This is a genomic window from Mesorhizobium sp. BHscii (assembly GCF_053848065.1).
The window spans coordinates 56,232-167,458 of record NZ_JBSPKW010000007.1; the positions used below are offsets into that span (position 1 = coordinate 56,232).

The 111,227-nt window shown below is 62.6% G+C and carries 109 protein-coding genes, 1 tRNA gene and 3 pseudogenes (1 of these 113 only partly in view); 51 read left to right on the forward strand and 62 right to left on the reverse strand.

Annotation, left to right across the window (positions count from 1 at the left end):
• Positions 1–622: the 5' portion of a TetR/AcrR family transcriptional regulator gene (locus ACWTU7_RS12375; protein ID WP_095517506.1), read on the reverse strand. It extends 98 nt beyond the left edge of the window; 622 of the gene's 720 nt are visible here — the first part of the coding sequence; the start codon lies at positions 620–622; its stop codon lies off the left edge, out of view.
• Positions 623–784: 162 nt separating this feature from the next.
• Between ACWTU7_RS12375 and ACWTU7_RS12380 the strand changes: the two genes are divergently transcribed.
• Positions 785–1,966: an HlyD family secretion protein gene (locus ACWTU7_RS12380; protein ID WP_455838751.1), complete on the forward strand. Its 1,182-nt coding sequence runs from the start codon at positions 785–787 to the stop codon at positions 1,964–1,966.
• A gap of 22 nt (positions 1,967–1,988) precedes the next feature.
• Complete coding sequence (locus ACWTU7_RS12385) at positions 1,989–3,581, forward strand: DHA2 family efflux MFS transporter permease subunit (protein ID WP_455838752.1); 1,593 nt, start codon at positions 1,989–1,991, stop codon at positions 3,579–3,581.
• Between the two features lie 144 nt (positions 3,582–3,725).
• On the opposite strand, the gene msrB is transcribed toward ACWTU7_RS12385, so the two are convergent.
• The 4 genes from msrB to ACWTU7_RS12405 all read right to left on the reverse strand — a co-directional run bounded on the left by msrB (position 3,726) and on the right by ACWTU7_RS12405 (position 6,454).
• Positions 3,726–4,229, reverse strand: a complete 504-nt coding sequence (gene msrB / locus ACWTU7_RS12390; RefSeq protein WP_095517721.1) for a peptide-methionine (R)-S-oxide reductase MsrB — start codon at positions 4,227–4,229, stop codon at positions 3,726–3,728.
• Between the two features lie 216 nt (positions 4,230–4,445).
• Positions 4,446–5,003: a fasciclin domain-containing protein gene (locus ACWTU7_RS12395; protein WP_455838753.1), complete on the reverse strand. Its 558-nt coding sequence runs from the start codon at positions 5,001–5,003 to the stop codon at positions 4,446–4,448.
• Between the two features lie 216 nt (positions 5,004–5,219).
• Positions 5,220–5,918 carry an anti-sigma factor gene (locus tag ACWTU7_RS12400; RefSeq protein ID WP_095517509.1) on the reverse strand — a complete coding sequence of 233 codons (699 nt, stop codon included), beginning with the start codon at positions 5,916–5,918 and terminating at the stop codon, positions 5,220–5,222.
• A complete protein-coding gene (locus tag ACWTU7_RS12405; RefSeq protein ID WP_455838754.1) occupies positions 5,915–6,454 on the reverse strand; it encodes a sigma-70 family RNA polymerase sigma factor in 540 nt (179 codons plus the stop codon). The genes ACWTU7_RS12400 and ACWTU7_RS12405 overlap by 4 nt, the downstream gene beginning before the upstream one ends.
• A gap of 130 nt (positions 6,455–6,584) precedes the next feature.
• Here ACWTU7_RS12405 and ACWTU7_RS12410 point away from each other — a divergent pair, with 130 nt between their 5' ends.
• Both ACWTU7_RS12410 and argB read left to right on the forward strand, forming a co-directional pair.
• On the forward strand, positions 6,585–8,081 hold the full coding sequence (locus ACWTU7_RS12410; RefSeq protein WP_455838755.1) for an amidase: 1,497 nt from the start codon (positions 6,585–6,587) through the stop codon (positions 8,079–8,081).
• Positions 8,082–8,180: 99 nt separating this feature from the next.
• A complete protein-coding gene (gene argB, locus ACWTU7_RS12415; protein WP_029347289.1) occupies positions 8,181–9,074 on the forward strand; it encodes an acetylglutamate kinase in 894 nt (297 codons plus the stop codon).
• 58 nt (positions 9,075–9,132) lie between these two features.
• Here argB and ACWTU7_RS12420 read toward each other — a convergent pair whose 3' ends face one another.
• Positions 9,133–9,609, reverse strand: a complete 477-nt coding sequence (locus ACWTU7_RS12420; RefSeq protein WP_029347288.1) for an Lrp/AsnC family transcriptional regulator — start codon at positions 9,607–9,609, stop codon at positions 9,133–9,135.
• Between the two features lie 132 nt (positions 9,610–9,741).
• Between ACWTU7_RS12420 and phhA the strand changes: the two genes are divergently transcribed.
• Positions 9,742–10,578, forward strand: coding sequence for a phenylalanine 4-monooxygenase (gene phhA, locus ACWTU7_RS12425; protein WP_455838756.1), 837 nt, complete (start codon positions 9,742–9,744; stop codon positions 10,576–10,578).
• A gap of 98 nt (positions 10,579–10,676) precedes the next feature.
• Here the strand turns inward: phhA and ACWTU7_RS12430 are convergent, their stop codons facing one another.
• The 3 genes from ACWTU7_RS12430 to ACWTU7_RS12440 all read right to left on the reverse strand — a co-directional run bounded on the left by ACWTU7_RS12430 (position 10,677) and on the right by ACWTU7_RS12440 (position 13,178).
• Positions 10,677–12,101, reverse strand: coding sequence for a GMC oxidoreductase (locus tag ACWTU7_RS12430; RefSeq protein ID WP_455838757.1), 1,425 nt, complete (start codon positions 12,099–12,101; stop codon positions 10,677–10,679).
• Positions 12,098–12,253 (reverse strand): hypothetical protein, encoded by a 156-nt coding sequence (locus ACWTU7_RS12435; protein WP_455838758.1) that lies wholly within the window; start codon positions 12,251–12,253, stop codon positions 12,098–12,100. The genes ACWTU7_RS12430 and ACWTU7_RS12435 overlap by 4 nt, the downstream gene beginning before the upstream one ends.
• A gap of 163 nt (positions 12,254–12,416) precedes the next feature.
• Positions 12,417–13,178, reverse strand: coding sequence for a GGDEF domain-containing protein (locus ACWTU7_RS12440; protein WP_455838759.1), 762 nt, complete (start codon positions 13,176–13,178; stop codon positions 12,417–12,419).
• 161 nt (positions 13,179–13,339) lie between these two features.
• Between ACWTU7_RS12440 and ACWTU7_RS12445 the strand changes: the two genes are divergently transcribed.
• Positions 13,340–14,047 carry a pyrimidine 5'-nucleotidase gene (locus ACWTU7_RS12445; RefSeq protein WP_455838760.1) on the forward strand — a complete coding sequence of 236 codons (708 nt, stop codon included), beginning with the start codon at positions 13,340–13,342 and terminating at the stop codon, positions 14,045–14,047.
• Between the two features lie 46 nt (positions 14,048–14,093).
• Here the strand turns inward: ACWTU7_RS12445 and ACWTU7_RS12450 are convergent, their stop codons facing one another.
• Positions 14,094–14,933: an LOG family protein gene (locus ACWTU7_RS12450; RefSeq protein ID WP_082982714.1), complete on the reverse strand. Its 840-nt coding sequence runs from the start codon at positions 14,931–14,933 to the stop codon at positions 14,094–14,096.
• Between the two features lie 143 nt (positions 14,934–15,076).
• Here ACWTU7_RS12450 and dapD point away from each other — a divergent pair, with 143 nt between their 5' ends.
• The 6 genes from dapD (at position 15,077) to ACWTU7_RS12480 (ending at position 20,401) form a co-directional block, all read left to right on the forward strand.
• A complete protein-coding gene (dapD, locus tag ACWTU7_RS12455; RefSeq protein WP_455838761.1) occupies positions 15,077–15,931 on the forward strand; it encodes a 2,3,4,5-tetrahydropyridine-2,6-dicarboxylate N-succinyltransferase in 855 nt (284 codons plus the stop codon).
• A complete protein-coding gene (locus ACWTU7_RS12460) occupies positions 15,912–16,331 on the forward strand; it encodes a DUF805 domain-containing protein (protein WP_166487830.1) in 420 nt (139 codons plus the stop codon). The genes dapD and ACWTU7_RS12460 overlap by 20 nt, the downstream gene beginning before the upstream one ends.
• A 21-nt stretch (positions 16,332–16,352) precedes the next feature.
• Positions 16,353–17,075: a hypothetical protein gene (locus tag ACWTU7_RS12465; protein WP_455838762.1), complete on the forward strand. Its 723-nt coding sequence runs from the start codon at positions 16,353–16,355 to the stop codon at positions 17,073–17,075.
• Positions 17,076–17,322: 247 nt separating this feature from the next.
• Positions 17,323–18,330 carry a GGDEF domain-containing protein gene (locus tag ACWTU7_RS12470; RefSeq protein ID WP_166487829.1) on the forward strand — a complete coding sequence of 336 codons (1,008 nt, stop codon included), beginning with the start codon at positions 17,323–17,325 and terminating at the stop codon, positions 18,328–18,330.
• Between the two features lie 275 nt (positions 18,331–18,605).
• Positions 18,606–19,805, forward strand: coding sequence for a succinyl-diaminopimelate desuccinylase (dapE, locus tag ACWTU7_RS12475; protein WP_455838763.1), 1,200 nt, complete (start codon positions 18,606–18,608; stop codon positions 19,803–19,805).
• A gap of 2 nt (positions 19,806–19,807) precedes the next feature.
• The gene (locus ACWTU7_RS12480; RefSeq protein ID WP_029347269.1) at positions 19,808–20,401 is read left to right on the forward strand and encodes a hypothetical protein; all 594 of its coding nucleotides are present in this window, start codon (positions 19,808–19,810) and stop codon (positions 20,399–20,401) included.
• Positions 20,402–20,501: 100 nt separating this feature from the next.
• Here the strand turns inward: ACWTU7_RS12480 and truA are convergent, their stop codons facing one another.
• Genes truA through def form a run of 4 tightly spaced genes read right to left on the reverse strand, consistent with a single transcriptional unit; the run spans position 20,502 to position 23,288 of the window.
• A complete protein-coding gene (gene truA / locus ACWTU7_RS12485) occupies positions 20,502–21,278 on the reverse strand; it encodes a tRNA pseudouridine(38-40) synthase TruA (RefSeq protein ID WP_455838764.1) in 777 nt (258 codons plus the stop codon).
• Between the two features lie 18 nt (positions 21,279–21,296).
• The gene (locus tag ACWTU7_RS12490) at positions 21,297–21,806 is read right to left on the reverse strand and encodes a GNAT family N-acetyltransferase (protein ID WP_029347266.1); all 510 of its coding nucleotides are present in this window, start codon (positions 21,804–21,806) and stop codon (positions 21,297–21,299) included.
• Entirely contained in the window at positions 21,803–22,732 is a 930-nt protein-coding gene (gene fmt, locus ACWTU7_RS12495) for a methionyl-tRNA formyltransferase (protein ID WP_455838864.1), read from the reverse strand. The genes ACWTU7_RS12490 and fmt overlap by 4 nt, the downstream gene beginning before the upstream one ends.
• A 13-nt stretch (positions 22,733–22,745) precedes the next feature.
• Complete coding sequence (gene def / locus ACWTU7_RS12500; protein ID WP_065011622.1) at positions 22,746–23,288, reverse strand: peptide deformylase; 543 nt, start codon at positions 23,286–23,288, stop codon at positions 22,746–22,748.
• A 105-nt stretch (positions 23,289–23,393) separates the two neighbouring features.
• Between def and ACWTU7_RS12505 the strand changes: the two genes are divergently transcribed.
• A complete protein-coding gene (locus tag ACWTU7_RS12505) occupies positions 23,394–24,668 on the forward strand; it encodes a DNA recombination protein RmuC (RefSeq protein ID WP_095517722.1) in 1,275 nt (424 codons plus the stop codon).
• Between the two features lie 4 nt (positions 24,669–24,672).
• On the opposite strand, the gene ACWTU7_RS12510 is transcribed toward ACWTU7_RS12505, so the two are convergent.
• Entirely contained in the window at positions 24,673–25,077 is a 405-nt protein-coding gene (locus tag ACWTU7_RS12510; protein ID WP_455838765.1) for a GFA family protein, read from the reverse strand.
• Positions 25,078–25,687: 610 nt separating this feature from the next.
• Between ACWTU7_RS12510 and ACWTU7_RS12515 the strand changes: the two genes are divergently transcribed.
• Together ACWTU7_RS12515 and ACWTU7_RS12520 are read left to right on the forward strand one after the other, a co-directional pair.
• A complete protein-coding gene (locus tag ACWTU7_RS12515; protein ID WP_455838766.1) occupies positions 25,688–27,274 on the forward strand; it encodes an adenylate/guanylate cyclase domain-containing protein in 1,587 nt (528 codons plus the stop codon).
• 71 nt (positions 27,275–27,345) lie between these two features.
• Positions 27,346–27,465 (forward strand): annotated as a pseudogene (locus ACWTU7_RS12520) (IS5/IS1182 family transposase); the annotation flags it as partial.
• Positions 27,466–27,479: 14 nt separating this feature from the next.
• Here ACWTU7_RS12520 and ACWTU7_RS12525 read toward each other — a convergent pair.
• Positions 27,480–28,289 carry a transglutaminase-like domain-containing protein gene (locus ACWTU7_RS12525; protein WP_455838767.1) on the reverse strand — a complete coding sequence of 270 codons (810 nt, stop codon included), beginning with the start codon at positions 28,287–28,289 and terminating at the stop codon, positions 27,480–27,482.
• A 209-nt stretch (positions 28,290–28,498) separates the two neighbouring features.
• On the opposite strand from ACWTU7_RS12525, the gene ACWTU7_RS12530 reads away from it, so the two are divergent.
• Both ACWTU7_RS12530 and sugE read left to right on the forward strand, forming a co-directional pair.
• Positions 28,499–28,624 carry a hypothetical protein gene (locus tag ACWTU7_RS12530; protein WP_082982715.1) on the forward strand — a complete coding sequence of 42 codons (126 nt, stop codon included), beginning with the start codon at positions 28,499–28,501 and terminating at the stop codon, positions 28,622–28,624.
• Positions 28,625–28,813: 189 nt separating this feature from the next.
• Positions 28,814–29,128 (forward strand): quaternary ammonium compound efflux SMR transporter SugE, encoded by a 315-nt coding sequence (sugE, locus tag ACWTU7_RS12535; RefSeq protein ID WP_127211668.1) that lies wholly within the window; start codon positions 28,814–28,816, stop codon positions 29,126–29,128.
• Between the two features lie 191 nt (positions 29,129–29,319).
• Here the strand turns inward: sugE and ACWTU7_RS12540 are convergent, their stop codons facing one another.
• Positions 29,320–29,748, reverse strand: a complete 429-nt coding sequence (locus ACWTU7_RS12540; RefSeq protein WP_023801556.1) for a DUF6481 family protein — start codon at positions 29,746–29,748, stop codon at positions 29,320–29,322.
• A gap of 231 nt (positions 29,749–29,979) precedes the next feature.
• Between ACWTU7_RS12540 and ACWTU7_RS12545 the strand changes: the two genes are divergently transcribed.
• The 4 genes and pseudogenes from ACWTU7_RS12545 to ACWTU7_RS12560 form a co-directional block, all read left to right on the forward strand.
• On the forward strand, positions 29,980–31,041 hold the full coding sequence (locus tag ACWTU7_RS12545) for an LLM class flavin-dependent oxidoreductase (RefSeq protein WP_455838865.1): 1,062 nt from the start codon (positions 29,980–29,982) through the stop codon (positions 31,039–31,041).
• A gap of 222 nt (positions 31,042–31,263) precedes the next feature.
• Positions 31,264–32,433 (forward strand): AI-2E family transporter, encoded by a 1,170-nt coding sequence (locus ACWTU7_RS12550; RefSeq protein ID WP_029347250.1) that lies wholly within the window; start codon positions 31,264–31,266, stop codon positions 32,431–32,433.
• A gap of 156 nt (positions 32,434–32,589) precedes the next feature.
• Positions 32,590–33,591, forward strand: coding sequence for an LLM class flavin-dependent oxidoreductase (locus ACWTU7_RS12555; protein ID WP_455838768.1), 1,002 nt, complete (start codon positions 32,590–32,592; stop codon positions 33,589–33,591).
• Positions 33,592–33,815: 224 nt separating this feature from the next.
• Positions 33,816–34,066 (forward strand): annotated as a pseudogene (locus ACWTU7_RS12560) (substrate-binding domain-containing protein); the annotation flags it as partial.
• A 91-nt stretch (positions 34,067–34,157) separates the two neighbouring features.
• On the opposite strand, the gene ACWTU7_RS12565 reads toward ACWTU7_RS12560, so the two are convergent.
• The 6 genes from ACWTU7_RS12565 to ACWTU7_RS12590 are packed head-to-tail and all read right to left on the reverse strand — an operon-like array spanning position 34,158 to position 41,468.
• Positions 34,158–34,619, reverse strand: coding sequence for a MarR family winged helix-turn-helix transcriptional regulator (locus ACWTU7_RS12565; RefSeq protein ID WP_029347245.1), 462 nt, complete (start codon positions 34,617–34,619; stop codon positions 34,158–34,160).
• Positions 34,616–35,200, reverse strand: a complete 585-nt coding sequence (locus ACWTU7_RS12570; RefSeq protein ID WP_287337261.1) for an amino acid synthesis family protein — start codon at positions 35,198–35,200, stop codon at positions 34,616–34,618. The genes ACWTU7_RS12565 and ACWTU7_RS12570 overlap by 4 nt, the downstream gene beginning before the upstream one ends.
• Entirely contained in the window at positions 35,193–36,074 is an 882-nt protein-coding gene (locus ACWTU7_RS12575) for a UPF0280 family protein (RefSeq protein WP_095517526.1), read from the reverse strand. Before ACWTU7_RS12575 ends, ACWTU7_RS12570 begins: the two co-directional genes overlap by 8 nt.
• The gene (locus tag ACWTU7_RS12580) at positions 36,074–37,615 is read right to left on the reverse strand and encodes a 6-hydroxynicotinate reductase (RefSeq protein WP_455838769.1); all 1,542 of its coding nucleotides are present in this window, start codon (positions 37,613–37,615) and stop codon (positions 36,074–36,076) included. Before ACWTU7_RS12580 ends, ACWTU7_RS12575 begins: the two co-directional genes overlap by 1 nt.
• Positions 37,612–40,545, reverse strand: a complete 2,934-nt coding sequence (locus ACWTU7_RS12585) for a molybdopterin-dependent oxidoreductase (RefSeq protein WP_455838866.1) — start codon at positions 40,543–40,545, stop codon at positions 37,612–37,614. Before ACWTU7_RS12585 ends, ACWTU7_RS12580 begins: the two co-directional genes overlap by 4 nt.
• Positions 40,546–40,604: 59 nt before the next feature.
• Positions 40,605–41,468, reverse strand: coding sequence for an FAD binding domain-containing protein (locus ACWTU7_RS12590; protein WP_455838770.1), 864 nt, complete (start codon positions 41,466–41,468; stop codon positions 40,605–40,607).
• A gap of 305 nt (positions 41,469–41,773) precedes the next feature.
• Here ACWTU7_RS12590 and pncA point away from each other — a divergent pair, with 305 nt between their 5' ends.
• Both pncA and ACWTU7_RS12600 read left to right on the forward strand, forming a co-directional pair.
• Positions 41,774–42,373 (forward strand): bifunctional nicotinamidase/pyrazinamidase, encoded by a 600-nt coding sequence (gene pncA, locus ACWTU7_RS12595; RefSeq protein ID WP_029347234.1) that lies wholly within the window; start codon positions 41,774–41,776, stop codon positions 42,371–42,373.
• A 41-nt stretch (positions 42,374–42,414) separates the two neighbouring features.
• Complete coding sequence (locus ACWTU7_RS12600; RefSeq protein ID WP_455838771.1) at positions 42,415–43,845, forward strand: sodium:proton antiporter; 1,431 nt, start codon at positions 42,415–42,417, stop codon at positions 43,843–43,845.
• Here ACWTU7_RS12600 and ACWTU7_RS12605 read toward each other — a convergent pair whose 3' ends face one another.
• The 8 genes from ACWTU7_RS12605 to gcvA (ACWTU7_RS12640) form a co-directional block, all read right to left on the reverse strand.
• Positions 43,846–44,565: an ABC transporter ATP-binding protein gene (locus ACWTU7_RS12605; protein WP_287113751.1), complete on the reverse strand. Its 720-nt coding sequence runs from the start codon at positions 44,563–44,565 to the stop codon at positions 43,846–43,848. It abuts the gene before it with no gap.
• Positions 44,562–45,287 (reverse strand): ABC transporter ATP-binding protein, encoded by a 726-nt coding sequence (locus tag ACWTU7_RS12610; RefSeq protein WP_127209273.1) that lies wholly within the window; start codon positions 45,285–45,287, stop codon positions 44,562–44,564. The genes ACWTU7_RS12605 and ACWTU7_RS12610 overlap by 4 nt, the downstream gene beginning before the upstream one ends.
• On the reverse strand, positions 45,284–46,246 hold the full coding sequence (locus tag ACWTU7_RS12615) for a branched-chain amino acid ABC transporter permease (protein ID WP_455838772.1): 963 nt from the start codon (positions 46,244–46,246) through the stop codon (positions 45,284–45,286). The genes ACWTU7_RS12610 and ACWTU7_RS12615 overlap by 4 nt, the downstream gene beginning before the upstream one ends.
• The gene (locus tag ACWTU7_RS12620) at positions 46,243–47,124 is read right to left on the reverse strand and encodes a branched-chain amino acid ABC transporter permease (RefSeq protein WP_029347224.1); all 882 of its coding nucleotides are present in this window, start codon (positions 47,122–47,124) and stop codon (positions 46,243–46,245) included. The genes ACWTU7_RS12615 and ACWTU7_RS12620 overlap by 4 nt, the downstream gene beginning before the upstream one ends.
• Before the next feature lie 100 nt (positions 47,125–47,224).
• A complete protein-coding gene (locus ACWTU7_RS12625; protein ID WP_029347223.1) occupies positions 47,225–48,529 on the reverse strand; it encodes an ABC transporter substrate-binding protein in 1,305 nt (434 codons plus the stop codon).
• A gap of 165 nt (positions 48,530–48,694) precedes the next feature.
• Complete coding sequence (locus ACWTU7_RS12630; RefSeq protein ID WP_455838773.1) at positions 48,695–50,134, reverse strand: hypothetical protein; 1,440 nt, start codon at positions 50,132–50,134, stop codon at positions 48,695–48,697.
• Between the two features lie 24 nt (positions 50,135–50,158).
• A complete protein-coding gene (pncB, locus tag ACWTU7_RS12635; RefSeq protein WP_287337273.1) occupies positions 50,159–51,463 on the reverse strand; it encodes a nicotinate phosphoribosyltransferase in 1,305 nt (434 codons plus the stop codon).
• A gap of 239 nt (positions 51,464–51,702) precedes the next feature.
• The gene (gene gcvA / locus ACWTU7_RS12640) at positions 51,703–52,677 is read right to left on the reverse strand and encodes a transcriptional regulator GcvA (RefSeq protein ID WP_455838774.1); all 975 of its coding nucleotides are present in this window, start codon (positions 52,675–52,677) and stop codon (positions 51,703–51,705) included.
• A gap of 232 nt (positions 52,678–52,909) precedes the next feature.
• Here gcvA (ACWTU7_RS12640) and speB point away from each other — a divergent pair, with 232 nt between their 5' ends.
• The 4 genes from speB (at position 52,910) to ACWTU7_RS12660 (ending at position 56,332) form a co-directional block, all read left to right on the forward strand.
• Positions 52,910–53,971 (forward strand): agmatinase, encoded by a 1,062-nt coding sequence (speB, locus tag ACWTU7_RS12645; protein ID WP_065011701.1) that lies wholly within the window; start codon positions 52,910–52,912, stop codon positions 53,969–53,971.
• Between the two features lie 149 nt (positions 53,972–54,120).
• Positions 54,121–54,924 carry a transporter substrate-binding domain-containing protein gene (locus ACWTU7_RS12650; protein WP_455838775.1) on the forward strand — a complete coding sequence of 268 codons (804 nt, stop codon included), beginning with the start codon at positions 54,121–54,123 and terminating at the stop codon, positions 54,922–54,924.
• Positions 54,925–55,022: 98 nt separating this feature from the next.
• Positions 55,023–55,691: an amino acid ABC transporter permease gene (locus ACWTU7_RS12655; RefSeq protein ID WP_029347214.1), complete on the forward strand. Its 669-nt coding sequence runs from the start codon at positions 55,023–55,025 to the stop codon at positions 55,689–55,691.
• Positions 55,688–56,332 (forward strand): amino acid ABC transporter permease, encoded by a 645-nt coding sequence (locus ACWTU7_RS12660; protein ID WP_455838776.1) that lies wholly within the window; start codon positions 55,688–55,690, stop codon positions 56,330–56,332. Before ACWTU7_RS12655 ends, ACWTU7_RS12660 begins: the two co-directional genes overlap by 4 nt.
• 30 nt (positions 56,333–56,362) lie before the next feature.
• Here ACWTU7_RS12660 and ACWTU7_RS12665 read toward each other — a convergent pair whose 3' ends face one another.
• Positions 56,363–57,766: an MATE family efflux transporter gene (locus tag ACWTU7_RS12665; protein ID WP_095517539.1), complete on the reverse strand. Its 1,404-nt coding sequence runs from the start codon at positions 57,764–57,766 to the stop codon at positions 56,363–56,365.
• 274 nt (positions 57,767–58,040) lie between these two features.
• Between ACWTU7_RS12665 and ACWTU7_RS12670 the strand changes: the two genes are divergently transcribed.
• Positions 58,041–58,619, forward strand: coding sequence for a histidine phosphatase family protein (locus ACWTU7_RS12670; protein WP_127207927.1), 579 nt, complete (start codon positions 58,041–58,043; stop codon positions 58,617–58,619).
• Between the two features lie 26 nt (positions 58,620–58,645).
• On the opposite strand, the gene ACWTU7_RS12675 is transcribed toward ACWTU7_RS12670, so the two are convergent.
• The 9 genes from ACWTU7_RS12675 to gcvA (ACWTU7_RS12715) all read right to left on the reverse strand — a co-directional run bounded on the left by ACWTU7_RS12675 (position 58,646) and on the right by gcvA (ACWTU7_RS12715) (position 68,599).
• Positions 58,646–60,232, reverse strand: a complete 1,587-nt coding sequence (locus ACWTU7_RS12675) for an FGGY-family carbohydrate kinase (protein WP_455838777.1) — start codon at positions 60,230–60,232, stop codon at positions 58,646–58,648.
• Positions 60,229–60,912 carry an HAD family hydrolase gene (locus ACWTU7_RS12680; protein WP_029347206.1) on the reverse strand — a complete coding sequence of 228 codons (684 nt, stop codon included), beginning with the start codon at positions 60,910–60,912 and terminating at the stop codon, positions 60,229–60,231. The genes ACWTU7_RS12675 and ACWTU7_RS12680 overlap by 4 nt, the downstream gene beginning before the upstream one ends.
• A gap of 16 nt (positions 60,913–60,928) precedes the next feature.
• Positions 60,929–62,407 carry a mannitol dehydrogenase family protein gene (locus ACWTU7_RS12685; RefSeq protein WP_455838778.1) on the reverse strand — a complete coding sequence of 493 codons (1,479 nt, stop codon included), beginning with the start codon at positions 62,405–62,407 and terminating at the stop codon, positions 60,929–60,931.
• Between the two features lie 71 nt (positions 62,408–62,478).
• A complete protein-coding gene (locus ACWTU7_RS12690) occupies positions 62,479–63,249 on the reverse strand; it encodes an L-iditol 2-dehydrogenase (protein ID WP_455838779.1) in 771 nt (256 codons plus the stop codon).
• Positions 63,246–64,250, reverse strand: coding sequence for an ABC transporter ATP-binding protein (locus ACWTU7_RS12695; protein WP_455838780.1), 1,005 nt, complete (start codon positions 64,248–64,250; stop codon positions 63,246–63,248). Before ACWTU7_RS12695 ends, ACWTU7_RS12690 begins: the two co-directional genes overlap by 4 nt.
• A gap of 50 nt (positions 64,251–64,300) precedes the next feature.
• Complete coding sequence (locus ACWTU7_RS12700; RefSeq protein ID WP_287330850.1) at positions 64,301–65,125, reverse strand: carbohydrate ABC transporter permease; 825 nt, start codon at positions 65,123–65,125, stop codon at positions 64,301–64,303.
• Positions 65,126–65,136: 11 nt separating this feature from the next.
• A complete protein-coding gene (locus ACWTU7_RS12705) occupies positions 65,137–66,009 on the reverse strand; it encodes a carbohydrate ABC transporter permease (protein ID WP_127207932.1) in 873 nt (290 codons plus the stop codon).
• 151 nt (positions 66,010–66,160) lie between these two features.
• A complete protein-coding gene (locus ACWTU7_RS12710; RefSeq protein ID WP_127317750.1) occupies positions 66,161–67,471 on the reverse strand; it encodes an ABC transporter substrate-binding protein in 1,311 nt (436 codons plus the stop codon).
• A gap of 219 nt (positions 67,472–67,690) precedes the next feature.
• Positions 67,691–68,599 carry a transcriptional regulator GcvA gene (gcvA, locus tag ACWTU7_RS12715; protein ID WP_029347193.1) on the reverse strand — a complete coding sequence of 303 codons (909 nt, stop codon included), beginning with the start codon at positions 68,597–68,599 and terminating at the stop codon, positions 67,691–67,693.
• A 110-nt stretch (positions 68,600–68,709) separates the two neighbouring features.
• Here gcvA (ACWTU7_RS12715) and ACWTU7_RS12720 point away from each other — a divergent pair, with 110 nt between their 5' ends.
• Positions 68,710–68,895 (forward strand): hypothetical protein, encoded by a 186-nt coding sequence (locus ACWTU7_RS12720; RefSeq protein ID WP_455838781.1) that lies wholly within the window; start codon positions 68,710–68,712, stop codon positions 68,893–68,895.
• Positions 68,896–68,916: 21 nt separating this feature from the next.
• Here ACWTU7_RS12720 and ACWTU7_RS12725 read toward each other — a convergent pair whose 3' ends face one another.
• Positions 68,917–69,873 (reverse strand): sugar-binding transcriptional regulator, encoded by a 957-nt coding sequence (locus ACWTU7_RS12725; protein WP_455838782.1) that lies wholly within the window; start codon positions 69,871–69,873, stop codon positions 68,917–68,919.
• Between the two features lie 244 nt (positions 69,874–70,117).
• Here ACWTU7_RS12725 and ACWTU7_RS12730 point away from each other — a divergent pair, with 244 nt between their 5' ends.
• Positions 70,118–70,750, forward strand: coding sequence for an HAD family hydrolase (locus ACWTU7_RS12730; protein ID WP_455838783.1), 633 nt, complete (start codon positions 70,118–70,120; stop codon positions 70,748–70,750).
• A 3-nt stretch (positions 70,751–70,753) separates the two neighbouring features.
• Here the strand turns inward: ACWTU7_RS12730 and ACWTU7_RS12735 are convergent, their stop codons facing one another.
• The 6 genes from ACWTU7_RS12735 to ureC form a co-directional block, all read right to left on the reverse strand.
• Entirely contained in the window at positions 70,754–71,521 is a 768-nt protein-coding gene (locus ACWTU7_RS12735) for a class II aldolase and adducin N-terminal domain-containing protein (RefSeq protein ID WP_029347185.1), read from the reverse strand.
• Positions 71,522–71,606: 85 nt separating this feature from the next.
• Entirely contained in the window at positions 71,607–72,248 is a 642-nt protein-coding gene (gene ureG / locus ACWTU7_RS12740; protein ID WP_135933880.1) for an urease accessory protein UreG, read from the reverse strand.
• Positions 72,245–72,685, reverse strand: coding sequence for a DUF3995 domain-containing protein (locus tag ACWTU7_RS12745; protein WP_455838784.1), 441 nt, complete (start codon positions 72,683–72,685; stop codon positions 72,245–72,247). Before ACWTU7_RS12745 ends, ureG begins: the two co-directional genes overlap by 4 nt.
• Positions 72,682–73,353 (reverse strand): urease accessory protein UreF, encoded by a 672-nt coding sequence (locus ACWTU7_RS12750; protein WP_455838785.1) that lies wholly within the window; start codon positions 73,351–73,353, stop codon positions 72,682–72,684. The genes ACWTU7_RS12745 and ACWTU7_RS12750 overlap by 4 nt, the downstream gene beginning before the upstream one ends.
• Positions 73,346–73,924, reverse strand: a complete 579-nt coding sequence (gene ureE, locus ACWTU7_RS12755) for an urease accessory protein UreE (RefSeq protein ID WP_455838786.1) — start codon at positions 73,922–73,924, stop codon at positions 73,346–73,348. The genes ACWTU7_RS12750 and ureE overlap by 8 nt, the downstream gene beginning before the upstream one ends.
• A gap of 251 nt (positions 73,925–74,175) precedes the next feature.
• A complete protein-coding gene (gene ureC, locus ACWTU7_RS12760; protein WP_455838787.1) occupies positions 74,176–75,888 on the reverse strand; it encodes an urease subunit alpha in 1,713 nt (570 codons plus the stop codon).
• Between the two features lie 176 nt (positions 75,889–76,064).
• On the opposite strand from ureC, the gene ACWTU7_RS12765 reads away from it, so the two are divergent.
• Positions 76,065–76,448: a hypothetical protein gene (locus ACWTU7_RS12765; RefSeq protein ID WP_455838788.1), complete on the forward strand. Its 384-nt coding sequence runs from the start codon at positions 76,065–76,067 to the stop codon at positions 76,446–76,448.
• A 126-nt stretch (positions 76,449–76,574) separates the two neighbouring features.
• The gene (locus ACWTU7_RS12770; RefSeq protein ID WP_455838789.1) at positions 76,575–77,069 is read left to right on the forward strand and encodes a hypothetical protein; all 495 of its coding nucleotides are present in this window, start codon (positions 76,575–76,577) and stop codon (positions 77,067–77,069) included.
• 26 nt (positions 77,070–77,095) lie between these two features.
• Here the strand turns inward: ACWTU7_RS12770 and ACWTU7_RS12775 are convergent, their stop codons facing one another.
• Genes ACWTU7_RS12775 through ACWTU7_RS12795 form a run of 5 tightly spaced genes read right to left on the reverse strand, consistent with a single transcriptional unit; the run spans position 77,096 to position 79,491 of the window.
• Positions 77,096–77,401, reverse strand: coding sequence for an urease subunit beta (locus ACWTU7_RS12775; RefSeq protein ID WP_455838790.1), 306 nt, complete (start codon positions 77,399–77,401; stop codon positions 77,096–77,098).
• A gap of 8 nt (positions 77,402–77,409) precedes the next feature.
• Positions 77,410–78,003, reverse strand: a complete 594-nt coding sequence (locus tag ACWTU7_RS12780) for a HupE/UreJ family protein (RefSeq protein WP_455838791.1) — start codon at positions 78,001–78,003, stop codon at positions 77,410–77,412.
• Between the two features lie 31 nt (positions 78,004–78,034).
• Positions 78,035–78,292: a DUF1272 domain-containing protein gene (locus tag ACWTU7_RS12785; RefSeq protein WP_455838792.1), complete on the reverse strand. Its 258-nt coding sequence runs from the start codon at positions 78,290–78,292 to the stop codon at positions 78,035–78,037.
• Positions 78,293–78,302: 10 nt separating this feature from the next.
• On the reverse strand, positions 78,303–78,605 hold the full coding sequence (locus ACWTU7_RS12790) for an urease subunit gamma (protein ID WP_023801505.1): 303 nt from the start codon (positions 78,603–78,605) through the stop codon (positions 78,303–78,305).
• 43 nt (positions 78,606–78,648) lie between these two features.
• The gene (locus ACWTU7_RS12795; RefSeq protein ID WP_455838867.1) at positions 78,649–79,491 is read right to left on the reverse strand and encodes an urease accessory protein UreD; all 843 of its coding nucleotides are present in this window, start codon (positions 79,489–79,491) and stop codon (positions 78,649–78,651) included.
• A 472-nt stretch (positions 79,492–79,963) separates the two neighbouring features.
• On the opposite strand from ACWTU7_RS12795, the gene ACWTU7_RS12800 reads away from it, so the two are divergent.
• From ACWTU7_RS12800 to ACWTU7_RS12815, 4 genes are all read left to right on the forward strand, one after another.
• The gene (locus ACWTU7_RS12800; protein WP_065011664.1) at positions 79,964–80,218 is read left to right on the forward strand and encodes an acyl carrier protein; all 255 of its coding nucleotides are present in this window, start codon (positions 79,964–79,966) and stop codon (positions 80,216–80,218) included.
• A 4-nt stretch (positions 80,219–80,222) separates the two neighbouring features.
• Positions 80,223–81,431 (forward strand): beta-ketoacyl-[acyl-carrier-protein] synthase family protein, encoded by a 1,209-nt coding sequence (locus ACWTU7_RS12805; protein WP_287093136.1) that lies wholly within the window; start codon positions 80,223–80,225, stop codon positions 81,429–81,431.
• 88 nt (positions 81,432–81,519) lie between these two features.
• Positions 81,520–82,224, forward strand: a complete 705-nt coding sequence (locus ACWTU7_RS12810; RefSeq protein ID WP_455838793.1) for a glutathione S-transferase family protein — start codon at positions 81,520–81,522, stop codon at positions 82,222–82,224.
• Positions 82,225–82,330: 106 nt separating this feature from the next.
• Positions 82,331–82,690 carry a hypothetical protein gene (locus ACWTU7_RS12815; protein ID WP_455838794.1) on the forward strand — a complete coding sequence of 120 codons (360 nt, stop codon included), beginning with the start codon at positions 82,331–82,333 and terminating at the stop codon, positions 82,688–82,690.
• Between the two features lie 49 nt (positions 82,691–82,739).
• Here the strand turns inward: ACWTU7_RS12815 and ACWTU7_RS12820 are convergent, their stop codons facing one another.
• Positions 82,740–83,360, reverse strand: coding sequence for a nucleoside triphosphate hydrolase (locus ACWTU7_RS12820; protein ID WP_455838795.1), 621 nt, complete (start codon positions 83,358–83,360; stop codon positions 82,740–82,742).
• 559 nt (positions 83,361–83,919) lie between these two features.
• Positions 83,920–85,029 (reverse strand): hypothetical protein, encoded by a 1,110-nt coding sequence (locus ACWTU7_RS12825; protein WP_455838796.1) that lies wholly within the window; start codon positions 85,027–85,029, stop codon positions 83,920–83,922.
• Positions 85,030–85,450: 421 nt separating this feature from the next.
• Here ACWTU7_RS12825 and ACWTU7_RS12830 point away from each other — a divergent pair, with 421 nt between their 5' ends.
• The 5 genes from ACWTU7_RS12830 (at position 85,451) to ACWTU7_RS12850 (ending at position 92,612) form a co-directional block, all read left to right on the forward strand.
• Positions 85,451–86,338 (forward strand): D-alanyl-D-alanine carboxypeptidase family protein, encoded by an 888-nt coding sequence (locus tag ACWTU7_RS12830; protein WP_455838797.1) that lies wholly within the window; start codon positions 85,451–85,453, stop codon positions 86,336–86,338.
• 385 nt (positions 86,339–86,723) lie between these two features.
• Positions 86,724–86,800, forward strand: a tRNA-Arg gene (locus ACWTU7_RS12835).
• A gap of 1,600 nt (positions 86,801–88,400) precedes the next feature.
• The gene (locus ACWTU7_RS12840) at positions 88,401–88,904 is read left to right on the forward strand and encodes a hypothetical protein (protein WP_455838868.1); all 504 of its coding nucleotides are present in this window, start codon (positions 88,401–88,403) and stop codon (positions 88,902–88,904) included.
• The gene (locus tag ACWTU7_RS12845) at positions 88,901–91,981 is read left to right on the forward strand and encodes an N-6 DNA methylase (protein ID WP_455838798.1); all 3,081 of its coding nucleotides are present in this window, start codon (positions 88,901–88,903) and stop codon (positions 91,979–91,981) included. Before ACWTU7_RS12840 ends, ACWTU7_RS12845 begins: the two co-directional genes overlap by 4 nt.
• Complete coding sequence (locus ACWTU7_RS12850; RefSeq protein ID WP_455838799.1) at positions 91,962–92,612, forward strand: hypothetical protein; 651 nt, start codon at positions 91,962–91,964, stop codon at positions 92,610–92,612. The genes ACWTU7_RS12845 and ACWTU7_RS12850 overlap by 20 nt, the downstream gene beginning before the upstream one ends.
• Positions 92,613–92,871: 259 nt before the next feature.
• Here ACWTU7_RS12850 and ACWTU7_RS12855 read toward each other — a convergent pair whose 3' ends face one another.
• Positions 92,872–93,219 carry a hypothetical protein gene (locus tag ACWTU7_RS12855; protein WP_455838800.1) on the reverse strand — a complete coding sequence of 116 codons (348 nt, stop codon included), beginning with the start codon at positions 93,217–93,219 and terminating at the stop codon, positions 92,872–92,874.
• Between the two features lie 197 nt (positions 93,220–93,416).
• Here ACWTU7_RS12855 and ACWTU7_RS12860 point away from each other — a divergent pair, with 197 nt between their 5' ends.
• Positions 93,417–94,433: an eCIS core domain-containing protein gene (locus ACWTU7_RS12860; protein ID WP_455838801.1), complete on the forward strand. Its 1,017-nt coding sequence runs from the start codon at positions 93,417–93,419 to the stop codon at positions 94,431–94,433.
• A 681-nt stretch (positions 94,434–95,114) separates the two neighbouring features.
• Here the strand turns inward: ACWTU7_RS12860 and ACWTU7_RS12865 are convergent.
• Genes ACWTU7_RS12865 through ACWTU7_RS12880 form a run of 4 tightly spaced genes read right to left on the reverse strand, consistent with a single transcriptional unit; the run spans position 95,115 to position 102,579 of the window.
• Positions 95,115–98,024 (reverse strand): DEAD/DEAH box helicase family protein, encoded by a 2,910-nt coding sequence (locus ACWTU7_RS12865; protein WP_455838802.1) that lies wholly within the window; start codon positions 98,022–98,024, stop codon positions 95,115–95,117.
• Complete coding sequence (locus ACWTU7_RS12870) at positions 98,021–99,541, reverse strand: site-specific DNA-methyltransferase (RefSeq protein WP_455846522.1); 1,521 nt, start codon at positions 99,539–99,541, stop codon at positions 98,021–98,023. The genes ACWTU7_RS12865 and ACWTU7_RS12870 overlap by 4 nt, the downstream gene beginning before the upstream one ends.
• A gap of 48 nt (positions 99,542–99,589) precedes the next feature.
• Positions 99,590–99,718: a hypothetical protein gene (locus tag ACWTU7_RS12875; protein WP_455838804.1), complete on the reverse strand. Its 129-nt coding sequence runs from the start codon at positions 99,716–99,718 to the stop codon at positions 99,590–99,592.
• Complete coding sequence (locus tag ACWTU7_RS12880; protein WP_455838805.1) at positions 99,718–102,579, reverse strand: SNF2-related protein; 2,862 nt, start codon at positions 102,577–102,579, stop codon at positions 99,718–99,720. Before ACWTU7_RS12880 ends, ACWTU7_RS12875 begins: the two co-directional genes overlap by 1 nt.
• 730 nt (positions 102,580–103,309) lie before the next feature.
• Between ACWTU7_RS12880 and ACWTU7_RS12885 the strand changes: the two genes are divergently transcribed.
• A complete protein-coding gene (locus ACWTU7_RS12885) occupies positions 103,310–103,543 on the forward strand; it encodes a hypothetical protein (protein ID WP_455838806.1) in 234 nt (77 codons plus the stop codon).
• Positions 103,544–103,585: 42 nt separating this feature from the next.
• Here ACWTU7_RS12885 and ACWTU7_RS12890 read toward each other — a convergent pair whose 3' ends face one another.
• Together ACWTU7_RS12890 and ACWTU7_RS12895 are read right to left on the reverse strand one after the other, a co-directional pair.
• Positions 103,586–103,891, reverse strand: a complete 306-nt coding sequence (locus ACWTU7_RS12890) for a hypothetical protein (RefSeq protein WP_455838807.1) — start codon at positions 103,889–103,891, stop codon at positions 103,586–103,588.
• A gap of 220 nt (positions 103,892–104,111) precedes the next feature.
• Complete coding sequence (locus ACWTU7_RS12895; protein WP_455838808.1) at positions 104,112–104,621, reverse strand: MarR family winged helix-turn-helix transcriptional regulator; 510 nt, start codon at positions 104,619–104,621, stop codon at positions 104,112–104,114.
• Between the two features lie 223 nt (positions 104,622–104,844).
• Between ACWTU7_RS12895 and ACWTU7_RS12900 the strand changes: the two genes are divergently transcribed.
• From ACWTU7_RS12900 to ACWTU7_RS12935, 8 genes and pseudogenes are all read left to right on the forward strand, one after another.
• Positions 104,845–105,237 (forward strand): methyltransferase family protein, encoded by a 393-nt coding sequence (locus ACWTU7_RS12900; RefSeq protein WP_455838809.1) that lies wholly within the window; start codon positions 104,845–104,847, stop codon positions 105,235–105,237.
• Positions 105,238–105,341: 104 nt separating this feature from the next.
• A complete protein-coding gene (locus ACWTU7_RS12905) occupies positions 105,342–106,139 on the forward strand; it encodes a pyrroline-5-carboxylate reductase (protein ID WP_455838810.1) in 798 nt (265 codons plus the stop codon).
• 2 nt (positions 106,140–106,141) lie between these two features.
• Positions 106,142–107,143 carry a D-2-hydroxyacid dehydrogenase gene (locus ACWTU7_RS12910; RefSeq protein ID WP_455838869.1) on the forward strand — a complete coding sequence of 334 codons (1,002 nt, stop codon included), beginning with the start codon at positions 106,142–106,144 and terminating at the stop codon, positions 107,141–107,143.
• Positions 107,144–107,364: 221 nt separating this feature from the next.
• Positions 107,365–107,652 carry a GIY-YIG nuclease family protein gene (locus ACWTU7_RS12915; RefSeq protein ID WP_287350169.1) on the forward strand — a complete coding sequence of 96 codons (288 nt, stop codon included), beginning with the start codon at positions 107,365–107,367 and terminating at the stop codon, positions 107,650–107,652.
• A gap of 226 nt (positions 107,653–107,878) precedes the next feature.
• Positions 107,879–109,057: an NAD(P)/FAD-dependent oxidoreductase gene (locus tag ACWTU7_RS12920; protein WP_455838811.1), complete on the forward strand. Its 1,179-nt coding sequence runs from the start codon at positions 107,879–107,881 to the stop codon at positions 109,055–109,057.
• A gap of 15 nt (positions 109,058–109,072) precedes the next feature.
• Positions 109,073–109,437 (forward strand): annotated as a pseudogene (locus ACWTU7_RS12925) (RidA family protein).
• A gap of 27 nt (positions 109,438–109,464) precedes the next feature.
• Positions 109,465–110,379 (forward strand): nitrilase-related carbon-nitrogen hydrolase, encoded by a 915-nt coding sequence (locus ACWTU7_RS12930; protein WP_455838812.1) that lies wholly within the window; start codon positions 109,465–109,467, stop codon positions 110,377–110,379.
• 322 nt (positions 110,380–110,701) lie between these two features.
• Positions 110,702–110,989 carry a GIY-YIG nuclease family protein gene (locus ACWTU7_RS12935; protein ID WP_065009969.1) on the forward strand — a complete coding sequence of 96 codons (288 nt, stop codon included), beginning with the start codon at positions 110,702–110,704 and terminating at the stop codon, positions 110,987–110,989.
• Positions 110,990–111,227 lie beyond the last annotated feature (238 nt).

The window sequence follows — 111,227 nt, forward strand, 5'->3', positions numbered from 1 at the left end:
CGATGTGGTCGATTTCATCCGGGCTCGGCGCTTTGGTGCGGTAGGCGAATATGCACTGGCGGAAGAGACCTGCCAGGCACAGTTCGGTGAACTGATAGGCGGCAAGGTCGACATCGTCGATCTTGAGCAGGCCGCGTTCGACGGCGGCATTGAGAAAAACAACGACCTTGTCGTGGCCGCGTTTCGGGCCGCGTTCGTAAAAACGCGCGCCAAGTTCGGGAATCCTGTCGGACGCGCCGATTACCGTGCGCTGCGCCTGGATGACCTTCGCCGAGGTGATCTTGAGGGACAGCACCTTGCCGAACTTCACCAGCGTCTCGCGAAGGTCGTCGGCGCGGTCGAGCATATCGTACATGTTCTTGAAGATCGTGCCGCGCTCTTCCTCGATCAGCGCCTCGAACAGTTCTTCCTTGTTAGCGAAATAGACATAGATCGTGCCCTTGGAAACGCCGGCCTCGCGGGTGATGTCGTTCATCGACGCCGCTTCGAAGCCCTTGTCGATGAAGACGCGGCGCGCGCCCTCGATGATCTGGCTGCGCTTGACCGGGTCCTGTCCCGCCGCGGGGCGGCCGCGACGCAGGCCATCCAGCAGATCGCACTGGTCCTTGTCGGGTTCGGTCATAGTGTCACACCTCGAAAAATATTCGAACCGATCGGTTCGATCACCCTTGATATGGGCCGCTCTCCGCGCTAAGTCAATGTTCGCATCGAACCGAACGGTTCAGTCTTACTGATTGTTTCGAGAGAGATGCCTAGTTTCCAAGAGATGCCAAGAGAGATCCCCATGTCCTCGAACGCGACCCCCACCGCCGAAGTCCGTCCCTTCCCTAACGCCAAGATCGCGCCAGCAACGGAAGCGCCGAACGCACCGACTGAGCCGGCAATAAGTCCTCCGGCCGAGGCGCCGACGAAAAAGAAACGTTCGGCACGCTCCCTACTGTTGCCGATCATCGCGCTTGGCTTGCTGGGCGCAGCTGCCTGGTATGGCTACGATTACTGGACCGACGGGCGCTTCATGATCTCAACCGACGACGCCTATGTCCAGGCCGACATGGCATTCATTTCGCCGAAAATTTCCGGCTATGTCGATCAGATCAAGGTGACCGAGAACCAGCAGGTCAAGGCCGGCGACCCGCTGCTGGTCGTCGACAATGGCGACTACAAAATAGCGGTCGCCCAAGCCGAGGCGCAGATCGCCACCTTGAGCAAGACGCTCGACCGTATCGAGGCCCAGACCGAGGCGGCGCGTGCATCGCTCGAGCAGGCGCAGGCGCAGAAGACCGCCGACCAGGCCGCCGCCGCCAATGCGGCGCGTGTTCAAACGCGCGCCGCCCAATTGCTCAAGACACATGTCGGCACCCAGGTCCAGCTGGATGATGCCCAGACCGCGGTCGAGCAGGCCAATGCCGCCCTTGTAGGTGCCGACGCCCAGATCGCCGCGGCGCAGGCCAATATCGGTGTGCTTCAGGCGCAGCGCGCGGAGACGGCGAGCACGCTGGCGTCGCTGCAGCTTGCCCGGGACAAGGCCGTGCGGGACCTGTCCTTCACCGTGCTGCGCGCGCCCTATGACGGTGTGGTCGGCAACCGCTCGGTCGAGCAGGGCGACCTGATCAGCCCCGGACAGAAGCTCGCCGTCATCGTGCCGATGGACAAGCTCTACATCGTCGCCAATTTCAAGGAGACCCAGCTTGCCCGGCTGGTGCCCGGCGAAAAGGTCCAGATATCGGTCGACGCGATCGACGGCCAGGATTTCGAAGGCACCGTCTCGTCCTTGGCGCCGGCATCCGGCGCGGTGTTCTCGCTGCTGCCACCGGAAAACGCCACCGGCAATTTCACCAAGGTCGTGCAGCGCGTCCCGGTTCGTATCGACGTGCCGGCGGATGTGCTGAAGACAGGCAAGCTGCGCGCCGGCCTCAGCGTCGTCGTGGCCGTCGACAGCCGCACCGCGCCGGCCGCGTCGAACTGAGTGGCCGCTTGGGAGCACTGGCATGGCAACCGCGACCTTGACAGCAGGATCGCCGCCGGCGAGGCCGGCTACGCCTGACACGATTTCCACACGCCGCATCATCGCCTTCCTGGCGATGGTGTTCGGCATGTTTATGGCGATCCTCGACATCCAGATCGTTTCGGCCTCGCTGGCCGAGATCCAGGCGGGCTTGAGCGCCAGCTCCGACGAAATCCCGTGGGTGCAGACTGCCTATCTGATCGCCGAAGTTATCATGATCCCGCTGTCCGGTTTTCTCAGCCGGATGCTGTCGACACGCGTGCTGTTCACCGTCTCCGCGGCTGGCTTCACCGCCGCGAGCGCGCTGGCGGCGACCGCCACCAATATCGACCAGATGATCGTCTACCGCGCCATCCAGGGCTTCATCGGCGGCGGCATGATTCCAAGCGTCTTCGCTGCCGCCTTCACCATCTTCCCGCCGTCGCGCCGCGCCATGGTGTCGCCGATGATCGGTCTGGTGGCGACGCTGGCGCCGACCATCGGCCCGACTGTCGGCGGCTATATAAGCCATGCCACGTCCTGGCACTGGCTGTTTCTGATCAACGTGGTGCCCGGCATCCTGGTGACCGCCGCGGCGTGGTCGCTGATCGACTTCGACAAGCCAAATCTCAGCCTGTTCCGCAAGTTCGACTGGTGGGGCCTTGCCGGCATGGCGGCTTTCCTCGGTTCGCTGGAATATGTGCTCGAGGAAGGGCCTAACAACGACTGGCTTCAGGACCAGGCCGTGTTCATCTGCGCCATCCTGATGACAGCCGGCGCCGTGCTGTTCTTCTGGCGCGCCTTCACAGCCGAGGAGCCGATCGTCGACCTGAAGGCCTTCACCAACGTCAACTTCGCTTTCGGGTCGCTGTTCTCCTTCGTCATCGGCATCGGTCTCTACGGTCTGACCTATCTCTATCCGGTATATCTCGGGCGTATCCGCGGCTACGATTCCCTGATGATCGGCGAGGCGCTGTTCGTCAGCGGCCTGGCGATGTTCGTCACCGCGCCCATTTCCGGCATCCTGTCGCGCAAGATGGATCCGCGGCTGATGATGATGATCGGCTTCTTCGGCTTCGCCGCAGGCACCTGGCGCATGACCTATCTGACCGCCGACTGGGATTTCTGGGAGCTTTTGGTGCCGCAGATCCTGCGTGGTGCCTCGATGATGCTGTGCATGGTGCCGATCAACAACATCGCACTGGGAACACTGCCGCCTGACCGGCTTAAGAATGCTTCCGGCCTGTTCAATCTCACCCGCAATCTCGGTGGCGCCGTCGGCCTTGCCGTCATCAACACCGTGCTGATCGACCGCAACGCATTCCACTACGCAAGGCTGGCCGAGCATGTGCAATGGGGCAGTGCCGAGGCGCAAACCAAGCTGCAGAACATGACGCTCGACTTCCAGCAGAATGCCGGCCTGGACGCGTCCAAGGCGGCGATCTCCAAACTGTCTGCTATGGTCCAGCAGCAGGCTTCGCTGCTGTCCTTCATGGACGTGTTCTATCTCTTGACGGCGCTGTTCGCCACGCTGGCGATCTTCACCATGGTCATCCGCAAGCCGGCAGAGCAGGCTGGCGGAGGTGGCGGACATTGATCGTGCAACTTTGCGCGTCCAAAGGACACGCGGCGCTGTAATGCATGTCGCGCAAAAGTGCGCAGCGGTTTTGCGATAACGACATGCATAAGACAACAACCTAAAGCGCGTCGCGTGAGGCCGGTCAAACGCGAGCGCTTTAGGTCAGGCGGTGGCCGGCTTGAAGGTCAAGGCGACGCCGTTGATGCAATGACGCAGGCCGGTCGGCGGCGGGCCATCGTCGAAGACATGGCCGAGATGACCACCGCAACGGCGGCAATGGACCTCGGTTCGGGTCATGCCGAGAGACCTGTCCACGGTCTTGCCGACGGCGTTGGGAATCTCCTGCCAGAAGCTCGGCCAGCCGGTGCCGGAATCGAACTTCGTCTCAGAGGAATAGAGCGGCAGGTCGCAGCCGGCACAGGCGAAGATGCCTTTGCGGTGCTCGTTGAGTAGCGGGCTGGTGCCGGGATATTCGGTGCCTTCCTTGCGCAGCACATTGAAGGCCGCATCGGACAGGATGGCGCGCCACTCGGCCTCGGTCTTGGTGACCTCGAAGGTTTCGGCGGCGTGCGCATCCTGCGGCCGGCCCATGCGCAGCGTTGCTGCCGTGCCTGCCAACAATGCCACAGCGGCGGCACCGCTCCAAAGAAAGTCGCGCCGGATCATCATCATTCCTCCTCTGTCCATTTGCCAAATTCGACCGTCACATGGAAATCAAAAGCTAGTGACGGCCAGCTCCTGACAACCGGCATTCCGCACCTGCCCCACGCCTACAGCGGACGGCGCGGATTGTACGCTTGTCGATTGCGCGGGTCACGCAAGCGGAACCCGCGCAGTCGGCATGGAACGTCAGCCATATCTTCGCTGGCGACGACCGCTTTGTTACATCTTCGGCAGGAGAACCTTGTCGATGACGTGGATAACGCCGTTCGACTGCTCGACATCGGCAACCGTCACATTGGCGACATTGCCGTTCTCGTCCGTCGCGGTGACCTTGCCGTCGTCGGCCTTGAGCGTCAGTTCGCAGCCGCCAACCGTCTTGACCTTATGCGCGCCACCATCGTCCATGGCCATCTTGGCGACGTCGTCGGCCATCGCCTTGGCACCGATGACATGGCAGGTCAGGATCTTGACCAGCTTGTCCTTGTTTTCGGGCTTGAGCAGCGTGTCGACGGTGCCGGTCGGAAGGGCGGCAAAGGCCTCGTTGGTCGGCGCGAACACAGTGAAGGGACCGGCACTCTGCAGCGTGTCGACGAGACCACCGGCCTTGACGGCCGCAACCAGCGTCGTGTGATCCTTCGAGTTGACGGCGTTCTCGACGATGTTCTTGGTGGCATACATGGCGGCGCCGCCGACCATCGGATTCTGGGCATAGGCGGCAGTGGCGAGCGCGGAAACGGCGACCGTGCCGGCAAGCGAAAGGGTGGCGAATTTACGCATGATCTCAATCTCCTCGGGTTTGTCGTTCCCCTCTTTGGGGGCGCAAGCAGATACGGAAGATGAGTGTTTGAGTTTCGACGTTCAGGAAAAAATTTAGTTTTTCGCAATTCGAGCGGGGGTTTTTCAAAGGGTTAGCCGTTAAAGGATGTATTCTTACGGGCCAACGCCATCACAGGCGATAAATTTGAAATCTTCTGGAAAGCAGATAGGTGGCGATCAGATGCTCTTCAAATCGCCCGCAGCGACCACAGGGCCGGTCGGCTGACCTGTCGGCGAACCGCCGGCCGGTTCGAGGCTGACCGCAAGCACGGCGCCCTGTGCAAGCTTTTCCTGCACGGCCGGCGCAATGGTCATATGGGCGATCTGACCGGCCGGGATGATGCCCATCGAGACCGGCGCATTCTTGCCCTCGATCATCCACAGTTCGAAATCCTTGCCGGCGGCACGCTCACCGGAGACATGCGAGAGGCCGATCTTGCGATGGGCAGCGTCATAGACGGCAAGATATCTGACGTCGCTGCCATCAGCGGTCAGTGATGCGACAAGCCGCGGCGGTTCGACCGGCGGGTTGAGGTAAGGCACGGCGATGGTGATCGCCAGCGCTGCGACAGAAGCGGCAGCAAGACCGCGCCAGAAGGCAAGGCTCGACCAGAGGCCGGAGCGAGGTTCTGCCACGAACAGCCGGCGATCCAATGCCTCCTTGACCCTGATCGGCGGCTCTGTCTCCGGATAGGCGGCGGCCATCGGCGAAAGACGCGCCTCCCAGGCATCGACAAGGCGCGCGAAAGTGGCGTCCGCGTCGATACGGCGTGACGCGATCTCGCGTTCGTCCGCGTCCAGCACACCAAGAACGTATTCGGCGGCGAACAGGTCGTCGCCCCCAGGTTCCGGTCCGTCATCCTGTGCCAGCGTCATCTTTCCAGACACTCTCTGAGCTGCAACAGGCTGCGCCGCAGCCAGGTCCGCATCGTGTTCAGCGGCACGCCATGGCGTACGGCCAGTTCGGCATAGCTTTCGCCCTGGAGATAGGCGCCCCGGACGGCCGCCGCCCGGTCCTTTTCCAATTCATCGAGACAACGATAGATGCGCTCCGATTCACCGCCCGCAACAACCGCAGCCTCCGGTCCCGGTGCCGGATCGGCCACCTCGAGCGCAGCATCGATATAGGTGGCAGGCTCTCGCCGCGCCCTTATCCGATCGATCGCATGATTGCGCGCAATGGCCACCAGCCAGGAAATCGGGCTTAGCTCCGAGACGGCGAAACGGTCCGCCTTCGTCCATATCTTGACGAAGACCTCCTGCAGCGCCTCTTCTGCCTCTCCCCGGTCCTTCAATACACGAAGGCAGACGCCGAAAAGTTTCGCGCTGGTCTGCCGGTAGAGCAGATCGAACGCAGCCCGGTCCTTCATCGAAGTCCGGACCATCAGGTTGCTGATGTCCTGCGGCGTCATCGGCTGCCAAATTAGGCAATTGCAATGTATTTGCAACGGCCGAAGCGTTCTTGCGCACCGGGAGCGTCGTCGACTTCGATTGCCAAGAAAATCCGCAAGCGCTAGCCTTCTAATAGCGGGGAGAGCGGCAATGTCGGTTGAACGGGTCTTGTGGGAGCACGACGCAACCGGGCTTGCCAGCTTGGTGCGCAAGGGCGAGATCGCGCCGCAGGAGCTCGTCGATGCGGCGATTGCGCGAGCCGAGGCCACCCGCCCGGACATCAACGCCATCGCCGAGCCGCTTTACGAGGCGGCGCGGACGCGGGCGAAAACCATCGACCGCAAGCTGCCGCTGGCCGGTGTGCCCTTTGCACTGAAGGATCTCGGCATCGCCATGAAAGGCGTACCTACGCATGGCGGCAGCCGCATTCCGGCTTTCGTTGCCGATTTCGATTCGGTGATGACCGAACGCCATCTGGCCGCCGGCCTTGTCCCGATCGCCACCAGCACCTCGCCCGAACATGGGCTGAGGCTGATGACCGAATCCGACGCTTTCGGCATCACCCGCAATCCGTGGAATACGGCGCATACCAGCGGCGGCTCGTCTGGAGGTGCGGCGGCGCTGGTCGCGGCCGGTGTCGTGCCGGTGGCACATGCTTCGGATGGCGGCGGTTCGATCCGCGTTCCCGCCGCCTGCACCGGGCTGGTTGGACTGAAAACCTCGCGCGGCCGCGTGCCGCTGTCGCCGCTCGTCACCGAAAGCTGGTACGGTCTGGTCGTCGACCACGCCGTTGCCCGCTCGGTCCGGGATTCGGCCTTGCTGCTCGACCTAACCCATGGACCCGATCCGCTGTCACCGTATGCGGCGCCGCCGCCGAGAGGAACTTTTGCCGCCGCAGCAGTGCGTGACCCCGGCAAGCTGAAACTGGCCGTCTACCGGAAATCGCCGCTCGGCCTGCCGATATCGGCCGAGACGCTGACGGCGCTGGACACCGCTGTGGCATTGGCGCGCGAAGGTGGCCACACGATCGAGGAGATCGATCTCCCCTATATCGGTCGCGACTTCATCGCCGATTTCGCCAGGACGGTGGCTGCGGCAGTCGCCGGCGCGATGCGCATTGAGGTCTTGCGTGTCGGCCGCTCCGTTTCGGGCGACGTCGAGCGCGCCACCCGTCTGATGAGCCGCTTCGGCGAGATCGTCTCGGCCGGCGAGATCTATGCCGGCCTGCAGCGGCTGCATGCCACGTCGCGCCGCCTGATCACCGAGACCGCGCCGTACGATGCCGTGCTGATGCCGGTTATCGCCCATCCGCCGCTCGCCTGCGGGGCCATGGACCCGAAGGGCGCCGACGCGTTCATAGAGGACGTCCTCGACAGGCTGCGCCTCGCCCGTCTGCTGAAATTCAAGCCGCTGTTCGGCCAGTTGATGGACAAAAGCCTGTGGTTCACGCACTGGCCGGCGATCCAGAACGTCAGCGGCCAGCCGTCGATCGCGCTGCCTGTTCACGTCACCGATGCCGGCCTGCCGCTCGGCATCCAGGCCGCCGGCCGACCCGGCGATGAGGAGACCTTGTTGTCCTTCGCCGCGCAAATGGAGAAGATTTCGGGATGGCAGGCGCGGCGGGCGCCGCTGCGGATGCCGGCATAAAGCGGGCCGATTCCACCTGATGTGACAGCAAAGCCGTTTGCCCCCTGCTCCAATTCCCGCTAAGACGCCGCCGTTCATGCCAAGCTGGGAACCATGCCGATGACGGACGTCGCCGCCACCGCCGAAATGCAGGCCGCGCTGCTTTCGAGGGCACTGCCCTACATGCAGCGCTACGAAAACAAGACGGTCGTGGTGAAATATGGCGGCCACGCCATGGGCGATATTGCGCTCGGCAAGGCCTTCGCCCGCGATATCGCGCTGCTGAAACAATCGGGCGTCAATCCGATCGTCGTCCATGGCGGCGGGCCGCAGATCGGTGCCCTGCTAAGCAAGATGGGCATCGAATCGAAGTTTGAGGGCGGCCTGCGCGTCACCGACCAGAAGACGGTCGAGATCGTCGAGATGGTGCTGGCCGGCTCGATCAACAAGGAAATCGTGGCGCTGATCAATGCCGAGGGCGAATGGGCCATCGGCCTGTGCGGCAAGGACGGCAACATGGTTTTCGCCGAAAAGGCACGCAAGACCTTGATCGACCCGGACTCCAATATCGAGCGCGTGCTCGATCTCGGCTTTGTCGGCGAGCCGGTCGAGGTCGACCGCACGTTGCTCGACCTTCTGGCGCGCTCCGAAATGATCCCGGTGCTGGCGCCTGTGGCGCCCGGCCGCGACGGCCATACCTACAACATCAATGCCGACACCTTTGCCGGCGCCATCGCCGGCGCCTGCCAGGCGACACGCCTTCTGTTCCTCACCGACGTGCCCGGCGTGCTCGACAAGAACAAGAAGCTGATCGATGAGCTGACCGTGGCCGAGGCCAAGGCCTTGATCAGGGACGGCACGGTGTCGGGCGGCATGATCCCAAAGGTCGAGACCTGCATCGAGGCGATCGAGCGCGGCGTTGAAGGCGTCGTCATCCTCAACGGCAAGACGCCGCATTCTGTACTGCTCGAACTGTTTACCGAACACGGCGCCGGCACGCTGATCGTGCCGTGAGCGCAGGCTGACAGCTTGTCGGCCAGAAATCCAGGGCGGCGCAGGCGCCTGGGCGAACTCACCGCCTGAGGTGCCCAAGCGGCACGTGGCCCGGCCCCTTGATGTTCTGCAGCACGAGCTGCGTGTGGACATCGCGCACGCCGTCGAGCCGCATCAGCCGGTGCATGACGAACGCGTTGAGCTCGTCGACCGACGGCACCATCACATGCAGCAGGAAATCGTAATCGCCGGTCATCGTCCAGCACGACGACACCTCGTCCATGCGCTGCACGGCGGCGATGAAGGTTTCGGGCGAACCATCGCTGTGGGTTACGAGGCGCACCTGAATGAACACTTCGACCATCAGGCCGATGGCGCGGCGGCTGAGCACAGCGGCAAAGCCCTTGATGATGCCGGCGCTCTGAAGAGCCTCGAAGCGGCGCGCGCATGGCGTCGTCGAAAGGCCGATCTCCTGGGCCAGTTCGGACACAGGCTTGCGTCCGTCACGTTGCAAGATATCGAGCATCTTGATCTCAAAATCGTCAAACTGAGGCACTTTCACTCTCCTACAGCTTTGCTGTGGTGGCTTTTACCTCAAATCGCGTATTCGAGCCATCATCAAAGCGGATTTGCCTCACCGAACCCGGCTAAACTTTTATGATTAGTCGTGATTTCAGGGAGAACAGCCATGACGATGAGCGTTGCCGATTATGCGCGCGAATGCGCGGCGCAAGGCCTTCGCGGCGACTATTCGGTCTGCCGTGCCGACTTCACCGTGGAGCAGAGCTACAACTACACCGCCGACGAGCAGGCGGTGTGGCGTACACTGTGCGACCGCCAGACGAAGCTTACGCAAAAGCTGGCACACCAGTCCTATCTCGACGGCGTCGCCACGCTGGGCCTGCTCGACAGGATTCCGGATTTCGGTGTCGTCAGCGAAAAGCTGCGCAAGCTTACAGGTTGGGAAATCGTCGCCGTGCCGGGCCTCATTCCCGCACCAGCCTTCTTTGTCCACCTCGCCAACAGGCGCTTCCCGGTGACAAACTGGCTGCGGACGAAACAAGAGCTCGACTACATCGTCGAGCCGGACATGTTCCACGACTTCTTCGGCCATGTGCCGGCGCTGACGCAGCCGGTCTTTGCCGATTTCATGCAGATGTATGGCGAGAAGGCCGAGCATCTGATCGCGCTCGGCGGCGACGAGATGATCAGCCGCCTCTACTGGTACACTGTCGAATACGGGCTGATCCAGGAAGCCGGCCAATCGCTGAAAGCTTTCGGCGCCGGGCTGATGTCGTCCTTTGCGGAACTTCAATTCGCGATTGAAAGCAAGGACGCGCACCATGTCCCCTTCGATCTGGAAACGGTGATGCGCACCAGCTACGAGATCGACAAGTTCCAGCGCGCCTATTTCGTGCTGTCGTCCTTCGACGTTTTGCGCAATGCCTTCCAGAACGTCGCCGATATGGCAGCGATCATCGGACGCCACAAGGGCAAGCCGGCGCTCGACCCGGCGAAACTTTAGACGCTGGCAGGCTCGGACGCTCGCAGCCGATCGGCACGGGCGTTATTGGTGGCGCACTGTCATGACGATCCCTCGGCCGGCCCGGCTGGGCCGGCCTTCTACACGCCGATGAGCTTGCCGAGGTGGTCGCCCAGCCGGCAGGCCAATGCGACGATTGTCGTCGTCGGGTTGCATTCGCCGGACGTGCAGAACACGGAGGAACCGCCGATATAGAGATTGTCCATGCCGTGCACCTTCGAGTTGGCGTCCACCACGCTCTTGGTCACATCCGTGCCCATACGCGTGCCGCCCATATGGTGGTGACCGGCCAGTTCCTCATTAGTCGGATAGTCCCCGCCACTGGCGAGCCAGTCGGCGATGCGCACCCGGCCGAGATCCTTTCGGACGAGCGTCTTGCCGAACAGCCTCAAGCCCTCGATGAGCGTGCGGCGCTCCAGCTCCGACTTTTTCCAGTGCAGTTCGATGCGCGGCACGCCGGCATGGTCGACATCGGTCTTCGACAACCGGATCTGGTTCGAGGCCAGCGGCGCCTGTTCCCAGGCGACATAGAGCTGGGCGGCGCAGCGCAAGTTCTGGCTGAGCTGATAGGATACCCATTCCGCCATCTCGGGCACCGTGCAGGCGAGGTCGGCGATGACGCTTTTGATGCCGGGGTACGGCGTCTCGATCAGCCTGATGCCGAAATTCATGATCTCGAGGCGCTCCATGGCCGCCAGCGTCGGCGAGAAGAAAGCCTCGTTGGTGGCGTCGACCTCGAACTCGCTATAGTCGGCGAGGATGGCATTGCCGCCCTCGAAGGTCGGATGCTCCATCCAATAGCGGCCGAGCGCTGTCGCCTTCGGCACCACGCCGCCGTTCGAGCGCTGGTTCGACCACAGAAGCAGCCGCGAGTTTTCCAAGCCGCCGGTGCATACGATGAAATAGTCGGCGGTGAAAGAGCCGGCATTCTGGCCGTTCGACCACAGTTTGGCGCCGGTTACCCTCTTGCCGTCGCCGGTAAGCTCGGTGGCATAGGTGCTGAGCACCACAGCCACGTTCCTGCTCCTGTCGAGTTCGTCGGCGAATTTTTCACCGAAGCGTACGGCCGGGCTCTTGATCAGCTGCACCCAGCGAATATCGTCCGAGATCGGCACATCCGGCCGGAAGTCGGGAAGTTCCAGCATGTCCTGGACTTCGGGCAGATAGGGCTCGATTTCGGCACGGCTGATCGGCCAGCCGGTATCCGGCGCCCAGTCCTGGCTGTCGAGCACCCGGCACCAGCCGGCCCAGTGATTGGAACTGCCGCCCATGAAGCGCAACCGGGTGATGTCGAGATCGAAATAGGGGTCGCCGACCGTGACGCCGCGGTAGAAATCCTGCGAATCGTCGCTGAACTCGCGGGAGCCTGCCTCCAGCACCACAACCGGAATGCCGGCCGCGCCAAGCTTCCTGGCAATCGTGGTGCCGGCTGGCCCGGAGCCGAGTATGCAGACCTTGGCGGCGAAGTTCGCAGCGCGAAATGCCTCATAGCTGTCGAGGATCAAGTGAGGTCGCTCCTTTTGAGGATCCAACCATTGACCTCGACGATCGCGTCCGGATCGGTATCGGGCAGCTTGCGGAACAGCGACAGGGCCGGCAATGCGATCAGCGCCTGCACGATCGTGCGGCGCGATATTTTCTTGGTGAAGAACCTCATGGCACGTCTCTCGATGGCTTCGATCCACGCATGGCGTTCCCTGAACATACTCGCCAGGAGAAGCCAATTCCGTGCCAAACCTAGCGCCACACTTTGCTTAAGCCGTGTAAGCGGTCTGGCTGAGTCCAAACAGCGTTAGGATTTCCTTAATGAGCGAGACCGCTCAGGCCGCTTCGGAAATGTCCCTGTCCAGGATAGTCAGATTACGGCCGCGATGCTTGGCCTGGTAAAGGCGATGGTCGGCGGCACGCATCAGATCCGATACGCCGGCATCCTCGCCGCAGGTGACACCGCCGATGCTGACGGTGAGGGGTATGACCCGCTCATCGACGGGACGGAAGCGGATCAGTTCGACTTCACGGCGAATGCGTTCGGCGACGCGTTTGGCTTCCTGTTCGGTGGCGCCGACCAGAAACGCACCGAATTCCTCGCCGCCGATGCGGCCGATCACGTCGCCGCTGCGCACGCCGCGCTCGATCGCGCTTGCAATAAGGAGCAACGCCTCGTCGCCGGTCAGGTGGCCGTAGCTGTCGTTGATGATCTTGAAGTGGTCGGCGTCGATGATCAGCAAAGCACCGCGATCGGATTTACGCCGGGAGGCGTCGAGCGCGGCAAAGAAGCTCTCGCGGTTGAGCATGCCGGTCATGTCGTCGCGGCTCGCTTTTTCCGACAGGCGCCGATGCGCTGCGGCGAGCTGGGCATGAGCGCGGGCGAGGTCGCGATGGGCGCTTTTCAACCTCTCGCCCTGCCAGAACGTGTAGGCGCCGGCGATCCAGGCGAGCGCCAGCGGGCAGACCGTGGATGTCAGCCAGATCGTGCGGTTGATCGGAAAGCCCATTGCCGGGACGACGATGAGCGTCAACAAAAGCGAGACCGCGAGGGAGGCGAAAGCGACGGCGGCGGACTTCAGAAATATGCGGCTCATCGCTGGCTCCCCCTGAACCGTCTCTGTGCCAGCAAGCCCTGAATGCCACCTTTCGGCGATGCCTAAATTTTGAATCATCGCGCCATTTCCGCCACTCGCAACGCGCATAAGTTGTGGATAAAGCCTCTGCCAAAAGTATGGTTTCGTGCCATAAGGATTGCATGACCATGCTCCCGGATCCCGCCCGCTTTGCCCATGTCACCGACTGGGTGTTCGACCTCGACAACACGCTCTATCCGCACCATTCGAACCTGTTCTCGCAGATCGACGTAAAGATGACTGCCTATGTCGGAGAACTGCTGACGCTGCCACGCGACGATGCCCGCAAGCTGCAGAAGGAACTCTACCGGGAATACGGCACGACGCTGAACGGTCTGATGGCGCGCCACGGCATCGATCCCGACGACTTTCTCGAGAAGGTTCATGACATCGACTATTCCTGGCTGGTTCCCGATCCCGTTCTCGGCACCGCCATCCGCCAGCTTCCCGGCCGCAAGTTCATCTTCACCAATGGCGACCGCAGGCATGCCGAACGCACCGCGCGCCAACTCGGCATCCTCGACCATTTCGACGACATCTTCGATATCGTCGCTGCCGGGCTGAACCCCAAGCCGGCGCGCCAGACCTACGAGAAATTTGCGGAACTTCACGCCGTCACCGGCCACAATGCGGTGATGTTCGAGGATCTGGCCCGCAACCTGTCCGTGCCGAAATCGCTGGGCATGACCACGGTGCTGGTCGTGCCACGCAACTTCGAGCCGACCTTCTCGGAGATATGGGAACGTGACCCGGCCAGTGAAGATGATGTGGATTTCGTCACCGACGATCTTGCCGAATTCCTCACCGCGATCGTCGACGTCACTGCTTGAGGCAGTTGCTTCGTGCAAAGCCGGATCGATACCGCAGCCCCGCGGCCTAGAGCTTGTAGAAACGGCTGATAATCCCCCAGGCCTCGTCGGCGGTGTCGACGAAATCGATGATGTCCTGGTCGCCGGGGGTGATTGTGCCTTGCTCGGCGAGGAAATCGAGGTCGATCGCCCTTTTCCAGAACGCCTTGCCGAACAGGATCACCGGCACGCGCTCCATGCGGCCGGTCTGGATCAGGGTCAGCGTCTCGAAGAATTCGTCCATCGTGCCGAAGCCGCCCGGAAACACCGCGACAGCCTTGGCGCGCATGACGAAATGCATCTTGCGGACAGCGAAATAGTGGAAGTTGAAACAGAGCTCCGGCGTCACATAAGCATTCGGCGCCTGCTCGTGCGGCAACACGATGTTGAGGCCGATCGACGGTGCGCCAACATCGTCGGCGCCGCGGTTGCCGGCTTCCATGACGCCGGGTCCGCCGCCTGTCACCACGACGAATTCGCGATAATAAGAGGTGGCCGACTGCTGCGAGCAGAGGCGGGCGAATTTTCGCGCTTCCTCGTAATATTTACTGTTTTTCTCGAGGTTCTTCTTCTGCGTCTCGTTTTTGGCCGCCCAGGCTTCGCCGTCCGGCTCGGGGATGCGCGCCCCGCCGAACAGGATGACGGTCGAGCGGATGCCGCGTTCGGCCAGGATCATCTCCGGCTTCAACAGTTCGAGCTGCAGCCTGACCGCGCGCAATTCGCGCCGCGTCATGAAGTCGGGATCGTTCCAGGCCAGCCGGTAGGTCTCGGCACGCGTCTGCGGCGTGTCCGGCACGCTTTTCGACCGCTCCAGATCCTCGTCCGAATGCGGCAGCGGCGTCCACCCCGCCTTTTCCATAGGAGTCATATTACCTGCCCGTCCAATTATTCACTTGCGCCGTCCCGTGACGCAGCCGCGATTGACCCCCACCAAGCCTTCACATAGGGTCCGGCGACTTTCAAAACAGGTTAAGGTGCGGCCCCTTAACAGCTTGGTAATGGAGCGAATTCATGTCGAAGCCCGATCTGGGGAGCCTCGAAAAGACTATCGAAACCGCCTTCGAGGAACGCGAGACGATTTCGACGGCAACCCGCGGCGCGACGCGCGACGCCATCCAGTCAGCGCTGGACCTGCTCGACCGGGGTATCGCCCGCGTTGCCGAGCGCCAGGCCGACGGCAAATGGCATGTCAACCAGTGGCTGAAGAAAGCGGTGCTGCTGTCGTTCCGGCTCAACCCGATGGAGATCATCAAGGGTGGTCCGGGCCAGGCCGTGTGGTGGGACAAGGTGCCGTCGAAATTCGACGGCTGGAGTGCCATCGATTTCGAGAAGGCAGGTTTCCGCGCCGTGCCGTCGTCGATCGTGCGGCGCTCCGCCTATGTCGCGCCAGGTGCCGTGCTGATGCCGTCCTTCGTCAATGTCGGCGCCTATGTCGACAGCGGCACAATGGTCGACACATGGGCCTCGGTCGGCTCCTGCGCCCAGATCGGCAAGAATGTGCATCTGTCGGGCGGCGTTGGCATCGGCGGCGTGCTGGAGCCGATGCAGGCCGGCCCCACCATCATCGAGGACAATTGCTTCATCGGCGCACGCTCCGAGGTGGTCGAAGGCTGCATTGTGCGCGAGGGCTCGGTGCTCGGCATGGGCGTCTTCATCGGCCAGTCGACCAAGATCGTCGACCGCGCCACCGGTGAGGTCTTCTACGGCGAAGTGCCGGCCAATTCCGTCGTCGTCGCCGGCTCGATGCCCGGCAAGCCGTTGCCCAATGGCGAGCCCGGTCCGAGCCTTTACTGCGCCGTCATCGTCAAGCGGGTCGATGCCAGGACCCGTTCCAAAACCTCGATCAATGAACTGCTTCGCGATTGATCCTTCGCAAAAAAACGGACGCACCCGCTTGCTCGACAGACCTCGATTTCTATGGCTTTTCTTCAGCCTTTCCGGGCGAGTGAACCCAAGTGCCTATGTTTTGGCGGGTCTTTTGCCGCTCCTGGTTCAGCTTTTTCTGCTCTACCAGTTCTCGCGAACGCCGCTAGGCACCGCCGCAAGTCAGTACTGGGCGCTCGCCTGGTGGATCGCTGTGGTTGTCTCGACATGGTCGACCTTTGCGCTAACGGCGAAGCGGTTCCACGATTTCGGCAAGCCTACCTACTACGCATTGATCTCTCTCATCGTCGGCGCCATTCTCCTTATCATTTTGGCCTTTTTCAAAAGTGATCCCGGACCCAACCGCTACGGCAAACGCACCAATGCGCCGGCCGAATCCTGAGCGCCGATCGGGTATCTAGCCATGCGCTACCGTACGCTTGATTCGAAACTGATCATCGAAACCGCCGAGCGACTGGAAAAACGCGTCGCCGAGCGGTTTCCCCACGCAGGCTTGCGTGGCGTCGCCATAGAACTTGTGTCGCTGTCGCGTGATCTGGCCAAGGCGGCGAAGGCGCTGGAGGCACCGATCTGGTGGCTGCGCGGCGTCGTCATCGCCGCCATTGCCGCCGGTGCGCTGATGTTCCTGTTCGTCGGCACCATCCTGCCGCTCGGCCGTATCTCGGGAACCGACGATGCCGTCCAGTCGGTGCAAGGCATCGAATCGTTGATCAACATGATCATCCTCGCGGTGCTCGGCTTCCTGGCCTTGATCCGGACCGAGGAGCGCATCAAGCGCAAGCAGGTGTTTCGCAAGCTTCACGGCTTGCGATCGCTGATCCATGTCATCGACATGCATCAGCTGACCAAGGATCCGGCAGCGCTTTCAACCGATTTCAAGCCGACATCGCATTCACCGGCACGCATAACCGACCGTGCCGATCTCGCCCGCTATCTCGACTATTGCTCCGAAATGCTGTCGATCACCGGCAAGGTCGCCGCGCTGTTCGCCCAGTCGGTGAACGACAATGTGGTCGTCGATGGCGTCAACGACATCGAGTCCCTGAGCTCCAACCTGTCGCGGAAGATCTGGCAAAAGATCACGCTGATCGACGGTCCCTTGCGGTCGGCTCGTCCAGGTACCTAAGCTAATCTTAATCACCTTGGTCCAGCATGCGCCGTGGAGACTGTGTCGACCGGCACGGAGCACTCGACTGGCATACGACGAACCCCTGACCAACCCGAAAACGCGCGGAAAGCGAAGCGCCGGCGCGCGGCTGTTCGCCTGGTTCTCTTCACCGATCAGAGCGGAACCGGAAGCCGTCCGCGCGCGGCTTCTCGATACCACTTTCGACCGCAAATTCGCTGTCCTGTTCGGCAGCATCAGCGTCCTGGTGCTGGCAGTCAGCGCCGCGGTCGTCACCGGCGACCGGTGGCCTTACGCCTGGATCGCGGCCGACCTCATCCTGTTTGCCGTCCGCTTCCTGCTGATGCGGGAATGTGAGCGGGCCCGCAAGCGCGGGGGAACGGGGCCGCTGGCAGGCCTCATGGCCGCCGGGGGGCCATGGTCGGTGATTTTCGGCCTCGGCTGTTATGGCTGCGTCGTCAGCGGGCATATGGCGCTCGCCGTGCTGGCTGCCCTGAATGTCGCAGGCGTCGTCGGCGTGGTATCGTCCCGCAACGCAGCCACCCCGCGCTACGCCATATTCGTCATGCTGGCCGTAAGCCTGCCTTTCCTGGTTGGCGCGCTGTTTTCTCCGGCGTCAGGAATGTCTATCGTCGGATTTCAAGTGCCGTTCTATGTGGCCGGCGTCATCATCGTGCTGCTTCAAAATCATGCGATCAACGCCCGCATGATCCGCGCCGAACTGGACAATCGCGATCTGGCGATCAAGGACGCGCTGACCGGCCTGCCAAACCGCATTTTCCTTCAGGAGAAACTGCGCGGCATGTGCAGCGAGCTTGCGGCGCCGGCAGCAAATGGCGGCAGGCCGTTTGCCGTTCTCAGCATGGACCTCGACGGCTTCAAACACGTCAATGACCGCTTCGGCCACGCGGTCGGCGACATGCTGCTGCGCAAGGTGGCCGAACGATTGAAACGCGCTTTCCGACCGGGGGATGTGGTCTTTCGCATCGGCGGTGACGAATTTGTAATCCTGCTGCCCGGCACGTCCGAGATCGAAGCCACCTACCTGGCAAAGCGGGCCATTGAGAAGATTTCGGTACCTTTCGACCTTGGCCTGGGCACCGCAATACCCATCGGGTTGAGCATTGGAAGCGCCTTCGCGCCTGCCGACGGCGGCGAGCCTGAAATTCTTCTCACCTGTTCCGATCACGCGCTCTATGAAGCCAAGCGCACCGGCAAGGGCCGTTACTGGGCACATGTTCGGGCCGCGAACTGACGATCACAGCGATCATTGGGGCCTTTTGTCGCCTCCGTCCAGCATCCCGACTAAAGCGCCGCGTATGACGCGATTCATGCGACGCGCTTTAAGTCTTTGTTCTTATGCAGGTCGTTGTCCCAAAACCGCTGCGCACCCAGGGTCAAGCCCGAGGGCAACTTTTGGGCGACACTCGGCCTGCGGCTATACGGCATGAAAACCATAATCTTGGCGGGATGGCTGGCCCTTATGTCTGGCCGTGACAGGCCTTGCGCTTTCGACTATCGCTTTTGCCCATGACATTGCCGACCGATCCCGCTGCAAATCTCGCCGCGCTCATCCGCTGCCCCTCGGTGACGCCCATTGAGGGCGGGGCACTGAGCACGCTGGAAAAAATGCTGAAACCACTCGGCTTTTCCGTCGAGCGCCCGGTGTTTTCGGACGACGGCACGCCCGATATCGAAAATCTCTATGCGCGGCGCTCCGGCAACGGTCCGCACCTGATGTTCGCCGGGCATACCGACGTGGTGCCGGTCGGCGACGAGGCCTCATGGACGCATCCGCCTTTCGCCGCGGAGATCGCCAAAGGCGAGATGTTCGGCCGCGGTGCAGTCGACATGAAGGGCGGCATAGCCTGTTTCATCGCCGCGGTGGCGCGCCATCTCGGTTCGAAAGGCGGCCTGAAAGGCTCGGTCTCGCTGCTGATCACCGGCGACGAAGAAGGGCCGGCCATCAACGGCACGACAAAGCTGCTCGAATGGGCGGCCGCCAAGGGCGAGAAATGGGATGCGTCTATCGTCGGCGAGCCGACCAATCCCGACGCGTTGGGCGACATGATCAAGATCGGCCGGCGCGGCTCCTTGTCCGGCAGCATCACCGTCAACGGCCGCCAGGGCCACGCCGCCTACCCGCAGCTTGCCGACAATCCGGTGCGCGGGCTGATGACGCTGGTCGAAGCCTTGCTGCACCCCGTCTTCGACAACGGCACCAAGAACTTCCAGCCGACCAATCTGGAGGTGACCTCGATCGATGTCGGCAATCCGGCCACCAATGTCATTCCGGCAAAGGCGACGGCCACCTTCAACATCCGCTTCAACGACACATGGACCGCCGAGACCATCCAGGCGGAAATCCACAATCGCCTCGACAAGGCGGCGAAGCGCAAGAAATACCGGGCCGGCAAGACGACGCCGGTCGATTACGAGCTTGTCTGGCGCGACCGGCCGAGCCACGTCTTCCTCACCCGCGACGACCGTCTGATCGAAGCGCTCAGTGGTTCGGTCAAGGCGGTGATCGGCCGGAAGCCGGCGCTTTCCACCTCCGGGGGCACCTCCGACGCGCGCTTCATCAAGGACTATTGTCCAGTGGTCGAATTCGGGCTGGTCGGCAAGACCATGCACATGGTCGATGAACGCGTCGCGCTTGCCGAGCTCGAGACGCTGACGCAGATCTATCAACGCTTCATCGAAGACTGGTTCGAGCAAGGCGCATCGTAATCATGCTTTCGTCCGATGAAACCTATGCATCGCTGACCGGCGCCTGGCGACTGATGCTCGGCAAGGCCGACGGACTGCGCCAGCTCGACCTTTCGGCCGACGGTTTCTGGAATTCCTTCTTCGCCATCGTCGTCGCGGCACCGGCGCTGATCGTCGGTTGGGTCGGCCTTGCCAACGAGATCGGCGATCCGAGTGCATTCGCGGGCCGGTTCAGCATGCTGATCCGTCTGGCGACGGTCGACATCGGCGCGTGGGTGTTGCCGCTCGTCGGCCTTGCCCTTGTCGCGCCGCGCGCCGGCATTGGCGGGCGTTTTGTTCACTATGTCGTCGCCAGCAACTGGACATCGGCGATCATCGCCTGGATGATGCTGCCAGCAGCGTTGATCGGGCTTTTCCTGCCGTCCACCAACGAATTCGCCGTATTGGCGTCGCTGCTTTTGTTTGCGCTGTCGATGATCCTGACCTGGCGAATGACAAACGTCGTCATCGGCAGGGGCGCAGCTGTCGGTACCGCTGTCTTCGCCGGCATGTTCGTGGCGTCGCTGGTCGTTGTGTTCGGCCTGCGGGCGCTGCTCGGCATCGGCGCGCCGGCTTAATGCATGTCGCCCGAAAGTGCGCAGCGGTTTTGGGACAACGACATGTATAAAAACAGGAACTTAAAGCGCGTCGGATGAATCCTTTCAGACGCGACGCGCTTTAGTCGACCTTCGGATAATCCACACCGACGAGAAGATAATCCACACCGACGAGAAAAAGTCCGTCGGGCGGCGCCACCTGGCCGCAGGCTGCACGGTCGCGCGCATCGAGCGCCGCCTTCAGGTCGGCAGTTGTCCAACCGCCTTCGCCGACGCGCTTCAGCGAACCGACCATGGAGCGCACCTGATTGTGCAGGAACGAGCGCGCCGAGGCTCGCACTTCGATCACGTCACCCAGTCGACCGACATCCAGCCGATCGAGCGTCCGGATCGGGCTGTCGGCCTGGCATTGGGTCGAGCGGAACGTGGTGAAATCATGCCGCCCCAGCAGCACCTTTGCCGCCTCGTGCATGGCCTCGGCGTCGAGACGCTTCGGCACCCACCAGATCTTGCCCTTGTCGAGCGCCGCCGGCGCGCGTCGGTTGACGATGCGGTAGAGATAGTGGCGGCCGATCGCCGAGAAACGCGCGTCGAAGCTATCAGGCACGACAGCCGCCTTGAGGATGGCGATGCGCGCCTTGGCCGTTTGCAGGTGGGCATTGACGGCATCGCGCACCTTGTCATCAGGCCATGCCTTGACGAGATCGACATGCGCCACCTGAGCAGTCGCATGAACGCCGGCATCGGTGCGGCCGGCGCTGCGCAGCGAGACCCGTTCGCCGCAGAATTTCTCGATCGCCTGCTCGATCGCCTGCTGCACCGAAGGCTGGTCTGCCTGACGCTGCCAGCCGGCATAGAGGCTGCCGTCATATTCGATGTCGAGGCGAAAACGCGGCATTCCTAAGCGGGATTGAGGTTAGGCGGCGAGCGCGGAGCTAAAGGCTGAAGCGTAGACCAGTCTGCCGGTCTCAGGCGCCTCGCCCCAGGCCAGCGCCTGCAACGCTTCGCCCTGGTACTCGCTTTCGAACTTTTCGGCGCGCGCATGGCTGTAGCCGAAGCGGCCATAATAGGCAGGATCGCCAAGCACTACCGCCAGCGCCTCGCCGGCTTCCTTCAGGCGGATATGCGCCTCGCGGATCAGCGCGCCGCCGATGCCGGTGCCATGGAATGACGGCTCGACCGCCAGGGGCGCCAGCGCCACGGCCGAAAAGCTCTTGCCGCCGTTCTGCACGAAAAGCCGCGAAAACAGGATATGGCCGACCACCTGTCCATCTTCTTCCGCCACCAGTTCGACGACGGCGTCGCCGCCGCTGACCAGCGCATCGACCAATCCGGCCTCCGCCTGCTGGCCGAATGCGTGTTCCTCGACAAGGCGAATCGCCTCGCGGTCTCGCGGCGTCGCCGCGCGTATCGACATCATGCTCATGAGAACTTCATTCCTTTTTCGAGCTTGGCCCCGTGCAGAAACTCCTGCGCGGCAATGGGCCTTCCGCCCGCACGTTGAACTTCGACCAACCTGATCGCGCCTGACCCGCAGGCGACCGTCAGCCGGTCGTCGAGAATTCCTCCCGGCTCGCCGGCGCCTTGCGAAAGCGTCGAGCGAAGCAGTTTCAGCCGTTCCAGACGGCCGCCGATTTCGGTCTCGCACCATGCGCCGGGAAAGGGCGACAGGCCGCGAATATAATTGTGGACTTCGCCCGCAGGCCGCGTCCAGTCCATGCGCGTCTCCGCTTTATCGATTTTTTTGGCGTAGGTCACCCCCGCCGTCGCCTGAGTCGTAAATGTCAGGGCATCGCGTTCCAGCCGTGCCAGCGCTTCCGCCATCAGCGCGGCGCCAATGAGCATCAACCGATCGTGCAGGTCGCCGGCCGTCATATCGGGTCCGATGGCGCATTTTTCGACCATGGCTACCGGGCCGGTGTCCAGGCCTTCTTCCATCCGCATGACCATCATGCCTGTCTCGGAATCGCCGGCCATGACGGCGCGCTGGATGGGGGCGGCGCCGCGCCAGCGCGGCAACAGCGACGCGTGACCATTGAGGCAGCCGAGCCGCGGCGCCTCGAGAATGGGTTTGGGCAACAGCAATCCATAGGCGACGACCACGGCGACATCGGCCCGCAAGGCGCGGAACACCTGCTGCTCGACCTCGCTTTTCAGCGACACCGGCGTCCGCACCTCGACGCCCAGTTGCTCCGCCTCGCGCTGAACCGGCGACCGCGTCAGTTCCAGCCCGCGGCGACCGGCGGCGCGCGGTGGCTGGGTATAGACGGCTTCTATCTCATGCCCGGCTTCCGCGATCGCCCGCAGCGTCGGAACGGAAAATTCGGGGGTACCCATGAAGATGACGCGCAGGGGCATTTTGAGCCTATCCCACCAACTTGCCCGGCGCCTTGTTGCCTGCCTTGTCCCTGGCGAGCTTCTTGAACTTCTTCACCACCATGTCGCGCTTCAGCTTCGAGATGTGGTCGATGAACAGAACGCCGTTGAGATGGTCGATCTCATGCTGCAGGCAGGTCGCCATCAGCCCTTCGGCCTCGATCTCCTGCAGCTTGCCGTCACGATCGAGATATTTCACCCGCACGGCGGCGGGGCGCTCGACCTCGGCATAGTAATCCGGGATCGACAGGCAACCCTCCTCGTACACCGAGCGCTGATCGGCGCTCTCGAGGATTTCGGGATTGATGAAGACATGCGGCGCCGGCGTCTCGTCTTCCTTGGCGAGGTCAACCACCAGCATGCGCAGCGGTTCGCCGACCTGGATCGCCGCCAGACCGATGCCCGGCGCATCATACATGGTCTCCAGCATGTCGTCGGCCAGTTTGCGCAAAGCGCCGTCGACACGCTCGACCGGCTTTGAAACCTGGCGCAGGACGGGATCGGGAAGGATGATAAGCGGCTTGATCGACATGGCGTCTCACCTAAGACCTCGAATGAAAAGCGTCAACCGGGGCATTTGCAGCGCTGTTCACGTTTTGATCTGTCCCGTCAGGCCGAATCATCTATGCTGTCCAATATGAACGAGTTGACCACCATCCTGTCCGAACCGATCGCCCGGCTCGGCGCCACCACGATCACGCTCGGCCACGCATTGGCATTCGGCGCGATCCTGTTCCTCGGGCTGTTCGTGGCGCTCGTCGTCGCGCTGTGGCGCTCGGCCAAGGCGCGTGCGGTGGCTGCCGCCGAAGCCGCCGACCACGCCCGCGACGCCGAGGCGCGGATGGCCGGTATCTTGCAAAGCCAGGCCGAGATGCAGGGCCGCATGGGCGCCATCGCCGAAGTGTTCGGGGCGCGGCAGGCCGAACTCACACAGTCGATCGGCCAACGCCTCGACGCGATGACCGGCCGCCTCGGCCAGACCATGACCGAGCAGACGAAATCGACGCATGAGAGCCTCGCCAAGCTGCAGGAGCGGCTGGCGGTCATCGATACGGCGCAGGGCAACATCCAGTCGCTCGCCGGCCAGGTCGTTCAGCTTCAGGCGATCCTCTCCAACAAGCAGACGCGCGGCGCCTTCGGCCAGTCGCGCATGGAGGCGATCGTCGCCGACGGCCTGCCGCACGGCGCCTATGAATTCCAGGCGACCCTGTCGAACGGAAGCCGGCCCGACTGCCTGGTGAAGATGCCGAATGGGGCGCCCGCACTTGCCATCGACGCCAAGTTTCCGCTGGAGGCCTGGAATGCCATCCGTGCCGCCGAAGGCGCCGATTTGCAGAAGGTCGCCGCACAAGCTTTCCGGCGCGATATTGAGGTGCATGTCCGCGATATTTCCGAAAAATACCTGATCCAGGGCGAGACACAGGACACCGCCTTCATGTTCGTTCCGTCGGAATCGGTGTTCGCCGAGATCCACGAGAATTTCGAGGGGATTGTCCACAAAGCACACCGCGCCCGAATAGTCATCGTCTCGCCGTCGCTGCTGATGCTGTCGATCCAGGTCATCCAGGCGATCCTGAAGGACGCCCGCATGCGCGAGCAGGCGCATCTGATCCAGGGCGAAGTCATCCGGCTGATGGAGGATGTCTCGCGCCTCGACGAGCGGGTGCGCAAGCTGCAGAGCCATTTCGGCCAGTCGGCGAAGGATATCGACGACATCCTCGTCTCGACGTCGAAGGTGACCAAGCGCGGCCAGAAGATCGAGGCGCTGGAGTTCGGCGCGCAGCCGACGGAGGAAGACGCCGGATCGGCCGGGACGACACATGGGACCGGCGCGAGGGCCGAAGCAGGCGCACGCGTCGCCGACTCCAAGACCGGCCAGCTGAGGCTAAGGGTGGTCGAAGGGGACGACTGAGAGGCTACTGCTCCTCCACGATCGTCGTGCCTGCGAATTCCGGCAGCCAGTGCAGCGCCGAGCGGTGCCAGATCTGTTTTCTCGGGATCAGTTGTTCGCGCTGTCGCGCCGTGCCGACCCTGATGCCGTAGACTTTCGGCCCGTCGCCGACCAACGTGGCATAGAGATGCGAACCGCACTCGCCGCAAAAAGCTTGGGCGCGCCTGGCGCCGCTCGGTGCGGTCTTGATGTAGATCTTGGGCGTGCCCTTGGTGATCCGGTAGTGGTCCTCCGGCGCCGGCACGGTCACGCGGAAGGCCGTGCCCGTCAGTTGCTGGCAATCGGTGCAGTGGCAGATACTGGTCTTTTCCGGATCGACTTCCGCCTCGTAAGTGATGGCGCCGCAATGGCACCCGCCGTCGATCTTCATTTTCATTCCTCCCAAAATCCGTTCGGCAATGCTCGAGCGAGGTGCGCCCGTTTGGACAAATAGTATGTGGCCAGCGCCGCGTAGATCACTTTCGGGACCCGCCATGCGCCGCCATGGTGTACCGCATCGTTTCCATCCGCTGTGAGCCTATCGATCCATGCGCCGAAGCTCCACACGCAGCACAACGCACGAGCCGTCCAGTCGTTCAAAGCGATAGGCCAAAGCCCTAGAGAGTCGGACAGTGGCTTTGAGCGTTCCTTCTCCAAGCGTGAGAACAGTCCAGTTGGCCGGGCGCCGCAGGATACGCTTCGCGGGACACTTTCTTTTCCGAAGCGCTCTCCGGCCGCAGAAGTCTCAGCCTTGCCGCAGGTGAACTTCTGACCCTGAGCCGTTATCCCGGAGCGCGTTCCGGGCCCCAACCGATTTGCGATATCCCCTTCACTGATTCACTGCCCGTCTATTCGCTGTGAGGGTGGGGCTTAGCAACAACCGCTCGAGGTCGGTCGGTCGTTGCAGGGCTGACGTGTTTTCATCGAGCCAAGACTGACGCTAGTACCTTGCCGGGAATGAGCTATAATTCAGATGCTAGTGACTGCCGGGCGCTTGCACAATGGCTGGACTGGGTGAACAGATTGCGCGTCAGCAGCGCACCATGGGACCGCTCCTGGTAGCGGCAGTGGTCATTGGCCTTATAGGTCTGCCCGTCGCAGCCTGGCTCGACCTCCGAGACCTATCGGAACGGATGCTGCGCACGCAAGCCAGCGAAATCAGCCGGATCATCGACGAAATGCGCGGATTCTACGGCAGCGAAGTCGTGGGACGCGTGCTGCAAGCAGACGATGCCGTGACCGCGACGCACAACTACCGGGACGTGCCAGGCGCGATCCCTATTCCAGCAACCCTCTCGATCGAACTCGGCAAGCGCATCAGCGCTCACGACGGGTCCGTCAAATATCGGTTCGTCTCGGATCTACCTTTCAAAGGTCGCGACCCCCATCAGCTCGATGCATTCGAGCGGAATGCAATCTTTGCTTTGCGCGCCAACCCGAGGGAGCCGATCATCGAAGTCTCGGGTTCGCTGTTTGACCGGCACGTCCGCGCCGCGGCCCCGGTTGTAATGGGACAAGTCTGTGTTACCTGCCATAACTCACACCCGGACAGCCCCAAGACGGACTGGACGGTTGGGGATGTCCGAGGGATCCAGGAGATATTAGTCAATCAACCCATCGCTGCGAACGTCTTCGCTTTCAAATATCTGCTCCTATATTTCGGCTTCGCGGCGGCGGCGGGCCTGACGTTCATTCTCCTGCAGCGTCGTCAGTCCGCCTTGGTTCAGGGCATCAATAAAGAGCTTTCCGAGGCAAACGACTTCCTGGCCGCGATTTCATTGAAGATCGCCAAATACCTCTCGCCGCAAATTTACAAAAGCATCTTCAGCGGCCAGAAGGACGTCACCATCGCGACCGAGCGCAAGAAGCTCACGATCTTTTTTTCCGACGTCAAGGATTTCACCGCGATCGTGGAACGGCTCCAGCCCGAGGACCTGACGGTTCTCCTCAACGAGTATTTCACCGAGATGTCGACGATCGCGCTCAAACACGGCGCCACCGTGGACAAGTTCATCGGCGACGCGCTTCTTGTGTTCTTCGGAGACCCCGAGACGCAAGGCATCGAGGAAGACGCGAGAGCCTGCTTGCGCATGGCTGTCGACATGCAGCGTCGGCTGGAGCAGTTGAACAGGGTGTGGCGTGACCGCGGAGTTGAACGGCCCTTCCAAGCTCGCATGGGCATCAACACGGGCTATTGCAATGTTGGAAACTTCGGTTCCGATGATCGGATGGACTACACGATCATCGGAGCCGAAGCGAACTTGGCGGCCCGTCTGCAGTCGATTGCCGAGCCCGGCGGCATCTGCCTCAGCTATGAGACTTACGCGCTCGTCCGCGACCTTGTCCGGGCGCGTCCGTTAGCACCGATTGCCATGAAGGGGATCAGCCGGGAGGTTGTCCCCTACGAAGTCGAGGGCCTCCTGGGTGAACTGGCCCAGCGCCCTCAGGTCATCAGCGAGCACGCGACTGGCCTCGACTTGTTCCTCGATGTTGAGGCAATCGACGAGAACGGGGTCGAGCGGGCGAAGAAACGACTTTCGGAGGCGCTCCTGGCCTTAACCATCCGAAGCAAGCCCGCCGCTTCTTAGGTTTTTGAACGTCTGACCGCATTTGAGACTTCAACGAAGTGATCTCCATGCCGTGTGGATTTACAGAGCACATTGAGTGCTGCTTCTCCAAACTCAAGCAGTTCCGCCGGGTCGCAACCCGCTTCGAAAAACCCGCCCGCAATTACCGCGCCGTTGTCACTCTCGCGGCTATTGTCTTGTGGTTGCGGTAACTGTCCACACGAGCCTAGTCGACGATCTCGTTCGTCCAGACCTTGAAACCGGCCAGCGTGCCGGGCCCGAAAATATGGGTCAGCGGCACATCGGCTGCATCGCGGCCGGAGGCGATCAGGATGCGGCCGATGCGCGGCGCGTTGTTGCGCGGATCGAAGGCATGCCAGCGGCCGCCGAGATAGACCTCCATCCAGGCGGCGAAGTCCATGCCCGACCACGGTTTCGGCAGGCCGATGTCGCTGATGTAGCCGGTGCAGTAGCGCGTCGGGATGTTCAAGGCGCGGCAGAAGGCGACGGCGAGATGGGCGAAGTCGCGGCAGACCCCGCTCTGCTCGCGATAGGCTTCGGCCGCCGTGCGCGTCGGCCGCGCATTGCCGTAATTGAAGATGATGTGGTTGTGGACGAAGTCGCAGACCGCCTGCACGCGTGGAATGCCGAGCGGCGTGTGGCCGAACAGCCGCCACGCTTCGTTCGCCAGCACGTCGCTCTCGCAATAGCGGCTGGGCAGCAGGAACAGCAGCGTGTCGGACGGCAGGTCGCGCACCTCGTTCTGCCAGGCGATCAGATCGCCCATCTCGAAAGTGCCGGTATCGCGGATCACCGCGTCCGTGCCGAAGCTGAAGCGACCCGGCGGGGCGACAAGACGGTTGCACCAGTTGCCGAAACTGTCCCGGTAGCTCTCGATCGGCACCGGTGGGTTCGAGATGAGGAAGTCCGGCCGTTCGAGATCCGACGCGCGGGAATAGTGGACGTTGAGCATCGCGATCAGCGGCGTTTCCTGCGGAAAATCGAAGCTCATCTCGCAGCCGATATGGATTCGCATTGTCGTCCTGACCGGCCTGCGGGATCATCACCCGGCGAAGGCACGGGCTGTTGCTGCAGTGCAAAAAGATCATCGCACGGACCAGCGCGGTTTACGAGCGAATTAGGAACGGTTGACGTCAGCCGGCTGGCGCCGGCGCCAGATTATGCCTCTTGCGGTCGGGCGTTTCTCTTGGTTCATTTCGCTTGCCACAATGGAGGAAACGAATCATGGCTAAAGGTGCGATGAAGGCGGGCAAAGAAGCCCGCAAGCCGAAAAAGGACGCGAAGAAACCCGCCGCTGCCCCGACCCTGAAAGCGCCGCCCGTCAAAGCGACCAAACTCAAGGACAGGTAAGCCTGGGCGTTTCGACGCGAGGTCATGACCGGCGGCATTTCAGTGCCAATCGACATTCACCGGTTGGTCCTGAAATGCCGCCGGCGCTGCTGTTGATTGGGCACCCTAAATTTCTATGTCAATGCAGCGAAGACGACTTCGCGCTTTGCGAAAAGACCGGGACGACCCGCAATCCAATGGAGCGTTCCGATGTCATGGATTCTTCTCTTCTTCGCTGGTCTGTTCGAGATCGGCTGGGCGATCGGCCTCAAATACACCGATGGCTTTTCGAGGCCGCTGCCGACTGTCCTGACGGTTGTCTCGATGGTCGTCAGTCTCGTTTTGCTCGGACTGGCGCTGAAGACGCTGCCGGTCGGCACGGCCTATGCGGTGTGGACCGGCATCGGCACCGTCGGCACGGCGCTGCTTGGCATCTGGCTGCTCGGCGAGCCTGCGACCGCGATCAGGCTGGCCTGCATCGCACTCATCGTCTGCGGCATCATGGGATTGAAACTCGCGGCCTAAAGCGCGTCGCGTCTGAAGAGATTCATGCGGCGCGCTTTAAGTTCTTGTTTTTATGCATGTCGTCGTCCCAAAACCGCTGCGCACTTTTGGGCGACATGCATTAGTTTTGCTGCAAGGCCGCAGCACAAACGCCTTCAGGGCCGCTGCAAGGCGGCCCTGAATTTGATTGGTGCTATCGCGCTGTAGGAGCGCTAGCGAGCAGAAAAGCCCGGAGGCGTCCTGCCGGTGCGCTGCTTGCGCGCCGCATAGCGCGCGTCGCGCTTGGCCTTGCGCTCGGCCTCGTCGGCAAGCAAACGAGCGATGCGCTCGTTCTCTTCGGCTTCCCGGATCTTCGCTTCCGCCTGCGCCGCTTCTTCCGCAGCAATACGCGCTGCTTCGGCAGCAGCTTCGCGCTCGGCCTTTTCGGCCGCTTCGCGCGCCAGCTTTTCCTGCTTCAGCCTGGCCTTTTCGGCCTCGCGTATCGCACGAGCTTCGAGGATTGCCTTGCGTTCGGCCTGTCGTGCCAGCACCGCTGGATCGTCTGCTGCCGGCTTTGCCTTGAAGCGCTCGAGAAGCGCCTTCTTTGCCTCGTTTGCGGCATTGCGCCGCTCGAAAACGTCTTTTTCCCTATAGATAGCCAAGTCCACTTCCCTGGAGTCAATTTGCGAGGTTTACATACGCGGGAAAACCCAGAGTTCAAGCGCCAAAACGGTATGCCAGCCATGAAATTCTGAGCTGTTGCAGTCGGGAGACGCCTTTTCGGCTGAATTCGGCTGAAACGGACATGCACTGTCCACCATCCGCCCCTCTGGTGGCGCGGCGGACTGGTCGCTACCTGTAGCGCGAAAAACAAAACTCCAGGATGACACATGATGGAACTCGGTCTCTATACTTTCGCCGACGTCAGCCCGGAACCGGGCCCTGGTGCCATCGGTCCGCATGAGCGGCTGCGCAACCTGATCGAGGAGATCGAGCTGGCCGACCAGGTCGGCCTCGACGTGTTTGGGCTGGGCGAGCATCACCGTCCGGATTATGCGGCTTCAGCGCCGGTCGTAGCCCTGGCCGCGGCGGCCGAACGCACCCGGCGCATAAAGCTGACCAGCGCGGTCACCGTGCTATCCTCCGACGATCCGGTTCGCGTCTTCCAGCAGTTTGCGACGCTCGACCTTCTATCCAGCGGTCGGGCCGAGATCATGGCTGGGCGCGGCTCGTTCATCGAATCCTTTCCGCTGTTCGGCTACAATCTCGAAGACTATGACGAGCTCTTTGCCGAAAAGCTCGACCTGCTGCTTGCCATACGCGATAGCGTCAAGGTGACCTGGTCGGGCAGGCTGCGCGCTTCGATCAACGATCGCGGCGTCTACCCCCGCCCGTTCCAAGAGAGATTGCCGATCTGGATCGCGATCGGCGGCACGCCGCAATCCGCCGCGCGGGCCGGCGCGCTCGGCCTGCCGCTGGCGCTGGCCATTATCGGCGGCGCGCCGGCGCGGTTCGCGCCGCTGTTCGACATTTACAGGGAAGCGGCCAAACGGGCGGGCAACGATCCGGCTGATCTCGCTACCAGCCTCAACGTCCACGGCTTCATCGCCGAGACCACCGACCAGGCGGCTGACGATTTTTATGGGCCGCAGGCCGAGGTGATGAACCGCATTGGCCGCGAGCGTGGCTGGGGTCCGACGTCGAGGGCACATTTCGACCAGTCGCGCGGCCCGAACGGCGCGCTGTTCGTCGGCAATCCAGAACAGGTGGCCGAAAAGATCGTTGCCCAGCACAGGATGTTCGGCAACGATCGCTTCCTGCTGCAAATGGCGATCGGCACCATGGCGCATGCCAAGGTCATGAAGGCGATCGAACTCTACGGCACCAAGGTCGCGCCGATCGTGCGCAAGGAAACGGCGAAGGCCATCCCTGCCGTGGCAGCGCCGGCCGCCTGATTCGTCGGCAAGATCGTAGGGCTAAGGTCATCATCAACGCCGGCTAACGCATCGGCCCGAAAATCGGAATCGATTTTCGGAAAGCACGATGCGTAGATTCAAAGTGTCAGAGCGCACTTTGTGCGTCCAAGTGGACGCACGTCGCTCTAACGGAACTTTGAAGCCGCAAAGGCGTTTCCGCCCACGGTCTACGCCAATCGCGGTGTGCCGCCGAGGGCCAGAATGAAAGCCGAACCCGCCGCTTCGGGCGCAGGCGCTGCCGATAGCCCGGATTCGCGCGCCGAGGCGCGTGCGGATACCCATCTGATTCGTTCGCTGCTCGTTGGCATCTTCATCCTTATGGCGATCTTCGCGCTCTACTTCGCCCGTGCCTTCTTCATGCCGGTCATTCTGGCTTTCCTGCTGGCACTGACGCTGACGCCGATCGTCCGCTTCCTGCGCAAGCACGGCTTGCCCGATGCCATGTCGGCGACATTGCTGGTGCTGCTGTCGTTCTGCGTCATCGCTGTCGCAGGGTATTTGCTCAGCGGCCCGGTCATCGACCTCATCAACAACACCTCGTCGATCGGCCAGCAGCTTGCGGAACGTCTGGCGCAACTGCGCCGTCCGTTCGAAAGGATCGTGGAGATTTCGCGTCAGATAGAGGGACTAACGCAGACCTCCCAGGAGCCCGGCGTTCAGAGGGTGGCCATGGCGCCATCGGGCATTCTCTCGCAAGCCGCCGGCAATGTGCTGTCGGCCGGCACCAGCGTCACCATTGTCTTTGTCCTGTCGCTGTTCCTGCTCGCCTCCGGCACGATGTTCTATGAGAAGATTGTCCAGTCCTTCCCCAGTCTCAGCGAAAAGAAGCGGGCGCTGCGCGTCGTCTACGACGTTGAACGTGAAATCTCGCACTATCTGCTCACCGTCACGGTCATCAACGCGGGCCTCGGCACGGTCATCGGGCTCGGCCTGTGGGCCCTCGGCGTGCCCAACGCTCAGGTCTGGGGCGCGGCAGCGGCTCTGCTTAATTTCCTGCCCTATATCGGTGCGCTGATTACGATCACGCTGGTTACCGTCATCTCGCTGATCAGCTTCGAGACGATCTCCTATGCGCTGCTGGCGCCAGCATTCGTCATTTTGTGCGACGTCATCGAAGGCCAGTTTGTGACGCCGACTGTGGTTGGCCGCCGCCTCGAGATCAACGCCGTGGCGATCCTCATCGCCATTGCCTTCTGGTCCTGGTTGTGGGGCTTCGTCGGCGCGCTGATGGCGGTGCCGCTGCTGGTCGTCATCAAGGTGTTCTGCGATCATTTCGACGGCCTCAGCCATGTCGGCAATTTCCTGGCGGCGCAGCATACGGCGGTTGAGGACGAACAGATTTCAGAGACCGAGAAGGCGGCGGGCGTATGATCCGGGAACCGAGATAAGTTCCGGAGGGAATCCCTCGGACCCAAATGCCAGAGCGTCCTTTGCGGCTGCTTGGACGCGCGGCGTCTGTTCAATTTTTTGAATTTGCGGCCTTGGTGGTCGCTTCCTACATCCCTCCCGTCCATAGGATCCCCGCCCATGACCGCTCTTTCCGTTCTCGACCTGTCGCCGATCGTCGAAGGCAGCAACGCTTCGCAATCGCTCGCCAATTCACTCGATCTCGCCCGCCATGCCGAGCGGCTGGGATACAGGCGCTATTGGCTGGCCGAGCATCACAACATGCCTGGCATCGCCAGCGCCGCCACCTCCGTCGTCATTGCCCACGTCGCAGGCGGTACCAGGACGATACGCGTCGGCGCCGGCGGCATCATGCTGCCTAACCATTCGCCGCTGGTCATCGCCGAGCAGTTCGGCACGCTTAACGCATTGCATCCCGGCCGCATCGATCTCGGCCTCGGCCGGGCGCCGGGCACCGACATGGGCACTGCGCGCGCGCTGCGCCGCAATCTCAAGGCCGGCGCCGACAGTTTCCCGCAGGATGTCGTCGAGCTGATGGGCTATTTCCAGGCGGCCGAAGACGGTCAGCGTATCCGCGCCGTACCCGGCGAGGGCGAGCAGGTGCCGATCTGGATCCTGGGCTCAAGCCTCTATGGCGCACAGCTCGCAGCCATGCTCGGCCTGCCCTACGCCTTCGCCTCGCATTTCGCACCGGCCGAACTCGACCACGCACTGGAGATCTACCGCTCGCGCTTCCAGCCATCGAAAGAGCTCGACAAGCCCTATGTCATGCTCGGCCTCAACGTGTTCGCGGCGCCCTCCGACGCTGAGGCGCGGCTGCTGTTCACCTCGCTACAGCAGGCCTTCGTCAATCTGCGCACCGGCCGGCCCGGCCGATTGCCGCCGCCGGTCGAGGGATATGAGCGCGACCTCGATCCGATGGCCAAAACCATGCTTGGCCAGGCGCTGTCCTGCGCCGTCGTCGGCGCCCCGGAAACCGTCAGGCAAGGCATAGAAGCGTTTATCCGTCGCACCGGTGCCGATGAGCTGATGGTCACCGCGCAGATTTTCGACCACGCAGCGCGGGTGCGATCCTTCGAGATCCTGAGCGACGCCCACAAATCGCTGTCGGAAGCGGCCTGACAGCGGCACGGCTGGAAAGCCGTTGTGTAGCGATGCCTCACGCCCCCTCTGGCCTGCCGGACACCTCTTCGGTTGGGAATTTGCCGTCATCACGGCTTTCGCCAGTCGCCAATGTCGCGGGAGTGAGTGGGCGCGGTGCTGACGCTGCCGATCGCCCGGTCCAAACACCCCCAAAGTGGGGAGATGGCCGGAGCGCCAACGAGGAGACCTCGTCGACGGTCACAAGCTACGGCGCTTACCTTGCCGCCAAGGACGCCGGTCGCGAGCAAGACGATCAAGTTTTTCGGCGTCGACAGCCGCCGATCGAAGGCGTGCAGCTCTTGCCAACGGTGACGTTCGCCTACGTGACGCCGGGTGCCGAAGGGCTGCGGCAGGCGATCAAGTTCCTGAACGGCGAGAAAAGACCATCACGCTTCCGATGCAGAAGATCACCAAGGAAAATGCCGCCCAGCTCCTGAAGGAGAATGGGGTCTGAGACGAAGTCGTCGATGACGAGTACCTCTCGCCGTTCTACGGGGAGAGGATGCCGGCAGGCAGGTGAGGGGCAGCGCTGACCAAGGCCGTGTTCACGCCAGCTTGGCCAAAAGCTTCATGAAAATGGCGGCCTCCTTGGCGGAAAGCGGCGCCAGCGTTTCCTGTGTGATATCGCGGGCGATCGGGATCAGCCGCTCGACGGCATTGCGGCCCTCAGCAGTCAGACTGACCAGCAGGCGCCTTTTGTCGACCTCATGCTTGGAAAGCTCGACCAGGCCCCGCGCCTTGAGCCGGTCGATGACGCCTTTCACCGTCGCCGCATCCATGGCGATCAGGCTGCCAAGCTGGTTCTGCGAGGTCTCGCCGACATCGTGCAATTTGGCCAGGGCGGCGAACTGCGGCGGTGTCAGGTCGGCGATGTGCGCGGCGAAGATCGAGACATGGCGCTGGTGCGCCTTGCGCAGGATGAAGCCGACCTGCTCCTGCAAGCGGTAATCGTTTTCGTCTGGCTCCTCGGCCTCGACCAGCTTGAGCTTGACGTCCTCAGCGCTCACCGCAGTCCGTCCCAAGCCTTGATGTCTTTTGCCGCAAGGCCGCCCATGCGGTCGTGCACGCGCGGGCCGCAGGTCATGGCGAGGCAGAACAGTATCTCGTCGGGACGAGGCCCGTCGCTGATGCCGACCTCCATGGCATCGAAATGGCTGCGCACATAGGCGGCGTTGATATGGCCGAGCGGCACGTCGAGCCGCGAGCCGAAGGCGCCGACCTTCTTTGCCGATGGCACGATCGCCTTGGCGTCACCGAGCCGTTCGCGCATCGCATAGCCGCCAGGCACATGCCACAGCGCACCATGCTCCAGCTCCCCCGCGATACCGACGATGGCGCCCTTGCCGTAGCCGTCGATCTGCTTCACGTCGCCGCCCAACGCGGCGATCAGCTTGTCGGAAAGCAGCAGCCCGAGCGGCTTCAGATCGTCCATGGCGCTCTGCAGATCCTCCACGTAGCGGCCGGCGAACGGGTTCTTCACCACCGCCATGGCGGCGGCACGGCGGCGCGGCACCTTCGCCACCGGCCCGCCCTCATGAAATATCTCCTCCGTCAGCACCGCAACCTTGCGGATCGCAAACTCAGACATGGGCAATTTCCTTCCTTGATTTCTCACTGGGCGCAGTGAGCGCCATGGGACCGGCGATCCGTGCCTGACCGGCAAGGAACAGCGCTGAGGCGGCAATCAGGCCGTGTCCCCGAAACTCTTCGGCGACGGCGAGTCCGCTGTCCAGCGCCGCGGCTATTTCGCCTGACGAAAGCACACCGACGCCCTGGGTGACCCGGCGATCGCCAAGGTCGCTGTCGGGCGCCAGAGCGCGCGCCGGCACGCGCTCGACGGCAGGATGACCGGGCAGGTCGACGGCATTGGCGATCAGGGTCGCGGCGGCATCGGCTTCAGCACCCGTCCGCGCCAGCACGGTGACGGCGTCGGCGATGCCGAGCGAAAAGGAACGGCCGCGCCAGCCGCTGGTCGCGACGCCGCGGATCCCGTCTTCGGCGTGGATCGTGATGCGGTCTGCCAAACCATGGCCTGTCCCGGCAATGGCAAGGGTGATGGACCGGCCGTTGCCGAGATGGATCGCGCTGTCGCCGCCATTGTTGACGTAGGCGCGATCGAGCCGGCGCCCGGCCAGCAGCGCGCCAAGCATTTCGTCGGCTACCGAACCGGCGACGGCGGCCATGGGTGTGATGAATTGTTCCGCCAACGGATTGACCGCCGCTTCCATGCGCCGCGCCGTCGGGCCAGCGAAAGCACGTGGCCGCAAGGAGGCTGGCCGGCGCAGTTCTGGCAGCTCTTCGACGAGCTCCGACAGGATTGTTTGAAACCGCGCCACCGCCTGGCCATAGGCGGCGCGGCATTCGCTCGCATCGCCAAATGCCTCAATGATCAGGTCGATCGGGCCATGATTGAGATGCAGCCGCCTGCCGTCCTCAAGCCAATGCGCCTGCGGGCCGTTCATCACTTGACCCCGTTGCCCGCTGCGCGCCGCAACTGCGCCAGCGGCGGCCACGGATTGCTGGCCGGCGCAGCCGTGCCGCGGCGCGGATTGAGATATTCGCCGCCTTTGGCGAGAATGTCATCGACGCTGCGGATCTCGGCTTCATAGCCGCCGAGCCTGACATAGTCGTCGCGGCGCAGGGTGAACTCGATCGGCGCGACCAACGCCGGTGTCGGCACATAGCCGAAGGCGTTTTCCGGCACGCGGGTGACGTCGACCATCAGCGTGATGCCGCCGCCCGGCCAGACATAGACCGGCGCGCCGCCAACGGTCACATAAGTCGTTAGGCCCTGCACCGAGCGGGTCAGATTGACCGGGTTCTCAGTGACGCCGGCGCGCAGCGAGCCGCCGGCTCCGCCGACGAACAGCACGGTGCACAGCGCCGGCTCGCAATTGTCCTCGATCAGGCCGACAGACTTCTGCAGCCGCTCCGGGAAGGGTTTCTGCACCGGCTTCAATTCGTCGTCGAGCTCGTAATAGGCGAACTGCTCGCCGGTGGTCGAGACCATCAGCAGCGACAGGCCCGGCCGCGCGCCCTTTTTCGCATTCCATTCGCCTAGGATCGACAGCGGGTCGGAAATGCTGGTGCCGCCCCAGCCGAGGCCGGGCTCGGACACCTTGAAATAGCGGCCCGGGGTCGAACGGCGGCCGATGATTTTTATCCCCGTCTCCTGCCAGCCGAGCACCTTGCCTGCCTGATGCTCGGAGACGACGCCGGTGATGTGGTCGTCGACCACCACCACCTCGTCGACCAGGCCGCGCCATTGGGTGGCGAACATGCCGATCGTGGCCGAGCCGCAGCCGACGCGCATGCGGTGTTCGAGCTTGCCGTCGATGACCGGCGGCTTGCCGGCTTCGACGATCACCGTGGCACCGCCATCGATAGCAAGTTCGACCGGCTTGCGGTTGCACAGATTAAGCAGCGCATCGCAGGTGGCGCGGCCTTCCGCTTTCGAGCCGCCGGTCAGATGATGCACGCCGCCGAGCGACAGCATCTGCGAACCGTATTCGCCTGTCGTGACATGGCCGATCGCTTCGCCTCCGGCGCGCACCGTCGCCGTTTCGGGGCCGATATGACGGTCGGTATCGATCTTAACCTTGACGCCGCAGTAGGAGAAGATGCCCTCGGTGACTATGGTGACGAGATCGACGCCTTCGACCTGCTGGCTGACGATGAAAGGGGCCGGCTTGTAGTCGGGGTAGGTGGTGCCGGCGCCGATCGCGGTGACGAAGCGGCGGCCCGTGTTGACCAGTTCGCCGTCCCATTCTTCGCCCTCGGCGATAAACGGTACGACCGCGCCACCGGTCTCGGTCGCGTGGTCGAGGATGGTCAGCGGATCCATCCGCACGATCCTGCCGCCGACATTGCCGTAGCGATCACAGGCGCCGGTACGGCCGTCTGATATGTAGCACATCACCGGGCAGGCATCGCAGCGGATCTTCTCCGCCACCTGCTTCTCGCCGGGATCATGCGTTTCGAAGCGTTCGGCCAGCTCGCTCATCGGCGTGCCTCCTTGTCCCGTATCGCCGCGCGGATGCGGCTCGGCGTCGCCGGAATTTTGGTGACCAGGACACCAGTGGCATGACGGATGGCATTGAGGATCGCGGGCGCCGTCGGGATCAGCACGTGTTCGCCCAGACCCTTGGCGCCAAAGGGTCCTTCCGGATCCGGAACTTCGATCAGGATGGTCTCGATCGGCGGTACGTCGCCAATGGTCGGGATGAGATAGTCGTGCAGATTCTCGGTGCGGCCGGGGATGTATTCCTCCATCAGCGCCATGCCGATGCCTTGCGCGATGCCGCCCTCGATCTGGCCTTCGGCGAGCAGCGGATTGATCGCCTTGCCGACATCATGCGCGGCGGTGATCTTGATCAGCTTCACCGTACCGAGCTTGAGGTCGACTTCCAGTTCGGCGATCTGCGCGCCGTAGCCGTAGACCGCGTAAGGCTTGCCCTGGCCCTTGGCGTCGAGCGGCAATGTCGGCGGGTCGTAGCTTTCCTCGGCGCGGAAAACGAAGCCATCGGCATCGGCGTTCAGCGTTGACAAATCGATATGCCGGGTCGCTTCGCCCTCGCGGATGACCAGGCTTGCGCCGTCCAGAGCGATCACCGCCTTCTCCGACACGTTGGCAAAGCGCAGCATGGTCTCGCGCAAGGCGCGGCCGGCCTTTTCGGCGGCCTTGCCGGTCACGAAGGTCTGGCGCGAAGCGGATGTCTTGCCGGCGTCCGGCGTGATCTCCGTGTCGGCGCTTTTCAGCCGGAATTTTTCCAGCGGCAGGCCGAGCGCGTCGGCGCAGATCTGGGCAATGACCGTGTTCGAGCCTTGACCGATGTCAACCGCACCCTGATGCAGGACGACATCGCCGGAGGCGGAGATGCCGACCCTGATGGTCGACGGATTGGGCAGCGAGGTGTTGCCGCAGCCATACCAGCAAGAGGCGACACCGACGCCGCGTTTTTTTGTGCTGCTGCCGGCGTTGAACAACTCGGCATCGACAAGGGCGCGCATCCAATGCGGCCGCAGCGCTTCAAGGCATTCGGCGATGCCGACGCCCGATTCCAGCCTCTGGCCCGTAACCGTTTCGGAGCCGTTCCGAAGACAGTTTTTCAAGCGAAAATCGAGCCGATCCAGCCCAAGCTTTTCGGCCAGCTCGTCATAGAGCGTCTCCTGCATGATCGTCGCCTGCGGCACGCCGAAGCCGCGGAAGGCGCCGGAGATCGGCCCATTGGTGTGAATAGCGCGGCCTTCGGCGCGATAGTTCGGCGTTGCATAGGGACCGGAGGCATGTACCGGCACGCGGTTGGCGACGGTCGGACCCCAGCTCGCATAGGCGCCGGTGTTGAAATCGCCTGCAAAGACCATGCCGATGATGCGGCCATCGGCATCGGCGCCGATCGTCGCCTTCATCTCAGCGGGATGGCGCTTCGTGGTCGAGATCATCGATTCATTGCGGGTGTAGGCGAGTGCGGCCGGCCGGCCGGTCTTCATGGCGACTAGGCCGATGAGAGGCTGCAACGAGACATCGAGTTTCGAGCCGAAGCCGCCGCCGGTGGCGGTTGGCATGATGCGCACCTTGTCGACGGCAAGTGCAAGTACCTTTGCCACATCGTCGCGGTCCATGTACGGCGCCTGCGTGCAGGCGACGACGACCAGCGTGTCGCCGTCCATATAGGCATGGCCGGCTTCCGGCTCGATATAGGCGTGCTCGACGTAGGACGTGTCGATGGCGCCGGAAACCGTGAAAGCCGCGCCGGCAAGCGCAGCTTCGGGGTCACCGCGCTCGACAAAGCCGGTGGTGAGCAGGTTTGCCGGCCTATCTTCGTGGATCAGTTGTGCGCCGCCGGCTTGCGCCTCGCAGGGCTGCAGAACGTGCGGCAACTCAGTCCAACGAACAGGGAAATCCGAAAGGTCGAGATCGAGCATGGCCTCGCGCTCACCGGCAACCAGCGCCACCGCCTCGCCGCGAAAGCGCGAAAAACCTTCGGCCAGCGCCGGCTGATCGGCAAAAGGCGCAATGACACCGAAGCTGTTCTTTCCTGGAATGTCGGCAGCGGTGTAGACGCCGACGATGCCGGGATGAGCTTTTATCCAGGCGTCGAGATCGCCGAAAGCGAAGCGGGCATGATAATGCGGCGAGCGGACCACCAGCACCGCCAGCGCATCGGCCGGAAAGGAATCGCCGCCGAATTTTTCGCCTCCAGTGACTTTCGGCAGGCCGTCGAGCCTGATCGGCGACGAACCGACGGCGTGGCCTGAGATTGGCATTCTGCGGTCAAGGTCGAGATCCAGCCGCTTAAGTTGGTGCTGCCCCTCAACCTCACCCCGTGAAAGACGGGGAGAGGGGGACGCCGGCGCTGGAGCTTGTCCCTTCTCCCCGTCACTATACGGGGAGAAGGTGCCGGCAGGCGGATTGGGGCCAGCGCCGTCGGTCGAGAGTTCGCTCGCGAACCGTCCAGCATTCATCACCGCAGCGATGATCTTGCGGTAGCCGGTGCAGCGGCAGAGGACGCCGCCCAGTGCATCCTGTGTTTCAGCCTCGGTTGGGTTGGGCTTGCTGTCGAGAAGTGCGGTCGCCGCGACCAGCAGGCCGGGTGTGCAGATGCCACACTGCGCTGCGCCATGATCGAGGAACGAGGCCTGCAGCGCCGATATACTGCCGTTGGCGAGACCCTCGACGGTCGTCACCACGGTGCCAGCGGCAGAAGCCACTGACATGAGGCAGGCGCAGACCGGTTCGCCATCGACAAGCACTGTGCAAGCGCCGCAGTCGCCGGCGTCGCAGCCGACCTTGGTGCCGGTCAGGTGCAATTCGTCGCGCAGCACCGAAGAGAGACGGCGAACCGGCGGCACGCAGACAGAAACGGCGGCGCCGTTGACCTCGAAAGCGATGTCGGCGCGTTCCATGCTCATGCCAGGCTGAGGTTCGCTCATGCCAGGCTGAGCTTCGCTCATGCCAGGCTGCGCTTCGGTCATGTCAGGTTGAGCTTGGTTCATGCCGCCGCCACCCTTGCCGTAGGCATATGGCCCGCGGCATCTAGTACGGCGCGGACGACGATCTCACGCGCAGCGTCCAGCCGGTATTCGGCGCTGCCGCGGACATCGCCGATCGGCGACAGCTCGTCCATCGGTGCGGACTGGATCGCGGTGGCGAGAGCGTGGTCGACCGGGAGCCCCCGCAAGGCTGCTTCGACGCCCAAGAGACGCTTGGCGACAACGGAGCAGGAGCCGACGGCGACGGCAGCATTGCCGACGATGCCGCCCTCAACGGTTAGGCGGGCGGCCGCCATGGCTATGGAAATGACGAGATAGCGACGCGCGCCGAGTTTTACGAAAGCCGACGCCCCGGTGGCCGCGTTTTTCGGCACGCGGATGGCGGTGACCATTTCGCCTGGCTGCAGTTCCGTGCGGCGGTTTCCCAGGATGAACTTTTGCAGCGGCAGATGGCGGACCATCGCCGTCGAGCGCAGTTCGACCTCGGCGTCGAGAATGAGCAGAGCCGGCACGCCATCTGCGGCCGGGGAGGCATTGCAGAGATTGCCGGCGATGGAGGCGACGTTCTGGATCTGCACGGACCCGACTTCACGCGCCGCCTGCTTCAGCGCATCGAAAGCCGCCGGCAGCGGATGACGGACAAGATCAGTCCACGTCGTGCGCGCACCGATGACCCAATGGTCCTCGGTTTCGGCGATACCACGCAGCGCCGCCAGACCGTTGATGTCGAGGACATTCTCGCGGAAAGGCTTGGCCCCTTGTGCCGGGTAGAAATCGGTGCCGCCGGCAAGGATGCGCCACGAAACCTCGCCAAGCAAAGCGAGAGCCTCGTCGACGGTGGTGGGTTTCGCGTAACGGATCACGCTTTGCCTTCCCAGAAATAGGGATCCTTCCGGCACTCGGGCCGGTCAAATTCATTCGTATGCAAATGATATCAAGCCGGCAAGATTTGTCAAAGCCAGAGTTTGGGGCCGCTCTCCGCCTCGGCGCGGCGGCACGCATTTTGTTATACCGTTGGAGGTTGACGCAGCCGGCCATCTGGTCGAGTTTCTCCATCCGGTCGCGTCAGCGGCATTTTTCGGTGGGGATTGGCTTCGAACACCGGATGCCACGTTTCGGCAGACTTCCGGTTCGGGTCATGCCTCCGGACAAACAAGAGGGAGGCTCCATGGCCGACGAAGCGCTTGTCATCATCGACCTGCAGAACGATTTCTGCCCCGGCGGCGCGCTGGCGGTGGCCGGCGGCGACGAGATCGTGCCGCTGGTCAACGACCTGATCCGGCGGACCGAACATGTCGTGCTGACGCAGGACTGGCATCCCGCCGGCCATTCGAGCTTTGCCTCCAGTCATCCCGGCAAGAAGCCGTTCGAGACGATCGAGATGCCTTACGGCCAGCAGACGCTGTGGCCGGACCACTGCATCCAGGGCAGCCTAGGCTCGGACTTTCACTCCGGCCTCGCCTGGACCAAGGCCGAACTGGTCATCCGCAAGGGCTTCCGGCCGGCGATCGACAGCTATTCGGCCTTCTTCGAGAACGACCATACGACGCCGACTGGTCTTGCCGGCCATCTTAGGGAGCGCGGCATCGACACGCTGACCCTGGTTGGTCTCGCGACCGATTTCTGTGTCGCCTTTTCGGCACTCGATGCGGTCAAGCAGGGCTTCCACACAACAGTGCGGCTCGACGCCTGCCGCGGCATCAATCTCAACGGGTCCGTCGAGACGATGCTGAATCGGATGCGCGATGCCGGCGTGACGCTGGCTTGAACATCACCAATCGCATCCGACACAATTCCAGAGGGGGCTTTATGCGGTTTGCGGCGGCTTTGACGGCGGGCGCAGTGGTGGCAGTCGCAACCCTGTTTCCGGGAATAGCGCTCGCAGCCGAGGCCCACAAGTTGCCGGGCCAAACAATGTCGCTGTGGTGGGCGCTGCCCTTTGCCGGCCTGCTTCTGTCGATCGCCACCGGACCATTGCTCTTCCACCATGTCTGGGAGCATCACTACGGCAAGATCACCTTCTTCTGGGCGGCGCTCGCGGTCGTGCCGCTGGCGGTGGCGTTCGGCATGCCTTCGGCCACAGAGGCGGTATTGCACGCACTGCTTACCGAATACATGTCGTTCATCATTCTTCTGTTTGCGCTGTTCACCATTTCAGGCGGCATCCTCGTCGCCGGCAACATCCATGGCACGCCGCTGGTGAATGCCGGATTGCTGCTGATCGGGGCGCTGCTCGCCTCAGTCATCGGCACGACCGGCGCCTCGATGATCCTGATCCGGCCGATCCTGCGCGCCAATGACAACCGGGCGTTCAATGCCCATGTCGTCATCTTCTTCATTTTCCTGGTGTCCAACATCGGCGGGTCGCTGACGCCGCTCGGGGACCCGCCGCTGTTCGTCGGCTTTCTGCGCGGCGTCGATTTCTTCTGGACCACCACCAACCTCTATCAGGAGACACTGTTCGTCGGCGGCCTGGTGCTGGCCGTCTTCCTGGCCATGGACATCATCCTGCATCGCCGCGAGGCCGGCGCGCCGAAGATCAAGGATCCGACGCCGGACACGAAGGTGCGCATCCGCGGCTTGCCCAACGTCCCGCTGCTGGCCGGGGTGATCGGCGCGATCCTGCTTTCCGCGACCTGGAAGCCGGGCGTAGCTTTCTCCGTCCACGGCGTGAGCCTTGAATTGCAGAACCTCGTGCGCGACGCCGTCATCCTGGCGCTTGCCTTCCTTTCGCTTGGCGTCTCGCCCAAGAGCCACAGGCAGGCGAACAACTTCCACTGGGAGCCGATCGCCGAAGTGGCTAAACTATTTGCCGGCATCTTCATCTGCATCGTGCCGGTCATCGCCATTCTCAGGGCCGGCCCCGACGGCGCGCTGGCACCGCTGGTCTCGCTTGTCAGCTCGCCGACGGGCGAGCCAAACGACCTCGCTTATTTCTGGATGACCGGAGCGCTGTCATCCTTCCTCGACAATGCGCCGACCTATCTGGTGTTCTTTGAGCTCGCCGGCGGCGATCCACAGCATCTGATGACCACCTTCGCCTCCACGCTGGCGGCGATCTCGGCCGGCGCGGTGTTCATGGGCGCCAACACCTATATCGGCAATGCGCCGAACTTCATGGTCTACGCGATTGCCAGACATCGCGGCGTCAAGATGCCGGGCTTCTTCGGCTACATGGCATGGTCGGGCGCGGTGCTGATCCCGATATTCCTGATCGCGGGTTTTCTGTTCTTTGGCTGATCAACCCACGCCGACATAGCGGCGGACCGCCGACGGATCGGCGCGGAGCTCCTCGACATCGACGGTCTCGCGGTTGCGACCGTTCTCAATGAACGAGACCCGGTCAGCGACGGATAGCACGGCATCGACCCGCTGCTCGACCAGGATCGTCGAGACGCCAAGATTGCGCAGCTTCGACACCGTCTCACGGATCCTGGCGATCATCGACGGCATCAGCCCTTCGGTCGGCTCGTCGAGTAGAAGCACCTGCGGTTCGAGACACAGGGCCCGCGCCATAGCCAGCATCTGCTGCTCGCCGCCCGACAGCGTGCCGGAGCGTTGTCTGAGCCGCTGACGCAGCAGCGGAAAAAGGTCGAGCACGTTTTCGCGCGTCGTCTTGCCCTTGCCGCGGGCCATCAGGCCGATCTCGATGTTTTCAGCCACCGTCATCTCGGCGAACAGCCGCCGGCCCTGCGGCACATAGGCGACGCCGGCCTTCGGCACGTCATGCGCCAGCAGGCCAGTCAACTCCTTGCCGTCGAGCCTGATCGAGCCGGCGCGTGAGGGAACGAGGCCCATGATCGCCTTCAGCGTCGTCGTCTTGCCGGCGCCGTTGCGGCCAAACAGGCAAAGGACCTCGCCCTTGTTCAACACGAGGTCGAGGCCGTAGAGCACCTGGACCTCGCCGTAGAAGCAGTCGAGCCCGGAGATGGTCAGTGCTTCAGACCGTGTTTCAGTCATGGGGCGGTCCCCAGGTAGGCGTCCTGCACTTCGGCATTGGCACGGACCTGCTCGGGCGTGCCTTCGGCCAGGATCTTGCCGGCGTTGAAGACGGTGATGCGGTCGGCAAGCTGCATGACCACCGGCATGTTGTGTTCGATCAGAAGCACAGTCGCGCTTGTGGCGATCTCGCGCACCAGCCCGATGAAATTGTCGATCTCGCTGTCGGCCAGCCCCTGCGTCGGCTCATCGAGAATCAGCAGGCGCGGTTTTAGCGCGAGCCCCATCGCCACTTCGAGCAGGCGCTGATGGCCATAGGACAATTGCCCGGCCGGCATGTGGGCGCGGTCGGCAAGGCCGGTGCGCTCCAACGCCGCCATGACGCCGGCATGCACGGCACCTTTCGAGCGGCCACCGGTCAGCGTGCGCTGCACTGGCAGTGCGACGTTGTCGTAAGCGGTGAGGTTGGCAAAGACGCTGGTGATCTGGAAGGTGTAGGCAATGCCAAGGCGGACCCTGGCGTAGGCCGGCAGGCTGGTGATGTCGGCGCCGTCGAAGACGATCATGCCCGAGGACGGCTGGATGCGGCCGCTGACCAGGCTGACGAAGGTGGTCTTGCCGGCGCCATTGGGGCCGATGACGGCGCGAATCTCGCCCGGCATGAGGGCGAATTCGACACCGTCGACGGCGCGCAGGCCGCCGAAATTGCGGGACAGGCCCTTGGTCGTCAGCAGCGGCATCATGGGAGCCATCCAAGCCAGCGCTGGCGGACGGTGCCGAGAATGCCCCTGGGGAAGAACAGCACCAGCAGGATGAGGGCGATGCCGACGATCAGCAGATAGGCCGAGGTGTAGCCGCTGGTGATGTCGACGACATAGTACATGAACAGCGTGCCGATCAGCGGACCGAGCGTGGTCGCAGCACCGCCGAGCAGCACCCAGAGCAGCGGTAGGATGGAATATTGCACCGAGGCGAAGGTCGAGCCGACATAACCGAACAGCAGCGCGTAGGCGGCGCCCGAAGCCGCGCAGATCGTGCCGGAGACTACGACCGCGGCGAGCTTGTTGGAAAACGTGTCGTAGCCGAGCATCTTGGTCCGCTCCTCGTTTTCGCGAATGGCGACCAGCACACGGCCATACCTGGAGCGGACGATAACGAGCGCCACCAGCAGCACGATCGAGAACAGGGCGAGCGCGCTCATGTAGCGCACGGTCGGGTCGGTGAGGCCGAGCGACGTGTCGCCCAAAACAAGCACACGCGCCGACTGCGGCACGACCAGGCCCTGATCGCCGCCGGTCCAGGCCGCGAAATAGAGGATTATGAGATAGAATACCTGCGCGAACATCATGGTGACGATCATGAAGGCAACGCCGGAAGTACGCAGCGCCAGCACCCCGATCACCAGCGCGAGAAGCGCGCCGCATGCAAGGCCGGCGGCGTAGGCGGCCGGCACGCTCCAGCCGAGATGGATGACGGCGAGGCCTGCGCCATAGAGTCCAGCCGAAAAGAACATGGCATGGCCGAGGCTGAGCAGCCCGACATAGCCGAACAGCATGTTGTAGCCGATGGCGAAAACCGCCAGCACCATGATGCGGGCGAGCAGCCCGTGGTGATATTCCGGCAGGACGAAGCTTAGGACGAAAAACAGCGCGATGACGCCCACATGCAACGCATAGGCTTTTACCGGTGAAGCCTCCTTCATCGCGATGCCGTCCCGAACAGGCCTTGCGGCCGGAACACCAGCACCATTGCAACCAGTAGCGTGGCGATGATCTTGGCCAGAGTCGGCGAGAAAAACACCGAGATGATGCCGTCCGACAAGCCGATGAGCACGGCAGCGACGACGGTGCCGCGCAGCGAGCCGAGCCCGCCGATGATGACGACGATGAAGGACAGCAGCAGCGGGTCCTGTCCCATCAGATAGTGCGCCTGGCTGATCGGCACGATCAGCACGGCGGCCACCGCCGCCAGCATGGCGCCGAGCGCGAAGACGCCGGCATAGACGCGGTCGACCGGAATGCCGAAGGCCTGCGCCGTCTCGCGGTCATATTGCGTGGCGCGCATGACGAGGCCGATTTTCGTACGCGTCAGCACGAACCACGTCGCGACCAGCAGAAGCGCCGATGCGGCGATGATCGACAGCTTGTAGCCGGAGTAGCCGAACCACGGCAAAAGGATGCGATAGCTGAAGGGCGGCTCTACCGGCCGTGCCTCCGGACCGTAGAAGGTCAGCGCCAGTTGCTGGATGATGTAGAGCATGCCGATGGTGGCGACGATGGTGGCCTCCGGATTGTAATTCAGCCGGCGCAGCACCAGCCGTTCGGAGACGAGCGCGATCAGACCGACGATCAGCGGCCCCAGCACGAGGGCGGCCAGGAAGCCGACCGCCGGATGGCCTGATATCGCCGTGGAGATAGCCCAGGCAAGCACCGCGCCGAGCATGAAGAACTCGCCATGGGCGACATTGACGACGCGCATGACGCCGAACACCAGCGACAGGCCAAGCGCCGTCAGCGCCAGCACGGCGGAGGTGACGAGGCCTTCGAGGGCGGCGAGGAGGAGGTGGGGTCCGAAGGCCATTATGCGCTGGCAGGTGCGAGAAGCACCCCCCTCTGTGGGGAGATGTCCGGCAGGACAGAGGGGGGTGGCTCGAAGCGCACTACGGCTAAAACAGCTAAGCTCACAGCGCCTGGGTCGTGTAATCCCCTTCCGGCTCATAGAGGCCGTCCTCGATCTTGGTCTTGTGGACGACGTTCAGCCGGCCGCCTTCGACCTTGGAGATGTTCTGGATGCCAAAACACTGATGGATCTTGCCGTTGAAGGTCTTCGGTCCTTGCGGATGCTCGGGGCCCTCGGCGAACTCCGTCAAGGCCTCGGTCGCCTCGACCAGCTTGGCGCGGTCTTCCGGACCCTTGTAGCCGGCATCCTCCATCGCCTTCTTGACGACATAGAGCGTTTCCCAGCAGCCGAACATGTGCGCGGCGGTGGAGACATCCTTCGGATCGCCGACGGCAGCGCCATTGTCGTCGATGCCCACGGCGGCGCGATAGGCCTTCTGCGCGGCGGAATCATTGGGCTGCGCGTAGCGCGGCGAGCCTTCCCAGAAATGGCTGCCGTCGAGGAATTCGAGGCCGGGGCTGTTGATGTCGGTGGCTTCGAGCGAATCGATGAAGCCGAACAACTGCGGCCGGTTGGAGCCATAGAACTCGCCGAGTTCCTTGACGAAGGTGAGCACCGCCGGACCGACCATGACGTGGTAGATCACCTCGGTCTCGGCTGGGATCTGCGGGAAGTATTTGGTGAAGGACGATTCCGTCGGCGGGATGGCGATCTGGGCAATGACTTCGGCGCCTTGCGCCTTCAGCGCCGGCGGAAGATAGTCGCGATGGTCGTAGCCGAAGGCGAAATCTGGGAATATCTGCGTCACCTTCTTGCCGGCATTCGCCGCGATCCAGGGCGCCATCGCCTGGATCTGGCTCTTCACGTCGGTGATGCCGGGCTGGAAGACGTAGCGGTTGAGCTTGGTCGAGGCGACGTGGTGGCCTTCGCTGACGACGAAATAGGGCATCTTGGCCTCGCCGGCAGCCGGCGCCGAGCCGATGACGACATGCGAAAACAGCGTGCCGTAGACGATGTCGGTCTTGTGCTGGGTGGCGAATTTGCCGACCACTTCGGCGCCGCGGCCGGGATCGGTGCCGTCATCCTCGATGATCACCTCGACCGGCCGGCCGTTGATGCCGCCGGCTTCATTGATCGCCTTGACCGCGGCGGCGGTGGTCCTCTCGTACCAGCGACCATAGGCGGCGCCGATGCCGGTGCGGTGGGACTGGAAGCCGATCTTTATCGGCGCCGAGCTCTGCGCCTGGCTATAACGCACGAACCCAGGCGCGACGGCAAGGCCGGCGCCTGCGGCCAACCCCTTTAGCGCCGTGCGGCGGGTGAGACCGGTTTTGGAGAGATCTAAAAACCCATTCTTGTCAGTCACGGCAGTTCCCCTTGTTTTTGAGTTTTGACCAATGGCTGTAGCGAAGCGGGCCACTCTGGTAAGAGCGCCGAAATTGCATGTGTACAAACTAAATCATCAAAGCCCTGGTGTGGCAAGCGGGCTTTCCCCAACGTTCAATCGACGCCATCGAGCCGGGCTTTTGTCTCATCCGACTGAAGGCGTGGCAAGTAACCACAGGCCGAAGACCGTATAGGCGATCATCAGCACGGTGAGCGGAAACTGGCTGAGCGCGGCGCGAGCGGGAACCGGGTGCAATCGCCAGGCGAGGCCATGGGCAACGAGCACGGCGAGCATGTGGCCGGCGATGATGACGCCGGCCTGGAGATTCCACAGCCACCATGCCGAGCCGGCGCCAGCCGCCACGCCGGCTTCGATCTGCATGCCGGCGGTGCCGAGCAGGTTCCAGCCCAGCGCAAACGGGTCGGAAAGAGCGGCGATGGCGTATTGGCCATCGACCAGCAGCGCCGTCAGGTAATGCGCGACATGGTAGGCGAGCGCGATCGGCACGATCGACCAGACCAGCAGCCCTGCGGCCTGACTGAGGGAATGCGGGCTGCCGGCAAGACGCTGGCCAAGGACAATGGCAAGGATGAACGCGGCTGCAAGCAAGACGAACGTCAGCACGAGCCCGAAGGTGCCGATGCCGATCACCGCCGTGCGGCCCGGAAACTCCAGCGGATTGAGGCCGAACAGGCCGAGCCAAAAGAAGGTTTTCGACAGGCCATCGAAGGAGACCGACGACAGCGCAAGCAGCAGGAAAGCAATGCCGCTGAGCGACAGCGGCGCGGCATCGCTGAGCGTGGCGCCCGGCCAGCACAGACTGAGCCGACCGCCTTCACTGCGCTCGACTTCATTGCGCTCAAGGAGGGCGAATCGTGCAATCATGGCGAAGAAGACGGCCAGGAACTCGCCTCGCCGGCTCCAGTCGCGGTAGCCGAACACCAGCATGGCGGCAAAACTCAGCAGCCAATAGAAACCGGCGGCCCAGGCGAGCCGCGCCGGATCGTCGGGCGCCGGGTCGATCAGCTCGAACCAGGCGAAGCCGAAGAACAGCACGACGGCCGGCCAGCAGCCAAGCCACGGAGGCGGGCGCCACGTCTGCCGCTTGCCGAACAGGCGGGAAATGACACGCCAAGGCCCGTACCATGGGTTCAGCCATGACCAGAGATTGCCGAGCAGCCCCTGCAGCAAAACCAGCCCAACCCAGAGCAGCGTCCAGATGGCCAGCGGCAGCGGGTTGGAAAGCGGATCGCGGCTGCCGAACAAGCCGGCCGCAATCAGAATTGCAAAGCCGGCAAAGGATATCAGGCTGACGATTGCCCGTGCGCCGTTGCCGAATGCGAAAAGCGGCAGACGCCGCCGCCAGAAGCGGGCGGGAAAGTCTGACGGCAGCAGCGCGAGGACGAAAAAGCTGGCGGCAACGGCAAGCGCGCCGCCGGCGACGTAGTAGCCCGTCGGCAGAAGCAGGACGTGGCCGCGATCGGAGGCATGGGCAAAGGCGGGGGTGGGCGCGAGGAGGATCAATGAAGCCGCAAAGGGTATTGCTATTGCCAACCGGCAGCGCACTACGGCGAAGGAACTCATGCTATCCAAGAGTTCCCTCGCCCCTCACACCTTGACCAGCTGCTCCACGCGGTCTTTCTCGCCAAATATACGCAAATAGCGTTCGATCTCTTTCTCGTCGCCGGTGGCCTTGGCTGGATTATCGGAGAGCTTGACCGCCGGGCGGCCATTGGCCTCGGTGACCTTGCAGACCAGCGAGATGGCGTCGAGCCGGTTGGTGTTGGTCGGCGCGCAACCTTCGAAATCATTGGTCAGGTTGGTGCCCCAGCCGAAGGACATGCGCACCTTGCCGCGGAAGTGGCGGTAGGTTTCCTCGATGGTCTCGACCTCGAGCCCGTCGGAGAAGATGAGCAGCTTTTGCCTGGGGTCCTTGCCCTTTTCACGCCACCAGGAAAGGATCTTCTCGCCGCCCTCGATCGGCGGCGCGCTGTCGGGCCGAAAGCCGGTCCAGTCGGCGACCCAGTCCGGCGCATCGCGCAGAAACGAAGCGGTGCCGAAAGCATCGGGCAGCACGATCAGCAGATTGCCGCCATAGTAGCGCTGCCAGTCCTGCAGCACCTTGTAGGGCGACTGCTTCAACTCCTTTTCGGAATTGGCGAGGGCGGCGAGCACCATCGGCAATTCATGCGCATTGGTGCCGAGCGCCTCGAGGTCGTTATCCATGGCCAAAAGCACGTTGGAGGTGCCGGTGAAAGCCTCGCCGATGCCTTCCTTCAGCGCTTCGACGCACCAGCGCTGCCACAGGAAGGAATGGCGGCGGCGCGTGCCGAAGTCCGAAATGCGGATATCCGGCAGCGCTTTCAGCCGCTCCGTCTTGGCCCACATTTTGGCCTTGGCGCGGGCATATAGCACGTCGAGCGCGAACGGACCGAGCGCCCGCATGGCGGCGCGCGAGCGCAATTCGTTGATGATGGCGAGCGCCGGGATCTCCCACAGCGTCGTGTACATCCACGGACCGCTGAAAGTGAGCTCGTACTGGCCATCGCGCTTGGAAAGCACGTATTCCGGCAGCTGGAAATTTTCAAGCCAGGCGAGGAATTCCGGTTCGAAGATCTGCTTGCGGCCATAGAAGGTATTGCCGCCGAGCCAGATCATCTCTTTCTTGGAGAAGCGCAAGGTGCGGGCATGGTCGAGCTGATCGCGCAGTTCCGCCTCGTCGATCTCATCGGCAAGGCGAACCGAAGTGGTGCGGTTGATCAGCGAGAAGGTGGTGTCGATCTCGGGATACATGCCCCAGATCATCTGCAGCATCAGCAACTTGTAGAAATCGGTGTCGAGCAGGCTGCGGACGATCGGGTCGAGCTTCCAGGTGTGGTTGTAGACGCGCCGCGCTATATCGGTCTTGGTCATGTCTCGATGCCGCCTTCACTGCTCGCTCCTAGACCGGTTCAGTTTCTGGATAGAAACGCTGAACCGCTCTAAATTTGTTTTCACGCAATTCCGAACGGAAAACCGCTGCGCACTTTTCCTGGAATTGCTTTAGCGAAATGCCTCTTAGCATTGAATTTTTGAAAGCGCCTCCCGCTTTGCGGGCTGGCCCGACAAAAAGAAAAGCCGGCGGCAAGCATACGGCTTCGGCAATCGCGGCCTCAGGAAGCGGTCTTGGGGCCGACCACTCGCAGCGCCGGGCGCTTCCGGCGGATGCCGATGCGGCCCGCCACCGGCGCATCGGCGCGGCCGTCGGCCTGTTCTTTCTCGGCAAACAGCCAGTCGATGAACAGCTGCACGATCGGTGCCGACCTCATCTCGTTGCGACAGACGACGTAGAAATCGTCGACCGCCGGCACCGACAGGCTGAACGGCGCGACAAGCAGTCCCCGGGCGAGCAGCCCGCTTGCCGTCACAGTATCGCCAAGCGCCACGCCGTGACCATGAACGGCCGCCTCACTCGCCATGCGCGCGTCGCCGAGATGGTGCCGGCGGCCGCGCTCCAGATCGAGCGCATCGGCGGCGGCCAGCCAGGTGTGCCACTCGCGGCCGTCGTCGCCATGCAGGAAGACGTGGTCGGCGAGATCGCGCACGGTGCGGATCGGACGGTTGTTGATCAGCGTCGGGCTGACCACCGGGAACAGTTCGAGACCCGACCATTTGCGCATCCAGCAATCGGTCCAGCTGCCGTCGCCATAGTGCACGCAGACGTCGATATGTGGCGCGCGGACGTCCTTGGCGTCATTGGACGGGATCAGCGTCAGCCTGATGTCCGGATATTGCGAGGTGAAGCTGCCGAGCCGCGGGATCATCCACAGCAACAGCAGCGCCGGCACGCAGGATACCGAGAGGGCGCCGGTGCTCGCCGGCCTTGTCATGCGCTGCGTGGCGGCGGCGATGCCGTCGAAGGCGGTCGACACCGCCGGCAGCAATTCGGCCCCGTGCGGCGTCAGCTTCACCCGCTGACCGGCGCGCTCGAACAGCTTGACGCCAAGCGACTGTTCGAGCGCCTTGATCTGATGACTGATGGCGCCGTGGGTGACGTTGAGCTCAGCCGCCGCCTTGGTCAGCGAGGCATGGCGCGCCGTTGCCTCGAAGGCGCGCAGCGGATTCAGGGGAGGCAGACGCTTGGCCATCGGAGCCTCAAAGGAGCACGATCCCGAAAAGTGGAACCCGGTCTCCGGATACGACCGTGCTCCACCATGTGAGATTTTCTCACAGCAAAGACCCTAACAATATCAATTGATTTTTCAAAGCAGCTGCAAGACACTTTGGGTCGAACAGCATCAAGACGTGAAATCCGCAGGCAGCCGGCAGGACGGCGACCGTCATTTGATGGCCGCTCCGCACCAGCCATGGAGGACCGACATGGGTTATGATCGCGGCAAGCTCGAAGCGTTGCGCCGCAAATATGGCGAAAGCCATGGCGGCGAGATGTTCGACCCCAAATTCCGGCGCGTCGCCGACAAGATCTTCTCCAAGAGCGGCACGCGGCTGGCGCCCTATTCCGGCATCCCGACCTTCCTCGCCGCGCCTTACCGGGAAATTGCCGCCGACAATCCTGATTTCGGCGATCTGCAGGTGGCGATGATCGGCGTGCCGATGGACCTTGGCGTGACCAACCGGCCGGGCGCCCGCTTCGGGCCAAGGGCGCTACGCGCCATCGAGCGCATCGGCCCCTACAACCACGTGCTGGAATGCGCGCCGACACACGAGCTGAAGGTGGCCGACATCGGCGACGTGCCATTCCAGAGCCGCTACCGGCTGGAAACCAGCCATGACGACATCGAGCGTCGGACGAACCAGATCGTCGATGCCGGCGTCATCCCGCTATCGGTCGGCGGCGATCATTCGATCAGCCATCCGATCCTGAAGGCTGTCGGCAAAAAAGCGCCGGTCGGCATGATCCATATCGACGCCCACTGCGACACCAGCGGCTTGTTCGACATGACCAAGTTCCACCATGGCGGGCCGTTCCGCAACGCGGTGCTGGACGGGGTGCTGGATCCGTCGCGGACCATCCAGATCGGCATCCGCGGCTCGGCCGAGTATCTGTGGGAGTTCACCTACGAATCCGGCATGACCGTCGTGCATGCCGAAGAGGTGACCGGCCTCGGCATGCCCGCCATCATCGCGAAGGCGCGCCAGATCGTCGGCGATGGCCCGACCTATGTGTCCTTCGACATCGACAGCATCGACCCGGCATTCGCGCCCGGCACCGGCACGCCGGAAGTCGGCGGGCTGACGACGCGGGAGGTGCTTGAACTGCTGCGCGGCCTGAAGGGCCTCAACATCGTCGGCGGCGACGTCGTCGAGGTGGCGCCGCAATATGACGCGACCACCAACACGGCCCATGCCGGCGCGCAGGTGCTGTTCGAGATCCTCAGCCTGATGGTCTTCAGCCCGGCGATCTCAGGCAAGGGGGCCTGACGCATTCAGACCATGATCCCGACGGCGGACACCGGTTTGTTGCTCCGCTGACCTACAGATCATGGTCCAATCAGAAGTTCCAAGGCGAGCGCCGCGCTGGAGCCGGCGGCCGCTTTCAAAACAAACAAGCTTCCAGCAGGGGAACGACAATGGCACTTCATATGAAGTTCAAATCATCCATCGCCGGCGTGCTGATGCTCGCCGGCTTTGGTCTTGCCACCCAGGCCGCCAATGCCGACGCGGTCGACGACATCACCAAGGCCGGCGCCATCAATGTCGGCATTTTCTCGGACTTTCCGCCCTTCTCCTCGGCCAGCGCCGATATGAGCATCAAGGGCTATGACATCGACGTGGCGCAGTTCATCGCTGACCAGCTCAAGGTCAAGCTCAATTTGGTCAGCGTGACCGGCCAGAACCGCATTCCGTATCTTACCGACAAGCGCGTCGATGTCCTGATGAGCGTCGGCTACTCCAAGGAGCGTGAGCAGGTGATCGATTTCGCTGCCGCCTACGCACCCTACTATATCGCCGTGATCGGCCCGGCCGCGCTGAAGGTCGAAGGCAAGGACGACCTCGCCGACAAGTCGATCGCCGTCAACCGCGGCACGCTGGAAGATACCTCCCTTACCGAGGTAGCACCCGCCTCGGCCGACATTCGCCGTTTCGACAACTACAATTCCGTCATCCAGGCCTTCATCTCGGGCCAGACCCAGCTAATGGTCGTCGGCAACGATGTCGGCGCTCAGGTGCTCGCCCGCCAGGAGGCACTGAAGCCGGAGCAGAAATTCCAGCTTCTCACCTCGCCCTCGCATATCGGCCTCAACAAGAACGAGGACCGCCTGAAGCAGGCGGTCAACGACGCGGTCGCCAAGATGCTGGCCGACGGCAAGCTGGACGAAAGCTCGAAGGCCTGGCTCAAGACGCCGCTCAATCCCGACAACCTCAAGGATTGACCTCCAGAGCGGCTCCGGTTCTCCTGGAACCGGCACCGCTCTACCGTTTGTCTTGCCGCATTTAGCCCCAAAATGCTCAAGGGTCAGGACCTATCCTCATGGGCTATAACCTGGACTTCGGCTGGCTTGCCGGTGCCGCGGGCGCGATCACGCGCGGTGCAGGCACGACGATCCTGCTGATCGTCATCACCACCCTCGCCGGGACCCTGCTTAGCATCCTCGGCGCGGCTGGGCGGCGAAACGGCCCCGTGCTGCTCAAGCGGGCCATCGCCGTCTATGTCGAGGTGATGCGCAACACGCCGTTCCTGGTGCAGCTGTTCTTCATCTTCTTCGGGCTGCCCAGCATCGGCATAAGGCTGGATCCGCTGCTGGCCGCCATGCTGGCAATGACGCTCAACATGGCGGCGTACACGATCGAGATCGTCGGCGCCGGGCTCGACGCGGTGCCGCGCGGGCAGACGGAAGCAGCACTGGCGCTTGGGCTCAGGCCACGTCAGGTGTTCGTCAAGATCGTGCTGCCGCAGGCGCTCAAGGTGATCTATCCGGCGCTGACCAGCCAGATCATCATCATGATGCTGGAGTCCGCCGTGGTGTCGCAGATCGCGGTGCGCGAACTGACCTACGAGGCCGACATGCTGCAGGCGCGCACCTTCCGCGCATTCGAGACGTATTTCGTGGTGACGATCGTTTATCTCCTTCTGTCGATGGGGCTGCGCCGGCTGCTGGTCAGCGGCGGCCGCCGCGCTCTAGGAGCCGGCGTGTCATGATCGAATTCACCTTCTGGGATATTGTCCGAAACCTTGTGCTCGCCGCGCGCTGGACGGTGCTTCTGTCGCTGGCGGCTTTCGTCGGCGGCGGCGTGGTCGGGATGCTCGTGCTGTTCTTCCGGATCGCCAAGAATAAATGGGCGCAGCGGCTTGCATCGGGATACATCGCGCTTTTTCAGGGAACGCCGCTGCTCATGCAGCTCTTCCTGATGTTCTTCGGCCTGCCGATGCTGGGCTTGCGCATCGAACCGTGGACCGCCGCAGCGCTTGGCCTCACCTTTTTCGCCAGCGCCTATCTCGCCGAGATCTGGCGCGGCGGCGTCGATGCGCTGCCGCGCGGCCAGTGGGATGCCGGCGCCAGTCTCGGCCTCCACTATCTGCAGGAACTCCGGCTGATCATCCTGCCGCAGGCGTTCTCGATCACCCGTGCGCCGACTGTCGGTTTCCTGGTGCAGCTGATCAAGTCGACCGCGCTGACCTCGATCATCGGTTTCGAGGAACTGGTCAGGACATCCAACGCGATCAACAATGCGACCTTCGAACCCTTCACCGTCTATGGGCTGGTGGCGCTGATCTTCTTCGTTATGTGTTTTCCGCTGACGCAATATGCACGCAGGCTTGAACGCGCGGCGCCCCGCTGAGCCGCACCGGTCGACCGTCGGGATTCTGCTTCAATGCCCAAAGGAGAGCGGCGGCGCGATTCTATCGCGCCGCAGCCAGCGGGCCAGAAGCAGCGCCGCCACCACCGCCAACCCCAACGACAGCCCGATCCAGATGCCGACGCCGTCGAGCCCGGAATAGAAGGCCAGCAGCACGCCGAGCGGCAGGCCGATACCCCAATAGCCGATCGCTGCATAGATCATCGGCACCTTGGTGTCGTGCAGGCCGCGCAACATGCCGGCGGCAACCGCCTGCGCGCCGTCGAAAATCTGGAACAGCGCGGCAAAGGCCAGGAACGACACGGCAAGCCCGATCACCCTGGCATTGGCCGGTTCACCAAGATCGATGAAGGCGCTGATCAGCAGTTGCGGCCACAGGATCATCACCAGCCCCATCAGCGCCATGAACGAGACGCCGATGACAAAGGCGGTCCAGCCGGCGCGGGAAACCCCTTCCGGATTGCCGGCGCCATGGGCGAGCCCGACACGCACCGTCGCCGCCTGGTTGAGGCCGAGCGGCACCATGAAGCTGATCGAGGCGATCTGGATGGCGATGGCATGCGCTGCAAGCGAGGCAGCGTCGATCAGGCCCATGAGAAGGGCTGCCGCGTTGAAGATCGTCACCTCGAAGGCGAGCAGGCCGGCGATCGGCAGGCCGAGCCGCAGCAGGCCCTTGAAGCGCGGCCAGTCGGCCCGCCAGAAGCGCCCGAACAGCTGGTAGCGGCGAAACTTCGGCTCAAGCATCACCACCGCCGCCATGCCGACGAACATCAGCGTGCTGGACAGCGTGGTGGCGAGGCCGGAGCCGGCGATGCCCATCGAAGGAGCGCCGAGATTGCCGAACATGAACACCCAGTTGAAGAAGACATTGCAGGCGACGGCAACGAAGACGATGACCAGCGCCCAACCCGGCCGCTCCAGCGCCGAGATAAACGAGCGCAGGACGATATAGCCGTAGAAGGGCAGCACCGCCCATTCGAGCCAGCGCAGATAGATGCCGGCCTGATGTGCCAGCGCCGGTTCCTGACCCATGGCCAGCAACACGGCCTCGCCGTACCAGAGAAATATCCAGATCGGGATTGAGATGAGGATCGCCAGCCACAGGCCCTGCCGCACGGTGCGGCGCAGATCGCGCACGGAATGGCGACGGCGGCCGAGTTCCGTGGCGATCATCGGCGAGGTCGCCAGCATCAGGCCGAGCCCGAAGATCAGCGGCATGAAATAGAGGTTGGCGCCGAGCGCACCGCTGGCCAGCGTGTCCGGACCCAGCCGCCCCATCATCATGACGTCGGTGGCGGTCATCGCGGTCTGGCCGAGATTGGTGAGCACCATCGGCCAGGCGAGCGCCAGCGTCGCCCTGATTTCCTGACGCCAAAGATTTTCCGGCGCGCGAGCGCCGGCTTCGATAGCAGACATTTTTCGCCTATCCGATTGCGGCGCGTCGGCAAAAAGGCCGGAAGCCGCGTCTCAGCGCGGAAAATAGCCGTGATCGGCCCGGATTCCGCATTAACAGCCCGGCTTGTCTACGAAATGGGCAGCTATGACAAGAGGCTGACTCAGAGGAAGAGTTGAGCCAGCGCGTACGGTCTCATTCCCGCTTGTTTGGAGAGAGCGCAGAAGCCGCTATGGTTGCGTCGCTGACTGACCTGAAGAGCAGGCATGATATCAGATTCCATCGAAAGGCATGCGGATGAGCGCGTTTCCCGAAATCTATCTGGTTCGGCATGGCGAGACGGAATGGAGCGCCTCCGGAAAGCACACCGGCCTGACCGACATACCGCTGACGCCTGCCGGCGAGGAGGCCGCCGGGCGGGTCGCTGAGCGGTTGCAGGGCCTTTCGTTCCAGGCTGTCTGGTCGAGCCCGTCGCAGCGCGCCTTCAAGACTTGTACGCTGGCCGGCTTCGGTTCGGCCGGCGTGAAGAAGGCCGATCTGGCGGAATGGGATTACGGCGCTTACGAGGGGCTGACCACAAAGCAGATCCTCATCGAACGCCCCGGTTGGCGTCTGTTTCGCGACGGCTGCCCTGATGGCGAGGCGGCAGAGGACGTCGGCGCAAGGGCGGATCGGATCATCGACGAGCTGCGTGGCGTCAACGGCAATGTCCTGGTGTTTTCAAGCTCTCATTTCCTGCGGGTGCTGGCTACGCGCTGGCTCGGCCTGCCGCCGCAAAATGGAGCTCTGTTCGTGCTGGATACCGCCAGCACAAGCGTACTCGGCTATGAGCACGACATTAGCGAACCAATTATCCGGCGCTGGAACCAGAGATAGCAGACGCTTTAAAGGCTTGTTCGCGTCTATCTGATTGCGTCCAGCGCCTGCCTCTGCCGGTGCATCTCCAAAAACACACGATAGTCGCGGTCGAACCGGCCGGCGGCCGCCGAATTGGGCTCTCGCGTCTTGCCGCCTTGCTGCATGGCGACGCAGGCAGCGTTCAAATCGGGAAAAAGGCCGGCGGCGGTGGCGGCGATCATGCCGGTGCCGAGCAGCACCGCCTCGTCGGCCAGCGGCTCGACCACCGTGCAGCCGGTGGCGTCGGCATAAAGCTCCATCAGCAGCGGGTTCTTGGTGTGGCCGCCGGTGACATGCAGCGTGTCGATCAGATAGCCGTTCTCGTTCAGGGCTTCCAGCACATGGCGCACGCCTAGCGCGATGCTTACGGCGGTACGCCAATAGAGCTTGCACAAGCTGTCGAAGGAGGAATCCAGCGTCAGCCCGCTGATGACGCCAACGGCATGCGGGTCGGCGAGCGGCGAGCGGTTGCCGTGGAAATCCGGAAGCACATACAGCCTTCCGGCAAGGTTCTCGCCCTCGACGGTGCGCAGTTCGGCAACGCGCCGAGCGATCCTGGCGTGCATGGCGGCATCCGGCTCACCGCCGGCGCCGTGCCAGCGGATGATGTGATCGAGCAGCGCGCCGGTGGCCGACTGGCCGCCTTCCGACAGCCAAAGGCTGGGCAGTGCTGCGCCATAATACGGGCCCCAGACGCCGGCAAAGGGTTGCGGGTCGGGCGACATCGCCATGACGCAGCTCGAGGTGCCGGCGATCAGCGCCAGATGCCGGCCGATGTTGGTTTCATCGCCGGCAAAGCCGCCGAGCACGCCGAGCGCGCCGGCGTAGGCGTCGATGACGCCGGCGCCGACCCGGCATTTTTCGGTCAGGCCAAGCTCAGCCGCAGCTTCCGCACTCAGCCGGCCGAGATCGGCGCCCACCGGGCTGGCCTTGTCAGGCAGATTGCCATGCTCGAAGAGATCGCCGAGCCCGACCGCTTCGAAGAAGTCGTGCCGCCAGCCGGTCTCTTCATGCGCCAGATAGGTCCATTTGGCGGTTAGCGTACATTGCGAGCGGGCGAGCGAACCGGTCGCCTTCCAACTGAGAAAGTCGGCTAGGTCGAATAGATAGCCGGCTTCGTTCCATGTTCCGGGCAGGTTGCGCTTCAGCCACATCAGCTTCGGCGTCTCCATTTCGGGCGACATGACGCCGCCGATATAGTCGAGCACGGCATGGCGGCTTCCGGTGCATTCATCGGCCTCGGCAATGGCGCGGTGATCGAGCCAGACGATGGTGTCCCAGCGCCTGTCGCCCGACACCGAGACGCTGAGCTGGCCACCATCCTTGCCCCGCACCACCAGCGAGCAGGTCGCGTCGAAGGAGATGCCGAGAATGTCCTCCGCTGCCATGCCGGCTTTTTCGCGGGCGGCGCGCACGGCAATGCAGACCGCCGACCAGATATCCTGCGAATCGTGCTCGGCGTGATCGGCCTTCGGCCGGTTCATGACGATCGGGTGCTCGGCGCGGCCGAGCAAGGTGCCTCCGGTGTCGAGAATGCCCGCACGGGCGCTCCCGGTGCCGACATCGACCGCGCAAACGAAACTTTTCGTCAAGGTGTTCTTGCTCTCGCTCCCAAGCCTGCAATCAGATCGGGCAATTGCAGCATGTCAGCGAATATAAAGTCCGGTTCACTCGACGCAAGCCGCGCTTTCAGTGCCGGGTTGCCGGCGTGCGAGCCGCCGGTGAAGGCAAGGACGCGCATGCCCGCCGCCCGTGCCGCCCTCACGCCGGCGGGGCTGTCCTCGACGACGAGACAATTTTGCGGGATCGCTCCCATGTTGGCGGCTGCATGGAGAAAAAGGTCCGGCGCCGGCTTGCCCCGCGCCACCATGGCGGCGCTGAACAGATGCGGCTCAAGCAGCCCGAGCAGCCCGGTGACGTCGAGCGCATAGCGGATGCGGTCCAGCGTGCCGGAGGAAGCAACGCAGCATGGCATGGCGAGCCTCGGCAGAACCTGCCCGATCCCGGGAATCGGTTTCAGCTCCTCGCGAAATTTGCGCATCAGCTCGACGCGCATCTCGCTCAGGTGCTGGTCGGTGATATCAAGTCCGAAGTCGCGGCCGAGAATTTCGCGGACGTTTTTCATGCTCTTGCCGAGGAAATGCTCATAGGCGGCGTCCTCGCTGACACTGCCGCCGGCGAGCGTGATCATGCTAAGCAGCGCCGAAACGGACAGCCCCTCGCTGTCGACCAGCACGCCGTCGCAGTCGAAAATGACCAGGTCAGGCGTCATGGGCATTGAGCCGATCTTAGAGATTGCCGGCGAGATAGCGCGTCAGTGTCGCACGCGCACCATCGGCCCAGAGCGCCTCGAGCGCATGGGTGAAGGCATCGACAAACAACGCCGAGCGGCCAACATCGCCATAGATGTCTTCCATGGCAAGCCAGGCGGCAGGGGTATCCTTTGCCGCCCTGGCGGTCGTCTGCAGCCGGTCCCAGCTCGGATCATTGGGTTGGATGACGACGCCGCTATCTGTGGTGCCGAAGCAGTAGCGGCACCACAGCGCCGATTCCAGCGCCAGGCCGGCGACGCCCTTGCCGGCCTTCAACCGGTCGGCGATGGTCGGGATGATGAATTTCGGCTGCCGGTTGGAGCCGTCGAGGCAGAGCCTGCGGATGGTGTCGCCGATCTTCGGATTGGAGAAGCGGTGCTCAATGAGTTGATAATAGTCTTCCAGCACGGTGTCCGGCACCGGCGGCACGGTCGGGATGATCTCGTCATGCTCCAGCCTGTCGAGAAAGCCGCGCACCAGCGGCTCCTGCATTGCCTCGTGGACGAAATGGATGTCCATCAGCCCGGCCGGATAGGCGATGGTCGCATGACCGCCATTGAGGATGCGGATCTTCATCAACTCGTAGGGCGCGACATCACTGACGAACTGTACGCCGACCTTTTCCAGCGGCGGGCGGCCGTTGGTGAAACGATCCTCGAGCACCCATTGCCTGAACGGTTCGCAGAATACCGGCCAGTTGTCGTCGAGCCCGAATTCGCTCGAGAGAATGCCACGCTCGCGGTCAGTGGTGGCCGGCGTGATGCGATCGACCATGCCGTTGGGAAAGGCAACGTTATCGCTCACCCAGGTCGCCAGATTCTCGTCAATCAGCCGGGCGAGGCCGATGACGCCATCAGCGGTGACATGGCCGTTGTGAGGGATGTTGTCGCAGGACATGATTGTGAAGGGCACGATGCCGTCGTCGCGGCGGCGCATCAGCCCGGCAAGAATGATGCCGAAGACAGTTTTCGGCGTTGCTTCCGGCTGCGCATCGGCGACGATGTCGGGATGGGTCGGGTTGAACACGCCCGACGCCGGGTCGATGAAGTAGCCACCCTCGGTGATGGTCAGTGAAACGATCCTTATCGCCGGATCGGCAAGCCGTTCTATGATCGCGGCCGCGGCGCCCGGCATCAGGAAGTCGATCATGACACCGGTGACGCGGACGCTCATGTGGCCAGCATCCTGCTCGACCACGGTGGTCAGCCAGTCCTGTTCCTGCAACTTGCCGCGGCCGACCTTTTCGCCCTCGAAGACGCCGGCGCCGACAATTGCCCAGTCGTGGCCGAGGCCCGCATTGAACAGGTCGTCGAGATAGACGGCCTGATGCGAGCGATGGAAGTTGCCGACCCCGAAATGGACGATACCGGCCTTGAGCGCCGCGCGATCATATTTCGGGCCGGCGACCTCAGGCGGAAGCTTGGCGAGGATGGAAGAAGAGAGTTTCACGGTCATCTGCTTTACCCTTTAGCGGGACGGCTCTTCCCCCCGGTGGAGGAGACGGGGAGAAGAGCGCCTTCGCCCCCTCAACTCATCCACTGGCCGCCATCGACATTGTAGGTCTGGGCGACGATGTATTCGGCGTCGTCGCTGGCCAGGAACACCGCCATGCCGGTGAGGTCTTGCGCAGTGCCCATGCGGCCATAGGGCACGGCTTCGCCGACCAGCCTCTTCTTCTCGCCCTTCGGCCGGTTCTCGTATTTGGCGAACAGGGCATCGACATGGTCCCAGTGCTCGCCGTCGACGACGCCCGGCGCGATGGCGTTGACGTTGATGCGGTGCTTGATCAGGTCGAGTCCCGCCGACTGAGTGAGCGAGATAACGGCGGCCTTGGTAGCGCAATAGACGCCGACCAGCGCCTCGCCGCGGCGCCCGGCCTGGCTCGCCATGTTGATGATCTTGCCGCCCCGACCAGCCGCGATCATCGAGCGGGCGGCGGCCTGCAGCATGAACAGCGTGCCGGCGACATTGACGGAAAACAATCTGTCGTAGCTCGCCTTGGTGATCTCGACGATCGGCGCCAGGTCGAACAGAGCGGCGTTGTTGATCAGAATATCCAGCCGGTCGGCCCTTGTCTCGACCGCCTTGACCGCCGCCTCGATCGAAGCGAGGTCGGTGACGTCCAGTTTCACGGCGTAAGCGTTGCCGCCGATCTCCGAAGCGGTCTTTTCGGCGGCTTCGAGATTGATGTCGCCGATGGCGACCATGGCGCCCTCGCGGACATAGGCTTCGGCGAACGCCCTGCCGATGCCGCGCGCCGACCCGGTGATCAGCGCCGATTTACCCTTCAGCCTCATTGCATCATCGCCTTTCCATCGGCGCCGAAGCGGTGCAGCTTGGTCTTGTCCGGCGTCAGATAGATCGTGTCGCCGTGATGGGCGGCCAGTTCGCCGTCGGCGCGCACCGTCAGCGGTCCGACACCGTCGGCCTGCACGTGCAAAAACGTGTCGGAGCCGAGATGCTCGGCGACGCCGACCGTGGCTTTCCATTCGCCTGAAGTCTTCGAGATGTTCATATGCTCGGGACGGATGCCGACGGTCTTGGCGCCATGTTTGGCCGCCGGCGCGCCTTCGATCAGGTTCATCTTGGGCGAACCGATGAAGCCGGCGACGAACAGGTTCTTCGGCGTCTTGTAGAGCTCCATCGGCGAGCCGACCTGTTCGATGTTGCCGGCATTGAGCACGACGATCTTGTCGGCCATGGTCATCGCCTCGACCTGGTCGTGGGTGACGTAGATCATCGTCGTCTTGAGCTGATGATGCAGTTCGCTGATCTCCAGCCGCATGGTGCCGCGCAGTGCTGCGTCGAGGTTGGACAAAGGTTCGTCGAACAGGAAAGCCGATGGCTGCCGTACGATGGCGCGGCCGATGGCGACGCGCTGGCGCTGACCGCCGGAGAGTTGGCCGGGGCGGCGATCGAGATAGTTGGTGAGGTTCAGGATGCGCGCCGCATCCTTCACCTTCCTGTCGATAGTGGTCTGGTCCTCCCCCGCCATCTTCAGCGGGAAGGCAATGTTCTTGGCCACCGTCATGTGCGGGTAGAGCGCATAGGACTGAAACACCATGGCCAGTTTGCGCTTGGCCGGCGCCTCGCCGGTGACGTCGCGGCCATCGATGTTGATGGTGCCGGCGGTGGTGTCCTCCAGCCCGGCGATCAGCCGCAGCAGCGTGGACTTGCCGCAGCCCGACGGGCCGACGAAGACGACGAACTCGCCGTTCTCGATGACAAGGTCGATGCCCGGAATGATCACCGTCGACCCGAACGACTTGGAGACGTGCTTGAGCGTGATGTTTCCCATGGTTTCCTCCCCGAGGGGTTATTGTCCGTCGTTCATCGCTTGCGGCGGTGCTACTTCACGGCGCCAAATGTCAGGCCGCGCACCAGCTGCTTCTGGCTGAACCAACCCATGATCAGGATCGGCGCGATCGCCAGGGTCGAGGCGGCCGAAAGCTTGGCCCAGAACAACCCTTGAGGGCTTGAGAAGGAACTGATGAAGGCGGTGAGCGGGGCGGCCTCGGTGGTGGTCAGCCGGATTGTCCAGAACGCCTCGTTCCATGCCAGGATGATGTTGAGCAGCATCGTCGAGGCGATGCCCGGCACCGCCATCGGCGTCAGCACATAGACGATCTCGTTCCAGAGCGATGCGCCGTCCATGCGCGCCGCTTCCAGGATCTCGCCCGGGATTTCGCGAAAATAGGTGTAGAGCATCCACACCACGATCGGCAGATTGATCAGCATCAGCATGATCATCAGGCCGACGCGGCTGTCGAGCAATCCGGTGTCGCGGAAGATCAGGTAGATCGGGAACAGCACGGCAACCGCCGGCATCATCTTGGTGGAAAGCATCCACATCAGGATGTCCTTGGTCCACTTGCCTGGCGAGAACGCCATCGACCAGGCCGCCGGTATGGCGACGAGCAAGGCCAGGATGGTCGAGCCGACCGACAGGAACACCGAGTTGAGGAAGAACTTGAAGTAGCCGCTCTGCGCCTCGACCGCGGTATAGCTCTCCGTGGTTCCCGACGGAAACAGGTTGAAGCCCTGGATGGCCTCCTGCTCCGACTTGAACGAGGTGATGATCGTATAGAGGATCGGGAAGAAGATCAGCAAGGCGACGATCCAGGCGGCCGCGGTCGCAATCGTCTTGTGTTGGGTGCTGACTGCACGTGCCATCGTTTCCTCCCTTATTTGTCCAGGTTCTTGCCGACCGCGCGCATGGCGAAGAAGGCGACGATGTTGGCGAGAATGACCGCGAGGATGCCGCCGGCGGATGCCTGGCCGATTTTGAACTCCAGCAACGCCTTCTGGTAGACGAGGAAGGGCAGGTTGGTGGAGGCGTAGCCCGGGCCGCCATTGGTGGTGACGAGGATCTCGGCATAGACCGACAGAAGGAAGATCGTCTGGATCAGGATGACGACGGTGATGGCGCGCGACATATGCGGCAGCGTCAAATAGATGAAGCGGCTGATGAAGCCGGCCCCGTCCATCTCGGCGGCTTCCTTCTGCTCGCCGTCGAGCGACTGCAGGGACGTCAAGAGGATCAATGTCGCAAACGGCAGCCACTGCCAGGCGACGATGATGATGATCGCTAGCATGGGATACTGCCCAAACCAGTCGATCGGTTGCCCGCCGAAGAAGCGCGCAATGTCGGCAAAGACGCCGTATTGCGGATGCATGATCATGTTCTTCCAGACCAGTGCGGCCACGGGCGGCATGACGAAAAACGGCGAGATGACGAGGATGCGGACGATGCCCTGTCCCCACATCGGCTGATCGATCAGCAGCGCCAGCAGGATGCCGCCGATCACCGTGATCAAAAGCACGCTGGCCACGAGGATTAGCGTGTTGAGGATCGACTGCAGGAATGCCGGATTGGAATAGAAAAGGGCGTAGTTCGAGAAGCCGACGAACCCGTCGCGGATCGGATTGAGCGGGTTGTACTGCTGGAAGGAGAACCACAGGGTGAATGCCAGCGGAACGATCATCCAGACGAACAGCAGCACCACGGATGGCGCCATCATGAAGCGGGCAAGCGAACGGGTCTGCTGAGTAGCCATGACGGTCACCCTTCGAGGTCAGCTAAATTCAGAGGCGTGCCAATTTTCAGAGTTTGAAGGTGGCCGCCCGAACTGGGATTCGGGCGGCCCCCTGCTGGTCAAGGTGGGGCCGGCCATGATGGGCAGCCGGGCGTTCGGCACCGGGAGGAGCCTACTGGATATAACCACCCTCGGTCATCGTCGCGGTGGCAGCATCCTGGGCCTGCTTCAAGGCGTCGTCGACGCTGGTCTGGCCGGCGAGTGCGGCCGAAAAGAGCTGGCCGACGGTGGTGCCAAGGCCCTGGAACTCAGGGATGGCGACGAACTGGACACCAACATAAGGTACTGGCTTGACGGTCGGATGCGTCGGATCGGCGGCGTTGATCGAGTCCAGCGTCATCTTGGCGAAGGGCGCCGCCTTCTGGTATTCGGGGTTGGCGTAGAGCGAGGAGCGCGTTCCGGGCGGAACATTGGCCCAGCCTTCCTTCGATGCGACGAGCTCGAGATAGTCCTTGCTGGTTGCCCAGGACACGAACTTCTGAGCCGCGTCAGCCTTCTGCGTGCCGGCGGGAATGGCCAGCGACCAGGCCCACAGCCAGTTGCCGCGCTTGCCCAAGCCATTGTCGGGCGCCAGCGCATAGCCGACCTTATCGGCGACCGTGGAGTTCTTCGGGTCTGAGACGAAGGACGCAGCGACGGTGGCGTCTATCCACATGCCGCACTTGCCCTGCTGGAACAGCGCCAGGTTTTCGTTGAAGCCGTTCGAAGATGCGCCCTCGGGGCCATTGGCCTTCATCAGGTCGACATAGAACTGCAGCGTGTTCTTCCACTCGGGCTGGTCGAATTGCGGCTTCCAGTTCTCATCGAACCAGCGTGCGCCGAAGGAGTTCGACATGGCGGTCAGGAAGGCCATGTTCTCGCCCCAGCCGGCCTTGCCCCGCAAGCAGACGCCGTTCACGCCGTTGGCGCGATCGGTCATCTTCTCGGCGGCCTGCTTGATGAAGTCCCAGGTCGGCGCGTCGGGCATGGTCAGCCCGGCCTTCTCCATCAGGTCCTTGCGGTACATGACGAAGGAGCTTTCGCCGTAGAACGGTGCCGCATAAAGCTTGCCGTCGACCGACAGGCCGTTGGCGATGGCCGGGATGATGTCCTTGACGTCATAGTCGTCGCCGAGTTTGTCGAGCGGCAGCAGCCAACTCTGCTTGGCCCAGATCGGAACTTCGTAGGTGCCGATGGTCATCACGTCGTACTGGCCGCCCTTGGTGGCGATGTCGGTGGTGACGCGCTCGCGCAGCACGTTCTCCTCGAGCGTGACCCACTGGAGCTGGATATCGGGGTTCTTGGCGGTGAAGTCGTCGGTCAGCGTCTGCATGCGGACCATATCGCCATTGTTGACGGTGGCGATGGTGATGGATTCGGCATGCGCGGCGAACGCAAGGGTGCTGGCCGACAACAGACCCAGGGTGAGCGTGCGAAGTTTCATCAAATTCCTCCCATAGACCAAGCTGAGCATTTGCCTTGGCTGTGAGCAATTACTCATTCTGCATGATTTATGTCAAGCCGGATTCGTTGCTGCAGCGCAGCACGAAAGCTCGTGCGGCATCCGGTTCGAGACGCGTTGGGGGGTATTTGAAGAACAGTGGGATGGCTATCGGCGCACGCGAAATGCCGGATTTCCCACTTGATTGGACAAATTGCCGACCTACTGGCCGGCAATCTCAGCCAGGATCCATTCGCGAAAAGCGCGGATCTTCGGCACGTTGCGCCGCGCCTGGGGATAGACCAGCCAGTAGGCGTGGCCGTCGTCGCCGACCAAATCGAAAGGCTGGATCAGGCGGCCATCGGCAAGCTCGGCCTTGAAGAGAGCGGCCGTCACGATCGCCACGCCCTGCCCGGCAATCGCGGCGTTTGCCTCATAGGCCTGCGCCCCCATGCTGGAGCCGGGGCGCTTGGCCAGTTCCTCGACCGGCAGGCCGGCGGCGATAAACCAGTCCCGCCACCAGATGTCGCCGGGATCGAGGATCGGCAGGCGCAACAGGTCGGCCGGCTCCTTCACCCCGCCGATGGTCGCCGCGAGTTTCGGGCTCAGCATCGGCGTGAAGTCCGCATTGAAAAGCTTGTGCACCTCCACGCCCGGCCAGTTTCCGCCGCCCGAACGGATGGCGATGTCGATGTCCTCGCGGGCGAAATCGACGAGGCGGTTCGATGTATCGAGACGCACCGCCAGCGACGGATGCGCGACCTGGAACGAGCCGAGATGCTGCGCCAGCCAGTTCGAGGCAAAGGTCAGCAGCGTCGAGACGCAGAGCATCCCATCGGCGCCGCTGCGCGCCGCGGCATAGGCTCCACCCAACAGGGCGAACGCCTCGCTGACCGCAGGCGCCATGCGTTGCCCGGCCTCGGTCAACACGATCTGCCTTGGCCGGCGCAGGAACAAAGGCGCGCCGACGCGCTCCTCCAGAAGCTTGATCTGATAGCTCGCCGCCGCCTGCGTCATGCCGAGCTCGCCGGCTGCCTTGGTGAAGGAAAGATGCCGCGCCACCGCCTCGAACACCCGGATCGCCTGAAGCGGAGGGAGCTGGGAGACCTGCCGTGACTTGAGTTCAGGCATAAGCCCTCCTTATGGGCCGTGATCGACGTTTGATTGGCAGCAAGGCCCGATCCAGCCGATATTTGAGGTCGACGATCACTCTCGTCCAGAAATAAAAAAGGCTGACGATCATGACCACGGTACAAGAAAAGCTATTTCTGACGCCAGGCCGAGGCTGGTTTTTGCGGCTGGCGCGGAGATTGGCACGGCACGGACCCAGGAAACGGGCCTATCTCGACACCAGGGAATTGCCGCCGCATCTACAGCGCGACATGGGTTTTCTTGACGGCAACGATCCTTACGGCCGGCGCAAATAGCCTTGCTGGACTTATCGCAAATCAGCTGGTGGCCAGCAAGGCGGCGGCGGTCCGCTCGTCGGTGATGAGACCGTTGACCAGCCGCCGGTTTACAGCCGCAAGGATGCCCGGCAGTTTCCGCTCGCCCATGGCGAGCGCGATCACCAGCGATTTTTCACGCGACGGCAAAGATGCCGAGGACACTCTGTCATTAGTGATGCCCTCGATCATCCGGCCTTCGCGATCGAACACCCAGCCGACGATCTCAGCGACGCCGCCCGCTTTTTGCAGCGCCTTCAGTTCACTATCCGAAATGAAGCCGTCCTCGTAAAGCGGCGCCTTGGGGCCGAGATCGCCGATGCCGACGAAGGTGACGTCGGCCTCCGCGGCAAGTGCCAGCGTCGGTTGGATCATCGGTTGGCTGAGCAGCATCTCGCGCTCCTCCGGCGAGGAGGCGATGACCGGCAACGGCATTGGGAAGGAGCGCGCCTTGACCCTGTCGGCCATGGTGAAGATGACGTTGTAGAAAGCGGCCGAACCGTCGGGCGAGATGTTACCAGTCAGCGACACCACCTTGTGCTGCGGACATTCCATCGGCGGCAGCTGCTCGATCGCCGCCTTCAGCGTGCGGCCGGTGCCGATCGCCATGACGATCGGCGTCGGCGAGCGCAACCGTCTTTCGATTTCGGCAGCCGCCGCCACGGCGACGCCGATAGTGGAGGAGGAAGCGGGATCGCTCGGCACCACCTCGACCAGATCGAGCGCGAAGCGCGATTTCAGCCGGGCCGCGAGGTCGAGGCAATTGGCGATGGGGTGGTCGACACGGACCTTGATAAGCCCTTCCGACACCGCCAGCGACACCAGCCGCTGCGCCGTCTGTCGTGAGATGCCGAGCGTCGAGGCGATCTGGTCTTGCGTGTTACCTGCGACATAATAGAGCCAGCCGGCGCGCGCCGCGTCGTCCAGCCTGTTGCTGCCGCTGTCCTGCCGGGAATTCAACTTGCTGCCTCCCTGCCCCCGAGCATCGAGACGGGAGCGCCTTACTTTTACGGGGGAATGAGCTTGTGCGCAATTGCCTATCGGCAGAGCAATTGCTTAGGTAACCACTCGATGTACCTGTGCTGTTTCGAGTGGGTGAATTTAGGCGAGCAATTTTTGATGTCCCGCAATGTTGGTGCAGTCAGGCGCGGCGGTTTATCTCCCGACGCAAACCCTTTAAGGGATTCGGACAAAGGAGCCTCGCATGACGCCGAAAGCGGTTTTCTGGGACATGGACGGCACGCTGGTCGACAGCGAGCCATTGCACGAGGCGGCGCTGATTGCGGCGCTGCACAGCGTCGGCATCGCCGCGCCGCCCGACCTGCATGAGCGGGTGCTCGGCATTGCCGCATGGCCGGTCTACGAAATGCTGCGCGACGAGTTCGGGCTCGACCTGCCCTTCGATGACTGGATCGTGCGTAAATACGACCACTATCTGCCGATGGCCGAGACGCTGAAGCCGCGCCCCGGCGCGATCGAGATCTTCAACGAGCTGCGCGCGCTTGGCGTGGCGCAAGCGGTGGTGTCCAATTCCGACCGGCTGGTCGTCGACGCCAATCTGCGCATGGTCGGTCTTTTCTATCCCGGCATGAAGACGGTCAGCCGCAACGACGTGCGCGAAGGCAAGCCGCATGCCGAGCCGTTCCTGCGCGCCGCATGGCTGGCCGATGTCGATCCGGCGGATGCCGTGGCCGTCGACGACAGCGTGACCGGCGTCACGGCGGGATTGGCGGCGGGGATGAGGACGATCTTCTGGCCGGAAATGCCTATGGAAGGGCCACCCGGCGCGATCGTCATCAACAGCGCCGACGAGTTGCGGGCTGAGCTGGGCCTTTAAGCATCAGTTCCGGTAAACCGGCTCCTGCTCGTCGAGGATCGCCTTCAATTCGGAAAGGTGCCGCTCGGCCTGGCCGGGATAATCTTCCTGCTCCGTTGCTGCCTTCTCCGCGATTTCGTCCGACAGGACCCGCAGCGGTCGGCCGGTCCACAGCGCCTTGATGTAGGTCTCGGCGGCGCGTTCGAAATAGAACATGCGGTTGAAGGTGTCGGCGACGCTATCTCCGATGACCAGCACGCCATGGTTGCCCATGACCATTACCTTGACCTTCGGATCGGTAAGCAGCTGTGAGCAGCGTTCGCCCTCTTCCTCGAAGGCGAGCCCGCCATAATGGCCATCGACGACGTGACGGTTGAAGAAGATCGCCGAGTTCTGGTCGATCGGCGGCAACGTCGAGTCGGCGAGCGAAGCGAGCACCGTGGCATGGATCGAGTGCACATGCATGACGCAGCGCGCATGACGCACATTACGATGGATGGCGCCATGCAGGCCCCATGCCGTCGGGTCGGGTGCATTCGGGCCGGAGAGCGTATCGGGATCGTTGGCGTCGATCAGCAGCAGGTCGCTCGCCTTGATGCGTGAGAAATGCACCTGGTTGGGATTCATCAGGAATTGCGAGCCGTCATCGTTAACGGCCAGCGAGAAATGATTGGCCACGGCTTCATGCATGTTGAGCCGCGCCGTCCAGCGGAAGGCGCAAGCCAGATCGACGCGCTCCTCGTAGAAGGGCAGGTTGGTCAGCATTTCCTTCTGCAAGCGGGCGATGCTCATCGAAAACCTCCGTGAAAGAAACAAGGATGCCGCGCGCCGCGGATGCGCGCAACCGGTTTCGTTTGGTGCAGACGAGCGCTTTGCCTCACGCCGCAGTGCTTCTGGCGGCACCGACGCGCAGCCCGCCATGCTCGATTATGAAATCGATCACTTCCTGCAGCCCCTTGCCGCGCGACAGATCGGTGAAGCCGAACGGCCGCTTGCCGCGCATGCGGGCGGCATCGCTCTCCATGACATCGAGATTGACGTTCACATAAGGGGCGAGATCGCTTTTGTTGATGACCAGGAAATCGGACCGGGTGATCGCCGGCCCGCCCTTGCGCGGGATTTCCTCGCCTTGGCAGACGGAGATGACGTAGAGCGTCAGATCAGCGAGGTCGGGGGAAAACGTGGCGGCAAGATTGTCGCCGCCCGATTCGATGAAGACGATATCGAGATCCGGGAATTTTTTTGTCATCTCGGCGATCGCCTGCAGATTGATCGAGGCGTCCTCGCGGATGGCGGTGTGCGGGCAGCCGCCGGTTTCGACGCCCATGATGCGATCCTCGGGCAGCGCCTGAAGCCGGGCCAGCATCATGGCATCTTCCTTGGTATAGATATCGTTGGTGACCACGGCGATGGAGAACTCGTCGCGCAGCGCCTTGCAGAGCTTTTCGGTGAGCGTCGTCTTGCCGGAGCCGACGGGGCCGCCGATGCCGATGCGAAGAGGACCATTGGCTTGTGTCATCTAGCGAACTCCGTGATGGCAAGGACGGCGAAGCCGAGCCCGATCAAAAGGCACAGCGGCGAATAATAGCTGACATCGAGCCGGGCGAAGGGCTGTTCGGGCGCCAGCCGGCGCCACCACGGTGTAAAGCCGGCAATGCCGCGCGTCAGGAAGACCAGCGCGATGAGCAGCGCTGTCGCGGCGAGCCCAGCCTTAGGAAAGGGCGTGGCAAAGACGCCTTCGAGCGCCATCGGCCACAGTGTCGCCAGGCCGAGACAGGCAGCAACGGCAAAGCTGGCGAAGGGCGCTGGCATTTCGTCGACGCCACGGAAGCCGACCACCGCGCGGGCGCAGGAGGCAGCGTCCCTGCCCGGCCAGATCCCGCCAATACCCCAATAGACATGCAGTGCGGTGATCAGCAGCAGGACCAGCGAGAGGGCGAAAGCGAGGACGATCATGAGCGGAACAGCCGCGAATATTGCGTCTCGTGCTTCATCGCCATGACGTCCGAGACGAAACCGCAGCCGCCGAGATCATCCAGCGTCGAGCCGGCAGCACGGGCGGCGACGCCAAGCGCCAGCGGTTCGAAGCCGGCGAGCAGCGCGGTGGCGCCGGTCTGGCCGACGACGCCGAGCCGGATCGCGGCCTGGACGAGGTTGGAGAAGAAGGTCTGCAGGAAGGCGGCTAGCGCGTCCTGCAGGGCAATGGCGTTGCCGCCAGAAACGGCGCCGACGGCGACGCAATAGGCGCACTCGGCCGGCAGACGGTCCAGCACCTGACACGGCCAGGCCGATGCCGCCTTCAGGAAGGCGGCACCCTGCAGCATGGTCTCGGCATGGCGCTCGCGCGAGCCGGCCAATGCCTCGGCAAGTGCCGCGATCTCATCGAGATCGCCGCCCTCGCGGGCGCGCCGCCAGCTTTCGGCAAACAGCACGGCATCGTTCCAGCCCGAACCAAGCTCGACCAGTGTCTCCAGCCACGCGGCGAGGTCTTTGCTATTGGCAACCAGCCCGGCATGCACGGCTTGCTCGAGACCATGGCTGTAGGAAAAACCGCCGACCGGGAAGGCAGGCGACAGCCAGGCCATCAGCCGCAACAAAGCGACGTTGGAAGGCTGGTCAGTCATGGTCGTGCGAGTGGCTGTGGGAATGCGACTCGCCATGGGCGTGGGAATGCGCTTCAGCATGGCTGTGCGCATGCGCCTCGGCATGAGCATGGCCATGGCCGCCATGCCCGGAATAGGCGCCGCGCACCGGCTTGAACGGCTCGGAAACGTCGCTCACCGTGGCGCCCAGGCCTTCCAGCATCGTCTTGATGACGTGATCGCGCAGGATCAGGATTCGTTCCGCCTCTATGGCGGCGGCAAGATGGCGGTTGCCGATATGCCAGGCGAGTTCGGTGAGATGAACCGGGCTTAACGCACGGATATCGTAGAGCGGTTCCTCGGCCGCAATGATCTCGATTTGGCGGCCATCCTCCAGCACCAGCCGGTCGCCATCGTTCAAGGTAACCGGCTCGGGCAGGTCGACCAGCACCTTGTCGCTACGGGTCGTTTCGATGGAGCGGCGGCGCAGATGCCGCTCGTCATGGGCCAGCACGGCACGATCATATGGGGTGACCGGTCCCGCCTCGCCGGCGGCGAGCACCGAGACGGCACGCGGGAATTTGGTGAAATCTGTGCGGATGTCGAGCTTCATGTAAAAATTGCCTTTCCAAAAAGCCTAGACCATCCCGAACATCGGCCTAATGCCGGCGCATGCCCCGAATTCAAGTTTCTACAGCGTCCTTTGCGCGTCCGAAAGGACCCGCTGTGGTCAGACGATCGTGTCGAAGAGCTGCGGGATGACGCGTGACGATGCGGATGTGCGGGAAGATGTCGTGGGCTTAAGGGAGTTTCTGGTCCATAGCCCGGTGCGGCACGTTCTGCGTCAGCTATAGCGCCGATGGATCAGAACAAAAAGTACCTCTGCGCCATCGGCAGCACGGTGGCCGGTTCGCAGGTGAGCAATTCGCCGTCGGCGCGGACCTCGTAGGTTTCAGGGTCGACTTCGACATGCGGGGTGGCGTCGTTGAGCACCATCGAATGCTTGCCGATGCCGCCGCGGGTGTTCTCGACGGCGACCATCTGCTTGTCGACGCCGAGCCGGCCGCGCAGGCCGGCATCGAGCGCCGCCCTGGAAACGAAGGTCACCGACGAATTGGTCATCGCCTTGCCATAGGCGCCGAACATCGGCCGGTAGTGCATCGGCTGCGGTGTCGGGATCGAGGCGTTGGGATCGCCCATCGGGGCGGCGGCGATCATGCCGCCGACCAGCACCATATCCGGCTTGACGCCGAAGAAAGCCGGGTTCCACAGCACCAGATCGGCGCGCTTGCCGACCGCCACCGAGCCGATCTCGTTCGACAGGCCGTGCGCGATGGCCGGGTTGATCGTGTATTTGGCGATGTAGCGGCGGACGCGGAAATTGTCGTTGCCGCCGGTCTCCTGCGGCAGCGAACCGCGCTGGCGCTTCATCTTGTCGGCGGTCTGCCAAGTGCGGATCGCCACTTCGCCGACGCGGCCCATGGCCTGGCTGTCCGACGAGATGATCGAGAAGGCGCCGATGTCGTGCAAAATGTCTTCGGCGGCGATGGTCTCCTTGCGGATGCGGCTTTCGGCAAAGGCGATGTCTTCGGGGATCGACGGCGACAGATGGTGGCAGACCATCAGCATGTCGAGATGCTCGGCCAGCGTGTTGACGGTGTAGGGCCGGGTCGGATTGGTCGAGGACGGGATCACGTTGGGCAGCCCGCAAACCTTGATGATATCGGGCGCATGGCCGCCGCCGGCGCCTTCGGTGTGGAAGGCGTGGATGGTGCGGCCCTTGATCGCCGCCACCGTGTTTTCGACAAAGCCGGATTCGTTCAGCGTGTCGGTGTGGATCATCACCTGCACGTCGTAGTCGTCGGCGACCGACAGGCAGCAGTCGATTGCCGCGGGCGTCGTGCCCCAGTCCTCGTGCAACTTCAGCGAGCAGGCACCGCCCAGCACCATCTCTTCAAGCGCGGCCGGCAAGGACGCGTTGCCCTTGCCCGACAGGCCTATGTTCATCGGAAAGGCGTCGAAGGACTGGATCATGCGCGCCAGATGCCACGGCCCAGGCGTGCACGTAGTCGCCAGCGTGCCATGCGCCGGTCCGGTGCCGCCGCCGAGCATGGTGGTGATGCCTGACATCAGCGCCTCCTCGATCTGCTGCGGGCAGATGAAGTGGATATGCGCGTCGAAGCCGCCGGCGGTGAGGATCTTGCCTTCGCCGGCGATGATCTCGGTGCCGGGACCGATGATGATGGTCACACCATTTTGCATGTCCGGATTGCCGGCCTTGCCGATCGCGGCGATGCGTCCGTCCTTGAGGCCGATATCGGCCTTGAAGACGCCGTCCGACGCATCGACGACCAGCGCATTGGTGATGACAGTGTCGACCGCGCCTTGCGCGCGGGATACCTGGCTCTGGCCCATGCCGTCGCGGATGACCTTGCCGCCGCCGAATTTCACCTCTTCGCCATGAAGGGTGAAATCCTTCTCGACCTCGATGAACAGCTCGGTATCGGCAAGCCGCACCTTGTCGCCGACGGTCGGGCCGTACATCTGCGCATAGGCGGCGCGGGTGATTCTAGCCATCAGCAATTGCTCCCGAAATACATCCCAATACAGCCGGTCGAAGCCCGGCCGCACATTGTCGCCATCCTATGGTCACGTAATGACCCGCTGAGCGACACCTTCCGATCCCATTTAACGTTTGAGGTGGCCGGGTCACCCCAAAACGACCGTTCGCCAATCGATGGAAAGGAAGATCCATGCGCAAAACGATAAGTCTCGCAGCCGCCGCCACCCTCCTGCTCGCGACCGCTGCCAGCGCCCAGCAACAGCCGGCGCCGCAACCCAGCGAGCCGCCGGCTTCGCCCGCTCCCGCGGCGCCCGGCGCTCAGCCGAAAGCGCCGGCGATTCAGACCGTGAACGTCGTCGACATCGAGGAACTGCCCAAGGAAACGCAGACGAAGGTCAACGAAGTGATCGCCAAGCGCGGCGAGGACGGCCTGCAGAAATTGCGCAGCTCGATTGACGCGACGCCCCAGGTCAAATCCGCGCTCGAAGCCAAGGGACTCACCTCGGCGCAAGTGATCGCCGCCAGCATGGACACCAATGGCGCGCTGACCTTGATCACCAAGAAAGCGAGCTGACGATACGCTGTGGCGGGCCGGCACGAGGCCGGCCTGCCGCATCGGGGAGGGAACCTTCGCAGGGCAGAATACGTTTCGACTTTTTGGCGTAGAAGCGAGTCTCGAAAGAGGCTCTGAGAGCGAGCGATGGCGATCACCACCTTCCCCGACACCAGATGGCTGCATATGATTGCCGCCACTGCGTTTCTCGCGGCGAGCGTTCCCCAGGCCGCGCTGAATGCACAGGGTCTGGAAGCCCCGGATACGGTCAACAAGATCATCGGCTCGGAGGTTGGCCAGGAAGAGACCAACACGGCTGTGGAAGCCGGCAAAGTCGCCACGGCGATCGACCGGACGCGTGAAAACATCGGTACGGTGCGCAAAACATCCAAGCTCGACAAAGTCGATATCGTGTTCCTCACCGACGCCGCGCGCACGGAAGGCGGTCTGCCGCCGGCGATAGAAAGCAAGGTCGAACAGCACCAGGACGACATTGCGGAACTGCGCGAGGAGATCGAGGCGAACGCATTGCTGTTCAACGCCATCGACTCTCGACGCGTGCAGACCGAAGACGTTCTCGCCGTGGAATTCGATGATCCTGGAAAGGTCGTCATCTACGCGGCGGCCAAGCCGCCCAGCTGAGCCGAAACTGCTCGACGCCTTCGATCTCACAGCGCGCCCATGATCTTCTGCTGGAACCCGTAGACCTCCCGCTTGCCGCCGAGCGGCACCAACGTGACGTCGCGCTCCTGGCCGGGCTCGAAGCGCATCGCCGTGCCGGCGGCGATGTCGAGGCGCATGCCCCGCGCCCTGTCGCGATCGAATTTCAGCCCCTCATTGGTCTCGAAGAAGTGATAGTGGCTGCCGACCTGGACGGGCCGGTCGCCGCTGTTGGCCACTTTCATGGTGACGGTCGGCTGGCCCTTGTTCAGTTCGATTTCGCCGCCTGCCGTGATGATTTCGCCCGGGATCATCGCCAGCCTCACAAGACGCCGAAGGCGAGGCCGGCACCGACGGCAGCGCAGGCGCCGCCAGCGGCGCGGGCAAGGCCGCGAAACCCAGTGCCGAGGCCAAGACCGGCGGCGAGGCCGGCGGCATGGAGCAGCGCGGTGGCGACGGCAAAGCCGGCCATATAGCCGAACCCACCGGCGTTTTCAGGCACCTCGATGCCATGGGCGTGACCGTGGAACAGCGCGAACAGGCCGATGATGGCGACGCCGGCCGAGACCGGAAGATCGACCGCGAGGGCGACCACCAGTCCCAGCGCGACGACGGACGCCAGTATGCCCGGCTCGACGAACGGCACCGGCACCTGCAGCATGCCGAGCGCGCCGCCCGCCAGCATGACGCCGACGAAGGCGAGCGGCCAGGCGACAACCGCCTTGCCGCCCTTGAGCGCCGCCCACAACCCGACCGCGATCATGACCGCCATGTGGTCGAGGCCGGAGAGCGGATGCATGAAGCCGGCTGACAGGGACGCGGTCGTGCCGATGCCGACATGAGCATGGGCGGGCATTGCGGCGGCGAGAAGCAGGATCGCCGAGAGCGACGTGCGTTTGATCGTTGCGGGAACCATCGATATGCCTTCCGTTATCAGGACCGTGCCGTCACGCGGCCTTGCGGGCCGGGCCGCAGCCTTCGGCCTTGAGGACGCGCTTTGTCGAGGCGGGATGCTTCTTCAGCATCGCTGCCGGCCGGATCGGGCGTGCTGAAAAATTGCCGCCGCAATTCGGGCAGACGCCGCCCAGCACGTTCGCCGCGCAATCGGTGCAGAAGGTACACTCGAAGGTGCAGATCAGCGCATCCGTCGCCTCAGGCGGCAGGTCCTTGTCGCAGCATTCGCAGTTGGGGCGCAGTTCAAGCATTTTCCTCTCCTCACCTTATCGGTTCGTGCACGGTCACCAGCTTGGTGCCGTCGGGAAACGTCGCCTCGACCTGGACGTCGTGGATCATCTCGGCAATGCCCTCCATCACCTGTGCGCGGGTGACGACATGGGCGCCGGCCTCCATCAGCTCGGCGACCTGGCGGCCGTCGCGGGCGCCCTCGACGACGAAGTCGGTGATCAGCGCGATCGCCTCCGGGTGATTGAGCTTGACGCCGCGTTCGAGCCGCTTGCGCGCCACAATCGCCGCCATGGCGATGAGCAGCTTGTCCTTTTCCCTTGGCGTCAGGTTCATGCGTTTCCCTAGGATGGCGTAAATTGCAATGGCATAATCGGAATCAGAGTGACCATAATTTGGGCAGACCCGCCCGTCCGTTGAGCAATTCGACAAGCGGAACCAGCCGCTTGCGGAGCTGGTAGCCGTCCTCGGCAAACAGCCTCGCAAGAAGCTTGCCAGATTTCTTCACGCTCCAGACGCTGGCGTCGCCCTGGCCGCCGATGATGTCCCGGGCCGGATCCAGAAAAGTCTCCACCCGCGGTGAGATCATCAGCAACGTCGCCATGGCGATGGCGCCACCGGCCACGGCGGAACGGCCCAGAATCGCGGCAATGCTAGGCCCGATGCGGAAATCCTCGGCATGAACGAGCGCTCCTTCCTGACTGACGCGCCAGCGGTCGTGGAAGCTGCCGTGCGCCGCGCGTTCGCCCATGGCGAGGCGGCCGAAGACGGTCGCCTCGAGCACCAGCGCCTCGGCACCGGCGGCAAGCTCCAGGTCGAGCCTGCGGGCAAAGGCCGATCGCTCGAAGACGATGGTTTCCTGCGGCAGCCAGACGATGCGGCCGCCGGCGCCGACTGTCAGCTTCACCCGCACCTCGGCACGATCGGAGGCGGCGCGGTAAACCTTCTCGCAGGCCTGGGTGGTTATGGTGGCGGAGGCGCCGGCGCCGACATCGACCTCCCAGCCGAGGCGGTCGCCGCCGGTCAGCCCGCCGGCGGTGTTGATCAGGACGGCTTCGAGCGGATCGGCCGAGACGGCCGGCATGCGGATCTTGGCGGAACCATCCTGATAAAGCCGCCGAAGACGCGTGCGGCCGCCATTCTTCTCACAAGCAAGCTGCGCCGTTCCGGCGACGCGCTGGGCCGGCGGGACAAAGGTCAGGCCACGTTCGATCATATCCATGGCGCTAACGATAACCACACTCATATGGTTTGAATCCGAAATTCGCATCACTTTGGAGCAGCGTAATGAACGAATTTCGGATTCAAAGCCATACTGGAGCGCCGCGCGTCCCCTTGGACGCGCAAAGGACGCTCCAGCACTTTCCAGTTGGCGCATGATCCTTTCCGGAAACGATTCCGGTTTCCGGGGTCATGCGCTGGCAACTTATTGGATTCTGGTATGGTTTGGATTTGAGGTTCCTAACCGCTGGTGCCATCAAAGTCGTAGGAACCTCAAATCCAGACCACACCGCCGGCTTTGTCGACATATAGCTTGTTGCTTGACAACGTTTCGGTTTCTATAGAGGAGCCGTCTTGGTACGGTCACACAGCGCCTGGCGGGATAAAAGGCGACGGTGACGATCTGAACCTGGGGAAAAGAAAGGCGCTGATCAGTCGGCGTCGAGAAACGACGAGGTTGGGGAAGGAACCGAATGGCTGACCAGCTGGCAACGGACATCATCGCGAAGATCAAAGCTCATGCCGAGCCGGGTGGCGAAGAAATCACCACCAGCACCGAACTGACCTCACTTGGCATCCATTCGCTGGAACTGACGGAGATCATCTTCGATCTCGAGGAACAGTATGGCATCGAGATCGAGATGAACACGGTCGATGCCTGGAGCAACCTGAAGAACGTCGGCGACATGGTCGAGGCGGTTCGCGCGCTGATCGCGAATAAAGCCTGACTGAATGCACAAGCGCGTCGTCATTACCGGCATCGGCGGCATATGCGGGCTCGGCACCAATGCGCCCGCAATCTGGGGCGAGATGCGCGACGGCCGCTCGGCCATCGGCCCGATCGTCAATTCGGAGCTGCATGACCTGAAAGTCAGGGTCGGCTGCGAAATCAAGACGCTTCCCGATCACGGTATCGACCGCAAGCAGGTCGTGTCGATGGATCGCTTCAGCCTTTTGGCGACGATCGCCGCGCGGGAAGCCGCGCAACAGGCTGGCTTGACCTCGCACGCAGCCAACACCTACCGGATGGGCGCCATCGTCGGCGTCGGCGTTTGCGGCTGGGAGGCGATTGAAGAGAGCTATCGCGCCATCCTGCTCGAAGGCAAGAATCGCGCCGGCATCTTCACCGTGCCGAAAGTGATGCCGGGTGCCGCGGCCGGCCATGTCAGCATGAATCTCGGCCTGCGCGGACCGGTCTTCGGCATCACCTCGGCCTGCTCCTCGTCCAACCACGCCATTGCCTCGGCTGTCGACCAGATCAGGCTCGGCCGCGCCGATATCATGCTCGCCGGCGGCACCGATGCGCCACTGGTCTGGGGCATCCTGAAAGGCTGGGAGGCGCTGCGGGTGCTGGCGCCCGACACCTGCCGGCCGTTTTCGGCCGATCGCCAGGGCCTGGTGCTCGGCGAAGGCGCCGGCATGGTTGTGCTGGAAACCTACGAGCATGCCATGGCGCGCGGCGCCACGATTCTGGCCGAAATTGCCGGCGCCGGCCTTTCCGGCGATGCCTCCGACATCGTCGCGCCGACGATCGAAGGGCCGGAGGCGGCGATGCGCTTCTGCCTCGTCGATGCTAGGCTGAACCCGGAAGACATCGACTATATCAACGCGCATGGCACCGGCACCAAGGCCAACGACCAGATCGAGACGGCGGCGATCAAGCGCGTCTTCGGCGATCATGCCTCCAGGCTTTCGATCTCCTCGACCAAATCGATGCACGCCCACTGCCTCGGCGCGTCGGGCGCGCTGGAGCTGATCGCCTGCGTGATGGCGATCCGCGAAGGCATCGTGCCGCCGACGGCCAATTTTCGCGAAACCGACGCCGATTGCGATCTCGACATCACGCCGAATGTGGCGCGCGAGCGCAAGGTGCGCGCGGCGATCAGCAACGGCTTCGCCTTCGGCGGCACCAATGCGGTGCTGGCGTTCAAGGCGGTCTGACCGCAACCGGTTCCCAGATACGGCGAGACTTGTTGCCACTCGCCGCGACCGCGCGCTTGCGCGCGAAAAATCCCGCCCAGGAGTTTCGATGACCGACCTGTCCGCCTTTCCGATCGCCACGCGCTGGCCGGCCAGCCATCCCGACCGCATCCAGCTCTATTCGTTCCCGACCCCGAACGGTGTGAAGGTGTCGATCGCGCTGGAGGAACTCGGCCTGCCATACGAGGCGCATGCGGTGAACATCGGCAAGAAAGAAAGCTGGACGCCGGAATTCCTGTCGCTGAACCCCAACGGCAAGATCCCGGCGATGATCGATCCGGATGGCCCGGGCGGCAAGCCGATGGGGCTGTTCGAATCCGGCGCCATCCTGCTCTATCTCACCGACAAGACCGGCAGGCTGATCCCGGCCGACCCGGCGCGGCGTTACGAAACGATCCAGTGGGTGTTCTTCCAGATGGCCTCGATCGGGCCGATGTTCGGGCAGGTCGGCTTCTTCCACAAATTCGCCGGACGCGAAATCGCCGACAAGCGGCCGCTGGCGCGCTATCGCGACGAATCGCGGCGGCTGATCGGTGTGCTCGAGACGAGGCTGAAGGGCCGCAGCTGGATCATGGACGACGACTACACCATCGCCGATATCTCGATGCTGGGCTGGGTGCGCAATCTGATCGGTTTTTACGAGGCAAGGGAGCTTGTCGGCTTCGACGACTTTCGCAATGTCGCGGCATGGCTGGAACGCGGCCTTGCCCGGCCGGCGGTGCAAAAGGGTCTTAGTATCCCCGCCAGGAGCTAGCTCAACAGGCCCGCAGGCGCCGAGAAGAGGCTCGGCCTATTTTGTCTTGGCTTTGGATTTTGAGCCGCCCTTGCCCATGACGGAAGCAGCAAGGGATGCAGCGCTCTTGGCGGTGGCGACAACCGCACCGGCTGCGACATTGGCCGTCGTTTTGACCGTGCGCATTGCGCTGTCTGCCATCGAGCCGCCGCTTGCCGATTTCCTCGGCTTGGCGGGTTTTGCCGTGGCCTTGGCTGCGGTCGGTGTCACTTTCTTCGGTGCTGCCTTGCCAAAACTGGGCTTTGCCGCATCCTTGGAGCGGGCGGCGACCGCCGGGCCAGCGCCCGTCTTCGATTCAGTGGCCTTTGACTCAGTTGCCTTTGATCGAGTTGCCCTGCCCTTGCCGGGCGCAGGCTTTCTTGCCTTGGTTGCCATCGGAGTTGCCATGGGACAGTTTTCCTCATGTCAGCATCATTGCCGTATCTGACATAACGGCCGGAATGTCCTAAGGTTCCAGGCGCGGGCCGTCCTGCGAATCAGGCTTGATCGCCGATTACCAGATCGGCGGCGCGCCGGCGGGCAAGCACGCGGTCGATGTTGGGCATGTCGTTGGAGGCGATCCAGGCGCGGGCGTCCTCGTCGGAGCGGCCATGCTCATGCCATCGCTCAAGCAGCCGACGCTCGAGCTCAGCGCGCGACACGTCGACGAAGATCGAGAAATCGAAAAGCGGCGTCAGTCGCGACCAGGGTTCTTCGTCAAGCAAGAGATAGTTGCCTTCGACCAGGATGAACTTGGTGTCGGCGGCGATGATCGAAGCAGCGGCGCGCGACAGTTCCATGCTGCGGTCGAACACCGGAATGGCGATGTCGGGCTCGGCCGCGCGGATGCGCTTCAGCAAGGTTTCGAAGCCGGCAAAGTCAAAGGTTTCCGGAGCGCCCTTTCGCGCGCGGAGGCCGCGCTGCTCGAGCACGATATCGTCGTAATGGAAGCCATCCATCGGCACGATTTCGGCCGTACCTTCCGGCAGCAGTTCATGCAGGCGGGCCGAAATCGTCGACTTGCCGGCGCCCGGAGGACCGGCGATGGCAACGACAAAACGCTGCGCCTTGCCGGCGCGCTTGAAGATGGTGGCGGCGAGGTGGGCAATCTCGGACATCGGAGCCTTTCTGGCCGGGTGTTTTGGATCGCATCTTGGCGATAATTCGCGGGAATTTCAAACGCGGGATTGGGCGTTGTCCGTTGGCAGATCGCAAAGTTCGAGATTGGCCGAAACGAACCTCCCTTCGTCATCCTGGGGCGGAGCAAGGAGCGAAGCGACGCGGCGCAGACCCCAGGATCCATGCCATGACATCAGGGCGCCGCAGCGGTGCAGAGCCTTTGATCGCGGAGGGACAGCGCCCCCCTCTGTCCTGCCGGACATCTCCCCCACAAGGAGGGAGATTGGCCTTCATCACTGATTTCGCCAACTACCAGCCTTGCAAAAAGGACTTTGTCCGCGAAGCTGCCGATATCCCCCCAAGTGGGCCCCAAGTGGGGAGATGCCAAGTTTTGGCAAAGAGGGCAGGACAGAGGGGGGCGCGAAGGATCGCTACAGAGCGCTTTTATTCTGTTCCGCCGCATTCCTCGGCTGATGTCACGGCATGGATCCCAGGGTCTCCGCGACGTCGCTTCGCTCCTGCTCCGCCCTGGGATGACGAAGGTGGGGAGGCGAGCGCTCAAGCTGGGACCGACCTGCCAATCCTCAGGAAATCGCCGTCGAAAGCGACGTCCCGCATCGAACCGTCGGCAGCCGCAATGCGCATATGCCCCTGCGCGGTGGCGATGTCGCGCGGCGGCTCGCCGCCGGCTTCTTGAGGCAGTGCCCCGATGACGTGGCGGAACGAGACGCTGCGGCCTTCGCCAAGGGCAAAGGCGGTCGCCACCCCTTCCCGCTTCAGCCAGTTGTCACCGAGCGACGCGGCATGGCCGAGCGCGGTCCGGCCGTCCTCGATGCCGAGCACGCCGCGATGGCGGCCGCTCCACGGCGCGTAGTCGCGCCCGCCATTGCTGACCCACAGCATGGTGACCGGCAGTTCGGCCGGGTTCTTCAGCACCACAACGAGATCGGCTTCCGCTTTTCGCGCCAGTGCGGTCCATCCCGGCCCGCCATGGTCGGCCTCGACCAGCGTGACGAAATCCTCTCGGCTCTGGTCCATGCGATAGTCGGTCAGGTCGAGCGTGCCGCCATCGGCGGCGGGAAAACGCGTCAGGTCTGCAGAGCGGGCCGGATAGGCGAGCAGAAAACGGCCGCGGGCCGGGTCAGGCTCGAGCGGGTCGTCCGGCGTTGCCGCAAATCGCTTCGGCGAAAAAGCCAGCCTGCCGCCGTCCTTCATCACCGTCATCGGATGATGCGCGACGGAAATGCCGCCCGACCCGCCGGAAAAGACATGTTCCTGGTAGAGAAAGGGATGGTCGTCGCGCAGGGTCAGGATTTTCTCGACCGTGGCGCCCATGACCAAGTGCCGCAGCCTGAAGACCGCGCGCCAGCCGTCGGCAGTCGCCTCGGAGGCGACGACATCCCAGGGGCTGTTGGCCGGCCAGCCATGCAGGGGTGCTTCCTCGACATCGCTGCGCGAAAACGGCGCGCAGAGAAAATCGCCGGACAGGCGAACGGTGCCGGCCGGCAGGTCTTGCGGCAGCGTCTCGCGCGGCTCGTCGATCCACGGCGCGCGATGCAGCGGTTTTAGCCGGCGCCCGTCGATATCGACCGTCATATCGGCGAGATGGCCGACTGTGAGATCGACCGTTACCGAAATGCCTTTTGCCTTGATCGTGAGCGTATCCATGGCGCACCTGCTGATTCTGCCGGCGCCAGCAAACCCGCTCGGTGCCGGTTGCGCAAGCGCAGTCCAGGTATTTCACGTCAGGCCGGAACTCCATGTGGAGCTCAATTGTCGATCGTCGGCGCTGCCCCTCATTGCCCTGCCGGGCATTTCTCCCCGTAAACGGGGAGAAAGGGGCTGGCCGCAATGCCGGCGCCCTTCTTGCGAACGCTGGTGATTGGCGAAACCGTTCGCGAAGGCGGTTTTCTCCCCGTCACTATACGGGGAGAAATGCCCGGCAGGGCAATGAGGGGCGGCGCCAACGCCCGGGAGGGAAATTCAAACCTGAAGCGATTGCTCTGAAGAACGGCATTAACCAAATGGACGGGCCATTAGGGTTAGGCTAGTTTCCCATTCATTTCAGCAACGGCTTACCTTCAAAACAGTGTCCAAACCGCGCCTCTTTCTGCTCATCAAAAGATTTGTCGCGGTGTTTGCGCTGCTGGGGCTCGTCGCCGGCTGCGCGACGACGCCGACTGAAACGATGCTGGCTGTGCCGGCGCCGGCGCAGAAATATGCGGCTGTGGTCATCGATGCCAGCACCGGCAAGACTCTGTTCGAGGCCAATTCGTCGGCGCCGCGCTATCCGGCGTCGCTGACGAAGATGATGACGCTCTACCTGCTGTTCGAGGCGCTGGAGCAGGGCCGCGTCAGCAAGACGACGCTGATCCCGGTGTCGGACAACGCCGCCAGGCAGCCGCCGACCAAGCTGCGCTTCAGGCGCGGCGAGACGATCGACGTCGAATCGGCGATCCGGGCGATCACCGTCAAATCGGCCAATGACGTGGCGGTCGCCGTCGCCGAACATCTCGGCGGCAGCGAAGACGCGTTCGCCGCGATGATGACGGCCAAAGCGCGCCAGATCGGCATGCGCAGCACCGTCTTCCGTAACGCTTCGGGCCTGCCGGACGCCGGCCAGCTGACGACGGCGCGCGACATGGCGGTGCTCGGCATGGCGCTGCGCACCCGCTTCCCGCAGCATTTCCACTATTTCTCCGAAAGCGATTTTATGTTCCGCGGCAGGCTGGTGCGCGGCCACAACGACATGCTCGGCCGCGTCCGCGGCGTCAACGGCATCAAGACAGGCTATATCAGAGCCTCCGGCTTCAACATCGTCACCTCCTACGATGCCGACGGCCGCCGGCTGATCCTCGTGGTGATGGGCGCCGACAGCGCGCGCCAGCGCAACGACCACGTCGAGGCGCTGATCCAGCGCAACCTGTCGCCGGCACCGAACACGACGACACGGCTGCTGTATGCCGGGGAGCAGTGAGGCGTGACGTTCGGCGGGGGGCGAGCTCTTGATCGGTGGTTTCAACTTGACAGGTGACGGCAATTATGCTAGGAATTTATTCATAGTGCTGATTTGCGCCCGCCCGCCGAGGCGGGTTTTTTATTTCAGGCATCGGTGCCATTCTTCAGAGGTCCGATAAAATCGCAGGTTGCCAGCCTGCGGGCCTGCTTCTCGCACCTTCGAGGGTCATGGCAGGCTCCAGATCACGGGCCTCCGTCGAATGAGCAATCCGAAAATGCGTTATTCCGAGTTTGCAGCCCTGCCGCCTGCCACTTGCCCGTTGAAGCCTGCGCCTGCTTCCGCTAAGAAGCCGTGGCTGGCCGGTTTACCGGCTGCTTCGTTTTCCGGATCGCCGATCCTGAAAGCACCCGTAGCTCAGCTGGATAGAGCGCTGCCCTCCGAAGGCAGAGGTCACAGGTTCGAATCCTGTCGGGTGCGCCAAGTTTGTCGGACGACGCAGAAGTCGGACAAAGTCAGAAAAGATTGGACTCGCATCGGCCGAAAGTAGTGGAGCTTGGTCGAGCAGCCGACTGACTTGGGTGACTTCCCTTTTTCAAGTCCCCTGTTGCGACTCATCCCAAACGCAGCTGGTAGGTGTAGGCGGACGGAAGGTTTTGCCTTTTCGGGTGGGGATTCCGAATTTCGGTCGCCAAAGATTTGGACAGCCCCGTGCTTGCGTCTTAGGTCTGGCAGGCAAACACCACAGCGAATGGCGGCAATGCGCCCACATTTCGGTCGTCCGTGTGGTCACGGTCGTCCCCAAAAGCAGCCACACTTGTCAACCAGTTCCATTTCCGCAACATCTACACTCGGTCGAAATCACACGCGAGGTTTGCAGTGTCCGGAGCGATCAGACCAAAAAACAGGGGAGCGGGCCGAATTGACGCCATTGGCAACCAAAATATTCAGGATGGGCGATGAACCGACCCAGCGCGCATTGGCTGCGGCGCAATTCCTGGAGTGTTCGGCACTGACGTCGATGGCTTTTGAAATGCGCAGGGCGGACTCGCCTGACAGCGGGTTTAGTGCGAATGCGCGCCTCCCTGCGCCTCGCACCTTCATAGAGACGAGGATCAGGGGGCGGCGCATCGCTTTCGCATGCCAAGAGCGAGAGACTAATGGCAGAGTGTCTGTGAACAGCATAGCTGAGCAGGACGATGGGAGGATCGCCGTTGCTTGGCAAGCTGCCTTTTTGCCTGGCTCAGACGAGATAACCTTCGGCGATGACTCGATCCCGTCCGAGAATAAGCTCCAAGGCATTTTCGCCGGCCTCGTCTTGGTTGAGAAGTTTCTTTGCATCATCAACCAGCCAGGCCTAACAGATTTACGCGCACACAATACCGACAAAAGGGTAATCCGCCTTGCGGCAGAGAATGGAATCGAGGTCCCGCACCTAAAATGGCACCAATGTCACATCAGGCCCGGTGTTCATGGGGGTGGGGCTACTAGCAATAAATCCGAGCACCGCGAACACCAACTGCACTATGTTAGAAAGCATCTGAAGCCATCTCTCGGGCCTGACCGATGGATTGACGGTTACTGGCGCGGAAATGCGGATCTTGGCATTTACCTCAAGAGCTACATTGGCCACGCCCTAAGGAAGTCGATACTGGAAACCAGTCCCGAGCCAAGCGAAGTTCCGGTTAGCCGAGCGCCAGACAAAAAACCTGATTAAGAGCGAAGCCAGTGCTCTCGCGGCGATGGCTTTGTCTTGGGCTCGTTCAGGTATCCCAATCCCAACAAGAAGCGGGGCCGATGCTCGGATTAGTTGGGCCTCGATAGTCGGCAACGCGCCACAAGTCGGTCGGTCAAGCCGAGGGGTCAGGAACCCAAAAGCTGCCGTTGGTGGTCCTGGCGCGAGCAAGGACTTACTACCTCTTGTGCCGTTTTGGATGGCCGATCATCAAGACCGGCATCGCGCGCACGAAAGGCCCCTCCGGCGTTTACTGGAAAGATCGGGTCTGATACCCAAACTCGGAGGAGAATCGGGTCGACTCGAACGCTTGGGGGGATGATGCGGCCTGTTGCCACTCGCCAGGCGGTGCTATTGACGGGCCTTTCGGCCTCGACCGTCCGTGAGTGGGCGAGCCGGCGCGCGTTGATCCCGGCCCATGTACCGCCGAAAAGCCAAGGCTCTGCCGCCCAGTATAGCTGGCAGATCATCCTGCTGCTCCGGATTGCGATAACGTTGCGCAATCGATTCAGTCTCCAGCTCCAGGCACACCGCCCCTTCTTCGCTAGTCTGCGGCGGGGACCGCACGACAGGTCGTACAGCGCGATCTGGGACAGGATTATCGCGTTATACGGCGGCGACGAGTGGGTCCTCGTCGATGACACCGGCACTGACCCGCTGCATCAGGACGCCCTCATCGTCCTCCTTAACCTGGACCTCGCAGTCATCTCCAAGCGTTTCGCTCTGCCGAAGCCTACTGGTGCGGCCGGACAGCTCGACCTTTTTCCCACCACGGCGGTTGGCCAAGGCTCCCGCCGGCCGGCGCGCCCGACCCGCCAAGTGAAGGCGGACCGATCGCGGAGGTTCGGGTGAGAAGCGCCGCCTTCGAGAAAGTTCTGCAGGCGACGGGCTATCTCGGCCCGAACCGCCGGCCCGCCGCGGGACTGACCCTCGCCGGCGACGCGGCGGCAGCGAAGCTGCGCAATGTTCTTGAGGACGACCGAGTCGGCTTGAAGGCAGACGCGGTATTCTCAGCCCAGAGCACACCAACGAGCATCTTCAAGGATGCCGGCAGTCAGACGCCTGACGAAGCCGACATCCGGTTCTGGCACGAAGCGGCGTGGAACATCGGCGTTGCGCCGCTGCTGTGGATCGTTACACCGACCGATGTACGACTCTACGACTGCTATGCCTCGCCGCTCGACGGCAGCGGAGATGCCACGACGCCGCCGATCCTGGGACGGTATGTCCTCGATTCTGCCGAGAGTCTGCAGGCGCTTGATGCTGCCTGCGGTCGCCTAGCAACCGAAACAGGCGCCTTCTGGTCGAGTGCCATAGGCGCCAAGATCAGTCGGCGTCACCGCGTCGACCGGGAGCTGCTGGCCGAAATCAGCGCGCTGGAACAACATCTGATCGATCTCACGCCTGACGATGGCCGCCCCCACACGCGAGCGCTGGCGCGCGATTTGGCTCAGCGCTTGATCGGCCGGTGCATCTTCACCTGGTATCTGCTTGATCGCGGCGTGGCGCAGCAGTTCCTGCCGCCGCACCTGCCTGACGACCTCAGCGCGATGTTCGCCACGGCCGACAGCGCCTTTCAGCTTTTTGACTGGCTGCGCTCGACGTTCAACGGCGACCTTTTTCCGATGGACGATCCCGGTGCCGAGCGCGAGCATCTCACGCCCGATCACCTGTCCTATCTGCGCGATTTCATCGAAGGCCGAAGCCTGATCCCTGACCGTAAAGGCCAGGGGCGACTGTTCCGGTTCCGCTTCAACGCGATCCCCGTCGACCTCATAAGCTCAATCTACCAGCAATTCGCGCGGTCGAGCGCCGCGGATGAAGCAGCCTCGCAAGGGCTGCATTATACGCCGGTAGAGCTCGTCCACCTGACGCTCGATCCGGTCTTCGAGGCTCTGCCGGCCAAGGCGCGCGTGATCGATCCGGCGTGCGGCTCCGGCGCCTTCCTAGTCGAGGCGTTCCGGCGGCTGGTCTGGCGGGCGAGCGGCGGAAAGCCCGCCGCCCGCAAGCTCGTCCGCGACGTCCTTTACCGCCAGCTCTTCGGCGTGGACATCAACAAGTCTGCGCTCGGGATCGCGGCATTCAGCCTCTATCTCGCCGCCCTCGAACTGGATGAAGAGCCGGTCAGCGACATCAAGGACCTCAAATTCCACCACCTCATCGGGGAAACCCTCTTCGAGGCGGACTCCCTGGCCGAGCCGCTTCCCGAAGCGCTCGCGTCTGAGCCGTTCGACGCCGTCTTCGGTAACCCGCCCTGGACCTTCGTCGGGCAGCGCGGCACTTCGCCCAAGCGCGCCAAGGGCGACCGTGCGACGCTTCGGCCGCGCCGAAGCCCCGATCAGGCGTTTCTCAACCTTGCGGCGAAACTCGCAGGCGAGGCCGGGCGGATCGGCATGATCATGAAGGCCACGCCTTTCTTTTCGAAGGACGTCCACGCGGTCGAGGCCAGAACCGCGCTGCTGAAGCGACTGGCTCCCGTCGCGTTGATCAACCTTTCCTATCTCCGGCGGGAGGAGCTTTTCCCGGATGCCGTAGGCCCGGCCCTGCTGTTCTTCTCCCGGTGCGTCCTCGCGCCGGATGGCGGGCGAGTCCTCGTCGGCTCCGTCCCTTGGACCCCCGATTTCCGGCGCACCGGCGTCTTCCACGTCGGTCCAGGCGAGATCCGCTCGGTCCCGCTCGACCGAGTTCTCGCTATCCCGCCGTTCTTGAAGGCTGCTACTTTCGGGACGGTTCGCGACGGCTGGCTTATCGAAAAACTTGAACGAGACTTCCCAACCCTCGGGGCTGTTCTGGACGCGCTTGGTCGCGGGGAAGCCGATCACCGCGGCCAAGGCTTCCAGGTGCAGGGCGATGCAAACACCCCGCCCGAGCGCTACCGCCGGCTGCGGGTCGTCACGCCCGACGCCTTCACACCGTTCCGCCTTCAGGAGGAAGCGCTCCCGCGCTTCGAACACAATACGTTGCACCGTCCCCGGCGTGAGGGGATCTTCCGCGGCCCGCTCCTGCTATGCTCGAAGGTCGGCAACAACTCGGGCGCCGAGCGCGGCCGCTACAGCGCGGCGGTGCAGGAGGGAGATGTTCTCTACACCCAAAATTTCTACGGCGTATCGTTCCGCGACGCCGACCCTGCTTACGCGTTCGCATTGTCAGGGATCCTGAACTCCAGTCTCACCGCCTTCCAGTTCGCGCTCGGCGGCCCGACTTGGGGCTTGGAGCGCCCGACCGTTGAGCCGCACGACCTGCTCTCCTTGCGAGTACCACCGCTGCACAAGATTAGCCGCCAGCAGCTCGACGCGCTCATTTACGCTGAGAACGCTGCGGCCGCGATGCCCGACGATGCCGAGCGCCTGGTCGCGCTCGATGAGGCGGTGTTCGACCTCTATGAGCTGGAGCCGGAGGAACGCGTTGTCTCGGCCGATAGCGTCGACCGTGCGCGCTATCTCATCTTCGAAAACCGCAAAGAACGCGCCGGCCTCACCGTTGCGCCGGGGGAGGACGCCCTGCGCGGTTACGCCCAGCAGGTCACGTTAACGGTGAACGCTTATCTGCGCGCCCGCGGCGAACGGCATCTCGAAGCGGTGATTTACCAAAAGCGCCTCACTCAGGATGACTGGTCGGCTGACATTCCCGGCGTGACCGCGGTTCGATTCGTAATGGCGCCGGGCCGACCCGACGGACAGCCCGTGGTGCGCGCCGGCGACCCCTCCGATCTCGGCACGCTCGTCGCCATGCTGCGCGGCCGCTTCGACACTGATGCTCCGCCGTATTTGAACGAGCGCCGGCAACTTCGTCTTTATGGCGAAAGGGACCTTTTCATCCTCAAGCCGACGGAGGGCCGCTACTGGACGCGGACCGCCGGACTGAATGACGCGGACGTGATTCTCGCCGACCACTGGCTGCGGAGGCGGGATGCCGTTGCTCGCGCCTGACGTCCCCTACGGCAGCCCCGCATTCGCGTTGTCCGACGATCAGATCGCCACCGTGCTCGATCTCGTTTGCCACGGCGCCGACGCGGCTCGGGTCGATGTCACCCCGGGAATGCTCGAAGTCCCCACGACCATGATCGTGCGGAAGGCAATGCGGCGAGTGAAGAAGGCGCTCGGCTTCACCAACCTGCAAATCCGCGGCGAGCACGAGCTCGAGGACATGTCGACTACTGATCCGGCGATCCTCGGCCGCATCGACGTTACCCTGCAGTTCCTTCATCAGTTCGGTGATGAGGATGCCTATGTAGCGGTCGAATGCAAACGAGTACGGGCCGGCGACGCCACGCTCAACGGCAGCTATGTCGCGAAGGGTGTCAACCGCTTCGTGAGCGGCCAGTATGCTGCCGGCCACGAGTGGGGGTTCATGCTGGGCTACGTGCTCGCGCTGCCGGTGGGCGACGTTGTGAGCTTCATCGACGACCGCCTCCGCAGAGTCTATGGCAACGCGGCGGCCCTGGCGCCCAGCACGCCCCACTCTGCGTCGCTCGCCGTCCTCGACGGCCGACTAACCCAGAACGGGACGCATGACATCCGGCTGAAGCACGTCTTCGTAGACATGCTTGTCGCGGGCTGACCTAGCCGCCGGACAAGATGGCGGGCGTTAGGTTGAGGTCGGGCGTGCGCACGGCTCGTCGGCCATGTCCCGGCCGGCCGAGCCGGCCAGCATATGAAATCACGGCGTCGCGGCCCCGAGGTATACGCAGGAAACCACATAAGACTGGTATCCGCATTTGTCGCCGTCCCGGCCCATCGCAGGCGTTACCTCAGTCAAATGAGCGTCTTTGCAGAGGTTGGCCTTAATCATGTTGATGTCCGTATCACAGTGATAAAAGTTAAACTCGCCTCCCGGATTTATGCTCGCCCGTCATCACTTTGTGATTTCTTATGTTCAGCCGGGTAATTTGCTTGGTTCTGGTGGTGTAGTCGTTGGAGAGGGTGCCGATTTCGTTTTTGGCCGACTGCAGGTGGCCTTCAAGGGACGCGATCTTTGCAGTGGCCTCTGACGGGAGGTCGTTGTTGTACAATTGGTCCATATGCATCGGAATCGTATAGGCTCCGAGATTGGTCCCGATTCCAATCCAGGTGGCATCGTATTTCGTTGTGCCGTCCTTATTTATCGTCGGCTCCCGCTCACAAAGTATCTCGAAGTTTTGTGTAATTTCGTATGCCTTCTTCTCCAACTTTTGCCATTTGCCTCCCGTACCGAAGGCCGTGGCCCCGCAGGTCGTCTTTGGCCCCGCTGTCACAAACTCCAGCCGGAAAGCGGTCGTTGGATTGGCAAAATCTCGAAAAAAGTGTATTTTGCGGCCGATGTCGAGGGGGACTCCGGCCTGCTTCGACTACTGGTGGATCGCTTGGCCATTCACGTGACGCTACCATGAACAGACTCGCCCATACTCTTCTTGCCGGGTTCTTTTTTTCTTCAGCACTGGTGCCAGCGCATTCCGGTGGTCTGCTTGGTGACGCCATTGAGGGGATATGCGGCGGATGTGGGGCTGGAGAAGCCCTTGACGACGCGCACCGGCAAGTCAAGGAAAAGGTGCCGCCGTACAAAGCCATCGAAGAGGGCGTATCTCAAACAGTGAATGAGACGCTCGTCCAGACCGGTGCTCCTGTACTACAAGAGATGATTGCGAGATCACGTGACGACGCACTGGCAAACGGAGTCGAGCCTATACCAGCCAACATCCGCAATAATGTCAGCGGGTTCATTCCTGACAATATACTCGACATTGCCCGATTTCGCGTGGGCGGCGGTGGCGACCTCAGTCTGCAGGTCAATTCTATCCGCTATGGGGAAGCTAAGGCCATCACCCTTGACTATGTCATAATCTTCAAGAACCAGCAGGACGCTCTCTACAACCCAGTACTTTGGGTACATGAACTCACTCATGTGATTCAGTATCAGAATTGGGGCATCGGAGATTTTGCGAAGCGCTATTTGCGCAGCCACGGTGACGTAGAGCGGGAAGCCTATGAGGCCGAAACCAGATACATGGCTTGGTCCGCAACTCGAACGTTCGATGCCACAGGGGATGAAACGGAGATCAACAAGCCCGTATCACCCTTTAGCGATGCGAACAGTTCTAGTATGTGCAGCAGTTGGATGGGCACCTGCCAAGTCTCGGGATCGGCTCCTGTCGGTACGCCTTGTTGGTGCATCTCACCAATGGGTCCCGCGACTGGATCGTTGATCCCGGGCGACGGCATTCAGGAGACCTCAGTGGAGCTTGGGATGCCGTCCGGCTATCCGATGCAGCAGTGCGGCTGCTGGGGCCCGAACCCTATGCCCTTTGCACCGGAGCAGCGCTGCACAAGCCAACAGGTGCGTGTCGCTGTTTGCGGATTCATGTGCGCGCCCTTTCACCCGGCGTACGGCTACGTCTGCAATTAGGGCGACCCCGCCAGCGAGGGCGGCATTCGGCCCCATAACTGCCGAATGGGAACGCGCCTGGTATTGGTCTACCCCTTAGCTTCGCCCGTCCCGAACGCGGACGTTGTCGATGGCGGTGAACCCGACGCTTGTTCTTCATAGATGTCATCTACGACTCGGCACTGGCGTGTGCGGCTGAGACCCATAGCATACGCAAAGCTGGTCGCCTCGACGGTTCTATTCCAAGCCTGAGGTAGCCAAAGGTCGCTCGCGGCGACTGATTTTTGACGATCTCGCCCTATGCCTCGAGATCGCCTCTGGTCATAAGGGCTACAGGCGCACGCATGAGTCCAACTTTTTGTGGCGCTCGGCAGAATGAGTCCAGCTTGTTGTGGCGACAATGGTCCAAGAGATTGTCGTTGCAGGCCAGCAAGCCGTTGTTTTCGCTCGTACCTGAGTCCAAGCTGTTGTGACGCCCGACAAAGTTTGCCCGCATGGAATACAGGCTTTCGGAGCTGGCTCCCGGCTTTGCCACTATACCAATCTGCAGTCACCCATGGCGGCGTGAGGACCGGTCCAAGCGCGGGGCCCAGTGCCCGCACTCTCGCGGACATCTGCATTACCAGTGTATTGCTTTGGAGCCACTTTGCATCGGTAGGGAGCCTGAGTGTGAAACTCAGCTGCCATCCCATTAGTGGTGCGCTAGCATGGCTCCGTCCGCCAGATCGGCGTAAAGAACCGTTCGATGGCTTCTATCCACCTGCCAACAGTAACTTCAGCCGAGAGCCTCAGTAGCTGGAAATTCAAAGTGAGTTTAAACTGTGCCCTTAGTTCCGTGTCGGCAACTTGCGTGTACGCTGACAGCAGACCCGGCAGAGTCGTGTTGAGGTCAATGGCGTCATCCGGCGCCAGCACATAGCGCCAGGGCTTGGTATTGTGAGCTTTCGAGTGATGCTCGGTGGCGATCATGCACCACAGCGCCGCCGCACGCGCTTTCCGGCGAACATCGGCATCGTTCATGTCTGACCGGCGTTTCGTTTCGAGGATCAGCTTTTCCGTTTTGGTCTCCACTACGAAATCGGGCTGGTATGCGTGTCCTTCCGAGTCGAAGATCTTGAACTGATTTGGACCCGGCTTCATCCATCGCTCGACAGACGAGTCGCGTTCCAAGAGAACAGCCAGCTTGCGCTCTGTATCGGAATCGAATTTGGCCTGCCAGTAGCAGCCGCGCTGGAAGCCCGTGAAAATAAACCGCTTGATCTCGCTGAGCCGTTCTGGAGGCGTTCGGAAGTCGCGAATCGCGTCCTTGCCCGATCCATCGAATGCCTGCGGCTTCAGTTCACCGAACGGTGCATGTAAGGAGACGCGATATGTCGTCTGCGTTCGCCACATATGCTGGCGCATTTGAGCCAGCACGGCGGTGGCCATTTCCTTGCCTCGGCCTTGAAGGACGTTCCGCACCTCCTCGTCGTCCTTCAAGTAAGATCGGAGTCGTCCCACGACCTGTCCAGCCAGATCATAGAGAAGTTCAGCGTGGGCATCGTAGTCGATCTCGTCAAAGTCGATCAGCTTGGCGACAAGATAGTCTTCAAGCCGCGCGGGCCGGTCGCCGCCTTCGTCGCCGCTAATAACGGTCTGCTTCTCCGTCCTCAGCACCTGTACGAGGAGTTCCCGCGAAAGGGGCTGATAGTTCCAACTGCCGACATCGAGTATGAAGGAGCGGAAGCCGAAAGAGACCTGTTCTTGTGGGGTAACCGTCAGGCTCGGGATGGCAATGGTTCGAGCCACGTAGGCAGCGCAGAACTCCGTGACCACTGCCTCAGCACGCTCGGGCGTCAGGTTAGAGAACGGTCCCTCCTTGGAACGCTGAATGGCCATCGCGTCGGCGACGATGCGCTTAACGACCTTCTCGTCCTGCAATTGCTGAATGGTCGTGACTTCCGATTTGATTGACGGAAGAACGTCAGTAAGCACAGTCTGCGCCAACGCCACTTCCTCGGGCTTTTTGAACGTAAAAGCCGGTGCTGGCGGCTCTGACATGCCCCCTGGTGTTGATTCCGGTGCGAACTCATTCACGGTGTTAGGAGTCCGGGCGACCTGCTCGAGCATCTGCTGGATGATGGAGGGGGCCTCGACCATGACCGGCTTGGCCGCCGAAATGTCACCGCCTTCCCCGATCCTGACCTGCTTCAGCTTGTGGATGACACCGTCAGCTGTCCTCGCTCGCTCGATAAGATCGTTGAAGCGGTCGTGAGCGATCACCGTCAGCGTATCGACCGCTTCGACGCCGGTCCTTTTGCCATAGGGCAGGCGCAAGCCTCTGCCGAGCGTCTGCTCGGTCAGGATGTCGGACGCCGAAGCCCGAAGGGGAACGATGGTGAAGAGGTTTGAAACGTCCCACCCCTCCTTCAGCTTGTTCACATGGATGACGATGTCCGTGTCGGTCCCGTGCTCGATATTCAATAGGCGCTGTGCGTTCTCGTCACTTTCCTCGCCGGTCAGCTTCGAGTGGATTTCAGCGACACGGCCTCGATAGCGACCTTCAAAAAAATTGTCGGACTCAACGAACTCGCGGACCTTCCGAGCGTGTTCTGTGTCCTGCGTCACCACGAGCATGAAGGGGTGAACCGTCCGCATCTCGTGCTGCTTTGAGTAGGTCTGGAGCCCGACTTTGACGTGCTCGTGGTAGTGGATGCCGTCTTCGAGCTTTATCCGCTCCAGCACATCTTCATCCACTGATCTGGGGTCGAAGTTGGCCCGGGTGCCGACCGCAGGCTCCTTCACATAGCCTTCTTCCATCGCGCTCGGCAGGTCGTAACGATAGACCACGTTCTTGAAGGCCGCCGAACTGCTGCCAATACTTTTGGGTGTGGCCGTCACCTCCAACCCGAGGATCGGTTTCAGTTCGGTGATGGCCTTTGCGCCCGCCGAGCCGCGATAGCGGTGAGCCTCGTCCATCAACAACACGAGGTCGGGCAGACCCGCGAGATAGGCGAAATAGCTCTCGCCGATGTACTCCTGAAGTCTCTTGATCCGGGGGAGTTGGCCCTTTCTCGCTGAACTGGTCGTGTCAGCGTTGATCTTCGAGATGTTGAAAATATTGATGATCGCGCCTTCTTGACCGAAGAAATCGGTTCCGCGAACGCCGCGCCCTTCCTCGTAGTTCTCGGCGTTAACGATCAGGGGTGGATTATGTGCGAACGCTTCCACGCCCTTGAAAACATATTTCGGGCTGGACGGCTGAAAGTCGGCCAACAGCTTTTCATAGATGGTGAGGTTGGGCGCCAGAACGAAGAAGTTCCGGCTCTTGCCGATCATGAACAGATAGCTGATGAAGGCCCCCATCAGCCGGGTCTTGCCGACGCCGGTTGCGAGCGCGAAGCAGATGCTGGGAAAGTCGCGCTCGAAGTCCTCGAAATCAGCGTCCTCCAGATTGCCATATGCCGCGCGGATCGCCTCGCGGGCGGCTTCGACCTCGGTGTCCTTTGACGGCGCGACCAGATCTACGATGTCGGCCAGTCGCCGCAGAGCTTCGGTCTGGGGCTTCCGCAGCGACAGCCGTTGGTTGATTTGCGTAAGGGCGCGTTTGGGATCGATGGGCGAGACGCTCAAGCCTCGACCTCCTTGTCATCGTCGAACAAAGTCGGCTGGCCGGACGGCAACGACGACTTTCGGGCTGGTGCCGTGTCAATCTCCTGATCGTCGTCGATCAGTGGCAGGGCCTCGATTTTCAGCGAGTAGTCGTCCTTGCCCCACTCGCAGCGGTCAAGAATGGCGCCCGGTATTTTGCGGATGGTCAGGTTGGCGAGGCTGTCGAGATTCACGCTCTGGAATGCCTTGCAGCAGATCAGCAGGGTGCGATCCTGCCCTACCTCGTCAGAAACGGCGCGAAGCTGATCATGCGTCAGGCTATTCGTCGTGACGTAGATAAAGTCTGTCTCCGACGAATAGCCGTGCATCCAATAGTGCTCTGTCGAGGGCGCATACGTGAAGCCGAAATGCTTGCACATAGCCTCAGCCAACATCGCGGGATTGTAGGCTTTGGAGATTACCCATTGGCCGAACTGGTCTTTTTCCAGAAGCGAGGGGGCCAGCCTGAAGTAGCGATAACCGCCTCCGCCCTTCCAGCCGACCGCCTCGGTGATGCCGCTGGGGTCTTTGCCGTCGATAACCTTCTTTAGCCGGGGGACAATGTGCGTTTCACAGTGAACGCCGAGTTCCACCATGATCCAGCGGCGGCCCAGTTTATGTGCGACGGCGCCCGTCGTGCCCGAGCCGCCGAAGGAGTCCAGGACAATGTCGCCCTTAGCCGTGGCTATCTCTATCACACGTTTCAGAAGCTTCTCTGGCTTGGGTGTGTCGAACGCCTTTTCCTTCCCCGCGAGAGCTTTAGCTTCCGCCTTAGACGTCCGATTGCTGCCCGTTTCGGTATGGGTCCAGATAGTTTCGGGAGGTCGTGACTCATTCTGATCCGCATAGACTCGGAAGTAGGCAGACCAACCATTCCGACCAGTCACCCATTCTATGCGATTCATGTCCTGCTCAACGCGCTGCACCCCCCAACGCCAACGGCTATCGCTGCCGTCAGGATTCTTCGGGTAAACTTTCGTTCCGTCGGGCGCGGTAAGAGAAAAATAGAGAGTAGGGCGGGCCTCACGAGTGCCGTCGGCCCCCATAGCTCTTAGCGGCTTTAAATAGTAGGGCCGCCCGGCCTCATCAACTTTGTTGTAGTGTGAGGGCAGGTCTCCGCCTTCTGAGCGAATTTGATTGACCTCGAATGCTTCGATGTCTCGGGCGTACACCAGAATGTAATCGTGTCGTGTCGAAAAAAGGCGAGCATCCATTCGAGGGCTGTCTGCCTTCTCCCAAACAACAGTAGCAACGAAGTTAGTCGCGCCAAAAATTTCATCGAGGATGCACCGTGCGCGGTGAACTTCAACGTCGTCCAGATGTAGCCATATGCTTCCATCGTCCGACAGTAGCCGGTGGATAACGTTGATGCGGTCTCGAAGCAGAGATAACCACAGTGAATGCTCGATCCCATCGTTATAGTGGGTAAACGCCTGACCCGTATTGAAAGGTGGGTCGATATAGGCGCACTTCACACAACCCAGATAACCTGCCTCCAAAGCCTTCAGCGCGAGTAGATTGTCGCCTCGAATCAGGACATTTTCGAATTAATCGCCCTCGCGACGCTTAGTAGCATGATGCGACAAAGTTTCGTCTTCGATAAGGATGCGCGGCTCCAGTCGAGGCCGATTTTCCTTGCCGATCCAAGTCAGTTCGAGCTTGGTCTTCGTGGCCATCAGGCGAGGCTCCATCGGATAGTAAACAGGGTTGTCATCTCGGGCGTAAGGCTCAGCTTGTCCGCGATCTCGTCGAGCATCCGCTCGCGTTCCTCGTCGATCTCCTTCAGCCGCGTGTAAAGCTGGTGCTGGAGATCGTCGGCCCGCCTTTTGAGCGCCGCTGCTTCCCGTTGCAACTCGACCTTCTCCTGAAGATTCTGGACGGCGCGGGCGAGTTTCTTTTTTTCGTTGGCTTCCTTGGTCAAAGCCTTGATCTGTTGATCGTAGGAGATGCGGGCATCGTCACGCCAATTGTCGAGTCGCTCTTCCTCCTCGTTCAGGAACTCACCTAGCCGCTGTTGCGCCCGCCCGACGATCTCCGTCTTGCTATCGTCCAAAACCTTGGTGAGTTCAATCTCCGGCGCGGCGCTTGGGACCTCACTTACGACAGTAGCGGGCACCGTCAGGATGCGTGCCACGGTTTCCGGGTGGACCTGCCCGCCGTCATCCGCAAATGCGGCGCAGATCAGTTCATCGAAGGTTCGGGCAGGCGTCGCGAGCTTGAGCCGGGCGACCCTCATCCAGCCGCCGTTGCCCCGTAGCGGTGCGACGTCACCGAGATTACCGTCGTAGGCAGAATAGTCGAATCTGATCTCGGCGGTTTGAAGATCGCGCTGGGTAGCGCGTGACACCAGTTGATCGGCCAGCCCTTCATCGGCCAGACGAAAGAATTGCCAACCGCGCCCATCGGCCTCTGGCCACTCCGTCGAGTATGTGTCGCCGGAGTAATCGAAACGCTCGACGTGATCGGGATGGAACCGCGCCTCCGGCAGTTCTGCGCGCGCGAGGTTGAGCAGGGCGCGTTTGAACTCGTCGAGCGACGAGGAGATAGAATCCTTACGAAAGTGTAGCCGGGCGATGACCTTGTCGTCCATCTCGGCCAGCAGTTTGTTGCGAGCCGCTGCCTTGGCCTCGTCGATCTCAAACGCGAACTCATTTTGCAGCGCGTCGAACGCGACGTTGATCTCCTCGTTGTTGCGGCACGATTGAACGATGTCGAGGATGCGCCGCTCTATATCGACGCCGGATTCGATTGCACCCAGCACCTCGTCGGAGGAGCCGAACACGCCTTCAAACAGCTTGAACTTCTGATCGAGCAGTTGAACGATCCGCGCTTCCGCCTGATTCTTGCGGTTCATGAAGTTGATGACGGTCACGTCGATCTTCTGGCCGTAGCGGTGGCAGCGACCGATCCGCTGCTCGATCCGTTGGGGGTTCCAAGGCAGGTCATAGTTGATGAGCAGGGAACAAAACTGAAGGTTGATGCCCTCGGCTCCCGACTCCGTGGCGATGAGGATGGTGCGGTCGTTCCTAAAAGCATCGACGATGGCAGCCTTCATGTCCGCCGTCCTGGATCCTGACACGACATCCGTGCCGCGATGCTTCTCCAGCCACGCCTTATATACGGCGTTGCTGTCCCTGTCGGAGTTCGAGCCGTTGAGGACGACGGTCTGCCCTTGGAACCCCTTGGCTTCCAGCATTTCGCGTAGGTAGGTCTGGGTGCGAACGGACTCCGTGAAGATGACGGCCTTGCGCAGGCCGTCCTTGGCCACGATCTCGTTTAGAACGCCTGGCAGGCTATCGAGGAGGGCTTTGCCCTTTGCGTTTGTCTGAATTGACGCGGCGAGGTCGCGGTAACGCTTCAGCTCATCGATCTCATTTTGTAGGTGCTTGGGATCGATTCCCTCAACGGCGTTGTCGGTGTCATCCTGTAGGGCCTCGGCTTCCATCGCCTGACCCTCTTCCCGCCATTCATCGGCTGTCTCTTCCAGCCCGTCGATGTCGTCCAGCGCGTCTTCGTTGATGGATAGCTTTCGCTCTAGGCGGGTAACCATCTTGTCCAGCGTTGCGGCGACCGCGAAGGACGATGATCCAAGGATTTTGCGTAACACCAACGTGACGAGGTGACGGCCATTTTGCCCCACCGCGAGTGTGTCATCACGCTGAAGGTAGTGCGACATGTGCTCGTAGAGGTCGGATTCCAACTTGTCAGGGGTGAAGTCGAAGGTCCTTGCCAGACGATTGGTGTAGTTGATCAGGCCAGCCTTTTGAACCTGACGACGCAGCGTTCGTTTGCAGATCGGCTCCAGACGGCGGGCCAGCAACGCCTGCGAGGTGCGGTCCTCTCGACCGCCAAACTCGGCGCGAAAAGCCTGCTCGGAACCGAAGTAGGTCTCGTCGATGATGGTGACTAGGCCATAGAGTTCCATAAGGTTGTTTTGCAGCGGTGTTGCCGTCAGCAGCAGTTTCTGGCGACCGGCAAGTGCATCGCGGAGGACAGCCGCCCGTGAGGTCTCGGCGGCTCGGTAGACGTTGCGCAGCTTGTGAGCCTCATCGAAGACAATGAGGTTCCATCCAATCCCACGAAGCTGGTCGGCAATCCCTGCCGCATATTCGTAGGAGAGAACGATTATGCCTTCACCTCGTCCCAGCGGATTGGGCTTTCCGGCCTTGTTCAGGTCTTTGACGCGCTTGGCGTCGAGAATGATCGAGGGCAGCGAAAATTTTTCGCGCAACTCCGTCGCCCACTGCTTACGGAGCGAGGCCGGGACGATGAGCAGTAGCTGCCGCTGGCGCTCCCACCACCGCTGGCTGAGCACCAGCGCCGCCTCAATTGTCTTGCCCAGACCGACCTCATCAGCCAGCAAAACGCCCTTCGACAGCGGCGAGCGCAGGGCAAACATGGCGGCATCGACCTGATGCGGATTCAGATCGACACGAGCCGACGATAGCGATTGAGTCAGGCCGTCTTTCTCATCCAAACCTTCGCGGGTAAGGAAATGAGCGAAGTACTGCGCCTGATGTGGCGTGTAAAAGGTCAAGAAGCCCCCTCGGCAAAGCGAATACGTCTGATGATAATTATCTATCAAGGTTCGATTGCACGACTTTTAACACCCATGCAGGACCTCGGCGACTCTGAGCGACAGCAGTCCACATATCTCGTGTGCTAAGCGCGCCTAAGGGCGACAACTTGGTACCTCCGAGCCGTCACTAACGACTGGTAAATTATCAAACGAAACATTGAAAGGGATACCTGCTGAGCGATCCGGGCGGATGCCAGGCATGGAGGAAAAACCTGCCGCTCCTATCGCGCGTGACCACGAGCAGCGGAAACAAAGCTGGGGAAAGAGGGGAGCGGTTGCCGCTCCCCTCTTCATGAATTCAGGCAGCACGCCAAAAGACGCTTCGAAGTCCTTGTAAGTGGCATCGACGGAGGGCAGTGCATCTTGCGCTGAGGCCGGAGAAGCGACGCCGATGGCCAATGCCGCGGCGGCATCGCGGCGGGGCCATCTCCCGCCGCTCGATTCAGATGGATTTCAAGTCTCAGGCACTGAGGGCCCCGGCTCCGTGCAGGCCTCGCGGATCGCCGCGACATGCCAGTGGTCCGTGCCCAGCAGCCGCCTAGGATCCGCATGGTCGGAAAGGACCGCCGTACCGCCCGATAACGCTGGCCGAGATCGGTCCATCACGCCACCTTCCACCTCACCAATGCTCTGGAACTCAATCGGCTTCGGACGATTGTTCGTGGGTAGATCTCGAAGGGAGAAACCATTGTCCGCACCTGACGAAATGGACGTCGTCCTCGAAAAGCTGCCTTTGAGGATCGGCGCCTACGTACCCGACGACTTGCTGGAAGACTGGTTCGCGCCGGGAACGGGCATGAACCCGGTCAGCCCGGAAGCGCTGGCGGCCGCCAAGACTTACGGATGGCGCTTCGAATGCGAGTTCAAGCACTATCCCGAACGGATGGAGGGCGTGTTCTGGAAGTGGGTGCCTGCGATCTGATCCGCGCAGGGCCAGTAGAAACGGACAGGCTTCCTGATCCCCTCAGCCGCCGCCGATCGGCGTCGTCACCTTTCCGGTTCCGCCGCATTCGGGGCAGGTCCGGCCGTCGATCATGCCTGTCCCGGCGCAGCGGTGACACATATGCTCGCCGGCGCCAGGAATGCCAGCCGGGACTTCGTCGGGATTGGCTTGACCTTCCGCAAGTTGCGCAGGTTTGCCTCGCATCCGGGCGGCGGTCTCGTCGACTTCAAGCGACGTGCTGCTGTCGTCCGGTTCGCCGGATTGGCCTATGGTTTCGTTGCGCGGCCGGTCGTTCGTGCCTGTCGTTATCTTTGGTTTCCGAGCCATTGCAGTACTCTTTTGCCGATTCCAGGCGCAGCTCTCAGTTCCTGCGGTTTCGAACGCCTCAGCTCCGCAGAGGTTCCGGTTGGCAACTGTCCGCCGGCCGGCCCGGACGGAAGTGGCAATCAGCAACCGTTCCAAGCTGAAATGTCACGAGATAGGGGCGCTCATCGCTCAGGCAGGACGGGAATGCCTTTCATTGGCGCCGCGCAACGTTGCGCCTGCGCTACGACAGCCGCTCCGACCGGACTTTCACATCGTCGCTCAGCTGCCGCACGATCTCAGCGGTCTTGCGGATGTCGGCTTCGTCGAGAGCGACGCCCATGGTCGAGGCGATCGCCATCAGCTGGGCGTTCAGCTCGCTGTGGCGCGCGGCGCCTTTGCGCGTCAGCTGCACAAGCTTCGAGCGCCGGTGTTTTGGATTGTCGATGAATTCGACCAGCCCCTCGGCCGCAAGCTCATCCGCCAGCCGCTGCATGCGCTGACGGCTGGTGGGCCGCATCTGGGCGATCTGCGGCACGGTGAGCGGGCCAAGCAGCGCGAGGCTTCGCATGAAGCCGAACGCACCGCCGCCCCAACTGGTGATGAGCCCTGTCTTCTGGCCGAGAGCCCGTATTCTGAAGAAGCACTGGGCCACTTCGAGCATCAGCTCGGTGATCGCCTCGGCCTTGCCGTCAACGACGGGGTCCGTCCCTGTTCTTGGGCCCAACTCAGTCCCGTGTCGTGCCGGCGCCATCGCTTCCGTTTCCTTTTATCTCCGCCAATTTCCGCGATTGACACCGCTGTTGTCAACTTTTAGAATGACACCTTGGTTGTCGTTTCTAGGCGGCTATGCGCTTCATAGCCCCTAGGCATATGCGGGAGCAGACATGGAAATGGCTGGGCAAACCGACACCGGAACCGCAGGCGTCATCGCGAGACCGCCCCTGCTCTTTCTCGCTGCGTTTCTGATTGGCTTCGTGCTGGATCGCCTGCTGCGCTTGCCGTTCCCGATTCCCGGGATGGTCACCTGGATCATCGGCGGCTCGCTGATCGCGATCGGTTTTGCGCTTTTCGCCGCGGGCATTCGCAACTTCATGCGCGCGGAAACGCCGGTGCCGACGAATGAGCCGACGCGCGTGCTGGTGACGACCGGCATCCACGGCTGGACGCGCAATCCGATCTACCTCGGCATGTTCCTCATCTATGGCGGCATCGGCGTGGCCGCGCAGAATATTTGGATCCTTGTCCTCACGCTGCCGCTTGCAATCCTGATCCGCTACGGCGTCGTCGCCCGCGAGGAGGCCTACCTCGAGCGGCGCTTCGGCGATGCGTATCTCGACTACAGGCAACGCGTGCGGCGGTGGCTCTGAGCGTCGCAAGAATGCCGATCGCGGGCTCTGATCCCAAAGTCCTGCCGAGCTGGTACTATTTTGTCGGCTGACGACGATCCAGAACCAACGCTTAGGGATTTCAAATGAAACTCGGCTTCATCGGCACAGGCGCGCTCACGTCAGCGATTGTCACCGGACTTAAATCCGCCGCGGACAATTCCGTACCGGTGCTCCTGTCGCCTCGTAATGAAGAAATCGCTGCCGGCCTGGCGCTTCGCTACCCAGATGTACGCGTTGCAGCCGATAATCAGGCCGTCGTCGACAGTTGCGATACGATCATGCTAGCGGTTCGGCCGCAGGTTGCGCATGACGTGCTAACAGGATTGCAGTTTCGTCGGGACCATCACGTCGTCAGCTTGATCGCCACCCTGTCGCGCGAGGAGATAGCCGCGTTGATCGCTCCTGTGGAGCACGTGACAAAAGCACTTCCCATGCCGATGATCGCTCACAGGCAGGGAGCGACAATCATCTGTCCGCCCGACCGGCGCATGGCGGCGTTTTTCGACCGGCTGGGAAAGGTGATCGAAGTCGATGATCCGAGCGAGTTCGACGCGCTGAGCGTCGTTACCGCGACATTTGCCAGTTATTTCAAATATCTCGACACCATCAATGGCTGGCTGAAACAGCATGGCGTCGCCGAGGCGCGGGCGCGCGACTATATCGTCACCATATTCAAAGCGCTGGCCAACGCACCGGAGACGACGCCGGATACGGGCTTCATGGATCTGGCGCAAGACTATGCAACACGCGGCGGGATCAACGAACAGATTTTGAGCGAGCTCACGGCACGGAACGTCTTTGATGCCTTCGCAGAAAGCCTGGATGGCGTGCATCGGCGTATCTCGGCAGGAGCAGCGCCACGCATTGGTCCTCCATCGTGACGATGACAGCCGGCCCTAGCGTAATCCTCCACACCAACGCGCCGGCCGTGGCGATGAACGTGCTGCGGGAAACGCATCCGGGGCTGTCGATTTACCCCTGTGACAGCTACGCCGGCCTGGCCGCCCTGATAGAAGAGACAAAAGCCGAGATCGTCTACTCGGTGCGCTTCGACGGCACAGCGCGCTTTCCGCGTTCCGCTCTCCTGGAAAGCCCGACGGTGAAATGGGTGTCGGTCGGCGGGTCGGGGACAGATCATCTGGGTCGCTGGAACCCCGAAAAGGTCACGGTGACGAACGCCGCCGGGGTCGCGGCCGACATGATGGCCGAATATGCGCTGGGGGCGATGCTGTCCTTCTCGCTGGGTCTTCGAAATTTCGCCAGGCATCAGCGCGCGCGGACATGGGTCACTGGCACAGTAGAGCCGATCCAGGGCAAGACCTTGCTGCTGCTCGGCCTCGGCAGGACCGGGCAGGCATTGGCCCGGCGTGCCAAGGCCCTGGGGCTGACGACGCTCGGCGTGCGTGCGCATCCCAGGCCAACTACAGATGTCGATGAGGTTCATGGCATCGAGGCATTGCCGGGACTTTGGGGCCGGGCCGACTTCATCGCCTGTTGCGTGCCGCTGCTGGAGGCGACGCGCGGGCTGATCGGCGCTGCGGCGTTTGCCGCGATGAAGCCGTCGGCGGTGCTCATCGACGTTTCGCGTGGCGGCGTCGTGGATGAGGCAGCGCTGCTGTCGGCGCTCGATGGCGGTTGCATCAAAGGCGCCGCGCTCGATGTCTTTTCGACCGAGCCACTGCCGGCGGATCACCCACTTTGGGGCTATGAGAGCGTGATCGTCACGCCGCATTGCTCGTCGGTCTATGAAGGCTGGGAGGAGAAAGCGCTGGCTATGTTCGCAGACAATCTCAGCCGCTATCGGCGCGGCGAAAAGCTGCTCGGCGTTGTCGATCCAATGCGCGGTTACTATTCCTCTGCACAGAGGATTTGGTTCTTTGACTGAGCCTGAAGGAGGCTGTGATGGTTGCCGCCGACCGATCTCCTCCTGCCAATCTCGAGGGTTTGCGATTAGCCATAAGCCACCACACCTTCGTCATCCCAGGGCGGAGCAAGGAGCGAAGCGACGCGGCGCAGACCCTGGGATCCATTCCGTTACCTCAGCCGAGGAATGCAACGGCTCAGAACGGTGCTTGCATCCGCAACGATGCCAGCTACCCTTTCACCATGACCGGCTATGCCTATATGACCGCGAGCCAGAAGCGCGGCACGATCTACATCGGTGTCACCAACGATCTTGGCCGCCGCATGCCGGAGCACAAATCCGGCCAGGGCTCGCGCTTCACCAGCCGCTACGGTGTGCAGCGTCTGGTCTGGTACGAAGAATATTTCGACATTCGCGACGCCATCCAGCGCGAGAAGTCGCTGAAGCGCTGGCCACGCCAATGGAAGATCGAGCTGATCGAGAAGACCAACCCTGAATGGTTTGAGCTTTTTCGCGGGACCGGGTGGTAGCGTTCGGCTCTGGTCCGCTGGAGCACTGCCGCCAGGGAACGGCATGGATCCCAGGGTCTGCGCCGCGTCGCTTCGCTCCTTGCTCCGCCCTGGGATGACGAAGGGAGGGATGTTTCAGCCAATCCTAGAGGTTTGCGATTTGCCACTGAAATTGGCTGAGAGGAATTGTCGACAGTCGCTGCCGATCGGCCCAACCTGTCAAAATCACTGTGCAGAGGAACTAGCGATGAAGTCTCCCGACGGCGCCTCGATACAGGAAGCCGATATCGCGATCATCGGCGGCGGCATTGCCGGAGCGAGCGCGGCCTATGAACTGGCGGCCGTCTCGTCGGTCATCCTGCTCGAGCGGGAAAGCCATTGCGGCTACCATTCCACCGGCCGGTCGGCCGCGAGTTTTACGGAGAATTACGGCAACGCCGTCATCCGACGGCTGGCGATCGCCAGCCGGTCTTTTCTCGAAGCGCCGCCCGAGGGCTTTTGCGATCACCCCTTGATGTTTCCGCGTGGCATGCTGACCATCGCGCGCCAGGATCAGCTCGGCCGGCTTGAAGAAGAACTCGAAAGGGCCAGGCAATTCGTGCCGTCGATCCATCGGGTCAGTCCCGAAGAGGCGTTTGCGCGCGTGCCGGTGCTACGAGCCGATTATGTCGCCGGTGCGATCGTCGAACCGGGTTGTCGCGAGATCGACGTCAACGAACTCCATCAGGGTTTCCTGCGCAACGCGCGCAAACGTGGCGGCCGGATCGTCACCAATGCAGGCGTCGACGCGATCGAGCGGCACAAGGATCGCTGGATCCTGCAGACGAGCCAGGGACTGTTCGCCGCGCCGATCCTCGTCAATGCGGCCGGCGCCTGGGCGGACAGGATTGCCGGTCTGGCTGGAGTTGCTCCGATCGGTCTGGTGCCGAAGCGGCGCACCGCGTTCCATGTCGCAGCACCGGATGGCGTCTCCATAGCCGGATGGCCGCTCGTCAACGATGTCGGCGAGGAATTCTACTTCAAGCCGGACGCCGGCCGGATTTTCGTCTCGCCGGCGGATGCGACCCCAAGCGAGCCGATGGACGCCTATCCCGACGATTTCGACGTCGCCGTCGGCGTCGATCGGCTGCAGCGGGCGACGACGATCGACGTGCGCCGGATAGAACATCAATGGGCGGGCCTGCGCAGTTTTGTCAGCGACGCCTCGCCGGTGGTGGGCTTCAACGCCGAGGCCGAAGGCTTCTTCTGGCTGGCGGGCCAGGGCGGCTACGGCATCAAGACATCGCCGGCGCTGGCCCGGGCATGTCGCGATCTGATCCGCACCGGGCTGTTGCCGGATGATCTGTTGCGTCAAGGCATCGAGGCGGGCGATCTTGCGCCTGGCCGGATCAGGGCGACATTCGCGCCGGAGAAAAAAGCACCGTGAGTGAGGGATGACCGCATGACGATCGAACGCTTCGAGAATGGCCCACGCTTCTGCCGCGTGCTCAGCCCATAATGGCATTGTCTCTCTGGGGCATTGTCTATCTGGCCGGCATGACGGCCGACGATCTGTCGGGCGACACCACGCAGCAGACGCGCGACGTGCTCGCCAAGATCGACGCCTATCTGGCGAAGGCCGGCAGCGACAAGTCGAGGATCCTGAGCGCCACGGTATGGCTGCGCGACATTGCCGACTTCGACAAGATGAACGCCGCCTGGGACGCCTGGATCGACAAAAGCGCCATGCCGGTGCGGGCAACGGTCGAAGCCCGGCTCGCCGGCGACGACTATCGGGTCGAGATCATGGTGACCGCTGCCGCCTGAACTGCGATCTATTGGGGAGTCGACGCCATGGCTCGAGACCTGACCATCGCGGTCTGCCAGACCGGCCCGATACAGAAACGCGCGCAGCGCGCCGAAACGGTGGACCGGCTGGTCGCGCTTCTGGAAAGAGCGGCCGCCGCCGGCGCTGAAATCGCAGTGTTTCCCGAACTGGCGCTGACAACCTTCTTTCCGCGCTGGCGCATCGACGACCAGGCCGAGATCGAGGCGTTCTTCGAGCCCGCCATGCCGGGCCCGCAGACGCAGCGCCTTTACGACACCGCGGCGCGCCTCAAGATAGGCTTTGCGCTCGGATATGCCGAGCTGACGCGCATCGACGGGGTCACGCGCTGCTTCAACACGATGGATCTGGTCGGGCAGGACGGCAAGCTTGTCGGGCGCTATCGCAAAATCCATGTTCCGGGATCAAGTGAGCCGGAACCGGGCGCGACCGTGCATCTCGAGCGGCGTTATTTCGAGCCCGGCAATCTCGGCTTTCCGGTCTTCGTCTATCGCGGCGTGCGCGTCGGCATGGCCATCTGCAACGACCGGCGCTGGCCGGAGACCTACCGCATGCTCTGCCTCAACGGCGCCGAAATTGTCCTGATCGGCTACAACACGCCGCTGCTGCTCGATGAGGCGCCGGCGCTGGCGCATCTGCGCATGTTCCACAACCATCTGCCGATGCAGGCCGGCGCCTATCAGAACACGGTCTGGGTCGCGGCAGCGGCCAAGGCCGGCGTCGAGGACGGCCAGGCCTTGATCGGCGGCTCCTGCATCATCGCCCCGACCGGCGAAATCGCGGCGCAGGCGATGTCGCTCGACGACGAGGTGATCGTCCATCGCGCCGATCTCGACCTCATCGCCATCTGCCGCAAGGTGAATTTCGACTTCGCCAGATATCGCCGGCCCGACCAATATCGGCTGATCGCGGATCAGGTTTGAGGTGACGGCCCTCGCTGGCGTTAGAACGCTTTGCGTTATTGCGTTACCATCACAGGACTTCGAAACTAGTTCCTCTGCACAGAGGACCTTGGTTCTTAGACTGAGCCTGAAAGCGGCTGTGGACGGTCGTCGGCCGGCCTCCAGCCGCCATCTCTGACGCTGGCGATTGGGCATAAGTCACCACGACTTCGTCATCCCAGGGCGGAGCAAGGAGCGAAGCGACGCGGCGCAGACCCTGGGATCCATTCCGTTACCTCAGCCGAAGAATGCAGCGGCTCAGAACGGTGCTTGTATTCGCAACTGTGCTCGTTACCCTTCAGCCATGACCGGCTATGCCTATATGACCGCGAGCCAGAAGCGCGGCACGATCTACATCGGCGTCACCAACGACCTCGGCCGCCGCATGCCGGAGCACAAATCCGGCCAGGGCTCGCGCTTCACCAGCCGCTACGGCGTGCAGCGTCTGGTCTGGTACGAGGAACATTTCGACATTCGAGACGCCATTCAGCGTGAGAAGTCGCTGAAGCGTTGGCCGCGCCAATGGAAGATCGAGCTGATTGAGAAGACCAATCCGGAGTGGTTCGAGCTTTTTCGCGGAACGGGGTGGTAGCGTCCGGTTCTGGTCCGCTGCATTCTCCGGCTGATGTCACGGAATGGATCCCAGGGTCTGCGCCGCGTCGCTTCGCTCCTTGCTCCGCCCTGGGATGACGAAGTGGAGGGATGCTTCGGCTAATCCTAGATGTTTGCGACCTGCCACTGACCGGAATCATCGACGTTCGCTGCCGATCGGCTCGACCTGCCAAAACTACTGTGTCGAGGATGCCCTCAGCCTCACCCCGTCCCGATCT

Excerpts from the sequence above, each read along its gene's own strand:
- ACWTU7_RS12380 (WP_455838751.1), top strand. The coding sequence starts at position 785 with ATGTCCTCGAACGCGACCCCCACCGCCGAAGTCCGTCCCTTCCCTAAC.
- ACWTU7_RS12385 (WP_455838752.1), top strand. The coding sequence starts at position 1,989 with ATGGCAACCGCGACCTTGACAGCAGGATCGCCGCCGGCGAGGCCGGCT.
- msrB (WP_095517721.1), bottom strand. The coding sequence starts at position 4,229 with ATGATCCGGCGCGACTTTCTTTGGAGCGGTGCCGCCGCTGTGGCATTG.
- ACWTU7_RS12395 (WP_455838753.1), bottom strand. The coding sequence starts at position 5,003 with ATGCGTAAATTCGCCACCCTTTCGCTTGCCGGCACGGTCGCCGTTTCC.
- ACWTU7_RS12400 (WP_095517509.1), bottom strand. The coding sequence starts at position 5,918 with ATGACGCTGGCACAGGATGACGGACCGGAACCTGGGGGCGACGACCTG.
- ACWTU7_RS12405 (WP_455838754.1), bottom strand. The coding sequence starts at position 6,454 with ATGACGCCGCAGGACATCAGCAACCTGATGGTCCGGACTTCGATGAAG.
- ACWTU7_RS12410 (WP_455838755.1), top strand. The coding sequence starts at position 6,585 with ATGTCGGTTGAACGGGTCTTGTGGGAGCACGACGCAACCGGGCTTGCC.
- argB (WP_029347289.1), top strand. The coding sequence starts at position 8,181 with ATGACGGACGTCGCCGCCACCGCCGAAATGCAGGCCGCGCTGCTTTCG.
- phhA (WP_455838756.1), top strand. The coding sequence starts at position 9,742 with ATGACGATGAGCGTTGCCGATTATGCGCGCGAATGCGCGGCGCAAGGC.
- ACWTU7_RS12435 (WP_455838758.1), bottom strand. The coding sequence starts at position 12,253 with ATGAGGTTCTTCACCAAGAAAATATCGCGCCGCACGATCGTGCAGGCG.
- ACWTU7_RS12440 (WP_455838759.1), bottom strand. The coding sequence starts at position 13,178 with ATGAGCCGCATATTTCTGAAGTCCGCCGCCGTCGCTTTCGCCTCCCTC.
- ACWTU7_RS12445 (WP_455838760.1), top strand. The coding sequence starts at position 13,340 with ATGACCATGCTCCCGGATCCCGCCCGCTTTGCCCATGTCACCGACTGG.
- ACWTU7_RS12450 (WP_082982714.1), bottom strand. The coding sequence starts at position 14,933 with ATGACTCCTATGGAAAAGGCGGGGTGGACGCCGCTGCCGCATTCGGAC.
- dapD (WP_455838761.1), top strand. The coding sequence starts at position 15,077 with ATGTCGAAGCCCGATCTGGGGAGCCTCGAAAAGACTATCGAAACCGCC.
- ACWTU7_RS12460 (WP_166487830.1), top strand. The coding sequence starts at position 15,912 with ATGAACTGCTTCGCGATTGATCCTTCGCAAAAAAACGGACGCACCCGC.
- ACWTU7_RS12465 (WP_455838762.1), top strand. The coding sequence starts at position 16,353 with ATGCGCTACCGTACGCTTGATTCGAAACTGATCATCGAAACCGCCGAG.
- dapE (WP_455838763.1), top strand. The coding sequence starts at position 18,606 with ATGACATTGCCGACCGATCCCGCTGCAAATCTCGCCGCGCTCATCCGC.
- ACWTU7_RS12480 (WP_029347269.1), top strand. The coding sequence starts at position 19,808 with ATGCTTTCGTCCGATGAAACCTATGCATCGCTGACCGGCGCCTGGCGA.
- truA (WP_455838764.1), bottom strand. The coding sequence starts at position 21,278 with ATGCCGCGTTTTCGCCTCGACATCGAATATGACGGCAGCCTCTATGCC.
- ACWTU7_RS12490 (WP_029347266.1), bottom strand. The coding sequence starts at position 21,806 with ATGAGCATGATGTCGATACGCGCGGCGACGCCGCGAGACCGCGAGGCG.
- def (WP_065011622.1), bottom strand. The coding sequence starts at position 23,288 with ATGTCGATCAAGCCGCTTATCATCCTTCCCGATCCCGTCCTGCGCCAG.
- ACWTU7_RS12505 (WP_095517722.1), top strand. The coding sequence starts at position 23,394 with ATGAACGAGTTGACCACCATCCTGTCCGAACCGATCGCCCGGCTCGGC.
- ACWTU7_RS12510 (WP_455838765.1), bottom strand. The coding sequence starts at position 25,077 with ATGAAGATCGACGGCGGGTGCCATTGCGGCGCCATCACTTACGAGGCG.
- ACWTU7_RS12515 (WP_455838766.1), top strand. The coding sequence starts at position 25,688 with ATGGCTGGACTGGGTGAACAGATTGCGCGTCAGCAGCGCACCATGGGA.
- ACWTU7_RS12525 (WP_455838767.1), bottom strand. The coding sequence starts at position 28,289 with ATGCGAATCCATATCGGCTGCGAGATGAGCTTCGATTTTCCGCAGGAA.
- ACWTU7_RS12530 (WP_082982715.1), top strand. The coding sequence starts at position 28,499 with ATGGCTAAAGGTGCGATGAAGGCGGGCAAAGAAGCCCGCAAGCCGAAA.
- sugE (WP_127211668.1), top strand. The coding sequence starts at position 28,814 with ATGTCATGGATTCTTCTCTTCTTCGCTGGTCTGTTCGAGATCGGCTGG.
- ACWTU7_RS12545 (WP_455838865.1), top strand. The coding sequence starts at position 29,980 with ATGGAACTCGGTCTCTATACTTTCGCCGACGTCAGCCCGGAACCGGGC.
- ACWTU7_RS12550 (WP_029347250.1), top strand. The coding sequence starts at position 31,264 with ATGAAAGCCGAACCCGCCGCTTCGGGCGCAGGCGCTGCCGATAGCCCG.
- ACWTU7_RS12555 (WP_455838768.1), top strand. The coding sequence starts at position 32,590 with ATGACCGCTCTTTCCGTTCTCGACCTGTCGCCGATCGTCGAAGGCAGC.
- ACWTU7_RS12570 (WP_287337261.1), bottom strand. The coding sequence starts at position 35,200 with ATGTCTGAGTTTGCGATCCGCAAGGTTGCGGTGCTGACGGAGGAGATA.
- ACWTU7_RS12575 (WP_095517526.1), bottom strand. The coding sequence starts at position 36,074 with ATGAACGGCCCGCAGGCGCATTGGCTTGAGGACGGCAGGCGGCTGCAT.
- ACWTU7_RS12580 (WP_455838769.1), bottom strand. The coding sequence starts at position 37,615 with ATGAGCGAGCTGGCCGAACGCTTCGAAACGCATGATCCCGGCGAGAAG.
- ACWTU7_RS12585 (WP_455838866.1), bottom strand. The coding sequence starts at position 40,545 with ATGAGCGAACCTCAGCCTGGCATGAGCATGGAACGCGCCGACATCGCT.
- pncA (WP_029347234.1), top strand. The coding sequence starts at position 41,774 with ATGGCCGACGAAGCGCTTGTCATCATCGACCTGCAGAACGATTTCTGC.
- ACWTU7_RS12600 (WP_455838771.1), top strand. The coding sequence starts at position 42,415 with ATGCGGTTTGCGGCGGCTTTGACGGCGGGCGCAGTGGTGGCAGTCGCA.
- ACWTU7_RS12605 (WP_287113751.1), bottom strand. The coding sequence starts at position 44,565 with ATGACTGAAACACGGTCTGAAGCACTGACCATCTCCGGGCTCGACTGC.
- ACWTU7_RS12610 (WP_127209273.1), bottom strand. The coding sequence starts at position 45,287 with ATGATGCCGCTGCTGACGACCAAGGGCCTGTCCCGCAATTTCGGCGGC.
- ACWTU7_RS12615 (WP_455838772.1), bottom strand. The coding sequence starts at position 46,246 with ATGAAGGAGGCTTCACCGGTAAAAGCCTATGCGTTGCATGTGGGCGTC.
- ACWTU7_RS12620 (WP_029347224.1), bottom strand. The coding sequence starts at position 47,124 with ATGGCCTTCGGACCCCACCTCCTCCTCGCCGCCCTCGAAGGCCTCGTC.
- ACWTU7_RS12630 (WP_455838773.1), bottom strand. The coding sequence starts at position 50,134 with ATGAGTTCCTTCGCCGTAGTGCGCTGCCGGTTGGCAATAGCAATACCC.
- pncB (WP_287337273.1), bottom strand. The coding sequence starts at position 51,463 with ATGACCAAGACCGATATAGCGCGGCGCGTCTACAACCACACCTGGAAG.
- gcvA (WP_455838774.1), bottom strand. The coding sequence starts at position 52,677 with ATGGCCAAGCGTCTGCCTCCCCTGAATCCGCTGCGCGCCTTCGAGGCA.
- speB (WP_065011701.1), top strand. The coding sequence starts at position 52,910 with ATGGGTTATGATCGCGGCAAGCTCGAAGCGTTGCGCCGCAAATATGGC.
- ACWTU7_RS12650 (WP_455838775.1), top strand. The coding sequence starts at position 54,121 with ATGGCACTTCATATGAAGTTCAAATCATCCATCGCCGGCGTGCTGATG.
- ACWTU7_RS12655 (WP_029347214.1), top strand. The coding sequence starts at position 55,023 with ATGGGCTATAACCTGGACTTCGGCTGGCTTGCCGGTGCCGCGGGCGCG.
- ACWTU7_RS12660 (WP_455838776.1), top strand. The coding sequence starts at position 55,688 with ATGATCGAATTCACCTTCTGGGATATTGTCCGAAACCTTGTGCTCGCC.
- ACWTU7_RS12665 (WP_095517539.1), bottom strand. The coding sequence starts at position 57,766 with ATGTCTGCTATCGAAGCCGGCGCTCGCGCGCCGGAAAATCTTTGGCGT.
- ACWTU7_RS12670 (WP_127207927.1), top strand. The coding sequence starts at position 58,041 with ATGAGCGCGTTTCCCGAAATCTATCTGGTTCGGCATGGCGAGACGGAA.
- ACWTU7_RS12680 (WP_029347206.1), bottom strand. The coding sequence starts at position 60,912 with ATGACGCCTGACCTGGTCATTTTCGACTGCGACGGCGTGCTGGTCGAC.
- ACWTU7_RS12685 (WP_455838778.1), bottom strand. The coding sequence starts at position 62,407 with ATGACCGTGAAACTCTCTTCTTCCATCCTCGCCAAGCTTCCGCCTGAG.
- ACWTU7_RS12690 (WP_455838779.1), bottom strand. The coding sequence starts at position 63,249 with ATGAGGCTGAAGGGTAAATCGGCGCTGATCACCGGGTCGGCGCGCGGC.
- ACWTU7_RS12695 (WP_455838780.1), bottom strand. The coding sequence starts at position 64,250 with ATGGGAAACATCACGCTCAAGCACGTCTCCAAGTCGTTCGGGTCGACG.
- ACWTU7_RS12700 (WP_287330850.1), bottom strand. The coding sequence starts at position 65,125 with ATGGCACGTGCAGTCAGCACCCAACACAAGACGATTGCGACCGCGGCC.
- ACWTU7_RS12705 (WP_127207932.1), bottom strand. The coding sequence starts at position 66,009 with ATGGCTACTCAGCAGACCCGTTCGCTTGCCCGCTTCATGATGGCGCCA.
- ACWTU7_RS12710 (WP_127317750.1), bottom strand. The coding sequence starts at position 67,471 with ATGAAACTTCGCACGCTCACCCTGGGTCTGTTGTCGGCCAGCACCCTT.
- gcvA (WP_029347193.1), bottom strand. The coding sequence starts at position 68,599 with ATGCCTGAACTCAAGTCACGGCAGGTCTCCCAGCTCCCTCCGCTTCAG.
- ACWTU7_RS12720 (WP_455838781.1), top strand. The coding sequence starts at position 68,710 with ATGACCACGGTACAAGAAAAGCTATTTCTGACGCCAGGCCGAGGCTGG.
- ACWTU7_RS12730 (WP_455838783.1), top strand. The coding sequence starts at position 70,118 with ATGACGCCGAAAGCGGTTTTCTGGGACATGGACGGCACGCTGGTCGAC.
- ACWTU7_RS12735 (WP_029347185.1), bottom strand. The coding sequence starts at position 71,521 with ATGAGCATCGCCCGCTTGCAGAAGGAAATGCTGACCAACCTGCCCTTC.
- ureG (WP_135933880.1), bottom strand. The coding sequence starts at position 72,248 with ATGACACAAGCCAATGGTCCTCTTCGCATCGGCATCGGCGGCCCCGTC.
- ACWTU7_RS12745 (WP_455838784.1), bottom strand. The coding sequence starts at position 72,685 with ATGATCGTCCTCGCTTTCGCCCTCTCGCTGGTCCTGCTGCTGATCACC.
- ACWTU7_RS12750 (WP_455838785.1), bottom strand. The coding sequence starts at position 73,353 with ATGACTGACCAGCCTTCCAACGTCGCTTTGTTGCGGCTGATGGCCTGG.
- ureE (WP_455838786.1), bottom strand. The coding sequence starts at position 73,924 with ATGAAGCTCGACATCCGCACAGATTTCACCAAATTCCCGCGTGCCGTC.
- ureC (WP_455838787.1), bottom strand. The coding sequence starts at position 75,888 with ATGGCTAGAATCACCCGCGCCGCCTATGCGCAGATGTACGGCCCGACC.
- ACWTU7_RS12765 (WP_455838788.1), top strand. The coding sequence starts at position 76,065 with ATGCGCAAAACGATAAGTCTCGCAGCCGCCGCCACCCTCCTGCTCGCG.
- ACWTU7_RS12770 (WP_455838789.1), top strand. The coding sequence starts at position 76,575 with ATGGCGATCACCACCTTCCCCGACACCAGATGGCTGCATATGATTGCC.
- ACWTU7_RS12775 (WP_455838790.1), bottom strand. The coding sequence starts at position 77,401 with ATGATCCCGGGCGAAATCATCACGGCAGGCGGCGAAATCGAACTGAAC.
- ACWTU7_RS12780 (WP_455838791.1), bottom strand. The coding sequence starts at position 78,003 with ATGGTTCCCGCAACGATCAAACGCACGTCGCTCTCGGCGATCCTGCTT.
- ACWTU7_RS12785 (WP_455838792.1), bottom strand. The coding sequence starts at position 78,292 with ATGCTTGAACTGCGCCCCAACTGCGAATGCTGCGACAAGGACCTGCCG.
- ACWTU7_RS12790 (WP_023801505.1), bottom strand. The coding sequence starts at position 78,605 with ATGAACCTGACGCCAAGGGAAAAGGACAAGCTGCTCATCGCCATGGCG.
- ACWTU7_RS12795 (WP_455838867.1), bottom strand. The coding sequence starts at position 79,491 with ATGGATATGATCGAACGTGGCCTGACCTTTGTCCCGCCGGCCCAGCGC.
- ACWTU7_RS12800 (WP_065011664.1), top strand. The coding sequence starts at position 79,964 with ATGGCTGACCAGCTGGCAACGGACATCATCGCGAAGATCAAAGCTCAT.
- ACWTU7_RS12805 (WP_287093136.1), top strand. The coding sequence starts at position 80,223 with ATGCACAAGCGCGTCGTCATTACCGGCATCGGCGGCATATGCGGGCTC.
- ACWTU7_RS12810 (WP_455838793.1), top strand. The coding sequence starts at position 81,520 with ATGACCGACCTGTCCGCCTTTCCGATCGCCACGCGCTGGCCGGCCAGC.
- ACWTU7_RS12820 (WP_455838795.1), bottom strand. The coding sequence starts at position 83,360 with ATGTCCGAGATTGCCCACCTCGCCGCCACCATCTTCAAGCGCGCCGGC.
- ACWTU7_RS12825 (WP_455838796.1), bottom strand. The coding sequence starts at position 85,029 with ATGGATACGCTCACGATCAAGGCAAAAGGCATTTCGGTAACGGTCGAT.
- ACWTU7_RS12850 (WP_455838799.1), top strand. The coding sequence starts at position 91,962 with ATGCCGTTGCTCGCGCCTGACGTCCCCTACGGCAGCCCCGCATTCGCG.
- ACWTU7_RS12860 (WP_455838801.1), top strand. The coding sequence starts at position 93,417 with ATGAACAGACTCGCCCATACTCTTCTTGCCGGGTTCTTTTTTTCTTCA.
- ACWTU7_RS12875 (WP_455838804.1), bottom strand. The coding sequence starts at position 99,718 with ATGGCCACGAAGACCAAGCTCGAACTGACTTGGATCGGCAAGGAAAAT.
- ACWTU7_RS12890 (WP_455838807.1), bottom strand. The coding sequence starts at position 103,891 with ATGGCTCGGAAACCAAAGATAACGACAGGCACGAACGACCGGCCGCGC.
- ACWTU7_RS12895 (WP_455838808.1), bottom strand. The coding sequence starts at position 104,621 with ATGGCGCCGGCACGACACGGGACTGAGTTGGGCCCAAGAACAGGGACG.
- ACWTU7_RS12905 (WP_455838810.1), top strand. The coding sequence starts at position 105,342 with ATGAAACTCGGCTTCATCGGCACAGGCGCGCTCACGTCAGCGATTGTC.
- ACWTU7_RS12910 (WP_455838869.1), top strand. The coding sequence starts at position 106,142 with ATGACAGCCGGCCCTAGCGTAATCCTCCACACCAACGCGCCGGCCGTG.
- ACWTU7_RS12915 (WP_287350169.1), top strand. The coding sequence starts at position 107,365 with ATGACCGGCTATGCCTATATGACCGCGAGCCAGAAGCGCGGCACGATC.
- ACWTU7_RS12920 (WP_455838811.1), top strand. The coding sequence starts at position 107,879 with ATGAAGTCTCCCGACGGCGCCTCGATACAGGAAGCCGATATCGCGATC.
- ACWTU7_RS12930 (WP_455838812.1), top strand. The coding sequence starts at position 109,465 with ATGGCTCGAGACCTGACCATCGCGGTCTGCCAGACCGGCCCGATACAG.
- ACWTU7_RS12935 (WP_065009969.1), top strand. The coding sequence starts at position 110,702 with ATGACCGGCTATGCCTATATGACCGCGAGCCAGAAGCGCGGCACGATC.